Source organism: Halopseudomonas oceani (genome assembly GCF_002903165.1).
In the GTDB taxonomy this organism is placed as follows: Bacteria; Pseudomonadota; Gammaproteobacteria; order Pseudomonadales; family Pseudomonadaceae; genus Halopseudomonas; species Halopseudomonas oceani.
Genome location: NZ_PPSK01000014.1, coordinates 1 through 99,011, shown reverse-complemented (window position 1 = coordinate 99,011; position 99,011 = coordinate 1). Strand labels below are relative to the sequence as shown.

The 99,011-nt window shown below is 61.9% G+C and carries 91 protein-coding genes; 37 read left to right on the top strand and 54 right to left on the bottom strand.

Going from position 1 to position 99,011, the window contains the following annotated elements; all coding sequences use genetic code 11:
- Window positions 1-147: 147 nt before the first annotated feature.
- The gene (locus C1949_RS14305) at window positions 148-648 is read right to left on the bottom strand and encodes an HPP family protein (protein ID WP_104739156.1); all 501 of its coding nucleotides are present in this window, start codon (window positions 646-648) and stop codon (window positions 148-150) included.
- Between the two features lie 87 nt (window positions 649-735).
- On the opposite strand from C1949_RS14305, the gene C1949_RS14300 reads away from it, so the two are divergent.
- Window positions 736-1,290 (top strand): TetR/AcrR family transcriptional regulator, encoded by a 555-nt coding sequence (locus C1949_RS14300; protein WP_104739155.1) that lies wholly within the window; start codon window positions 736-738, stop codon window positions 1,288-1,290.
- A 34-nt stretch (window positions 1,291-1,324) separates the two neighbouring features.
- Here C1949_RS14300 and C1949_RS14295 read toward each other — a convergent pair whose 3' ends face one another.
- The 3 genes from C1949_RS14295 to C1949_RS14285 all read right to left on the bottom strand — a co-directional run bounded on the left by C1949_RS14295 (window position 1,325) and on the right by C1949_RS14285 (window position 3,167).
- Window positions 1,325-2,119 (bottom strand): SDR family NAD(P)-dependent oxidoreductase, encoded by a 795-nt coding sequence (locus C1949_RS14295; protein ID WP_104739154.1) that lies wholly within the window; start codon window positions 2,117-2,119, stop codon window positions 1,325-1,327.
- A gap of 99 nt (window positions 2,120-2,218) precedes the next feature.
- Window positions 2,219-2,818, bottom strand: a complete 600-nt coding sequence (wrbA, locus tag C1949_RS14290; RefSeq protein ID WP_104739153.1) for an NAD(P)H:quinone oxidoreductase — start codon at window positions 2,816-2,818, stop codon at window positions 2,219-2,221.
- Window positions 2,819-2,933: 115 nt separating this feature from the next.
- Window positions 2,934-3,167 (bottom strand): DUF3820 family protein, encoded by a 234-nt coding sequence (locus C1949_RS14285; RefSeq protein ID WP_104739152.1) that lies wholly within the window; start codon window positions 3,165-3,167, stop codon window positions 2,934-2,936.
- 125 nt (window positions 3,168-3,292) lie between these two features.
- On the opposite strand from C1949_RS14285, the gene C1949_RS14280 reads away from it, so the two are divergent.
- Window positions 3,293-3,664, top strand: coding sequence for a glutaredoxin family protein (locus C1949_RS14280; RefSeq protein ID WP_104739151.1), 372 nt, complete (start codon window positions 3,293-3,295; stop codon window positions 3,662-3,664).
- A gap of 11 nt (window positions 3,665-3,675) precedes the next feature.
- On the opposite strand, the gene C1949_RS14275 is transcribed toward C1949_RS14280, so the two are convergent.
- The gene (locus C1949_RS14275) at window positions 3,676-4,053 is read right to left on the bottom strand and encodes a carboxymuconolactone decarboxylase family protein (protein ID WP_104739150.1); all 378 of its coding nucleotides are present in this window, start codon (window positions 4,051-4,053) and stop codon (window positions 3,676-3,678) included.
- A gap of 145 nt (window positions 4,054-4,198) precedes the next feature.
- On the opposite strand from C1949_RS14275, the gene C1949_RS14270 reads away from it, so the two are divergent.
- Entirely contained in the window at window positions 4,199-5,602 is a 1,404-nt protein-coding gene (locus C1949_RS14270) for an MBL fold metallo-hydrolase RNA specificity domain-containing protein (RefSeq protein WP_104739149.1), read from the top strand.
- 13 nt (window positions 5,603-5,615) lie between these two features.
- Entirely contained in the window at window positions 5,616-8,300 is a 2,685-nt protein-coding gene (locus C1949_RS14265; RefSeq protein ID WP_211287162.1) for a cation-translocating P-type ATPase, read from the top strand.
- On the opposite strand, the gene C1949_RS14260 is transcribed toward C1949_RS14265, so the two are convergent.
- Window positions 8,289-10,640 carry a phosphoketolase family protein gene (locus C1949_RS14260; protein WP_104739148.1) on the bottom strand — a complete coding sequence of 784 codons (2,352 nt, stop codon included), beginning with the start codon at window positions 10,638-10,640 and terminating at the stop codon, window positions 8,289-8,291. The two genes, C1949_RS14265 and C1949_RS14260, sit on opposite strands and share 12 nt — an antisense overlap.
- 134 nt (window positions 10,641-10,774) lie before the next feature.
- Between C1949_RS14260 and C1949_RS14255 the strand changes: the two genes are divergently transcribed.
- Both C1949_RS14255 and C1949_RS14250 read left to right on the top strand, forming a co-directional pair.
- Entirely contained in the window at window positions 10,775-11,359 is a 585-nt protein-coding gene (locus tag C1949_RS14255) for a TetR/AcrR family transcriptional regulator (protein ID WP_104739147.1), read from the top strand.
- A 113-nt stretch (window positions 11,360-11,472) separates the two neighbouring features.
- Window positions 11,473-11,889, top strand: a complete 417-nt coding sequence (locus C1949_RS14250; protein WP_104739146.1) for a PaaI family thioesterase — start codon at window positions 11,473-11,475, stop codon at window positions 11,887-11,889.
- Window positions 11,890-12,051: 162 nt separating this feature from the next.
- Here C1949_RS14250 and C1949_RS14245 read toward each other — a convergent pair whose 3' ends face one another.
- From C1949_RS14245 to C1949_RS14235, 3 genes are all read right to left on the bottom strand, one after another.
- A complete protein-coding gene (locus C1949_RS14245; RefSeq protein ID WP_104739145.1) occupies window positions 12,052-12,216 on the bottom strand; it encodes a DUF1328 domain-containing protein in 165 nt (54 codons plus the stop codon).
- A 99-nt stretch (window positions 12,217-12,315) separates the two neighbouring features.
- Complete coding sequence (locus C1949_RS14240) at window positions 12,316-12,747, bottom strand: ferritin-like domain-containing protein (RefSeq protein WP_104739144.1); 432 nt, start codon at window positions 12,745-12,747, stop codon at window positions 12,316-12,318.
- A gap of 71 nt (window positions 12,748-12,818) precedes the next feature.
- Complete coding sequence (locus C1949_RS14235; RefSeq protein ID WP_104739143.1) at window positions 12,819-13,649, bottom strand: BON domain-containing protein; 831 nt, start codon at window positions 13,647-13,649, stop codon at window positions 12,819-12,821.
- Between the two features lie 365 nt (window positions 13,650-14,014).
- On the opposite strand from C1949_RS14235, the gene C1949_RS14230 reads away from it, so the two are divergent.
- Window positions 14,015-14,512, top strand: a complete 498-nt coding sequence (locus tag C1949_RS14230; RefSeq protein WP_229744454.1) for a DUF4136 domain-containing protein — start codon at window positions 14,015-14,017, stop codon at window positions 14,510-14,512.
- A 14-nt stretch (window positions 14,513-14,526) separates the two neighbouring features.
- Here C1949_RS14230 and C1949_RS14225 read toward each other — a convergent pair whose 3' ends face one another.
- On the bottom strand, window positions 14,527-15,483 hold the full coding sequence (locus C1949_RS14225; protein WP_104739141.1) for an AraC family transcriptional regulator: 957 nt from the start codon (window positions 15,481-15,483) through the stop codon (window positions 14,527-14,529).
- A 384-nt stretch (window positions 15,484-15,867) separates the two neighbouring features.
- Between C1949_RS14225 and C1949_RS14220 the strand changes: the two genes are divergently transcribed.
- The 3 genes from C1949_RS14220 to C1949_RS14210 all read left to right on the top strand — a co-directional run bounded on the left by C1949_RS14220 (window position 15,868) and on the right by C1949_RS14210 (window position 21,842).
- The gene (locus tag C1949_RS14220) at window positions 15,868-17,037 is read left to right on the top strand and encodes an efflux RND transporter periplasmic adaptor subunit (protein WP_211287161.1); all 1,170 of its coding nucleotides are present in this window, start codon (window positions 15,868-15,870) and stop codon (window positions 17,035-17,037) included.
- Window positions 17,038-17,278: 241 nt separating this feature from the next.
- Window positions 17,279-20,449, top strand: a complete 3,171-nt coding sequence (locus C1949_RS14215) for an efflux RND transporter permease subunit (RefSeq protein ID WP_104739139.1) — start codon at window positions 17,279-17,281, stop codon at window positions 20,447-20,449.
- Window positions 20,442-21,842, top strand: a complete 1,401-nt coding sequence (locus C1949_RS14210; RefSeq protein ID WP_104739138.1) for an efflux transporter outer membrane subunit — start codon at window positions 20,442-20,444, stop codon at window positions 21,840-21,842. Before C1949_RS14215 ends, C1949_RS14210 begins: the two co-directional genes overlap by 8 nt.
- 28 nt (window positions 21,843-21,870) lie before the next feature.
- On the opposite strand, the gene C1949_RS14205 is transcribed toward C1949_RS14210, so the two are convergent.
- From C1949_RS14205 to C1949_RS14190, 4 genes are all read right to left on the bottom strand, one after another.
- A complete protein-coding gene (locus C1949_RS14205; RefSeq protein WP_104739137.1) occupies window positions 21,871-22,419 on the bottom strand; it encodes a cupin domain-containing protein in 549 nt (182 codons plus the stop codon).
- A gap of 104 nt (window positions 22,420-22,523) precedes the next feature.
- Complete coding sequence (gene alr, locus C1949_RS14200) at window positions 22,524-23,594, bottom strand: alanine racemase (RefSeq protein WP_104739136.1); 1,071 nt, start codon at window positions 23,592-23,594, stop codon at window positions 22,524-22,526.
- Between the two features lie 102 nt (window positions 23,595-23,696).
- Window positions 23,697-24,053 carry a RidA family protein gene (locus C1949_RS14195; RefSeq protein ID WP_104739135.1) on the bottom strand — a complete coding sequence of 119 codons (357 nt, stop codon included), beginning with the start codon at window positions 24,051-24,053 and terminating at the stop codon, window positions 23,697-23,699.
- Complete coding sequence (locus C1949_RS14190; protein WP_104739134.1) at window positions 24,028-25,329, bottom strand: D-amino acid dehydrogenase; 1,302 nt, start codon at window positions 25,327-25,329, stop codon at window positions 24,028-24,030. Before C1949_RS14190 ends, C1949_RS14195 begins: the two co-directional genes overlap by 26 nt.
- Before the next feature lie 143 nt (window positions 25,330-25,472).
- Here C1949_RS14190 and C1949_RS14185 point away from each other — a divergent pair, with 143 nt between their 5' ends.
- The 3 genes from C1949_RS14185 (at window position 25,473) to C1949_RS14175 (ending at window position 28,914) form a co-directional block, all read left to right on the top strand.
- The gene (locus tag C1949_RS14185) at window positions 25,473-25,967 is read left to right on the top strand and encodes an Lrp/AsnC ligand binding domain-containing protein (protein WP_104739133.1); all 495 of its coding nucleotides are present in this window, start codon (window positions 25,473-25,475) and stop codon (window positions 25,965-25,967) included.
- Between the two features lie 102 nt (window positions 25,968-26,069).
- Window positions 26,070-27,374 carry an NAD(P)/FAD-dependent oxidoreductase gene (locus tag C1949_RS14180; protein ID WP_104739132.1) on the top strand — a complete coding sequence of 435 codons (1,305 nt, stop codon included), beginning with the start codon at window positions 26,070-26,072 and terminating at the stop codon, window positions 27,372-27,374.
- A gap of 121 nt (window positions 27,375-27,495) precedes the next feature.
- The gene (locus tag C1949_RS14175; RefSeq protein WP_104739131.1) at window positions 27,496-28,914 is read left to right on the top strand and encodes an MATE family efflux transporter; all 1,419 of its coding nucleotides are present in this window, start codon (window positions 27,496-27,498) and stop codon (window positions 28,912-28,914) included.
- Here the strand turns inward: C1949_RS14175 and C1949_RS14170 are convergent.
- From C1949_RS14170 to C1949_RS14140, 7 genes are all read right to left on the bottom strand, one after another.
- Window positions 28,905-30,245: a ribonuclease J gene (locus tag C1949_RS14170; protein ID WP_104739130.1), complete on the bottom strand. Its 1,341-nt coding sequence runs from the start codon at window positions 30,243-30,245 to the stop codon at window positions 28,905-28,907. The two genes, C1949_RS14175 and C1949_RS14170, sit on opposite strands and share 10 nt — an antisense overlap.
- Window positions 30,246-30,381: 136 nt before the next feature.
- The gene (locus C1949_RS14165; RefSeq protein WP_104739129.1) at window positions 30,382-31,611 is read right to left on the bottom strand and encodes a nucleoside recognition domain-containing protein; all 1,230 of its coding nucleotides are present in this window, start codon (window positions 31,609-31,611) and stop codon (window positions 30,382-30,384) included.
- A gap of 6 nt (window positions 31,612-31,617) precedes the next feature.
- Window positions 31,618-32,502, bottom strand: a complete 885-nt coding sequence (locus C1949_RS14160; protein WP_104739128.1) for an N-acetylmuramoyl-L-alanine amidase — start codon at window positions 32,500-32,502, stop codon at window positions 31,618-31,620.
- Window positions 32,499-34,214 (bottom strand): GGDEF domain-containing protein, encoded by a 1,716-nt coding sequence (locus C1949_RS14155; protein WP_104739127.1) that lies wholly within the window; start codon window positions 34,212-34,214, stop codon window positions 32,499-32,501. The genes C1949_RS14160 and C1949_RS14155 overlap by 4 nt, the downstream gene beginning before the upstream one ends.
- A 53-nt stretch (window positions 34,215-34,267) precedes the next feature.
- Window positions 34,268-35,077 carry an endonuclease/exonuclease/phosphatase family protein gene (locus tag C1949_RS14150; RefSeq protein WP_104739162.1) on the bottom strand — a complete coding sequence of 270 codons (810 nt, stop codon included), beginning with the start codon at window positions 35,075-35,077 and terminating at the stop codon, window positions 34,268-34,270.
- Window positions 35,078-35,128: 51 nt separating this feature from the next.
- Complete coding sequence (locus tag C1949_RS14145) at window positions 35,129-35,767, bottom strand: thiol:disulfide interchange protein DsbA/DsbL (RefSeq protein ID WP_229744452.1); 639 nt, start codon at window positions 35,765-35,767, stop codon at window positions 35,129-35,131.
- Window positions 35,768-35,930: 163 nt separating this feature from the next.
- Window positions 35,931-36,539 (bottom strand): c-type cytochrome, encoded by a 609-nt coding sequence (locus C1949_RS14140; protein ID WP_104739125.1) that lies wholly within the window; start codon window positions 36,537-36,539, stop codon window positions 35,931-35,933.
- 320 nt (window positions 36,540-36,859) lie between these two features.
- Here C1949_RS14140 and yihA point away from each other — a divergent pair, with 320 nt between their 5' ends.
- Window positions 36,860-37,510 carry a ribosome biogenesis GTP-binding protein YihA/YsxC gene (gene yihA, locus C1949_RS14135; RefSeq protein WP_104739124.1) on the top strand — a complete coding sequence of 217 codons (651 nt, stop codon included), beginning with the start codon at window positions 36,860-36,862 and terminating at the stop codon, window positions 37,508-37,510.
- A 459-nt stretch (window positions 37,511-37,969) separates the two neighbouring features.
- On the opposite strand, the gene polA is transcribed toward yihA, so the two are convergent.
- Window positions 37,970-40,711, bottom strand: coding sequence for a DNA polymerase I (polA, locus tag C1949_RS14130; RefSeq protein WP_104739123.1), 2,742 nt, complete (start codon window positions 40,709-40,711; stop codon window positions 37,970-37,972).
- A 72-nt stretch (window positions 40,712-40,783) separates the two neighbouring features.
- Here polA and C1949_RS14125 point away from each other — a divergent pair, with 72 nt between their 5' ends.
- A complete protein-coding gene (locus tag C1949_RS14125; RefSeq protein WP_104739122.1) occupies window positions 40,784-41,068 on the top strand; it encodes a DUF2782 domain-containing protein in 285 nt (94 codons plus the stop codon).
- 8 nt (window positions 41,069-41,076) lie between these two features.
- The gene (locus tag C1949_RS14120) at window positions 41,077-42,030 is read left to right on the top strand and encodes a homoserine kinase (RefSeq protein WP_104739121.1); all 954 of its coding nucleotides are present in this window, start codon (window positions 41,077-41,079) and stop codon (window positions 42,028-42,030) included.
- On the opposite strand, the gene C1949_RS14115 is transcribed toward C1949_RS14120, so the two are convergent.
- The gene (locus C1949_RS14115; RefSeq protein WP_104739161.1) at window positions 42,031-43,467 is read right to left on the bottom strand and encodes an NCS1 family nucleobase:cation symporter-1; all 1,437 of its coding nucleotides are present in this window, start codon (window positions 43,465-43,467) and stop codon (window positions 42,031-42,033) included.
- Between the two features lie 319 nt (window positions 43,468-43,786).
- On the opposite strand from C1949_RS14115, the gene C1949_RS14110 reads away from it, so the two are divergent.
- Complete coding sequence (locus C1949_RS14110) at window positions 43,787-44,314, top strand: metal-dependent hydrolase (protein ID WP_104739120.1); 528 nt, start codon at window positions 43,787-43,789, stop codon at window positions 44,312-44,314.
- Window positions 44,315-44,323: 9 nt separating this feature from the next.
- Here the strand turns inward: C1949_RS14110 and C1949_RS14105 are convergent, their stop codons facing one another.
- On the bottom strand, window positions 44,324-45,223 hold the full coding sequence (locus C1949_RS14105; protein WP_104739119.1) for a zinc ABC transporter substrate-binding protein ZnuA: 900 nt from the start codon (window positions 45,221-45,223) through the stop codon (window positions 44,324-44,326).
- A 106-nt stretch (window positions 45,224-45,329) separates the two neighbouring features.
- Between C1949_RS14105 and C1949_RS14100 the strand changes: the two genes are divergently transcribed.
- From C1949_RS14100 to znuB, 3 genes are read left to right on the top strand one after another with little or no spacing between them, the layout of a single operon-like run.
- The gene (locus C1949_RS14100) at window positions 45,330-45,824 is read left to right on the top strand and encodes a Fur family transcriptional regulator (protein ID WP_104739118.1); all 495 of its coding nucleotides are present in this window, start codon (window positions 45,330-45,332) and stop codon (window positions 45,822-45,824) included.
- On the top strand, window positions 45,821-46,591 hold the full coding sequence (gene znuC / locus C1949_RS14095; protein WP_104739117.1) for a zinc ABC transporter ATP-binding protein ZnuC: 771 nt from the start codon (window positions 45,821-45,823) through the stop codon (window positions 46,589-46,591). The genes C1949_RS14100 and znuC overlap by 4 nt, the downstream gene beginning before the upstream one ends.
- Window positions 46,584-47,369, top strand: a complete 786-nt coding sequence (gene znuB / locus C1949_RS14090; protein WP_104739116.1) for a zinc ABC transporter permease subunit ZnuB — start codon at window positions 46,584-46,586, stop codon at window positions 47,367-47,369. The genes znuC and znuB overlap by 8 nt, the downstream gene beginning before the upstream one ends.
- A 7-nt stretch (window positions 47,370-47,376) precedes the next feature.
- On the opposite strand, the gene C1949_RS14085 is transcribed toward znuB, so the two are convergent.
- Genes C1949_RS14085 through C1949_RS14065 form a run of 5 tightly spaced genes read right to left on the bottom strand, consistent with a single transcriptional unit; the run spans window position 47,377 to window position 51,366 of the window.
- Window positions 47,377-48,006: an SCO family protein gene (locus tag C1949_RS14085; RefSeq protein ID WP_104739160.1), complete on the bottom strand. Its 630-nt coding sequence runs from the start codon at window positions 48,004-48,006 to the stop codon at window positions 47,377-47,379.
- Window positions 48,003-48,908 (bottom strand): heme o synthase, encoded by a 906-nt coding sequence (cyoE, locus tag C1949_RS14080; protein ID WP_104739115.1) that lies wholly within the window; start codon window positions 48,906-48,908, stop codon window positions 48,003-48,005. The genes C1949_RS14085 and cyoE overlap by 4 nt, the downstream gene beginning before the upstream one ends.
- A 24-nt stretch (window positions 48,909-48,932) precedes the next feature.
- On the bottom strand, window positions 48,933-50,018 hold the full coding sequence (locus tag C1949_RS14075) for a COX15/CtaA family protein (RefSeq protein WP_104739114.1): 1,086 nt from the start codon (window positions 50,016-50,018) through the stop codon (window positions 48,933-48,935).
- Window positions 50,019-50,021: 3 nt separating this feature from the next.
- Window positions 50,022-50,624 carry a hypothetical protein gene (locus tag C1949_RS14070; protein ID WP_146040324.1) on the bottom strand — a complete coding sequence of 201 codons (603 nt, stop codon included), beginning with the start codon at window positions 50,622-50,624 and terminating at the stop codon, window positions 50,022-50,024.
- A complete protein-coding gene (locus tag C1949_RS14065) occupies window positions 50,602-51,366 on the bottom strand; it encodes an SURF1 family protein (RefSeq protein WP_104739112.1) in 765 nt (254 codons plus the stop codon). Before C1949_RS14065 ends, C1949_RS14070 begins: the two co-directional genes overlap by 23 nt.
- Before the next feature lie 52 nt (window positions 51,367-51,418).
- Here C1949_RS14065 and C1949_RS14060 point away from each other — a divergent pair, with 52 nt between their 5' ends.
- A complete protein-coding gene (locus tag C1949_RS14060) occupies window positions 51,419-51,631 on the top strand; it encodes a twin transmembrane helix small protein (protein WP_104739111.1) in 213 nt (70 codons plus the stop codon).
- Between the two features lie 21 nt (window positions 51,632-51,652).
- Here the strand turns inward: C1949_RS14060 and C1949_RS14055 are convergent, their stop codons facing one another.
- The 4 genes from C1949_RS14055 to coxB are packed head-to-tail and all read right to left on the bottom strand — an operon-like array spanning window position 51,653 to window position 55,870.
- Window positions 51,653-52,540, bottom strand: coding sequence for a cytochrome c oxidase subunit 3 (locus tag C1949_RS14055; protein ID WP_104739110.1), 888 nt, complete (start codon window positions 52,538-52,540; stop codon window positions 51,653-51,655).
- Window positions 52,541-52,569: 29 nt separating this feature from the next.
- Window positions 52,570-53,136 (bottom strand): cytochrome c oxidase assembly protein, encoded by a 567-nt coding sequence (locus tag C1949_RS14050; protein ID WP_104739109.1) that lies wholly within the window; start codon window positions 53,134-53,136, stop codon window positions 52,570-52,572.
- A gap of 15 nt (window positions 53,137-53,151) precedes the next feature.
- Window positions 53,152-54,735 carry a cytochrome c oxidase subunit I gene (gene ctaD, locus C1949_RS14045; protein WP_104739108.1) on the bottom strand — a complete coding sequence of 528 codons (1,584 nt, stop codon included), beginning with the start codon at window positions 54,733-54,735 and terminating at the stop codon, window positions 53,152-53,154.
- A gap of 10 nt (window positions 54,736-54,745) precedes the next feature.
- Window positions 54,746-55,870 (bottom strand): cytochrome c oxidase subunit II, encoded by a 1,125-nt coding sequence (gene coxB / locus C1949_RS14040; protein ID WP_104739107.1) that lies wholly within the window; start codon window positions 55,868-55,870, stop codon window positions 54,746-54,748.
- 484 nt (window positions 55,871-56,354) lie between these two features.
- Here coxB and C1949_RS14035 point away from each other — a divergent pair, with 484 nt between their 5' ends.
- Window positions 56,355-56,999: a hypothetical protein gene (locus C1949_RS14035; protein WP_104739106.1), complete on the top strand. Its 645-nt coding sequence runs from the start codon at window positions 56,355-56,357 to the stop codon at window positions 56,997-56,999.
- Window positions 57,000-57,035: 36 nt separating this feature from the next.
- Here the strand turns inward: C1949_RS14035 and C1949_RS14030 are convergent, their stop codons facing one another.
- The gene (locus C1949_RS14030; protein WP_104739105.1) at window positions 57,036-57,302 is read right to left on the bottom strand and encodes a YheV family putative zinc ribbon protein; all 267 of its coding nucleotides are present in this window, start codon (window positions 57,300-57,302) and stop codon (window positions 57,036-57,038) included.
- Window positions 57,299-59,341, bottom strand: coding sequence for an oligopeptidase A (gene prlC / locus C1949_RS14025; RefSeq protein ID WP_104739104.1), 2,043 nt, complete (start codon window positions 59,339-59,341; stop codon window positions 57,299-57,301). The genes C1949_RS14030 and prlC overlap by 4 nt, the downstream gene beginning before the upstream one ends.
- A 128-nt stretch (window positions 59,342-59,469) precedes the next feature.
- Between prlC and C1949_RS14020 the strand changes: the two genes are divergently transcribed.
- The 4 genes from C1949_RS14020 to amt all read left to right on the top strand — a co-directional run bounded on the left by C1949_RS14020 (window position 59,470) and on the right by amt (window position 65,958).
- The gene (locus C1949_RS14020) at window positions 59,470-60,015 is read left to right on the top strand and encodes a gamma carbonic anhydrase family protein (RefSeq protein WP_104739103.1); all 546 of its coding nucleotides are present in this window, start codon (window positions 59,470-59,472) and stop codon (window positions 60,013-60,015) included.
- A gap of 53 nt (window positions 60,016-60,068) precedes the next feature.
- Window positions 60,069-61,139: a GGDEF domain-containing protein gene (locus C1949_RS14015; RefSeq protein ID WP_104739102.1), complete on the top strand. Its 1,071-nt coding sequence runs from the start codon at window positions 60,069-60,071 to the stop codon at window positions 61,137-61,139.
- 142 nt (window positions 61,140-61,281) lie between these two features.
- Entirely contained in the window at window positions 61,282-62,304 is a 1,023-nt protein-coding gene (locus C1949_RS14010) for an NADP-dependent oxidoreductase (RefSeq protein ID WP_104739101.1), read from the top strand.
- Window positions 62,305-62,568: 264 nt separating this feature from the next.
- Window positions 62,569-65,958, top strand: a complete 3,390-nt coding sequence (gene amt, locus C1949_RS14005) for an ammonium transporter (RefSeq protein ID WP_104739100.1) — start codon at window positions 62,569-62,571, stop codon at window positions 65,956-65,958.
- Here amt and C1949_RS14000 read toward each other — a convergent pair.
- The 4 genes from C1949_RS14000 to C1949_RS13985 all read right to left on the bottom strand — a co-directional run bounded on the left by C1949_RS14000 (window position 65,955) and on the right by C1949_RS13985 (window position 69,524).
- Window positions 65,955-66,317, bottom strand: a complete 363-nt coding sequence (locus C1949_RS14000) for a YbaN family protein (RefSeq protein ID WP_104739099.1) — start codon at window positions 66,315-66,317, stop codon at window positions 65,955-65,957. The genes amt and C1949_RS14000 overlap by 4 nt on opposite strands.
- A gap of 101 nt (window positions 66,318-66,418) precedes the next feature.
- Window positions 66,419-67,117, bottom strand: a complete 699-nt coding sequence (locus C1949_RS13995; protein WP_104739098.1) for a sensor histidine kinase — start codon at window positions 67,115-67,117, stop codon at window positions 66,419-66,421.
- Window positions 67,114-68,718, bottom strand: a complete 1,605-nt coding sequence (locus C1949_RS13990; RefSeq protein ID WP_104739097.1) for a tetratricopeptide repeat-containing response regulator — start codon at window positions 68,716-68,718, stop codon at window positions 67,114-67,116. The genes C1949_RS13995 and C1949_RS13990 overlap by 4 nt, the downstream gene beginning before the upstream one ends.
- Window positions 68,719-68,855: 137 nt before the next feature.
- Window positions 68,856-69,524 (bottom strand): NAD(P)H-binding protein, encoded by a 669-nt coding sequence (locus C1949_RS13985; protein WP_104739096.1) that lies wholly within the window; start codon window positions 69,522-69,524, stop codon window positions 68,856-68,858.
- Window positions 69,525-69,690: 166 nt separating this feature from the next.
- Here C1949_RS13985 and C1949_RS13980 point away from each other — a divergent pair, with 166 nt between their 5' ends.
- A complete protein-coding gene (locus C1949_RS13980; protein ID WP_104739095.1) occupies window positions 69,691-70,365 on the top strand; it encodes a tellurite resistance TerB family protein in 675 nt (224 codons plus the stop codon).
- A gap of 50 nt (window positions 70,366-70,415) precedes the next feature.
- On the opposite strand, the gene cadR is transcribed toward C1949_RS13980, so the two are convergent.
- Window positions 70,416-70,862 (bottom strand): Cd(II)/Pb(II)-responsive transcriptional regulator, encoded by a 447-nt coding sequence (gene cadR / locus C1949_RS13975; RefSeq protein ID WP_104739094.1) that lies wholly within the window; start codon window positions 70,860-70,862, stop codon window positions 70,416-70,418.
- 74 nt (window positions 70,863-70,936) lie between these two features.
- On the opposite strand from cadR, the gene C1949_RS13970 reads away from it, so the two are divergent.
- From C1949_RS13970 to C1949_RS13950, 6 genes are all read left to right on the top strand, one after another.
- Window positions 70,937-73,120 carry a heavy metal translocating P-type ATPase gene (locus C1949_RS13970; RefSeq protein WP_104739093.1) on the top strand — a complete coding sequence of 728 codons (2,184 nt, stop codon included), beginning with the start codon at window positions 70,937-70,939 and terminating at the stop codon, window positions 73,118-73,120.
- Window positions 73,121-73,257: 137 nt separating this feature from the next.
- Window positions 73,258-73,413 carry a hypothetical protein gene (locus C1949_RS19440; protein WP_170063083.1) on the top strand — a complete coding sequence of 52 codons (156 nt, stop codon included), beginning with the start codon at window positions 73,258-73,260 and terminating at the stop codon, window positions 73,411-73,413.
- Between the two features lie 103 nt (window positions 73,414-73,516).
- Window positions 73,517-73,897 (top strand): DUF2946 family protein, encoded by a 381-nt coding sequence (locus C1949_RS13965; RefSeq protein ID WP_104739092.1) that lies wholly within the window; start codon window positions 73,517-73,519, stop codon window positions 73,895-73,897.
- A gap of 90 nt (window positions 73,898-73,987) precedes the next feature.
- On the top strand, window positions 73,988-76,150 hold the full coding sequence (locus C1949_RS13960) for a TonB-dependent receptor (RefSeq protein ID WP_104739091.1): 2,163 nt from the start codon (window positions 73,988-73,990) through the stop codon (window positions 76,148-76,150).
- Between the two features lie 46 nt (window positions 76,151-76,196).
- Window positions 76,197-77,669, top strand: coding sequence for a PepSY domain-containing protein (locus C1949_RS13955; protein ID WP_104739090.1), 1,473 nt, complete (start codon window positions 76,197-76,199; stop codon window positions 77,667-77,669).
- A 75-nt stretch (window positions 77,670-77,744) separates the two neighbouring features.
- Window positions 77,745-79,502 (top strand): hybrid sensor histidine kinase/response regulator, encoded by a 1,758-nt coding sequence (locus C1949_RS13950; protein ID WP_104739089.1) that lies wholly within the window; start codon window positions 77,745-77,747, stop codon window positions 79,500-79,502.
- Here C1949_RS13950 and C1949_RS13945 read toward each other — a convergent pair.
- On the bottom strand, window positions 79,475-80,122 hold the full coding sequence (locus C1949_RS13945) for a response regulator (RefSeq protein WP_170063082.1): 648 nt from the start codon (window positions 80,120-80,122) through the stop codon (window positions 79,475-79,477). The two genes, C1949_RS13950 and C1949_RS13945, sit on opposite strands and share 28 nt — an antisense overlap.
- Window positions 80,123-80,387: 265 nt before the next feature.
- On the opposite strand from C1949_RS13945, the gene C1949_RS13940 reads away from it, so the two are divergent.
- A complete protein-coding gene (locus tag C1949_RS13940; protein ID WP_104739088.1) occupies window positions 80,388-80,828 on the top strand; it encodes a hypothetical protein in 441 nt (146 codons plus the stop codon).
- 22 nt (window positions 80,829-80,850) lie between these two features.
- On the opposite strand, the gene C1949_RS13935 is transcribed toward C1949_RS13940, so the two are convergent.
- The 10 genes from C1949_RS13935 to C1949_RS13890 all read right to left on the bottom strand — a co-directional run bounded on the left by C1949_RS13935 (window position 80,851) and on the right by C1949_RS13890 (window position 91,228).
- Entirely contained in the window at window positions 80,851-81,060 is a 210-nt protein-coding gene (locus C1949_RS13935; RefSeq protein WP_104739087.1) for a YgdI/YgdR family lipoprotein, read from the bottom strand.
- 99 nt (window positions 81,061-81,159) lie between these two features.
- Window positions 81,160-82,014 carry an SDR family NAD(P)-dependent oxidoreductase gene (locus tag C1949_RS13930; RefSeq protein WP_104739086.1) on the bottom strand — a complete coding sequence of 285 codons (855 nt, stop codon included), beginning with the start codon at window positions 82,012-82,014 and terminating at the stop codon, window positions 81,160-81,162.
- A gap of 168 nt (window positions 82,015-82,182) precedes the next feature.
- Window positions 82,183-82,899: a hypothetical protein gene (locus C1949_RS13925; RefSeq protein ID WP_104739085.1), complete on the bottom strand. Its 717-nt coding sequence runs from the start codon at window positions 82,897-82,899 to the stop codon at window positions 82,183-82,185.
- Between the two features lie 193 nt (window positions 82,900-83,092).
- The gene (locus C1949_RS13920) at window positions 83,093-83,467 is read right to left on the bottom strand and encodes a YbaN family protein (RefSeq protein ID WP_188656544.1); all 375 of its coding nucleotides are present in this window, start codon (window positions 83,465-83,467) and stop codon (window positions 83,093-83,095) included.
- 5 nt (window positions 83,468-83,472) lie between these two features.
- The gene (locus C1949_RS13915; protein WP_104739084.1) at window positions 83,473-84,099 is read right to left on the bottom strand and encodes a biliverdin-producing heme oxygenase; all 627 of its coding nucleotides are present in this window, start codon (window positions 84,097-84,099) and stop codon (window positions 83,473-83,475) included.
- A 116-nt stretch (window positions 84,100-84,215) separates the two neighbouring features.
- On the bottom strand, window positions 84,216-85,685 hold the full coding sequence (locus C1949_RS13910; RefSeq protein ID WP_104739083.1) for a surface lipoprotein assembly modifier: 1,470 nt from the start codon (window positions 85,683-85,685) through the stop codon (window positions 84,216-84,218).
- Window positions 85,686-85,805: 120 nt separating this feature from the next.
- On the bottom strand, window positions 85,806-86,552 hold the full coding sequence (locus C1949_RS13905; RefSeq protein ID WP_104739082.1) for a Slam-dependent surface lipoprotein: 747 nt from the start codon (window positions 86,550-86,552) through the stop codon (window positions 85,806-85,808).
- Between the two features lie 98 nt (window positions 86,553-86,650).
- Window positions 86,651-89,674, bottom strand: a complete 3,024-nt coding sequence (locus tag C1949_RS13900; protein ID WP_104739081.1) for a TonB-dependent receptor — start codon at window positions 89,672-89,674, stop codon at window positions 86,651-86,653.
- 94 nt (window positions 89,675-89,768) lie between these two features.
- On the bottom strand, window positions 89,769-90,713 hold the full coding sequence (locus C1949_RS13895) for a FecR domain-containing protein (protein WP_104739080.1): 945 nt from the start codon (window positions 90,711-90,713) through the stop codon (window positions 89,769-89,771).
- Window positions 90,710-91,228, bottom strand: a complete 519-nt coding sequence (locus C1949_RS13890; protein ID WP_104739079.1) for a sigma-70 family RNA polymerase sigma factor — start codon at window positions 91,226-91,228, stop codon at window positions 90,710-90,712. Before C1949_RS13890 ends, C1949_RS13895 begins: the two co-directional genes overlap by 4 nt.
- A gap of 240 nt (window positions 91,229-91,468) precedes the next feature.
- Here C1949_RS13890 and C1949_RS13885 point away from each other — a divergent pair, with 240 nt between their 5' ends.
- From C1949_RS13885 to C1949_RS13875, 3 genes are all read left to right on the top strand, one after another.
- Window positions 91,469-92,020 carry an RNA polymerase sigma factor gene (locus tag C1949_RS13885; protein WP_229744451.1) on the top strand — a complete coding sequence of 184 codons (552 nt, stop codon included), beginning with the start codon at window positions 91,469-91,471 and terminating at the stop codon, window positions 92,018-92,020.
- Window positions 92,013-92,981 (top strand): FecR family protein, encoded by a 969-nt coding sequence (locus C1949_RS13880; protein WP_170063081.1) that lies wholly within the window; start codon window positions 92,013-92,015, stop codon window positions 92,979-92,981. The genes C1949_RS13885 and C1949_RS13880 overlap by 8 nt, the downstream gene beginning before the upstream one ends.
- A gap of 188 nt (window positions 92,982-93,169) precedes the next feature.
- Window positions 93,170-95,593: a TonB-dependent receptor gene (locus C1949_RS13875; protein WP_229744457.1), complete on the top strand. Its 2,424-nt coding sequence runs from the start codon at window positions 93,170-93,172 to the stop codon at window positions 95,591-95,593.
- 45 nt (window positions 95,594-95,638) lie between these two features.
- Here the strand turns inward: C1949_RS13875 and C1949_RS13870 are convergent, their stop codons facing one another.
- From C1949_RS13870 to C1949_RS13860, 3 genes are all read right to left on the bottom strand, one after another.
- Window positions 95,639-97,270: a methyl-accepting chemotaxis protein gene (locus C1949_RS13870; RefSeq protein WP_104739076.1), complete on the bottom strand. Its 1,632-nt coding sequence runs from the start codon at window positions 97,268-97,270 to the stop codon at window positions 95,639-95,641.
- 399 nt (window positions 97,271-97,669) lie between these two features.
- A complete protein-coding gene (locus tag C1949_RS13865; RefSeq protein WP_104739075.1) occupies window positions 97,670-98,152 on the bottom strand; it encodes a pilin in 483 nt (160 codons plus the stop codon).
- A partial coding sequence (locus C1949_RS13860; protein WP_211287160.1) for a hypothetical protein occupies window positions 98,149-99,011 on the bottom strand: 863 nt, incomplete at its 5' end. The genes C1949_RS13865 and C1949_RS13860, both read right to left, overlap by 4 nt.

Below are 99,011 nucleotides of genomic sequence, written 5' to 3'. Positions count from 1 at the left end.
AAAGGCGAAAGGCAGATTCCGCCACCGCTCAGGCTGGAAACCTGTTCGCGGAAGTTAGTCCCGACCTCTTCCACGCTGGCCGTTTGCGCAACGACGGAGACGCATAGGTCTTTGCTGGGCTGTCATAAAAAGGCTTGCCGCCCCACCTCACAACCAATACTTCGGATAGCTCCGCGGGCTGCGCAGGTTGTTGACCGCCCAGGCGGTCAGCACGATAACCAGCGAGCCGACCAGCACTGGAGACACTAGATAGCTCAGCGGCGCGTGAGCCATGATCACCACCAGCGGATCTGCGCCGGCTGGCGCGTGTACGGTGCGGGTGACCTGCATGACCGCCAGCGCCAGCGCAACACCGACCGCGCAGGCCAGCCAGCTGTCGCCGAGTAAGGTGACGACCGCCAGACCGACCGCGGTCGCCACCAGATGGCCGCCGACAATGGCGCGCGGTTGCGCCAGCGGCGAATCCGGTACGCCAAACGCCAGCACACAGCTGGCCCCGAATGGCGCCATCAGCCACGGAATGCCGGAGAGCACGCTCAGCCCGCCAGTGACGGCAATCGCGATAAGGGCGCCAAACGACGACAGCAGAACGAATTTCAGCGGCGGCGCGGGCGGGGCATCAGAGTGCAGCAAGCGGCGGATTGACATGAGGACATCCTGACAAAGAGTGAAAAGGAAGCGATTTCGGGCTAGTATACCGATCAGTATCTTTCAGTCAACCGATCGGTATACTTAATGGACATAGCCCAACATATCGTTGCCTCTTCGCTGCAGTTGTTTTACCGCAATGGTTTTCATGCGACCGGGGTTGAGCTGCTCAGCCGTGAGGCAGGTGTCACCAAGAAGACCCTGTATCGGCATTATCCGAGCAAGGACGTGCTGATCGATGCGGCCCTGGCACTGCGTCATGAGCAGTTCATGGTCCGGGTGCGGACGTTCGTTGAGCGGGCAGGCGCTGCACAGCGGCCGCTGGCCTATATCGATTTCATTGCCAACTGGGTTCAGGAAGACGACTTTTGCGGCTGTGCGTTTATCAACGCAACGGCGGAGTTCGCGCAGTCCGACAGTGCTCCGCATCAGCAGGCGGCAGGCCACAAGCGGGAGGTGCAGGAATACCTGCTGAGCCTGTGCGCCAGTGCCGGCGCGCGACAGCCAGAGGTGGTGTCTACCCAGTTGTTTCTGATTGGTGAGGGGCTGATCGTCGGCAGTCAGGTGCAGCAGGCGCAGCGAGTTGCCCTGGTTGATGGTGCACAGGCTGCCGCGCAGGTTATCTGGTCGGCGAGCCTGTGACGCGATTAGCGCTGCGGCGAGTCTGCGGATCGACTCAATGGTAGCGGGCCGCAGGCTGGTTGTGCGACAGGTTGGGCGCCAGCTGCAACCGTGCCTGGGTCAGCGCGTGCCATTCGTTGCTGTCCGGCAGGGAGGGAATGGTCACCAGTTCGCCCTGATCAAAACCGCGCAGCGCGGCATCGACCAGATCACCCGCCTCCATCACCATGCTGGGTGGGATCTGTGCCAGCGAGCTGCCGGAGCGCTCGAAGATCTCGGTGCGGGTCACTCCGGGCAACACCACCTGAACCTGCACACCGTGGCTTGCTAACTCGGCGTGCATGCTCTGGCTCAGGCTCAGCACGTAGGCCTTACTGGCGCTGTAGATGGCGTTGAAGCGCTCCGGCAGCAGCGACACCACCGAGCCGATATTGATGATCGCGCCGCCGCCGCCAAGACTGAAGCGTACCGCAGCAGCGCTAGCGAGCATGGTTAGCGCCAGTAGATTGATCTGCAACAGGCTGTGGGTGCTGTCCAGGTCGGCCTCGGCCAGGCTGCCATTCAGGGCGATGCCGGCACTGTTGACCAGCAGGGTAATCTGCTCATCGCTGCGCAGCCTGGCGGCGACGTTTTCGATGTCGGCGTGTTGTTCCAGGTCGGCGCTGAGCAGATCGACGCGCACGTCGTGCGCGGCAGTAAGCTCATCCGCGAGCTGCCGCAGACGTGTTTCGTTGCGGGCGACTAGCAGCAGGTTATAGCCGCGGGCGGCCAGGCGGCGGGCGTAGGTCGCACCGATACCGCTGGAGGCGCCGGTGATCAGCGCGGTCTGGGCATGAGAGGAGGCTTTCATGGTCGTACTCCTGGCTTTGAATTATGATTGTCATGTTATTAGCATGATAACCATAATTCAATTGGCCTTGGTGCACGCCGACCAGCGGTTGTTGGTGTTTCAGCCAAACAGCTTTTGGGTGAGCCCGGCGACGTGCTTGCCCTGGTAACGGGCGATGGCGCGCTCGCGGGCATCTGGCTGACGGGAGCCATCACCGCCGGCGATGGTCGATGCGCCGTACGGGGTGCCGCCCTTGCCGTGTTCGATATCGGCCAGTTCCTTGGTGCCGTAGCCGATGGGCACGATGACCATGCCGTGGTGTGCCAGGGTGGTCCAGGTGGAGGTGATGGTCATTTCCTGGCCGCCGCCGGTGCCGGTGGAGGTAAACACGCTGGCGATCTTGCTGTGCAGCGCGCCCTTGGCCCACAGGCCGCCCGTCTGATCGAAGAAGGTACGCATCTGGCTGGACATGTTGCCGAAGCGGGTCGGCGTGCCCACGACGATGGCATCGTAGTCGGCCAGCTCGCCCGGGCTGGCGACCTCAGCGGTTTGATCAATCTTGCCGCCGGCTGCCTTGAAGGCGTCATCGGGCATGGTTTCCGGCACGCGCTTGATGGTGACCTCAACCCCTGGAACCTGCCGCGCGCCCTCGGCGACAACCTGTGCAAGGGTTTCAACGTGTCCGTACATCGAGTGATACAACACCAGCATCTTGGCCATCGGAATACTCCTACAGTGGTTGAAAAAGCGCCGCCGCAGGCCTGTGTCGGACTCGGCCTGCGCGTCTCAAAGCATAGAGCATGATGTACAAGGCAAGTTCAGACGAAGTTGCCGGTCAATCCTGATAATTTCGGCGCGGCCCCTGACGCAGCGGGTCCAGCAGCGGCTTGAGGCCGTTGTGGTCGATCTCCTGCATCAGTTGCAGCAGGCGGCCAACCTCACCCTTGGGAAAGCCCTCGCGGGCGAACCAGTTGAGGTAGTGGCCGGGCAAGTCGGCGAACAGGCGGCCCTTGTATTTGCCGTAGGGCATTTCGTGGGTAACCAGCAGCAGAAGGTCTTCGGGGTTCATGGCAACTCGTGGGCGGTGGTGACAGGGACGATTATGCCTGTCCGGTTTCGTCGGGTCATGTTGGGTCGTCGGGGTAGACAGGGTATGCTGCGTGGCCCCTTTTTCCGTTACAGAGAGTCATCGCCATGATCGTCAAGGCACTGCGGGTCGTTGTTGGCCAGCTCGTCGTCTTCATCAGCTTTCTTACCCGTCCGAGCCCGATGCAGCGTGAGCCCGCCGCGCAGGCGGCGGTCGATGACGCGGCCTCGGCGCTGGCGCTGTATCAGTTTCACGGTTGCCCGTTCTGCGTGAAGGTCCGTCGTACCCTGCGCCGCCTTAATCTGCCAGTGGAGCTGCGCGATGCCTCCGGTAATGCCGAGCACCGCCAGACCCTGCTGGCCGAGGGTGGCAAGATCAAGGTGCCCTGTCTGCGTATCGAGGAAGACGGTCAGACCCGCTGGTTGTACGAGTCTGACGCGATCAACGAGTACCTCGAAGGTCGCTTCGCTGCTGCCTGACGGCGCTTTACTCAGCTTTGCTGATAGCTGTCGATGACTTCCTGCGCTGAGCGGAAGGCGTCGATGGCCGCCGGCACTCCGGCATAGACCGCGCAGTGCAGCAGCGCTTCGCGGATCTCCTCGACCGTGCAGCCGTTGTTCAGTGCGCCACGCACGTGACCCTTCAGCTCCTGCGGGCACTTCAGTGCGGTCAGGGCGGCCAGGGTGATCAGGCTGCGGGTCTTGCGATCCAGCCCCTCGCGATTCCATACCCCACCCCAGGCGTGTTCGTTGACGAACTCCTGCAGCGGCTGACTGAATTCGGTGGCGTTGTTCAGGGCGCGATCAACGAAGGTATCACCCATGACTTCCCGGCGTACCTGTACGCCTTCCGGCTTGCTGTTGCTCATATTTTGTCTGGCTCCTAATGGCTGATCGCGGCAGTTTATCAGCCCGGGGTGGGGAACGCTGATTCAGGTCAGCGCAGCAGGCAGCAGTCGCGGGCAAACTGTGTCAGAGTGGTATCTGCAAATTCGAACAGTGGGAGTGGTCTGCATGGCGAGTATTCGGTTTCTGGGCGCGGCGCAGGAGGTGACGGGGTCCTGTCATTTGTTGAGTTCTCCGGCGGTAGGCAAGGTTCTGCTGGACTGTGGCATGCATCAGGGTGGCGATGCGGTCGACCGTTTGCAGGAGGAGCGCTTTGCCTTCAAGCCCGCCGAGATCGACGCGGTGATTCTGTCCCACGCGCACATCGATCACTCCGGCCTGCTGCCCAAGCTGGTCAGTGAGGGGTTCCGCGGGCCGATCTACTGCACGCGCGCCACTGCCGATCTGCTGCAGGTGATGCTCAATGATGCGGCCGGCCTCTACGAGCGCGATCTGGAGCGCGAGAATCTGCGTCGTTCCCGCCGTGGTTCGCCTGAGTTGCAACCGGCCTTCACCCGTGCCGATGTCGAACGGGTGTTCAAGCAATGCTCGCCGCAGCGCTATCACCAGTCGTTTGCGATTGGAGAGGCGGGAAGCGTTACCTTCCATGACGCCGGCCATATTCTGGGTTCGGCGATTGTCGAGCTGACTTTGCAGGAGCAGGGCCGGGAAAAACGGCTGGTGTTCTCCGGCGATCTGGGTAAGAAGGACAGCGTGCTGCTGTTTGACCCTGAGGTCCTGACCCGCGCTGACGTGGTGATGATGGAAGGCACCTATGGTGACCGTGACCACCGCACCCTGGGCAATACGCTGGAGCAGTTCGAGCAGGTTCTCAGTGAAGCCTGGGAGCGCGGTGGTAACGTCATGATTCCCGCCTTTGCGGTCGGCCGTACCCAGGAACTGCTGTTCTATCTTGGCCAGTTGCATGAGCAGGGCAAGCTGGATAACTGGCAGGTGTTTCTCGACAGCCCAATGGCGATCGAGGTCACCCGGCTGTACGACCGCTGGCTCGGTCAGTTGGACTGTGAGGGCGCGAAGGGCCTGTGCAGCGGCGATCAGACCCTGCTGCGTGACTTCCTGCCGCGTCTGCAGCTGACGCCCAGCACCGACGAATCGATGATGATCAACAAGATCAAACGCGGCGCGCTGATCATCGCCGGCAGTGGCATGTGTACCGGCGGGCGGATTCGTCACCACTTCAAGCAGCGTATCTGGGATGAGCGCAATACCATTGTATTTGTCGGCTATCAGGCGCGTAACACGCTGGGTCGCATCCTCATCGACGGGGTCAAGCGCATCAAACTGTTCCGCGAGGAGTATCTGGTGCGGGCGCAGATCGAGACCCTCGGTGGTTTCTCCGCGCACGCCGGCCAGACCGGACTGGTGGACTGGGTCAGTCATTTTGAAAATAACCCCAGGGTGGTGCTGGTGCACGGCGAAGCCGATGCCCTGGACGCGCTGGCCAAGCGGTTGTGGGATGAGCATCAGATTGAGGCCATGATCCCGACCCCCGGCCAATCTATGGCGTTCTGAATGGAGACAGGTCGTGCCTGAGCAGGGATCGCCGGTTGATTGGCATACGCTTGAGGGGCATCAGGCGCTGGAGCAACTGGGCGGCAGCGAACAGGGCCTGACTGAAGCCGAGGCTGCCATGCGGCTTCAGCAGTACGGGCCCAACGCCCTGCCCCCGGCGCCGCCGGAGCCGGCTTGGCGGCGTTTTGCCCGCCAGTTTCAGAACACCCTGATCTACGTGCTACTGGTCAGCGGCGTGATCAGCTTGCTGATGGGCCATCGGGTCGATGCCGGGGTGATCTTTGGCGTGGTGTTGATCAACGCGCTGGTCGGCTTCGTTCAGGAAGGCAAGGCATCCGCCGCTCTGCAGGCCATTCTCGGCATGACCCGCACCCGCTCGCTGGTCTGGCGCGACGGTCAGTTGCGCACGGTCGACAGCAGTGAGCTGGTGCCGGGTGATGTGGTCAGCCTGCAGGCTGGCGACAAGGTGCCGGCAGACCTGCGCTTGCTGCAGCTCAAGGATCTGGCCTGCGACGAGTCGATGCTGACCGGTGAATCGGTAGCGGTTCGCAAGCACCTTAAGGCCGACGCGGCAGAGGTTCCGCTGGCTGAGCAATGCGGGATGGCGTTCATGGGGACACTGGTGACCGCCGGGGTCGCGCGCGGGCTGGTTTGCCGCACCGCCGCGCAGACCGAGATCGGCCGCATCAGTGAATTGACTCGACAAGTCAGCCTGACCGATACCCCGCTGCAGGTTCAGCTCACCCGCTTTGCCCGTCAACTGAGCATCCTGACCGTGGTCATCGCGCTGCTGACCCTGTTGATCGGTAACCTGCTGCGCGGGTTGGCGCTGGACGACATGGTACAGGCCGCCATCGGTATCGCCGTGGCGACCATTCCCGAAGGGCTGCCAGCGATTGTCACCATTGCGCTGGCCATCGGCGTGCAGCGCATGGCGCGGCAGCAGGCGCTAGTCCGCCGGTTGCCCAGTGTGGAAGTGCTGGGCTCGGTTGACGTCATCTGTTCCGACAAGACCGGCACTCTGACGGCCAATGCCATGACTGCCCGCCAATGTGTGACGGCGGTTCAGCTGCATCGGATCGACGGTGATGGCTACAACCCGCAGGGCAATATTGCACCGGAGGCTGACAACGCCCTGATTGCGGCCGCGCGGGTGGCGCTGCTGTGCAACGACGCCAGCCTGTCGCATGAGAACGGCCAATGGCTGCTGCACGGCGACCCGACCGAGGGTGCCCTGCTGGTATTGGCGCGCAAGGCGCTGGCGAATGCGAGTGAACTGCTGGAGCACTGGCCGCGGGTGGAGGAGCTACCGTTCGAGAGCGAGCGCCGCTATATGGCCACGCTGCACCGTTCGGACACCGACGGTGTCGCGCTGCTGGCGGTCAAGGGCGCGCCGGATCGACTGATTGGCTGCTGCGATACCCAGTTCGGGATCAATGGCCCGGAGCCGCTGGAGCTGTCGCGCTGGCAGGCTGAATTGCAGCGTCTTGGCGCCGATGGCATGCGCGTCATGGCGCTGGCCGAGCGTCGTTTGCCGGTGGATAGTCATGCGGACCACGCCCTGGTCGAACAGGGTTTGTGTCTGCTGGCGCTGGTCGGCATCAGTGATCCGCCCCGGCCGGAAGCCATCGCCAGTATTGCCCGCTGCCACCAGGCGGGTATTCGGGTGAAGATGATCACCGGCGATAACCCGGTAACCGCCGCGGCGATTGGCGCCGAGCTGGGGTTGAACGTGCAGCGGGTGATGACCGGCGCCGAGCTGGATCAGCTTGATCGGAACGGGCTGGATGAGGCTGCGGTGAGCGTCGATATCTTTGCCCGCACCAGTCCGACCAACAAGCTGCAGCTGGTCGAGGCGCTGCAGCGCCAGGGCCGGGTGGTCGCGATGACCGGTGACGGAGTCAATGATGCACCGGCGCTGCGCCAGGCCAACATCGGCATCGCCATGGGCGGCAAGGGCACCGATGCGGCGCGCGAAGCGGGTGACATGGTGCTGACCGACGACAACTTCAGCACCATCGCCCATGCGGTAGCCGAAGGGCGGACCGTGTACGACAACGTGGTCAAATCGATCCTCTATATCTTGCCGACCAGCCTGGCCGAAGCGACGGTGATCATCCTGGCGATTCTGCTTGGCTGGACGCTGCCGATCACCCCGGCGCAGATCCTCTGGATCAACATGGTAACCACCGTCACGCTGGCGCTGGCGCTGGCCTTTGAGCCGCCTGAACCCGGCGTGATGGCGCGCCCGCCAAGGCCAGCTGGACAAAGTCTGATCGGGGCAGCGCTGGCGGGCCGGGCAGCGCTGGTGTCGGTCTGGGCGGCGTTGCTGGTGTTCTGGCAGTTCAGTGATTACCTGAGCCACGGCGCATCGGTCGAGCTGGCACGCACGGTTGCGCTCAATACGCTGGTGATGATCGAAGCGGTCTATCTGGTTAATTGCCGTTTTCTCGACGCCTCGGTGCTGTCGAAGGCCATTTTCCGCCGAGCTGGTCCGATGGGCCTTGCGATCATTGGTGTCTTGCTGCTGCAGTTGGCATATACCTACACACCCTGGTCGCAGCAGCTGTTCGGGCTGGCACCACTGTCAGCGGCAGACTGGCTGCGACTGACAGCGGTGGCTCTGTCGATCTTCGTCGTGGTCGAGCTGGAGAAGGCGTTGCGCCGCTGGCAGGCGGCGCGTCACTCACTGCAGTAGGCGCGGGTCGCCGTCGCCCTTGAGCACGGCCTGTTCGGCCTTGCCCAGCAGGTCGTCCAGCGGGCGATTCAGTAGCTGTGCCGCCTCGGCAACCAGATGCGCCCAGCTTTGCTGGTTGGCGAACTGCATGCCGAAGGTATCCAGCGTGCCGCCGCGGTTGCGGTAGCCGAGGAAGCGGCTGGTGCGTGGGCCGGTGTCGAGACGGCGCAGCACGCCGGTCATGACCTCGGCGTGGCCGTGGCAAACGAACAGCCGACAGCGGGCGGCCGGGACCTGGCGGGCCAGTTCGGAGTCACTGTGCACCACCGCCTCCTCCATGGCGTCACGTCCTTCGCGCAACAGCCCCGGCTCGATAATTGCCACCTCGCTGCAGGGTATGCCGTGGTAGCGCAGGTGCTGGGCAGCGCGCCGCACCGCCTGCAGCTGGTAGGCACCAACGGCCAGCAGTTGCAGCTCGGCGCCCGGGTCGGCATTCAGTACGGCAAAGCCGGTTTCGGCTGCGGCGTCGGCCTCGGGCACGGTGAGGCAGGCATCGACCGGGTTTTTCGGTGCGACGATCAGTGCCACCTTGCCGTGGCTGGCGTAGACCTTGCGCATCACCGCGATGGCGCTGTGGCTGTCGACCGGGAAGTAGACCGGGGCGCTGTCGCTCATTTCCTGCAGCCAGGCGTCGCACAGGGTCGGGTCCTGGTGGGACTGCTCGTTCTTGCCGTTTTCCCACGTGTGCGAGGTGGCGATGACCGGCACGCTCAGCCAGCCCGGCGCGCGCCCCAGTTCACGAGCGTGGCGGCTGAAGATCAGTTCCTGACGCATGGCGCCGAGCATCTTGACGGCAAAGGCTTCGTAGCTGACCGCCAGGTTGAGACCTTGGCGGTTGGCCAGCGCGGCGGAGACTATCGCTTCCTCGTTCAGCGCGGTAATCACACTGCCCTGAAGGCCTTCGGCGACGCCATCTTCGGCCGCGGTGACCCGGTGCAGCAGCAGGTCAAGGGTCTGGTTCATACGGTTGCTGCGGATTTCATCCGGGTTGCCGATACGCACCCGCAGCTGCGGGTTGGCCCGGGTCAGGGCACAGAACCAGTGGTCGATGGCCGCCATCGGTGAATCGGGTTGTTCGATACCGATCTCCGGCAACGCCGGTGTTGCGACCCGAATCTGCGCCAGTGGATGATCCTTTTCCTGCGGGCGTCGCTGCTGCGTGTGGTTGCGCAGCGTAGCGATCGCTGAGCGCAGTGCGTGCTCGTCGACGTGCAGCGCGGCAATACCCTGGTTGAAGCGCTCGCGGGCGGCCTCGTTTACGGCGGGGTTATCGACCAGCGGCAGGTTGTGGGCAGCGTTGGTGCCCGCGCCGGGGAAGCCGAAGCCCTTGACCGTTTCGGCAATGGCGTAGGGCAGGCGTACCGGGTATTCGGCGTCGCCATTGGTAATCGCTTGGTGCGCGTTGCGCAGGTCGCGGGCCATGCTGATGATTGCCCAGGCAAAGGCAGCCGGATCGCGGCCGTCGATGTCGACCGGATCGAAGCCGTTGAGTGTCAGGTGTTCGCGCAGCCAGTCGACGCCGCCAACCTGCGCCATGGTCGAGCGCTGGTCGATACGCCGGCCGTTGGCGATCATGATCGGCATTACCAGCCCGCTGTCCTCGCCGCGCCACCAGCGCGGTGCCCAGTCGCTGCCGCGTTGCTCCTCAAACGCGCCGTCGCTGAGAAAGGTGACCAGTTCCTGGCCGGGTAGCGGCATGTGCACGTACTGCAGGCCGGCAAAGCCAAGGTAGCCGCCCTCGCTGATACCGCCGCCGGTGTGCGGATTGACGTGGCTGCCGAGCGGCACCGCCGGGCGGCCTTCGGCGTCGATGGCATAGCTGTAGAAGTCCTGGCAGAGCTGACTGAGTCCGGCGTCACTGAGCGGGTAGCGTTCGGCCTGCGCCGCTTCGGTATTGCCCATCAGCACGTTGACCGCGTCGATCGCTGCAACACAGTGCCCCTGCCCCATCAGCCAGCTGCGGGTGGTTCCGGTCAGCGCGTTGGCGAGCAGATAGCCGACGTAGGCCGGCACCATGTTCAACGCCCCGCCGGTGTGGCCTTCCGGCGTTGGCTTGAAATCGCTCTGGTCGAGCGGACGGCCATCCAGATAGACCTGACGGGCATAGGTCATGTGCGCTACTTGGCGCATCGCCGCGTTGCACAGGCGGTCAGCCGCCTTAAGCAGATCCACTGCCTGCGTGGGCGTACAAGTGCCTTCGGCGGCCAGCTCTGTGAGTAGGTCGCTGATGCGGTTGCGGGTCAAAAAATCGTGACTGATGACGCCGTAACCCTGGCTCCAGTCGTGCAACATGTCGGTCATGCCGGGTCCTCTTGCTCTGTATTGATGCCAAGGTAGCAGAGATCGGCGCAGACGCCTTGCGTTGGATCAGGGTTTGGCCGGGCGACGGTCGTAGTACACTGCCGACTACCATTCTCTGCTCCAGGACTCCTGTCATGCCCGCTGCGGCCAAACATCGGGAACATCTCATTCAGGCGGCCGCCAAGCTGTTTCGCCAGCGTGGCTATGCCGCCACCGGTCTTAACGACATTCTGCGTGAGAGTGGTGCGCCGAAGGGCTCGTTGTACCACTACTTCCCGGGCGGCAAGGAGGAGCTGGGTGAGGCAGCGGTGCGCTGGGCGGGTGAGCAGGGCCGCAAAACGCTCGCGCAGATCGCTGAGGCCACGCCGGATACCTGCGCGCTGCTGCGGGCCTATGCCGAGCGGCTGGCTGGCTGGATGGCCGCTTCCGACTTTCGCGACGGCTGCCCGATTGCGACCACGATGCTGGAAACCGTACCCGCCTCCTCAGCGGTGACCGCCGCCGGGCGAGCGGTATTCGGCGAGTGGTGCGCGGTTCTCGCTGCGGCGTTGCAGCGCGATGGCCTGGATGGTGAAGGCGCGCGGCGGCTGGCGCAGGCAGTGATTGCCAGTCTGGAAGGCGCCTTGTTGCTGGCGCGAGTCGCGGGCAATAAGACGCCGATTGCCGAAACAGCTGAAGAGATGATGGCGCTGATCCGGCTGCGCACTGGCGGACATTAAAGTACGCGCGCTTTGCGCTGGTCATTCAGCGTGTCTATGAGCTAGAGAAAAAGTGATACGGACTGCGTAATTATATAGACTGGTCTACATCATTCCGCAGTAGGAGCAGTGTCATGTCCGGTTCAGATATTCCTGAGGGATTCTTACCTCACACCCGGCGCAGCGGTCTGACCGCCCCCTGGGAGCCGTTGTATGCAATGGAACGTCCCGATGGCCTGAGTCTGGGATTGCGCGCCGGTTCTGCTCACAGCAACAGCCGTGGTTTCGTGCACGGTGGCCTGATCTCGGCATTGGCGGATAACGCCATGGGACTGAGCTGTGCGCGCCAGTTAAACGATGTTGGTGGCTTGGTAACGGTCAGTCTGTCGGTGGACTTTCTGGGCAGCGCGCAGTGTGACCAGTGGCTTGAGGTCCGGGCCACGGCGCGTAAAACCGGCCGCAGCCTGTGTTTTGCCGAGGCGCTGGTATTGGCCGATGGTGAGATCTGCGCTCGAGCGAGCGGTGTATTCAAGGTCATGCCTGGGCGGTAGGAGGTTATCGATGGCGAACCCTAATGCACTGCCCGCACGACTCAACGGGATTTCCAATCTGGCGGTATTCAATCGCTGACGGGTGCTGCGTTGGTGAGAACGAGGGACCTGATACACCAACACCCGCACAGGGCGGGTGTTGGTATGAGCTGTGGCGCATGGCTACATTTTGGGTCGGCGTCCGATAAAGAAGGACGCGACGAACAGCACCAGGAATACCAGGAACAGAATCTTGGCGATCCCGGTCGCGGCGCCAGCGATACCACCAAAGCCGAGAACCGCAGCGATGATAGCGATGATCAGGAATGTAATAGCCCAGCTAAGCATGGTCGTTCTCCTTTTCAGCAGACCCCGAGCGCTACGGCTTCATGCGCGACAGGTTCTGGACATTGCCGGGGCGGCATCATTGTCACCCCGGCCTGTTGGTTATTGTGCTTTTTTCAGGTCCCGCATCAGGTCATGGCAGGCGCGGACTTTCGGCATTTCTGCCACCAGGTCGGCGCGCAGGTCTGGGTCCTTGGTTTCCATGGCGTCTTCGAACGCGTGCAGGATACGATCCTCGGCCTCTTCCAGCTGGGCGATGTAGGTCGCTTCTTCGTCGCTCGACAGTGCCGCACGGGTGTCGGCGTACACCTGGCGAACCTTGCCAGTGAGCGTGCCGCCGCTGGCGGGTGTTTCCTGGTTGGCGGCAACGCGCTTCTCCAGCGCAATGATCACATTGCTTTTGGCCTGTGACATGTTGCTGAACAGGGTTTTGAGCTCGCCGCTCTTGACCTCATCGCGGGCATGCTCATAGAAACGCTTGCCGTCGCGGGTAATTTCGATCAGTTCGTTCAGTTGTGTGGCTGTATTGCTCATGATCGTTCTCCGTCTCGTGGGTGTATGTGACAGATCCGGGCGCCAGCCAGGGTAAGGCTGGCGCCTGGTGATCAGTTGGCGGTCTGCAGGTTGTCTGCAGTAACGTCTTTGACGCCGCGAATGTTCTTGGCGGTATTGACGGCGAGATCCTTCTCTTCGTCGGTCATTACGGTACCGCTGAGGGTGACGACGCCATCGTTGGTGTCAACCGAGATATCCATGCCGCTGAGGTTGCTGCTCAGCAGGAAGCTGGATTTGACCTTGCTGGTGATCCAGGCGTCGCTGATGGTCTCGCCGGCTTCATCGGCAGCGTTTTGCGCCTTGGCTGCAGCGCTGGCGTCAGCACTGACCTGAATCTGGTTATCGACGCGGTGCACACCGTCGGTGTCTTTCGCGAGCATGCCGGCGAGGTCTTTGGCGGCGTCCGACTGGGCGGTACCGGTCAGGGTAACCACGCCGTTGTTGCTGGTGACGTCAATATCCAGGCCTTCGGTGTTGCTGTTCCACAGCAGCTTGGACTTGATGCTGGCTGTCGTGGTTGCGTTGCTGAAGCTCTGCGACAGGCTCGAGGTACCGGCGGCCTGTTCCTTGCGCTTGGCATCCGGGTTAACGGTCAGTTGGTTGTCCACTTGCTCGACGCCTTCAATGCTTTTGGCGACTTGTTCAGCGAGGTCGCGATCAACGTCGCTTTCGACCTCACCGCTCAGCGTGGCAACGCCGCTTTCGACGTCGACATCGATGGTGAAGGGGTTCAGGTGACGGTTGAGCGCGATAGCGGTCCAGATCGAGCCCTCCTGACGTGCTTCGGTCAGATCACCATCGGCGGCGTGGGCGGCCAGCGGCATCATGCCCATCAGGCTGGCGGTGGCAGTGGCGAGGGCGATTGTTTTCAGCTTGTTCATGGGTGTCTCTCCTGTGATCGTTTCCATCGGCGGTCCTTTTCGTCGACCGTTGACAGTGACGTTGCAGGGCCTGTGCCAGCTTTTGACTAATTATTTTTTCAATATAAAACAGTGGCTTACGAAAATCTGGCGCAGCGCCATGACATGCGCTTTGCACGACGGGAGATTTTTCGTCGTGCAATTTGCAAGCGATTTCGTTGTCCATCTTGGGTAGGCTGAGTAAAAGGTCTGCCGTTGCACTGGCACGGCCGATTTGCAGCCAGCCATTGCGGTCTTTTCACCTTTCAGCGGAGTCTGTAGCCATGCGTGCTCGAATACTTGTTCTGCCTTTATTGCTGTCGCTGGCGGCCTGTCAGGGGGCCGCAGTGAAACCAGATTACGATGTCAGTCATGACTTTGCCGGCGACCAGACCTGGCAGTGGGCTGAACCGCGGGTTGAGTTTCGCCCGCAGGATGACCCCCGCGTGAGCAGCGAACTGACCGCCGCGCGGATTGAACAGGCGGTAGCTGATCAGCTTGATGCCCGCGGCCTGCGCCCGGTACTGGCAGGTAACAGCCCAGACTTGAAGGTCAGAAGTTATGTGCTGGTGGAGAACCGGCAGGAGAACGTCAGTACCAGTTTCGGTGGCTACTGGGGCACCGGCTGGGGCGGCTTCTGGGGTGGCCCGGCGATCCAGACGTATCCGGTGGACTACCGTGAGTTGACGTTGCAGATTGATCTGCTCGATGGCGACACCGGCCGCTTGCTCTGGCGTGGCAGCGAAAGTGAGCGCCTGAGTGAGCGGGCGCTAACGCCAAGCAAGCGGGATGAACAGGTCTCTCGACTGGTCAACAAGATATTGTCTAGCTACCCGCCCTACTAGCCTGCTGCGGCTGTTTACAGTGTGGCGACCATGGGCTGGTCGCCACGCAGCTTGGTGACATCGGCGCGCGGCGGCGCGCCGAACATCCGGCGGTATTCACGGCTGAAGTGTGAGGGGCTTTCATAGCCTACGCGATAGCTGGCCGTTGCCGCTTCCAGCCCCTCGGTCAGCATCAAACGCCGTGCTTCGTGCAAGCGCAGCTTCTTCTGGAACTGCACCGGTGACATGCGGGTGACCTGTTTGAAGGTATGAAACAGGGTCGACTCACTCATGTTCACGTCCTCGGCCAGTTCACGCACTCGCAGCGGTTCGGCAAAGCGGTCCTTGAGTACGGCAATAACCTTCGATATGCGATGGGCCTGGGTATCGGTGGCGGCAAAGTCGCGCAGGCGCCAGCCCATCTCGCCCAGCAGCGCGCGGTAGATGATCTCGCGGCGCACCAGTGGCGCCAGAATGCGCGAATCAGTCGGTGATGACAGCAGCGCCACTAGTCGAGTCATTGCCTGCAGAATGCCGGTATCCAGCGGTGCCACGCATAGCCCGCAAGACGCTGCCGGGCAGTCCCGTTGCTGGTCCAGTGGTGGCAGTTCATCGCCCAGTTCCAGTACCAGCTCGGCGATCTCCTGCTGGTTAAGTGACAGCTTGACCGCCAGGTAAGGTGCGCTTGGGGTTGCGTCAATGACGCAACCGCCGACCGGCAACTCGACCGCCGAAATCATATAGGTCAGTGGCCCGTACAGGATCTCCTTGTCGCCCAACTGAACGGTCTTGCTGCCTTGAGCAATGACGCAGAGCGCAGGTTCGTAGACGGCCGAATTGAAGCTGGTCGGCTGGTCGGTACGGTAGACCTCAAGCCCGGGAATGCGCGTTTCATTGATCCCTTCGTTGACTGCATGCTCGCCCACCAGGTCGGCCAACTGGCGGCACATGGGTAGATCAAGGCTGGGTGGCTGAGAGCATACGTTAGTCATGGTCAATGGCCTCTTTCGGAGTTTCGCGACAGTATACGCAGATCAATTCATAACCAGATGACAGTCTTTCGGCAATTGCAGGATAAGGCAATAAGCTTGCAGGATTGCGCAAAGCCCTGTGCTGCAAGGCTTGTTTTGTTTCCTTATGGTGCCGTTTCTGGTTGCCGTGCCACTTCTGTAGGCAGGTTTAGGCGATTGCCGGATTCTGCTGATTCACAGAATTAGGCAATCTTTGCGCAGGACCAAGCTACCTGAATGTGGCGTTCGCCACGTATCGTTCACGCCATACCCGATCCCCCTCACCAACCGGCGTGCCTCTCGGCGCGCGGGGATCCCTTTTATGCCTGCCAAATATTGCCCATACCACAGGGAGCGATGGATCTTATGAATACGCATGCTTTTAATGGCTTTGCCCGTGCCGGCGCGACCGCCGCGCTGTTGCTGCTGCTGGCTGGCTGCGACGCCAGCGGCGATCAGGCCAACAACCAGATGATGCCCGCACCGGAGGTCGATATTGCGGTGGCGCAGCCGCGCGATGTCACCCTCTGGGACAGCTTTACCGGCCGCATGGCGGCACCGGAAACCGTGGCGCTGCGCGCGCGGGTCAGTGGTTATATCGACAAGGTTGCCTTCGAGGAAGGCGAACTGGTCAAGCAGGGTGACGTGCTGTTCGTGATCGACCAGCGGCCCTATCAGGCGCGTCTGCAGATGGCGCGCGCAGAAGTTGCCCGGGCCCGCAGTCAGGTGACGCTGGCGGCGCGTGAGGCCCGGCGGGCCGAGCAGCTGTGGGAGCGGCGCGCCATTTCCCGCGAGGAGATGGAGCAGCGCAGCGCCGCACGCAGCATGGCGCAGGCGGCGCTGGCGTCGGCTGAAGCCGCGCAGGATAACGCCGAACTGGATCTGGCCTATACCGAGGTCAAGGCGCCAGTCTCCGGGCGCATGGGCCGTGCGGAAATCACTCGTGGCAATCTGGCGACGGCTGATGCGACGCTGCTGGCGACGCTGGTCTCAGTCGACCCGTTGTATGTCTACTTCGAGAGTGATCAGCAAACCGTTGAGGACAACCCGCACGGTGGTGCGTCCTCGATTCCGGTGCGCCTGGGCCTGGGTAGTGGTCAGGACTATCCCTATCAGGGGCAGCTCGACTTCGTCGACAACCAGTTCAACGCCAGTACCGGTACCCTGCAGTACCGGGCGGTCATAGCCAATCCCGAAGGGCTGTTTCGGCCGGGGCAGTTTGCTCGAGTGCAGATGCCGGTCGCAGCTGCCCGCCAGGCCATTCTGATTGACCAGAAGGCGGTGTTGACCGATCAGGATCGCCGCTATGTCTATGTGCTGGATGAGCAGAACCGGGCGACCCGCCGCTTTGTTGAGACCGGCCGCCGGGTGGATGGCCTGCTGGTAATCAGCGGTGGCCTGCAGTCGGGTGACCGGGTGGTGGTCAACGGTCTGCAAAAGATTCTCTTCCCGGGTATTGAGGTCGCGCCGCAGCTGGTGGCGATGGACCGCAGTCAACCGGTCAGCAAAGAGGTCGCGTTGCAGACGGCGTTCTGATGCTAGTGGCATCTACTTGAGTTGCGGGTTGTACGTCATTTCCGCGAAGGCGGGAATCCAGGCTTCTCGGTGGCTCGGGTTATGGGTCCCCGCCTTCGCGGGGATGACGGTGCAAAAGCGCCAACCGCGCGAAGGCAAGTATGACGGCACGGGTGTGTGCCATTCGGTTTTGAACTGATTTACCTCTATCCATATTTTGCTGGGGCGTGCTCTGTGGAGCACGCCAAGGGAGCGTATTGCCGTGAATATTTCACGTTTCTTTGTCGACCGTCCGATCTTTGCCTCGGTGCTGTCGATCATCATCTTCGTGGTTGGCCTGATCAGCATTCCGATGCTGCCGGTCAGCGAGTATCCGGAGGTCGTGCCGCCCAGCGTGCTGGTCAGTGCGAGCTATCCGGGCGCCAACCCCAAGACCATTTCGGAAACCGTCGCCACCCCGCTGGAGGAAGCCATCAACGGCGTGGAAGACATGATCTACATGAAGTCGGTGGCCGGCAGCGACGGCAGTCTGGCGCTGACCGTGACCTTCGCCCTGGGCACCGACCCGGATCAGGCCCAGGTGCAGGTGCAGAACCGGGTCTCGCAGGCGCTGCCACGGCTGCCGGAAGACGTGCGCCGCCTCGGTGTCACCACCCAGAAGCAGTCGCCCAACCTGATGATGGCGGTGCACCTGATCTCGCCGGATGACAGTCTGGATGCCACCTACATTCGCAACTACGCGGTGCTGCATATCCGTGACGAGCTGGCGCGGATTCCGGGTGTCGGCCAGGCGGGTCTGTTCGGCGCCGGTGACTACGCCATGCGCCTATGGATCGACCCGCAGCGGGCGGCGTCGCTGGGCGTCAGTGCCAGCGACATCGTCGCCGCGGTGCAGGAGCAGAACGTGCAGGTGTCAGCTGGCCAGATCGGCGCACCGCCGATGCCGAACAACTCCGACCTGCTGATCTCCATCAACGCCAAGGGGCGTCTGGACAGCACCGAAGCCTTTGGTGACATCGTGCTGAAAACCGGTGACGACGGCCAGATCACCCGCCTGCGTGATGTGGCGCGTATCGAGCTGGCGGCGCAGGAGGATTCCCTGCGTGCGCTGCTCAATGGCCGTCAGGCCGTGGCGCTGCCGATCTTCCAGGCACCGGGCTCAAACGCACTGGATGTGTCTGCCGCGGTGCGCGCCAAGATGGCCGAGCTGGCCGAAGACTTCCCGGCTGGCCTGAGCTGGGAAGTGGCCTACGACCCGACCGTGTTCGTCAGCACCTCGATCAGTTCGGTGATCCAGACCCTGCTTGAAGCGGTAGCACTGGTGGTGCTGGTGGTGATTCTGTTCCTGCAGACCTGGCGCGCCTCGCTGATTCCGTTACTGGCAGTGCCGGTGTCGATTGTCGGCAGCTTTGCCGTGCTGCTGATGCTCGGCTTTTCGATCAACACGCTCACCCTGTTCGCCATGGTGCTGGCGATCGGCATCGTGGTGGACGACGCCATCGTGGTGGTCGAGAACGTCGAGCGCAATATTGAACAGGGGCTGGCGCCACTGGCGGCGGCGCATCAGGCGATGCGTGAGGTCAGTGGCCCGATTGTGGCGATCAGTCTGGTGCTCTGCGCAGTGTTTGTGCCAATGGCGTTTCTGGACGGCATCACCGGTCAGTTCTACCGCCAGTTCGCGGTGACCATCGCCATTACCACGGTGATCTCGGCGATCAACTCGCTGACCCTGTCGCCAGCACTGGCCGCCACCCTGCTCAAGCCGCATGGCGCCGAGCCGGACCTGCCAACCCGGGTGATCAACCGCAGCTTCGGCTGGCTGTTCCGCCCGTTCAACCGCTTCTTCCAGCGCAACGCCGAGCGTTACGAGCGGTTGGTGGGCCGCAGTCTGGGCCGTCGCGGCATGGTGTTTGTGGTCTATCTGGTGCTGCTGGCAACCACCGCGGTGATGTTCCGTCAGGTGCCGGGCGGCTTTATTCCGACCCAGGACAAAACCTACCTGATTGGCAGCATCCGTCTGCCGGAAGGGGCAACGCTGGACCGTACCGAAGCGCTGGCGCGTCGGGTCAGTGATCTGGCGATGGAAACCGAAGGCGTGTCGCACGCGGCGGCGTTTGTCGGCTTCAACGCGCTGCAGGGCACCAACACGCCGAACGTCGGCACTGTGTTCATTCTGTTTGACGACTTTGACGTGCGTGATCGTACCGCGCTGGAAATCGCCGACGACATCAACGCCAAGCTGGGTGAACTCAAGGAGGGCTTTGCCATCTCCTTTATGCCGCCGCCGGTATTTGGTCTGGGCGCCGGGTCCGGTTACTCGCTGTACATTCAGGACCGCCGCGGCGATGGCTATGGCGCCTTGCAGCAAGCCACCGACAGCCTGGCGATGGCGCTGAGTCAGACGCCGGGGCTGGGCTTCCCGATTACCTCCTATCAGGCCAACGTGCCGCAGCTGGACGCCGAGGTGGATCGCCTGCAGGCCAAGGCACAGGGCGTGCGCCTGGATGAGCTGTTCGGCACCCTGCAGCTGTATTTCGGCGCGCAATACATCAACGACTTCAATCTGTTCGGCCGGACCTATCAGGTGCGTGCCCAGGCTGATGCGCCGTTCCGCGATGAGCCGAGTGATCTGGACAGCCTCTACGTGCGCAACGCCGCCGGCGAGATGGTGCCGCTTAACACCATGGTCAGCCTGAAGCCGAGCTTTGGCCCGGACCCGGTGATCCGCTACAACGGCTATCCGGCGGCGGATCTGATCGGTCAGTCCGATCCGGCCATGCTGTCGTCCACCGAGACGCTGGATACGGTCGCTGCGGTCGCAGCCAAGGCGTTGCCGCCCGGCATGCAGATTCAGTGGACCGATCTGAGCTTCCAGCAGGTCAATCAGGGCAGCGCCGCGCTGGTGGTGTTCCCGGTCGCGTTGCTGCTGGTGTTCCTGGTGCTGGCTGCGCTGTACGAGAGCTGGGTGATGCCGCTGGCGGTGATCCTGATCGTGCCCATGTGTTTGCTGGCGGCGATGCTCGGGGTCTGGTGGACCGGCGGTGACGCCAACATCTTTGTTCAGGTTGGGCTGGTGGTGCTGATGGGGCTGGCCTGCAAGAACGCCATCCTGATTGTCGAGTTTGCCCGTGAGCTGGAAATGGAAGGTGTCGAGACCGTCAAGGCCGCATTGGAGGCCAGCCGCCTGCGTCTGCGTCCGATCATCATGACCTCAGTGGCGTTTATCGCCGGCGTTCTGCCGCTGGTGCTGGCCAGCGGTGCTGGCAGTGAAGTGCGCAACGCCATGGGTATTACCGTCTTTACCGGCATGTTGGGTGTGACCCTGTTCGGGCTGCTGCTGACGCCGGTGTTCTATGTTGCGCTGCGCAAACTGGCCGGCACCTCGCTTGCCGTTGAGCCGACAGCGCTCACGGAGGAAAAAAATCATGCATAAGCTGTTACCTCTGGCCCTCAGTGTGATGTTGACGGCCTGTGCGGTCGGGCCTGACTACACGGCGCCGGAGTCGGTGCCGCTGGCTGGCTTCAGCCAGGCCGATGCCCTCGCCGACCAAAGCCAGGATAGCGAGAAACGCTTCTGGTCCGGCTTCGGTGACCCGCAGTTGTCGGCGCTGATCGATCGGGCGCTGGCCCAGAACCTTGATCTGCAAACCCTGCTGGCACGTTATCAGGGCGCCGAAGCGCTGCTGCGTGGGGCTCGCCGGGACCGCTGGCCCAGCGTGACCCTGCAGGGCAGCGCTGGTGAGCAGCACCTCGCCGAGGTCGAGCGCAGTGATCCGAACCGTGCGCGGGTTGAGCAGTACTCGCTCGGCGCGGTGGCCAGCTGGGAGTTGGATTTTTACGGTCGCCTGCAACGGGCGGTTGAGGCCGGCGAGGCGGATCTGCAGGCCAGTGCGGCGGATCTGCAGGCGCTGCAGGTGGCGATTGCCGGCCAGGTCGCCAGTGGCTATTTCACCTTGCGTGGTCAGCAGCAACTGCTGGCGGTGGCCGAGCAAAACGTTGAGCTGCAGCAGGCATCGCTGGATATCGTCAGTGCCAGGCTGGAGGCTGGCCGCGGCACCGAGTTTGACCGGGTGCGGGCGCAGGCGCAGCTTGATGCCCTGCGCGCTGTGGTGCCGCAGCGTCAGGCCGACGTGCAGCTGAGTCTGCACCGGCTGGCGGTGCTGACCGGGCAACCGCCGTCGGCATTGAACGTGCAGCTGTCTGGAACCCAGGCCTTGCCAGCCATGCGAGCGCGCATCCCGGTTGGTACGCCGGCCGAGGTCTTGCGGCGTCGCCCGGACATTCAGGCGGCCGAACGCCGGCTGGCCGCCGCAACCGCCAGAGTAGGCGTGGCAACCGCGGATCTGTTCCCGCGCTTTACCCTGGGTGCGCTGCTTGGCTCGGTGGCCGGCAGCGGTGGTGATCTGTTCAGTGCCGGGGCGGAATCACGCGCGGTGACCCTGGGCATCGACTGGACATTCCTTGATGTGGAAGGTGTGCGGGCACGCATCGCCGCGGCAGACGCCACTGGTGCCGAGCGGCTGGCACAATACCAGCAGACCGTGTTGCTGGCGCTGGAAGAAACCGAAAACGGCTTGGTGCGTTACCGCCATGCCCGGGAGCGCAGCCGCTGGCTGCAGGCCTCCAGTGAAGCCGCCCAGGCCGCTGTGGATCAGGCGCGGCTGCGTTATGAGCAGGGCTATATCGAGTACTTTGAAGTGCTGGATGCCGAGCAGCAACTGACCGCGGTACGCAGTGACCTGGTGCAGAGCCGGATCGAGACGGCAACCGCGATGGTTAGTGTCTACCGCTCGCTGGCCGGCGCGCCGCCGGTACCCGAGGCGTAGGGTCACGGCATGCCGTGCCCGAGGGGGCTTAGAAGTTGGCGGGTGTGGTGGCGCTGATCAGCACGCAGGGCTCGTCGAACGGGTTACGAAAACGGTGCGGCTGGTTGCTGTCGAAGTAGTAGCTGTCGCCGGTTTCCAGCACATAGATCTCACTGCCAACGGTCACTTCCAGCTGGCCACTGACCACGGTGCCGGCTTCTTCACCTTCGTGGTTGAGCATTTCCGGACCGGTGTCGGAGCCCGGCGGGTAGGTCTCGTTGAGGAAGGAGAACGCACGGTTGGGATGCCCCTTGCCAACCAGCTTCATGGTGACTTCGTTGGAGCCGATGTCGAGCAGTTCATCGGCGCGGTAGATCACCTTGCGCTGGGTGTCTTCTTCCAGTTCCAGCGAGAAGAAGTCGACCAGTGACATGGGGATTCCGGAGAGGACTTTTTTCAGCGAGCTGACCGAGGGGCTGACGCTGTTTTTCTCGATCATGGAAATAGTGCTGTTGGTGACGCCGGCCCGCTTGGCCAGTTCACGCTGCGATAAACCTTTGAGTTTGCGAATGGTTTTGAGACGAGCACCCACGTCCAATGGCTGATTCCTCCGGGGAATGGTGGACAGGACGCCGCGAGGGCGTCATTTGACGGGGGATAATTGCATGGCTGTTCAGAATTTTCAACAGCCGTGCAATCTACTTAGCCACGATAGTGACGGGGTACCCGGTTCAGGTTGCAGAACAGCTGGTAGGGAATGCTGTCGGCCCAGCTTGCCACTTCACTGGCGTTCAGGCCATCACCCCAGAGGGTGACGCTGCTGCCGAGGCCACTGCCGGGCAGGTCGGTCAGCTCGACGGTCAGCATGTCCATCGACACCCGGCCGATCAGGCGGCTGCGCTGGCCATCGACCAGCACCGGGGTGCCGTCTTTGGCGTGGCGCGGATAACCGTCGGCATAGCCCATGGCAACCACGCCGACGCGGGTTGGTCGGGTGGTGATGAAGCGTGAGCCGTAGCCGATTGGCTCGCCCGCCGGAAGGTCGCGCACGGCGATGATGCGCGAGGTCAGTTGCATCACCGGACGTAGCTTGGCGGCGTGTTCCTGTTCGAACTCGAACGGGGTTGCGCCATAGAGCATGATGCCGGGGCGCAGCCAGTCGTTGTGGGCCTGCGGCCAGGCGAGAATGCCGGGCGAGTTGCACAGGCTGGCCGGACCGTCGAGGCCGGCGGTGGCGGCGGCAAAGGTTGCCAGCTGTTGTTCGGTGCGGCCGGTGTCGGGCTCGTCGGCACGGGAGAAGTGGGTGATTTTGGTCAGGCTGGCAACCTGTGGCAGTGCGGCCAGGCGGCGCCAAATGGTGGCGTACTCATCCGGGCTGAAACCAACACGGTGCATGCCGCTGTCGAGCTTTAGCCAGATATGCAGCGGGCGGTTGAGGTTGGCCGCTTCCAGCTGCTGCAGCTGGACATCGTGGTGCAGCACCGCCCACAGGTCATGCTCGGCCAGTAGCGGCAGCTCATCGGCCTCAAACCAGCCTTCGAGCAGCAGGATCGGGCCGCGAATGCCAGCGGCGCGCAGTTCCAGAGCCTCCTCGATGCAGGCGACGGCGAACCCATCGGCATCGGCCTGCAGCGCCTCGGCGCAGTGTACGGCACCATGGCCGTAGGCGTTGGCCTTGACTACCGCGAGCGCCTGGCGCCCGGACAGTGATTTGGCCAGTTGATAGTTGTGACGCAGGGCAGACAGATCGATCAGTGCTTGGGCTGGGCGCATGGGCAAGGAATCTTGAATAAAAAAAGACGGGGCAATGTGCCCCGTCAGAATATCAGAGGTCGCCGATTGCGTGGGGACGACAACTGAGAGGGTAAAACAGCATTACAGAGCCGCAACCACCGACATCTCGACCAGAATTTCCGGCTCGCACAGCTTGGCTTCAACTGTCGCGCGGGCGGGCGCGGTGCCAGCCGGCAACCATTGATCCCAGACGCTGTTCATGGCTTCAAAGTCGGCGTCGATGTCCTTCAGGTAAATGGTCACCGACAGGATGTTGGTCTTGTCGGTACCGGCCTCGGCCAGCAGTTTTTCAATTTCTTGCAGGGTGCTGCGGGTCTGCTCGGCGGCGTCTTTGGCAAGGTCGTCATCGGCGGCCACCTGACCGGCAAGGTAGACCGTGTTCTGGTGAATCACGATCTGGCTCATGCGGTGATTAGTGTGCAGACGCTGGATGGCCATGGTGCGGGTGTTCCTTGTGGTTGGAGTAACGGTCAAAGCTGTAGTCGCCGGCATTGAGCGCGGGCTTTTCGCCGGACAGCAGGTCGGCCAGCAGTTTGCTCGAGCCGCAGGACATGGTCCAGCCCAGGGTACCGTGACCGGTGTTGAAGTACAGGTTACGCAGGCGGCTGGCGCCGATGATCGGCGTGCCGTCCGGGGTCATCGGCCGGAAGCCGGTCCAGAAGGTGGCTTCGGCAACCTTGCCGCCCTGCGGGAACAGGTCGGACACAACCATCTCCAGTGTTGCACGACGCTTTTCTTTCAGGGTGTCGTCAAAGCCGGTCAGCTCGGCCATGCCGCCGACGCGGATACGATCGGCGAAGCGGGTCACGGCAACCTTGTAGGTTTCGTCCATGATGGTTGAAACCGGCGCCATGGCGTCATCAGCCACCGGCAGGGTCAGCGAGTAGCCCTTGACCGGGTAGATCGGCAGGTCAAAGCCGATTGGGCGGGCCAGTTTCGGCGAGTAGCTGCCGAGGGCCAGCACATAGCGGTCGGCGGTCAGTACTTCGCCGCATTCCAGGCGCACGCCGTTAATCTGGGTGCCGTCGCTCAGCAGTTCGTCAATGGCGCAGTTGTAGCGGAATTCAACGCCCAACTCGGCAGCCTTGGCCGCGAGGCGGGTGGTGAACAGGTGACAGTCGCCGGTTTCATCGTTCGGCAGACGCAGGCCGCCGACAATCTTGTCCGCGCTGGCGGCCAGACCAGGTTCGACACGCACGCAGCCCTCACGGTCGAGGACTTCATAGGGCACGCCACAACGTTCGAGTACGGCGATGTCCGGGGCCGCGGCATCCATCTGCTTCTGGGTGCGGAATACCTGCAAGGTGCCCTGCTCACGGTGTTCGTAATCGACACCGCTGTCGCTGCGCAGATCCATCAGGCAGTCACGGCTGTACTCAGCCAGGCGCATCATGCGCTCCTTGTTGACTGCGTAACGGGCTTCGGTGCAGTTGGCCAGCATCTGTACCATCCAGCGGTACTGGTGCGGGTCGCTGGTTGGGCGGATGGACAGCGGGGGGTGCTTGGCCAGCATCCATTTGACGGCCTTGAACGGCACGCCCGGTGCAGCCCACGGGGCGGAGTAGCCGGGGGAGATCATGCCAGCGTTGCCAAAGCTGGTTTCCAGACCGGCGCCCGGCTGGCGATCAACCACGGTGACCTGATGGCCGGCGCGGGCCAGATACCAGGCGCTGGTAACGCCGATGACGCCACTACCGAGGATGAGAACCTGCATGCTGTTGCTCCCGGAAAAGATTCTGTGAATTTGCCCTTGGGCGATATTGCTATTCTATGGCAAGTGATCTGGTCTGATTTTTCGTTTATTTTGCATATTGCAGAGTAAGATTCTCTTGTTTGTTTTCTTTTTAGGTGGATTTTATGAAAACAAGAAAGGCCTCCAGCCGCGAGCTGGATCGGATCGACCGCCACATCCTGCAGCTGCTTCAGGAAGAAGGGCGGATGTCCTATGTGGAGCTGGGCGAGCGTGTGGGGCTCTCTACCACGCCCTGTATGGAGCGGGTGAAACGGCTGGAGCGGGAGAAGTTCATCCTCGGTTATGGTGCCCGGCTTAACCCGCACAAGCTACAGGCGAACCTGCTGGTGTTCGTGGAGATCAGCCTCTACTCCAAGTCGGCCGACATCTTTGACGACTTCCGTCGGGCTGCGACCAAGTTGCCGCATGTGCTGGAATGCCATCTGGTGTCCGGTGACTTCGATTACCTGATCAAGGCGCGAATTTCCGAGATGGCCTCCTACCGCAAGCTGCTTGGCGACATCCTGCTGCGTCTGCCAGGGGTTCGCGAGTCAAAGAGCTATATCGTGATGGAAGAGCTGAAGGAAACCCTGGCGCTGCCGATTCCCGACGCGGATTGACGCGGGATTGTCCGGCTGCTGCGATCTGGTTATGCTGGGCGTCAATTTTTATTTACGAAGTTTCACGATTTCAAACGCAAACGACCGCAAACGGACAATCTCATGCTGCGCAGTTCAACCCATACTCACGAGCACGCACCCTCTTATTACGCCGCAACTGCCAACCAGCAGCTCGGGTTGCCGGTCTTGCAGGGGGAAGAGCAGGCTGATGTCTGCATCGTTGGCGGCGGTTTTACCGGCGTCAACACGGCGTTGGAGCTGGCTGAGCGCGGCTTGTCGGTGGTGTTGCTGGAAGGGCATCAGATTGGTTGGGGTGCCAGCGGTCGTAATGGTGGGCAACTGATTCGCGGCGTTGGTCACGATGTTGACCGCTTTGAGAAGCAGATTGGCGCGGACGGTGTGCGCAACCTCAAACTGATGGGCATTGAGGCCGTCGAGATCGTCACTGAGCGGGTGGCGCGCTTCAATATCGACTGTGATCTGACCATGGGCTATTGCGATCTGGCCAACAAACCGGCGCATATGGAGGGCTTTCTGGCTGATCGCGAAGAGCTCAAATCGCTGGGCTATCGTCACGAGATGAGCGTCATCGAACATGCGCAGCTGCACACCGTGGTCGGCTCCGACCGCTACATCGGCGGCATGACCGACATGGGCTCCGGCCATCTGCACCCGCTCAATCTGGTGCTCGGTGAGGCCGCAGCAGCTCGTCAGCTGGGCGCCCGCCTGTTCGAGCACTCCCCGGTTACCCGCATCGACTACGGAGACACCCTGACCGTGCATACGGCAACCGGCCGGGTGCGGGCGAAACAGCTGGTGCTGGGCTGCAATGCCTACATGGGCCAGCTTAACCCGAAGCTGGGCGGCACGGTGATTCCGGCCGGCAGCTATGTGATTGCCACCGAGCCGTTGGGCGAGGAGCGCGCGCGTAGTCTGATCCCGCAGAACATGGCGTTGTGTGATCAGCGGGTGGCGCTGGATTACTACCGTCTTTCCGCCGATCACCGCCTGCTGTTCGGCGGCGCCTGTCATTATTCGGGCCGCGATCCGGCGGATATTGCAGTCTATATGCGGCCGAAGATGCTCAAGGTGTTTCCGCAGCTGGCGGATGTGAAGATCGAGTATCAGTGGGGTGGCATGATCGGTATCGGCGCCAATCGTCTGCCGCAGATCGGTCGTCTTGATGATCAGCCGAATGTGTTCTACGCCCAGGCCTACTCTGGTCATGGGGTCAACGCGACCCACTTGGCCGCGCGTTTGCTGGCCGAGGCCATTGCGGCGCGGGCCAGTAACGGCTTCGACATTTTCGCCAAGGTGCCGCATATGGCGTTCCCGGGTGGCCAGCGCTTCCGCGCCCCGCTGCTGGCGATGGGCATGCTCTGGGAGCGCACCAAAGAACTGTTCTAGCAACACGGGTTCGCGCGCCGGGTTAGTCCGGACGTGAACGCAGTTTAGTTATATGTTGACTAGCACATTTACTTTATATGGTGTTTGACATTTAATTGGCTGCTCACCCAGGAGCAGCTGCATGACCTCAACCTCCCCGGTATCGGGTGCGCCCGACGCGCGTACCACACGTCTGTTGCAGGCACCCATTCTGCCGTTGTTGCTGACGCTCGCCTGGCCCAACGTATTGATCATGTGCGCGCAGGCATCCACCGGCCTGATTGAGACCTGGTGGGTGGCCAGACTGGGTACTGATGCGCTGGCCGGGATGGCGTTGGTATTTCCCGGTGTGATGCTGATGCAGATGATGTCGGCCGGTGCCTTGGGTGGTGGCATCTCCTCCGCCATTGCACGGGCATTGGGCGGGGGACGTCGTGAAGATGCCAATGCGCTGGCTCGCCACGCGCTGCTGATCAATGGCGGGATCGGCGTGCTGTTTTCTGCGCTGTTTCTGTGCTTCGGAGAGCCGCTGTATCGGCTGCTGGGTGGTGAGGGTGCTGCACTGGAGGCCGCGCTGGCCTACTCGGATGTGGTCTTTGCCGGCATGCTGGCGCTGTGGTTGATGAACGGCCTGGCCAGCGTCATACGTGGCACCGGCAATATGCTGTTTCCGGCGCTGGTGACCTGCTTTGGGGTCGTGCTGCTGATTCCCCTGTCACCGCTGCTGATCTTTGGGCTTGGGCCGTTACCGGGACTGGGCATCGTCGGCGGTGGTGCGGCCATGGTGCTATATGCGCTGACGGGGGCGGCGATCATGTTCTGGTATCTCCTGTCCGGGCGCAGCGTGGTACGGCTGGGTCCGGGCCCTTTGCGCTGGCAGCATGTGCGCAGCATTCTTGGCGTCGGGCTGCTATCGTCGGTTTCAACGCTGCAGACCAACGTGCTGATTGCCGGTGCGACCGCGCTGGTTGCCGCCAGTGCAGGCGTGGAGGCCGTTGCCGGCTTTGGTACCGGGGTGCGACTGGAATATGTGCTGGTACCCCTGGCATTCGGCATCGGGGCGCCGCTGGTCGTCTTGGTGGGCACCAATCTGGGGGCCGGACAGCGCCAGCGGGCCTTGCACATTGCGTTGACTGGCGGCTTGGTGGCTTTTGTCGCTACAGAGTGCATCGGGTTGAGTGCCGCTTTCTGGCCGACGGCATGGTTACGGTTGTTCACCGCCGACCCGCAGGCACTGGAGGTCGGTGCGGTCTATCTGCGCATGGTCGGGCCATGTTACGGCCTGTTTGGTCTGGGCCTGGCGTTGTACTTTGCTTCGCAGGGTAGCGGGAGGCTGTTGTGGCCGTTGATCGCAGGCTTCATTCGCTTGTGTATCGCGCTGGTTGGTGGCTGGTTGTTGCTGCAACTGACAGACCGTCTTGAGGCGGTGTTTGCCATGCTGGCGCTCGGCATGGTGGTTTATGGCGTGGTTATGCTGCTGGCGGTCTGGCATGGCGGTGCCTTTGCCAGGTCGTTGGCAGCGAGGGACCTGCGCTGGTGGTGGCGCAGGGGTCAACGCTGATCGATATCCACCAAACCGTGCGGCAGCTCTGCGACCTTGGCTGGGTGTCCGCTAAGGTCGATCAGGTCGCCGTTGGCGGGGACCAGTCCGCCTAGCCCCAGTTCACGACCCAGCGCCATGTGGGCCTGCTGGTGGTAGCGCTCGCCGTGCACCGGTAGCAGGTGGCGCGCTTTCAGCCAGCCGTAGAGCTGGCGCAGGTCGTCCTGTGGCGGGTGTCCGGAGGCGTGCACATCGGGCTGCATGTCGTCATCGATCAGCTCGACGCCCTGCTCTTTCAACCCCTGCTTGATACGTTCCAGTGCCACCTCGTTGCCGGGGATCAGGCGTGAGGAAAAAATCACCGTGTCACCCGCCTCCAGGCTCAGCTGCGGATGGCTGCCGGCGGCCAGCCGGCCGAGCGCTGCGCCTGGCTCACCCTGGCTGCCGGTGCAGACCCAGAGTTGCTGTTCACGTGGTAGGTGACCCAGCTCCCAGGGGCCGATAAACCCCGGGCGACCGGGCAGATAGCCCTGGGCACGACCGATGCTGTGCATGTGCGTCAGGCTGCGCCCCAGCAGCGCGGCATAACGACCGCAGTCGAAGGCGATGTCGGCCAAGCTGTGCAGGCGTGCCAGGTTGCTGGCAAAGCAGGTGACGATGACGCGCTGACGGCAGGGCCGAATAGCGTCCTGCAGGCCATTCTGCACCGCGGCTTCGGAGCGGCTGGCGCCGGGCACCGAGGCGTTGGTCGAGTCGCCAATGATCACATCAACCCCGGCACGGCCCAGTTGCTGCAATCGGGCCTGGGCGGTCAGCTCGCCGACCACCGGATGGTTGTCCAGCTTCCAGTCGCCGCTGTGGTAGAGGCGCTTGCCGGCAACCTCCAGCACGATCGCGTGCGATTCGGGGATCGAGTGGGTTACCGGAATCCACTCGGCCTGAAAGGCACCGATGCCGATGGGCTCCAGCGGGCGGATTTCCTGCAGGCGCGGCCAGGTCAGGCCTGGATCGAGCTTGGTGCGAATCAGTTGGGCGGCAAAGGGGCTGGCGTAGATCGGGCAGTCCAGCGCGCGCCATAGATGCGGGATGGCACCGATGTGGTCTTCGTGGCCGTGGGTAATCAGCAGCGCCGACAGCTTTATGTCGTGTCGCTCCAGTGCCGCCAGGCTGGGCACTGACACGCTGTTTCGCCCACTGGGCGTGGGGTTCAGCGCGAAGCCACAATCCACCGCAATCCACTCACCGCCCGAGCCGTACAGGTAAAAATTGGCCCCGAACATACCTGCGCCGCCGAGGGCCACAAACCAGGGGCCGGGTTGGCGGTGGAGTTGGTCAAAGCGTGGGGCGGGCATGCAGGTCTCTCAGCTACAAGCGGCAAGCTTCAAGCCACAAGCGGATGGGTGTAGAGCAAGAGGTTAGCATAGGAGGCCGGATTGTTGCTGTGCTGTGAACAGCTAAGCTCGGTCTGCTTGAGGCTTGGAGCTGGCTTTAGCCAAAAAACCAATAACACACCCCAATCGCCGTGAGCATACCGGCGAGGTCGGCCAGCAGGGCGCAGCCGAGGGCGTGGCGCACGCGACTGATACCGATCGCGCCGAAATAGACAGCGAGTACGTAGAAGGTCGTCTCGGTACTGGCTTGGAAGGTGGCGGCCAGCTGGGCCGGGAAGCTATCTACGCCGAAGGTATTCATGGTCTCGATCATCATGGCCCGGGAGCCGCTGCCCGACAGTGGCTTGATGAACGCCGTCGGTAGCGCGTCGATAAAGCGGGTGTCCCAGCCAAGCCCTTCCGCCAGCCAGCGAATGCCGTCGAGTATCGCGTCGAGCACCCCGCTGGCGCGCAGTACGCCGACTGCTACCAGCATGGCGACCAGGAACGGCAGCAGTGAGATGGTGACCTCGAAGCCCTGTTTGGCACCTTCGATAAAGCTGTCGTAGACGTTGACCTTGCGCAGCGCGGCGATTAGCAGAAAGGCGATGACAATACCGAACAGGGTGAGATTGCCAACCAGCGTTGACGTCGCAGCCAGCGCTTCGGCCGACAGGCCCGCCAGTGTGGTCAGCAGCAGGCCGAGTGCAGCGGCACCGCTGGCAAGATACGCCAGCACCACCGGGTCCCAGAGTTTCAGGCGCTGCATCAGCGCAACGCTGAGCAGGCCGACCAGGCTGGACGCGCTGGTAGCCAGCAGAATAGGTAGAAATACCTCGGTGGGGTCACTGGCGCCTTGCTGGGCGCGGTACATGAACACAGTGATCGGTAGCAACGTGAGCGACGAGGTGTTGAGCACCATAAACAGGATTTGCGCGTTGCTGGCGGTGTCCTTGCTTGGGTTCAGGCTCTGCAATGAGTGCATCGCCTTGATGCCGATCGGGGTAGCTGCGTTGTCCAGCCCGAGTACGTTGGCAGCGAAGTTCATGGTGATGTGACCGAGCGCGGGATGGCCGCTCGGCACCTCGGGCATCAGACGCCTAAACAGTGGGGCGAGCAGGCGTGCCAGCTGGTTGATGAGCCCTGCCCGCTCGGCAATGTTGAGAAAGCCGAGCCACAGGGTCATGGTGCCGACCAGCACCAGCACGATTTCCACACTTAGCCGGGCCATGTCGAACAGCGCCGTGACCAGGCGACTGAAGACCTCTGCGTCGCCCAGGCCCAGCCATTGCCAGAGTGCGGCGGCGAAGGCGCTGAGGAAGAAGCCGAGCCAGATCCAGTTGAGCATGTAGGATCAGTCCCGGTCGACGGTGCAGGGTGGCAACCGTGGTGCGAGCGCGTGTTCGGGCGCCTGATACCATTCGGGGTCGCGCTGATTCAACAGGTGGCTGGCCTGGTCAGGCACCAGAGCGGCTAGGATGGCAGCGGTCTCGCTGTCGGGAATGCCATTGAAGCGGGCCGGGCGATAGCGCATCTGAAAGGCGGCGATGACATTGCGGGTCACCTCGTCCAGCTCGCCGTGCAGTGGCACCTCGTAGCCCCAGTCGTGCAGGCTCTGCTGGAACCAACTGACCGCAGGGGTGCGTCCGGCAAGCCACTGGCGCATGACCCGTGTGCGCTGAGGATCTGCTCCGGTAGCAACGCCGGCGGCGACCAACTGGGCCCAGGGAAAACGCGGGCCCGGATCGACCTTGCGCTGGGGGGCAATGTCGCTGTGCCCCAGTACGCGCTCCGGCGCAATACCGTGGCGCTGTTCAATATCGCGTAGCAGGCGGATAAGTGCGTCGATCTGCCGTTGGTCCCAGGGATGCCAGCGGCGACATGCAGCTTCATCGGTGTAGCCGGGGTTCACCAGCTCGATACCGATAGAGCTGCTGTTCAGCCAGGTTCGTCCCTGCCAGCTGCTTTCGCCGGCATGCCAGGCGCGCTGGTTCTCGTCGACCAGTCGATAGATGACCGGGTCGTAATCGCTGATCAGGTAGTGGCTGCTGACATCCCGCTGGGTGAGGGTGTGCAGCGAGCGCTCAAACCCCGACGAGGTGTAGTGCAGGATGATGTATTGAGCGCGGCTGTCCTGGCTGCTGGCCTGATACCGAGTGTCGATGACCAGCTCCGAGCCGCAGGCAGCCAGCAAGACGGTGCAGCAGAGCATCAGGACAGGACGCACGAGTGAACTCATGGGGTATCGGCAGCGACGATCCGGTTTCGGCCATCCTGCTTGGCCCGGTACATGGCCTGGTCGGCGCGGTCGAAGGTGCCATCCAGCGTGTCGCCATCACGGAACTCGGTGTAACCGATGGAAATGGTCACCGGTACCGGCTCGTTCTTGAAGTGGAACGGGGTGTGTTCAATGCCGCTGCGCAGTTCCTCAAGCGCGGTTGCACCCTGCTCAGGGGTGACACCCGGCATCAGGATGACAAACTCCTCACCACCGAAACGGCCGATGAAGTCGGTCTTGCGCAGCCGGCGTGACAGTTGCTGAGCGATCAGACGCAGCACCTTGTCGCCGGCCAGATGGCCAAAACGGTCATTGATGGACTTGAAGTGGTCAACGTCGAGCACGACCAGCAACAGGCGGCCGCCATAGCGCTGCCAGCGCTCGTGCTCTTCTTCCATGCGGCGCTGCAGGCCAGCGCGGTTGGCAAGGCCGGTCAGACTGTCGAGCATGGCCTGGCGACGCTGCTCTTCGAGGTGGCGGCGGAAGGTTTTGGCCTCCAGCTCCATTACCTGGATGCGCTCGACCATGGTGTTCAGTTGGGCCGACACCTGGCTGTCACGCTCTTCGCGCAGCTCGCGGGCCTTGTCGATATTTTCCAGCAGCGAGTTCAGCCGTAACTCGACGTTGGCCTTGAGGGTGGTCAGGTCGTCGGCGTCGCGGACGTTGTTATTGAGCCCTTCTACCTGGCTGCGGATGTCGCCGGCGAGCTCGCGCTCGGCCTCAAGCGAGCCACTGTAGTTAGACTGCGCTTCCTCCAGGCTGCCCTGAAACTGACTAAGTCGCTGATTCAGCTGCTGCAGATAGTGCTCGAACTCTGCCTGGCGGCTTTCCTGAGAGCCCAGTATGACGGTAGACAGGCTGTCCAGCAGGGCGGCCAGCTCATACCAGTTCAGTCCGCGACTGACCTGTTCGCGCAGGCGGTCGCGGATGGACTGCTGGGTCTCCATGACCTCCAGGTCGTTGAGCAGGCGGAGCAGTATGGATTCGATGTGAGCAGCAACTTGAGAGAAGTTCTGCTCTGCGCCGCTGAGGTTGCCAGAGACCTTTGGTGATGGTGCGGGTAGCTCGCTGATGTCCTCTGCGGTGGCTGCCGGGTCGTCATCGGTCGGGCTCGCGTCGCTGGTTTCGGTGGTCTCCGCCTCGGCCTGAATCTCCTCGGCAGCCTCGTCGCTTTCGCTGCGGCGCTCGCCGCGGCCGAACAGGCGTCCCCAGAGGTTGGCCGGTTCTGGGCTGGGTTCGCTGGCCAGGGTGTGACCCTGCAACTGCTGCAGGTCGCCGAGAATGCTGTCGAGCTGGCGTGGCAGCTCGGCAAGATCGTTGAGGCGCCGGTCAAGGTCGCGCAGCGCCTTGGCCGTGTCGCGCGGAGGCTCGTTGTCCTGAAGCTGTTCGATGATGCCGTGCAGACTTTTGCTGATGTTGCTGGCACGCTCCTGGCGGCGCTGATCGGCGCTCAGAACAGCATGCTCCAGTTTCGGCAGCAGTTCGGCGAGCATGCTGGGCGGTGAGTCTGCGTGCAGGGCCCGGCGTAACTCCTTCAGGCGCTTGTCGAGCAGTGAGTCGATACCTGACGCAGCAATGCTGACCCGCACCAATCCTCGCTTGAGCAGTTCCGTCTGCTCGCCAGGCTCAGAATGCTGGTACGAGCCGTTGGCGATAGGGTGGGTGTCCGGCATGGGTGCTCCAGGGATTTATGTCCCAGAGATTATAGGTGATGCAACTCTGCTGACTAGCCTTTACACAGCGGCGAGGGCAATTTGATGTGCATGGCGACTGGCAGGTGGTCGGAAATGGCCTGGGGCAGCACATCAACCTGTTCGACACTGAGGCTGGGGCTGACCAGAATGTGATCCAGCACCCGAGCCGGTTTCCAGCTGGGGTACGTGCCGGGCAGGTCTGGGGCCTGGAGGTTCGCTCCTTTCAGCGGCGAGTGCTGCAGCAGATCTTCGGCGTGGGTGTTCATGTCACCCATCAAAACGACGTGGCGGTGATCGGCTATGCGCTCGCGAACATAGGCAAGCTGGTTGGCGCGCCCTTTGGTGCTCAACGCCAGGTGCATCATGACCACCAGCAAGGAGTTCTCGCCCTGTCCGAACTGGGTCAGGATGGCGCCGCGGCCTGGCAGAATACCCGGCAGCTTGTGGTCTTCCAGCAGGTCGGGAGCATAGCGGCTCAGCAGCCCGTTGGAGTGTTGGGCGAAGCGGCCAAGGTTACGGTTCAATTGCTGATACCAGTAAGGGAAACCACTTTCCCTGGCCAGGTGCTCAACCTGATTGACGAAGCCGGAGCGCAGACTTCCGCCGTCTACCTCCTGCAGGGCAACAAGGTCAAACTCGTTCAGTAACTGGGCAACTCTGCCCAGTTGGTGCTGACGGCTGGCGCTGGGCAGCAGGTGCTGCCAGCTGCGGGTCAGGTAGTGGTGGTACTTCTGGGTGTTGATGCCGACCTGAATATTGAAACTCAACAGGCGCAGTATTTCCGGGAGGGGGCGCTGGTCGGTCTGGCACTGGCTGTTGATCCGCAGCTCACCCGGTGCCATGTGGCCCCGGGTGGTGCGGGTCGAGCTGATATTGCCGACGGACAGCATGATTTAGCCCTGGTTGGCCTGGCGTTCCTGCTCGACCAGGTACTCGGCAATCTTCAGCATGTTTTCGAAGGTGCCGGCCATCTTGCCTTCGATGCGGTATTTGCCGTTGACGATCAGGCAAGGCACGCCGGTGGCGCGGTAGTCGCGGGCCAGCCGTCCGGCCTGTTCGACGCGGCTCTTGACGCCGAACGACGACCAGGCCCGCTCGAATTGATCCCGGGTGATGCCATAGGGTTCGAGGAATTCGATCATGGCGTCTTCGCTGTCGAGATGATTCCTTTCGCGGTGAATCGCGCTGAACACGGCGTCATGGGTTTCTTCCAGCTTGCCGAGGCTTTCCAGGGTGTAGAACAGTTGACCGTGCTTGTTCCACAGTCCGCCGAACATGGCCGGAACCGGGCGGAAGTTGACGTCTTCTGGCAGAGTCTTGGACCAGGCTTCGATGGTCGGCTGGAAGGCGTAGCAATGCGGGCAGCCGTACCAGAACAGCTCGGCGACCTCAATCTTGTCCGGATCCTGGGTGGGAGCCGGGTTTGGCAGGACCACGTAATGCACGCCTTCCTGATAGGTGGCCTCCTGGGCCTGGGCCAGAGCAAAGCTGCCGAGCAGCCAGATCAGGGCAACGCTGAACAACGCACGCATGTAGTTCTCCATAACGGGGTAGTGACAGGTTTCAGACCCGACAGTAGAGGAAAGATTCCGTGATTACCAGACGTAACTGTAGCGTCGGATGACGGCTGCGAAGGGCCCATGAAAAAAAGGGGTAGCCATCGGCTACCCCTTTTTTCTGCAACGATGCGAGCGCTTAACGCAGGCCCTGGATATAGCTGGCAACAGCCTCAATATCCTTATTGCTCAGGCGGCTGGCGACGGTGCGCATGATCATGCTGTCGCCGTCATTGGTGCGGTTGCCTTCGCGGAAGTCGGTCAGCTGCTTGGCAGTGTAGGTTGCGTGCTGGCCAGCCAGGTGTGGATAACCTGCCGGCGGGTTGCCCTGACCAGTCGGCGAGTGGCAACCGGTGCAAGCCGGCAGGCCGGTTTCCAGGTTGCCGCCGCGGAAGATCTCTTCGCCACGAGCAGCCAGCGCCGGGTCGGCTGCGCCCAGGCTAGCGGTCTGGGATGCGAAGTATGCCGCTACGTCAGCCATGTCCTGCTCGCTCATGCCGTCAAGGATGCCGGTCATTTCGATCACAGTGCGACGACCTTCCTTGATGTCAGTGATCTGCTTGAGCAGGTAGCGCTCGCCCTGGCCGGCCAGCTTCGGGAAGTTTGGCGCAGGGCTATTGCCGTCTGCACCGTGGCAGGCGCCGCACACGGCAGCCTTGGCCTGGCCAGCTTCAGCGTTACCCTCAACGGCGTGCGCGGCAGTGGCGACACCCAGGGTCAACGCCAGACTAACGAGTAATTTATTCATCGGCTAATCCAATAACGGCTAAAAGAAAACGGTTGGCAGTGCCTGCAGTCCGGCCTTGTTGACCGCGTTATCATGGCAGGCAGCCGTGATTGTGTGCCCATGCTAGCGGCGCGCTGCCCGGGGTGCAATGGCTGAAATGCCGCACCCTTGGCCGCACCTGCGACGCTCATGAGTCCTCGGGATGCCGGTGGTTGGCGGTGCGTCTTGACGCTGGCCAATTCATCCGTGCTTCCCACAACCGCGGCATTATATACTAAGCGCGCCGCAAACGTGAATGTCATCAGTGCCGGTCCTAGCATGCCGGCCAAAATGGAAATCCCATGTCCTCCAGTACTCCTCTTGTTTCTCTTTGCCAGCAAGCGACTTTCATCAAAAGTGCGAGCCTGGTTACCCAGTGCCCACCTGATATCGGACTGGAAGTGGCCTTCGCGGGGCGTTCCAATGCGGGCAAGTCCAGCGCACTCAATACCTTGACCCATGCTCGGCTGGCGCGCACTTCAAAAACGCCGGGACGCACGCAGTTGATCAACTTCTTTCGCCTTGACGAAGAGCGTCGGCTGGTCGATTTGCCCGGTTATGGCTACGCCAAGGTGCCGCTGGAGCTAAAGGCGCACTGGCAGCAGCACCTGGATGCTTACCTGACCGGGCGACGTAGTCTGGCTGGCCTGGTGCTGGTGATGGATCTGCGCCACCCGCTGTCCGATTTTGACTGCATGATGCTGGAATGGGCGCGTAAAAGCGGTATTCCTGCCCATGTGCTGCTGAGCAAGGCCGACAAGCTGGCCTTTGGCGCAGCCAAGAATGAGTTACTCAAGGTGCAGGCGAGGATGCGCAAGGAGCTGCGTTCCGACGCGACTGTGCAGCTGTTTTCGTCACCCAAGCGACAAGGGGTTGAGCAGGCCCATGAGGTACTGGCGGGCTGGTTGTTCCCGCCGGAAGTCGAAGCTGGTCAGGCAGACGGGGAGTCCTGACGCGCCGGGGTTGGCAAAAAAAGATAAAAAAAACCCCGAGCTTCTATGGGGAGGGAGGCTCGGGGTTCAACGAACCGGGCTGTGCTAGGAAAGGGAGTGCCCGGTTTTCTGCCAACACTAAATCACATCTAAGGAGCATGAATGGCTCTTAAGCCGTTCATAAGTTCTGACCGGGCAGGTTCGGGATAAGTTCAAAAAAAGTTTTAGACGGAAAGATTATGAAAACGGCAGCGCTTAGGCGCTGCCGTTTTCAGCCGCAAGCTGCAAGCCTCAAGCCGCAAGTTGGGCCGGCGCGGGGGCGAGCCACGCGGACTTTCTTGAGATGACGTGTCGCAGTAAAGCGACTAGAAAACCGTTGACCACCTCGCTATCGCGCACATCCTGATTAAGCTTGCAGCTTGCAGCTTGCAGCTTGCAGCTTGCAGCTTGCAGCTTGCAGCTCGGCCCAAAGGGCCGCCCTCAGTGTGCCTCGTCCCAGTTGTCGCCCACGCCGACCTCGACCACCAGTGGTACGTCCAGTTCTGCGGCCTGCCCCATTCGTTCCTTGAGACCTTGGCTGACGGCCTGGATCTGGTCTTCACGCACTTCCAGCACCAGTTCGTCGTGCACCTGCATGATCACGCGGGCGTCCAGCGCGCTGTCGTCCAGCCACTGGGCTACCTTGATCATGGCGCGCTTGATGATGTCGGCAGCGGTGCCCTGCATTGGTGCGTTGATGGCGGTGCGCTCGGCGGCCTTGCGCATGGCCTGGTTTTTGGCATGAATTTCCGGCAGGTACAGACGGCGACCGAACAGGGTCTCAACGTAGCCCTGCTCGCCTGCCTGTTCCCGAGTGCGCTCCATATAGGCCAATACGCCAGGATAGCGGGCGAAATAGCGATCGATATAGGCCTGGGCCTGCTTACGGTCGACCCCGATCTGTTTGGCCAGCCCAAAGGCGCTCATGCCGTAGATCAGCCCGAAGTTGATCGCCTTGGCGCTGCGGCGCTGGTCGCTGGTGACCTCCTCAAGCGGCACGCCGAACACTTCAGCGGCAGTGGCGCGGTGAACGTCGAGGTCGTGGCGGAAGGCATCGAGCAGGCCGGCGTCCTGCGCCAGATGGGCCATGATCCGCAGCTCGATCTGTGAATAGTCCGCCGCCAGCAGCTTATAGCCCTTGGGGGCGATAAAGGCCTGGCGGATGCGGCGCCCTTCGGCGGTGCGGATCGGAATGTTCTGCAGGTTCGGGTCAGAAGATGACAGTCGCCCGGTCGCCGCTACCGCCTGGTGGTAGGAGGTGTGGATGCGCCCTGTGCGCGGGTTGATCTGCTCCGGCAGGCGGTCGGTGTAGGTGCTCTTGAGCTTGCTGACGCTACGATACTGCATGATCACCTGCGGTAGCTCGAAGCCTTGCTCGGCCAGCTCGGCCAGCACTGCTTCAGCGGTCGATGGCTGGCCCTTGGCGGTTTTCGACAGCACCGGTAGGCCCTGCTTTTCATACAGAATGGCGCCCAGCTGCTTGGGTGAGCCGAGGTTGAACTCCTCACCGGCCAGCTCGAATGCCTGGCGCTCCAGTGCCACCATTTTCTCGCCCAGCTCGATGCTCTGTTCGCCGAGCAGCTTGGCGTCAACCAGCGCGCCGTTGCGTTCGATGCCGGCCAGTACCGGCATCAGCGGCATTTCGATGTCCTGCAGTACTTTGGCCAGCGATGGCAGTGGCTGCAGTTTGGCCCACAGGGCCTGATGCAGGCGCAGGGTCACGTCGGCGTCTTCGGCGGCATAGGGGCCGGCCTGTTCCAGCGCGATCTGATCGAAGGTCAGCTGCTTGCTGCCCTTGCCGGCGATCTCTTCGAACTTGATGGTGCTTTGGCCCAGATACTTGAGCGACAGACTGTCCATATCGTGGCGCGTTGCGGTGGCATCGAGCACATAGGATTCGAGCATGGTATCGAACGCCACACCCTGCACGCGGATATCGTAATGGGCCAGCACATTGATGTCGTATTTGGCGTGCTGCGCGACCTTGGCCTTGTTCGGGTCTTCCAGATACGGCTTGAGTGCGGCCAGCACCGCGTCGCGATCCAACTGGTCGGGTACGCCCATGTAGCTGTGTGCGACCGGGATATAGGCGGCTTCGTTGGCTTCGACCGCCAGCGAAACGCCGACCAGCTCGGCGCGCTGGGCGTCGATACTGGTGGTTTCGGTATCAAAGGCAAACAGCTCTGCGCTCTTCAGTTTGTCCAGCCAACGCTCAAAGTCGGCCTGCTCGGTGATGATTTCGTAGCGCTTTTCGGTTTCTGAGCTGGGCTCGCTGCCAGTGTCTGCGCTGGAATCAGCCTTGGCTTCACGCAACAGGTCGTCCAGCCAGGTTTTAAATTCCATTTCGCGGTACAACTCGATCAGCGCATCGCGGTCGACCTCGCCCGGCATCAGGGCGTCGGCCCTGACCTCCAGTTCGACGTCCAGCTTGATGGTCGCCAACTGATAGGAGAGGTAGGCCATCTCCTTGTGCTCTTCCAGCTTCTCCGGCAGCTTCTTGGCGCCGCGAATCGGCAGTTCCGGCACCTTGTCGAGACTGCTGTAGATGACGTCCAGGCCGCCGCCGACGCCGGTCAGCAGGCCGAGCGCGGTCTTCTCGCCGACGCCGGGTACGCCCGGAATGTTGTCGACCTTGTCGCCCATCAGTGCCAGGTAGTCGATGATCAGCTCCGGGCCGATGCCGAACTTGTCGTGTACGCCCTGGATATCCATGACCGTGTTGGTCATGGTGTTGACCAGCGTGATGTGCTGGTCAACCAGTTGGGCCATGTCCTTGTCGCCGGTGGAGATCACGACCTCGCGGCCGGCGTCGGCGCTCTGCCGTGCCAGGGTGCCGATCACATCATCTGCTTCGACGCCCTCAACGCACAGTAGCGGCAGCCCGAGTGCGCGCACCGCCGCGTGCAGCGGCTCGATCTGAGCACGCAGCTCGTCTGGCATTGGCGGGCGGTGCGATTTGTACTGTTCGAACATGTGGTCGCGGAAGGTCGGCCCTTTGGCGTCGAAGACCACGGCGAAGGGGCTGTTCGGGTACTGCTTGCGCAGACTCTTGAGCATGTTCAGAACGCCTTTGACCGCACCGGTAGGCAAGCCCTTGCTGGTGGTCAGCGGTGGCAAGGCGTGGAAGGCGCGATAAAGGTAGGACGAGCCGTCCACGAGGACGAGCGGAGTAGTATCTGTCATGCGTCAGGTCAACAATTTGAGAGTCATTGGGGCTAGAATGGGCACATCACTCAAGCAAAGGACAAGACTAACATGATTCGCAAACTTGGCTTTGGATTGGCCGCTTTCCTGCTGTTGGGCAGTGTTTCGGTCATGGCGCAGGACGCGGTTCCTACCGAGCCTGAGGTAACCATCCGTCAGGAAGGTGATCGCACGGTCGAGGAATACCGGGTTAACGGTTTTCTCTATGCCATCAAGGTAACGCCGAAAACCGGCGCGCCCTATTACCTGGTGGCGGTGGATGAGGATGGTAACTACGTCCGTTCCGACCAGCCCAACGGCTTGCGTATTCCGTCGTGGAAAATCTTCGAATGGTGAGCTGAGGTATGTCCGTTTTTACCCCGGTCAGCCGCGAGCAGCTGGACGCCTTTCTGGCCGGGTTTGAGGTCGGTCGGCTAATCGACTTTCAGGGCATCGATGGGGGCAGCGAAAACAGCAACTTTTTCGTCAGCTGTACCGGCGGGGAGTTTGTTCTCACCCTGATCGAGCGGGGTGATCCCCAGGCCTTGCCGTTCTTTGTCGAACTGCTCGACTGCCTGCACCAGGCTGGTCTTGCGGTGCCGTATGCCGTCGCTGACCGGCAGGGTAACGCGCTGCATCAACTCAACGGCAAGCAGGCGCTGCTGCAGCCGCGGCTGGCCGGGCGGCATGTCGAACGGCCGGATGCCGCGCACTGTGAAGCAGTTGGTCGCTGGCTGGCGCAGCTGCATGCCGCAACCAGGGCTACCTCTCTGACCCGTCAGAGTGAGCGTGGCCTGGCCTGGATGCGGGCTCAGGCGAGCGAGCAATTGGCGCGCCAGCCCGCATCAACCGTTGCGTTGCTGCAGCCGCTGATTGAATTGATTGGCGGTTGGCAGCAACAGGTGCCGGAGCTGCCCCGGGCTGTCCTGCATGCGGATCTGTTTCGCGACAATGTGATGTTTGACGGCCACCATTTGAGCGGCGTTATCGATTTCTATAACGCCGCCAGCGGCTGGGCACTCTACGATGTCGCCATCGCGGTAAATGACTGGTGTCTGGATCAGGCTGGTGCACTGGAGCCGCGACGCACGCGTGCGTTGCTGGCGGGGTATGCTGCACTGCGCGGCTTTACCCCGACCGAACAGGCGTGCTGGCCTGACATGCTGCGGCTGGCTGCGTTGCGCTTTTGGTTGTCGCGGCAGATCGCGGCAGAGCGTCATGCGGGCCAGGCTGGGGTGCTGGTCAAGGATCCAGGGCACTTTCTGCAACTGCTGCAGCGTCATCAGACGGTCGAGATCAGACTGCCGCTGGCCCTCTAGTCAGCGATGGTTGAGCATCAACAGATAGTGCAGCGCAGCTCCAAGCACGGCGCCAAGCAGCCACGCGTACCCGTGTAGCTGGCTAACCGCAGGGACCCATACCGAGGCGACAGAGAAAATCGATGCGACCGCGAACGCGATCATGGCTTTGCGGTTCCAGCCCTTGCTGAAGTAATAGTCGGTGCCTGGTTGCGCGCTGAACAGGTGCTGCAGGTTCAGGTGCTGCTTGCGAACGAGGTAGTAGTCGGCAACGATGATCCCGTAGAGCGGTGCCAGAATCGCCCCGAGGGTATCGACAAAGGCCGCTACGCCTACCTGGCTGATGAACGCTACCCACAGGGCGCCAATGAAAAAGGCAATGGCTGCTGTGATAAAGCCACCGGTACGTGCGCTGATGTGGGCCGGTGCGAGGTTGGCAATATCGTAGGCGGGCGGGATGAAGTTTGCGACCAGGTTGATGCCAACGGTTGCGGCGAAGAAGGTCAGCGCGGCGATGATCGTCAGGGTGAGGTTGTCGACGCGGGCGATGATGTCGGTTGGGTTGGTCAGCGTCTCGCCGAAGACGACGACGGTACCGGCGGTGATCACCAGCGCTATGATTGAGAAGATCGCCAGACTTACCGGCAGCCCGAGAAGATTGCCGACGGTCATCTGCCTTTCGCTTTTGACGAAGCGGGCAAAGTCGCCATAGTTGATAACCACTGCAGCGAAGTAGGCCACCATGGTGCCGACCACGGCGAAGAAAGCGGCTACCGGGCCTGCCTCATACTCCCCACTACCACTGAAAATGGTACCCAGTTCGGTCAGCAGGCTAGGGCCCGCCTGATACCAGATGATGATCATCAGGGCGATCATCACCAGGTAGACCAGCGGGCCAGCCCAGTTCAGGAAGCGGGTAATCCAGGCCATGCCGCGGACGAACAGCAGCACCTGAAACGCGCAGACCAGGCAGTACGAAATCCAACCGATAGCGGTGATGCCGAGCAGCGTTGGGGCGTCCGCGGCAGGCTCCAGCAGCGCATTGAGCAGCAGCGCGAGCGCGGTCGATGCAAAGTAGGTTTGCACGCCATACCAGAAAATCGCGACGATACCTCGGACCAGAGCCGGGAAGTTGGCACCGCGCACACCCATGCTGGACCGGGCCATAACAGGGAAGGGAATACCGTACCTCACACTTGGTTTGCCGGTCAGCTGGACCAGGCCCATGACGATAAAGCCGGCCAGTACGATGCCGGCGAGCACTGCCCAGCCGCTCAGTCCGTAGGATATGAAGAGTGTGGCGGCGAGGGTATAGCCGAACAGGCTCTGAATATCGTTGGACCACACGTTGAATATCTCGAACCAGCCCCAGTGGCGTTTGCCTGGCGGCAAGGGGGCGAGATCCTCGTTGTGTAGTGTTGGGTCAATGTGCGTGATCTGATAGTCATCGTTGTTCATGGCTGCTGCCTGCATCTTGTTGTGTGCGCCGGTCACGCTGCAGATTCTGTTCCGAAAATCGGCTAGAGCCGACCTTGCGTCGATATCGCAGGTTCAATGGCTGATTGCTGTTTTCAGGTCGATCAGCCACGTATTGTGCACAATTATCTGTGTAATTGTATGCAATTGTTTTGGCGAAGGTGCGGCAGGCGGGTGCCAAGGATGTGCTTGGCCGCCAAGAGAAGGTGGCTTTATACGAAAAGCGAACCAGTCGCGTCAGCGGGAGTCTTAGCGCAGGTAACGATACAATCCCGTGTCGTCGTCCCGGAGTTGCTGTTGCATGCTGATTGCCCACCTGCCATCCGGCTACGTTCTTTCCAGTTACTTGGTGGAGCGTGCGCGCTGTTTGCCCATGCGGCCCTTTTGGCTTCTGATTGCTGGCATGCTGGGCGCCGTCGCGCCGGACTTCGATATGTTCTATTTCCACTTCGTCGATATGGGCATGAAGCACCACCATCGCTACCCAAGTCACTGGCCGTTGCTCTGGCTGGGGCTGATTGCCGGGTCACTGGTGCTGATGCGTTTTCGCAGTAGGTCGGTGGTTAGCTGGCTGGCCCTGACTTTCAGTCTGGGCGGCATGCTGCACGTGTTGCTGGATACGTTGGCCGGGGACATCTGGTGGCTGGCTCCCTTCGTTGACCAACGCTTTGCGCTGGTCACGGTCACCGCCCGTTACAAGCCATGGTGGCTGAACTTCGTCGTGCACTGGGTCTTTCTGGTCGAACTAGCGATCTGCGGCTGGGCGTTTTGGCGCTGGCGCATCAGGCGCAGCTGGATGCCTGATGCGACGGCCGTCGAGGGCCGCTGATCGCGGTTTTTACAGTGACTCCAGGCAGCCTGCCCAACTGCTGGTCAGCGTCTCGAGCAGCTTAATGTAGCCGTCTGCACTGATGGCGACGTTTGCGCCCAACGGATCGAGCTGGGCGGTTTCGACCGGCAGACCTTCGGTCAGGCTGGCAACCAGCCGCGGGGTAAACTGTGGCTCGCTGAACACACAGGCGCGGCCAGCACTGCGTAGCTGTTCGCGCAGGCTGTTGACGTGGCGTGCACCAGGCTGGATCTCGTGGGCCAGGGTAAAGACGCCGCGGTGTTCGATGCCGAGGTACTCTTCCAGGTAGCCATAACCATCATGGAACACGAAGTAAGGCTTGGCCTTGAGCGGCGCAAAACGGGCCTGGAGCTGTTGTTCCACGGTACTGATGCGGGTTTCGAACTGCTGCAGGTTGGCGTCGAGTTGAGCTTGCTGCTCCGGATACAGCGGCGCCAGATCGGTTTTCATCCAGCGGGCGATGGCCAGCGCATTGGTCGGTGACAGCCAGATGTGGGGGTCCAGGTTGTCGGCGTCGTGGTGGTGGTCGTCGTGACCGTGTTCGGCGTGCTCTTCATCGAATTCGCGCAGGCTCAAGCCCGGGACCCTCATCAGCTCGCGTGCCTGCGGATTGTCGTGCAGCAGGCTGTCGAGGAAACGCTCCAGATCGGGGCCGATCCAGTAGATGCGCTCGGCGGTAGCCAGGGCGCGGCGGTCTGAGGGGCGCAGAGCAAAGGCGTGGGGAGAGGCGCCGGGCGGCAGCAACACGGCGGGCTCGTCGATACCGTCGAGCAGGGCGGCGCTGATCTGCTGAATTGGCTTGATGCTGGTCAGCACGCGACTGTCTGCCAGGGCGGAGAACGAGAGCAGCAGACCGGCGGTCAGTGCCAGCAGGGAACGGATCGACATGGGGGAATACCTCGGGAATCAGAACTGTTATATGATAACAGCCCATTGACCTCTGAAACGACCCCCGCCGCCAAACGGCACTGCGGCGCAGCCAGCGAGGCAGACCATGAGCGACTCTCAGCACCTTCCCGATCCCCAGCAACCGCATAATCATGCGCATTGTGTCAGCCATGCACTTTCTGCTGCCGAGCAGGTGTGCGCCCGTGACGGTGCGCGCTTCACCGCACTGCGCAAGCGGGTACTTGAGCTGGTATGGCAGAGCCACAAACCGCTCGGTGCGTACGATATTCTGGAGACCCTGTCGCGCGATGACGGTCGTCGTGCCGCGCCGCCAACGGTATACCGGGCGCTGGACTTTCTGCAGGAGCAGGGACTGGTTCACCGTATTGCTTCGCTGAACGCCTTCATTGGTTGCCCGAGCCCGGAGCATCGCCATCAGGGCCACTTTCTGATCTGCCTGAATTGCCATATCGCGATTGAGCTGGCGCAATCCACTATCAGCGACGCTATTGCCGAGGCTGCTGCGGCGCATGGCTTTAGTGTGAGTAGCGAAACCGTTGAGGTCAGCGGGCTGTGTGCCCAGTGTCAGGCGGCGGCATGAAGGACGAGCTGCTGTCACTCAGCAATGTCAGTCTGCGGCTGAACGCGACCGACGTGCTAGAGGGCGTGAACCTGAGCGTCAGGCGTGGCGAGATCGTCACTCTGATTGGTCCCAATGGCGCCGGCAAGACCAGTCTTGTGCGGATCGTGCTCGGACTGCTCAAGGCGAGCGGGGGCAAGGTCTGGCGACGTTCGCGCCTGCGCATCGGCTATATGCCGCAGAAGCTGCAGATTGATCCGTCGCTGCCACTGACAGTACTGCGTTTTCTGCTGCTGGTGCCTGGAACCAAGCGTCCCGCGGTTGAGGCGGCGCTGGCAGAGGTGGGAGCTGAGCATCTTATTGCGCGGCCACTGCAGCAGGTGTCCGGTGGTGAGCTGCAGCGCATCCTGCTGGCGCGGGCACTGCTGCGCCAGCCCGATCTGCTGGTGCTCGATGAGCCGGTACAGGGCGTCGACGTCAATGGCCAGATCGAGCTGTATCAGCTGATTACCCGACTGCGCGACCGCTATGGTTGCGGCGTGTTGATGGTTTCCCACGATCTGCACCTGGTCATGGCGACCACCAATACGGTGGTTTGCCTTAACCGTCACGTCTGCTGCTCGGGTCATCCCGAGCAGGTCAGCCTCGACCCGGCCTTTGTCGCCATGTTCGGCGAGCAGGCCAGTGCCCTTGCCGTCTACAACCACCATCACGACCACGCCCATGATCTGCACGGCGAAGTAGTGCCCCACGAACACAGCCACGGACCTGACTGCAAGCATGCCTGATTTTCTTGTTTACGCGCTGTTGGCCGGGCTGGCGCTGGCGCTGGTGGCCGGTCCGCTGGGTTCCTTTGTGGTCTGGCGGCGGATGGCCTATTTCGGTGACACGCTTTCACACTCGGCGCTGCTCGGCGTCGCGCTGGGCATGTTGCTGGACATCAATCTGACGCTGGCGGTGACGGTAGGCTGTGTGTTGATCGCGGTGCTGCTGGTCGCCCTGCAGCACAAGGAATGGCTGGCCAGCGATACCCTGCTGGGGATTCTGGCGCACAGTACCCTGTCGCTTGGACTGGTGGTACTGGCGCTGACCGAAAACGTCCGGGTTGACCTGATGGCGTATCTGTTCGGGGATCTGCTCGCCATTAGTCTGAATGAACTCGGCTGGATGCTGGGTGGCCTGATGGTCGTGCTGGTCCTGATGAGTCTGCTTTGGCGCAGTCTGCTGTCGATTACCGTACATGAGGAGCTGGCGCGGGTTGAGGGGTTGCCGGTAACGGCGATCCGGCTTGCCTTGATGCTGCTGATCGCCATCGTCATTGCGGTGGCGATGAAGGTAGTGGGCGTGCTGCTGATTACCTCGCTGCTGATCATTCCGCCAGCGGCGGCGCAGCGTCATGCGCGTACGCCGGAGCAGATGGCATTGGGTGCCAGCGTGCTCGGCATGCTGGCGGTGCTCGGTGGTCTGGCGCTGTCCTGGCAGTTGGATACCCCGGCAGGACCTTCGATTGTGGTCTGCGCAGCGGCGATGTTCATGCTGGCGCTGGCGATCCCTCGCCGCGCCTGACCAGAGCCTATTCCGCGCTCATTATCCGTGGCAGCCACTGGGCCAGTTTGTCGGTGTCCAGAGGCGGCCGGATAAAGCCGACGTAGCGGCCGCTGGGATCAACAATCACCACCTGACCGCTGTGATCGACCAAGTAGTTTTCGCTGCTGGTGTCCGGCTCGATATAGGCGATCGACAGGGCCTTGGCCAGTGTTGCCAACTGCTCTGACTCGCCGGTTGCGCCAGCGAAGCCGGCGTTGAAAAAGTTCAGATAGGTTGCCATCTGCTCCGGCGTGTCGCGGTTCGGATCAACGCTGATAAACGTAACCTGCAGTTGGCTGCGAGCAGTCTCGGGCAGCTTTTGCATCAACTGCCGTAGCTCTGCCAGAGTGGTCGGGCAGATGTCAGGGCAGAAGGTGTAGCCGAAAAACAGCAGGTCCCACTGGCCATTCAGGTTGTCGCGCCCCCAAGGCTGGGCTGCTGCCGATTGCAGGCGGATGTCGGGAATCGGCCTTGGATTGTCGAACAGGTAGATACCTGCCTGTTGCAGTGAGGTGCGATCCAGCGGCGCTGGTTGCATCACCTTGTTGACGACTGCTCCCACTACCAGCGCAATGCTGGCCACGCACACCAGTACGGTTTTCTGTACCCCGGTCAAAGCCATCCAGCCACCTCGATATAGTGGTCCAGCAACAGGGCTACAAATAGCCACAGTAGGTACCACAGTGAATACTTGAAGGTCTTGATGGCCGCGTGCGGACGGCTGTCGCGCAGCAGGGCGATGGCCCAGTCGATAAAGCGCAGGCCCAGCGCCACTGCGGCCACCAGATAGAGCGGGCCGCTCATGTGGATCACGAACGGCAACAGGCTCACAGCGAGCAGGATAAAGGTATACAGCAGAATGTGCAGCTTGGTGTAGTGCTCGCCGTGCGTAACCGGCAGCATTGGAATGTCTACCTTGGCATATTCTGCCTTGCGATGAATCGCCAGGGCCCAGAAGTGCGGCGGTGTCCAGGCGAAGATGATCAGCACAAGCAGTAACCCTTCGGCTTGTATCTGCCCGGTGACGGCGGTCCAGCCAAGCAGCGGCGGAGCCGCGCCGGCGACACCGCCAATGACGATGTTTTGCGGCGTTGCGCGCTTGAGAAAGGCTGTGTAAATCAGTGCATAGCCGAGCAGCGACGCCAAGGTCAGTAACGCCGTGAGCGCGTTGGTCCATGACAGCAGGACCGCCAGCCCGGCGCTGCCGAGCAGGATGGCGAACAGCACTGCGTCCAGCGGCTCGACGCGGCCCTGCGCCAGTGGGCGCCGCTGAGTACGCGCCATATGAATGTCGATCCGGCGGTCGACCACGTGATTCACCGCAGCGGCAGAACCAGCGCACAGGGCGATGCCGAGATTGCCGAGCAGCAGGGTGCTCCAGGGTACTGCCTGCTCGCTGGCCAGTAGCATGCCGATGGCCGAGGTGATGATCATCAGGGCGACGACCTTGGGTTTGGTCAGCTCCAGATAGTCGCGCCAGCCAGCCCTGACCTGCGCCGCGTGAGAGATGCTCGCCATGGTCTGTTCCCCCTGTCGGTACGTTTAGCGCACCTGTGTTGTTGTTCTCGCAGTATGGCTGCCCAGCAGCCGACCCGCCAGCGCGTGCTGTGGTTTGGCTATCAGTTTTACCCGCGCCGGTGCCGGTGCGCGCACCCGGTAGTTGACGGTCAGGGTGCAAAGCAGCAACAAGGCGGCCATGCCATTGTGCGCAACGGCCACTGCTAGCGGCAGCGCTGCCAGTACGTTGGTGATGCCGAGACTGACCTGCGCCATCAGGGCCAGGCACAGCAGGACGGAAAGCCCACGCAGTCGCGCCCGCCAGAGCTGCCAGCCGAGCAGCAGCACAAAGAAAGAGGTCAGCAGCGCACCCAGGCGGTGGGTGAAATGGATGGCGGTGCGCCCCGGTCCTTCCAGCATGCCGCCAAGGTAGTTCGGGCCGATTTCCTGGTGCAGCAGGTTAAACCCGGTGTGAAAATCCATCTCCGGCCACCACTCGCCGTGGCAGGTCGGCAGGTCGATGCAGGCCACTGCCGCGTAGTTGGTACTGGTCCAGCCGCCGAGCATGATTTGCAGGATCACCACCGCCAGCGTCAACTTTGCCAGCGTGCGCAGCCGTACCAGTGCTCGGCTTGGCATGAGCGCTGGCAGGCGACCGGACAGTCGCAACACCAGCAGCAGTAGCAGGCTCAGGGTGGCGAAGCCGCCGAGCAGGTGTGCGGTCACCACCTGTGGCCAGAGCTTGAGGGTAACGGTCCACATGCCGAACAGCGCCTGACACACCACCAGCGCCAGCAGGCCAAGGCACAAACCAGTAGGGTAGTCGGGGTTGCGGCGTTGCCTGATAGCGATCAGCGCCAGGCTGAGAATGACCAGACCGAGTGTCCCGGCGGCGTAGCGGTGGATCATTTCGGCCCAGGCCTTGAAGGCCTCTACCGGGTCGTCCGGGAAGCGCAGCTGCGCTGCCTCCAGCGCATGATCGCTCTGCGGTACGGTCAGAAAACCGTAACAGCCGGGCCAGTCAGGGCAACCGAGTCCGGCGTGAACCAGCCGGGTGTAGGCACCGAGAATCACGACGATAAAGCAGAGTGCGGTCCCTGCCAGAGCGAGTTTGTAGCCCGGTTTGCGCATGGCTCAGCCCACCTTCGAGAGTTTCAGCAATCGCTTGAGGTCATCTAGCAGGTCTTTGCCGGGCTGGCTGTTGCTGTGGTGCAACACTACCCGCCCCAGCGGGTCAACCAGCCATAGCTGTGGACCGATCAACCAGCTGTCGGGCTGAGTCTGCAGGCTGTGCAGGTAGGCGTTGCTGTCGAAGCGGGTGCGCTGGAGCCGAGGGAATGCGGTCTCCAGCCGGGCAAGCTCATCGTCACGCAGGGCAACTGGAGAGGCCAGTACATGCTCAACGCGATCTGCCTCGCGGCCGACGGCCACGTTGATCTGCCGTGCTTCGTGGATCAGCGCCATGCACTCGCGCTCGCAGGCGCCTGTATGCGTCACCACCAGCCGCCAGGGTGCGCCGTAGCCGAGCGGATCCAGCGCCAGCTGCCAGTCGCTAACCTGAACGGCCGGTTCAACCATGGCGGATTTGTTCGAGTGCGCCTGAGGTACGCCGATGCGAAAGTGCGCCATCAGCGCGGCGATCAGAATGGGTACTACGACTACGGCAATCACGGCCAGCAGCTTGAGCTGGCCGCGCGGGCGTTGTCGGGTCTGGTCAGGCTCGGTCAGGCTCATCATTATTATTCCCCCGATGGTCAGGCCGAAAACCGGCCCAGATAAACAGTGTGATCAGCGCTGCGGCAAGGCTGAACCACTGGATTGCATACCCGGTATGGCGGCTGGCGCTCATCGGCAGCGCCGGCCACTCGAGCTGCAGCGCAGCGGTTGAGCCTTCGCCAGTCAGACGGACGCTCCAGTCTTGCAGGGCAATACCGGACTCCTCGCGCAACGCTGCCAGGTCGAGCTGAGCCAGCACACAGGGGCCGCGCTGCGCGTTGCATTGATGATTGCCGGGGCGCCAGCCAGCGCCCTTGGCGGGCAGCTTTTCGGCCAGCAGTTGCAGCTCGCCAGCGGGTGTCGTCACCTGTGGTAGCTGGCGCCGGTCGGGCCAGGCCAGCCAGCCCCGGTTGACCAGCAGCCAACGGCCACTGGTGTCTTGGAAGGCCTGCAGGACCTCGACACCGGCGCGCCCGTCACGGGTCCGGTTGTCGAGCAGCCAGATATGCCGAGGGTCCAGTTGGCCGCGTAGAATCAACGGCTGCCAGTCGGACGGCTGCGTCTGCGCGAAGGCTGCGACTGGCCGTGCCGGGGTCTGATGCAGGGCATCAATCGACGCCTGCATGGCGCGCTTTTCCGTCGCCCGCTGCAGTTGCCAGCTGCCAAGGCCGAGCAACACCGGCAGCAGAAGCAAGGTGAACAGCCAGAGCGGCCAGCCTGGCGCGAAACGCCGGCCGCGCAGGGAGGACTCAGCAAGCAGCATGGTCTGCCCTCGCTATACTGGAGCCGACCATAACAACAAGAAGGGGACGGCCATGTGGCTCAAATTGGCCATTTTGATCCTGCTGGTGCTGATTGTGATCAGTCTGTTTAGCGGGCTGTTTTTCCTGATGAAGGACAGTGACGGGAGCGGACGACTGGTTACCGCCCTGAGCGTGCGCATCACCCTGACGATCCTGCTGGTAGGCCTGATCGCCTGGGGCTTCTGGTCGGGCAACCTGGTCTGGAATACGCCCTGGCTGCATTGAAAACATGCGCGCCCGCATTGCTTAGAAGATGTATACGAAGATGAACAGGCCGACCCAGACTACATCTACGAAGTGCCAGTACCAGCTGGCCGCCTCGAAGCCGAAATGATGTTGGGGCGTGAAGTGGCCTTTGGTGATGCGGATCAGCATGATCGCCAGAATCAGCGTGCCCATGGTGACGTGGGCGCCGTGGAAACCGGTCAGCATGAAGAAGGTCGCGCCGTAAATGCCGGAGTTCAGGGTCAGCCCCAGGTCGTGATAGGCGTGCTGGTATTCCAGCGCCTGAAGTATCAGAAACGCGGTGCCCAGCGCCACCGTCAGACCAAGCCAGACTTTGGTGGCGGCCCGTTTGTCAGCCCGTAAGGCATGGTGGGCGAAGGTCACCGTCACGCTGGAGGAGATCAGCAGGATGGTGTTGAGCAGCGGCAGTTGCCAGGCACTGATCACCTCTTTCGGGCCGGGGAAGGCAGCCGGATCGGGGTTGACCATCAGCGGCCACTGGAAGCTGAACTCCGGCCACAGCATGTTGGCAACGCCCTTGTCACCTTCGCCGCCGAGCCACGGGCCGGCGAAGGTGCGCACGTAGAACAGGGCACCGAAGAACGCGGCAAAGAACATCACTTCGGAAAAGATGAACCAGCCCATGCCCATTCGGAACGAACGATCCATCTGCGCGCTGTAGAGCCCCTCGCGGCTTTCCTTCACAACGTTGCTGAACCAGCCGAACATCATGTAGGCAATGGTCAGGGCGCCGGCAAAGAAGATCCATTTACCTAGGCTGCCACCAGCACCTGCGGTATCGCCATTCATCATGCTGCCGCCGCCAAAGACGGTCAGTAGCAGGCCGACCGAGGCTATGATCGGCCACTTGCTCTGTGCCGGGACATAATAGGTTTCGTGATTGGCCATCTGTTGTTCTCCTTATCCGGCAATCGTGCTCAGTGAGCCTGGGCTGACGCGCTCGCCAGCTTGTCAGGCATCCGCTCCGAAACATCAAACAGGGTGTAGGCCAGAGTCAGGTGTTTCACGTCGACTGGCAGGGCCGGGTCGACAATGAAGCGCACCGGCATCTCCACGCTTTCCCCCGGTTGCAACACCTGCTGGGTAAAACAGAAGCATTCGGTCTTGTGAAAAAAAGCAGCGGCCTTGGATGGCGAAACGCTGGGAATGGCTTGCGCTACCATCGGCCGGTCAGTCGGGTTGTGGGCATAGAACAGCATCTCGCGGGTTTCCCCCGGATGCAGGCTCAGTTGCTCAGCATTCGGACTGAAGTCCCAGGACATGCCCTGCGCCCGGGTCGTGACGAACTGCACCCGCAGCGTTCGGCTGTCGTCGATGTGCTCCACTTCCTGCTGATAGGCGGTGCCGCTGGTCTTACCGTTGATGCCCAGGGCATCGCACATCACGTCATACAACGGCACCATCAGAAAGCCGAAGGCAAACATGCCGACCACGGTCAGAACCAGACGCATGACTACCGGTTTGTTGGACTGCTGCTCGCTCATGGCCAGCGCCTCCGCTCATTTCACCTCGGGTGGGGTGGTGAAGGTGTGATAGGGCGCAGGTGACGGCACCGTCCACTCCAGCCCTTCGGCGCCCTCCCACGGGTTGGCTGCTGCCTTCTTGCCACCCTTGATGCACTTGATGACGATGAACAAAAACAGCAACTGAGTAACCCCGAACATGAAGGCACCAATCGACGACAGCATGTTGAAGTTGGCGAACATCACGTTGTAATCGGGAATCCGCCGGGGCATCCCGGCCAGACCGACAAAGTGCATCGGGAAGAACGCCAGGTTCATGCCGATGAAGCTCATCCAGAAATGGGTCTTGGCCAGCGTCTCGTCGTACATGTGGCCGGTCCACTTGGGCAGCCAGTAGTAAGCCGAGGCGAAGATGCCGAAGATCGCACCCGGCACCAGCACGTAGTGGAAGTGTGCGACAACAAAATAGGTGTCGTGATACTGGAAGTCGGCCGGCGCAATCGCCAGCATCAGGCCGGAGAAACCGCCGATGGTGAACAGGATGACGAAGGCCACGGCGAACAGCATGGGCGCTTCAAAGGTCAGCGCGCCGCGGAACATGGTGGTCACCCAGTTGAATACCTTCACCCCGGTCGGGACGGCGATCAGCATGGTGGCGTACATGAAGAACAGCTCGCCGGTAATCGGAATACCGACGGTGAACATGTGGTGCGCCCAGACGATAAACGACAGGAAGGCGATCGACGCGGTGGCGTAGACCATCGAGGTATACCCGAACAGCGGCTTGCGGCTGAATGTCGGGATGATCTGGCTGACCGCACCGAACGCCGGCAGGATCATGATGTAGACCTCGGGATGGCCGAAGAACCAGAAAATGTGCTGGAACATGACCGGGTCGCCGCCGCCGGCCGCATTGAAGAAACTGGTACCGAAGTGGATGTCCATCAGCATCATGGTCACCACGCCGGCCAGTACCGGCATGACGGCGATCAGCAGGAAGGCGGTAATCAGCCAGGTCCAGACGAACAGCGGCATCTTCATCAACGTCATGCCGGGGGCGCGCAGGTTGAGGATGGTCGCGATGATGTTGATTGCGCCCATGATCGAGCTGATGCCCGCCAGGTGAATGGCGAAGATGAAAAAGGTGACGCTGGGCGGCGCGTAGGTGGTCGACAGCGGTGCATAGAAGGTCCAGCCGAAGTTCGGGCCGCCCCCTTCCATGAACAATGTCGATACCAGCAGCCCGAAGGCCATCGGCAGCAGCCAGAAGCTGAAATTGTTCATCCGCGGCAGGGCCATGTCTGGCGCGCCGATCATCAGGGGAATCATCCAGTTAGCTAGGCCGACGAAGGCGGGCATGACCGCGCCGAACACCATGATCAGGCCGTGGGTGGTGGTCATCTGGTTGAAGAACTCGGGCTGCACCAGCTGCAGGCCCGGCTGGAACAGTTCGGCACGAATGACCATGGCCATCGAGCCGCCGAGCAGGAACATGGCAAAGCTGAACCACAGGTACATGGTGCCGATGTCCTTGTGGTTGGTCGTCAGCACCCAGCGCATCAGGCCCTTGGCCGGACCGTGGGCATGGTCGTGGTGATGGGTATCGATCACAGCACTCATGGCAGGTCTCCTATTGGCCTTCTTTGGCTTTCAGCACATCGACGGGGGAGAGCATTTCGCCGGTGTCGTTGCCCCAGGCGTTGCGCTCGAAGGTGATCACGGCAGCGACGTCGACTTCAGACAGCTGCTTGCCGAAGGCTGCCATGGCGGTGCCGGGCCGCCCGTGCAGTACTACATTCAGGTGCTCTGCCATGTCCTGGGTAACGACGGGGCTGCCCTTGAGGGCCGGGAACATCGGAGGTAGGCCTTCGCCGTTGGGTTGGTGGCAGGAGGCGCAGGCGGTGGCGTAGACTTTTTCGCCGCGCTCGACCAGCTCTGCCAGCGTCCAGTCTTTCTCGCGCAGTTCGGCCTCTCTGGCGGCCGCTGCTTTCTGCTCTGCCAGCCAGGCATCGTATTCATCCTGTGGCAGCACCTGTACCACCACCGGCATGAAACCGTGGTCCTTGCCGCACAGTTCGGTGCACTGACCGCGATAGATGCCGGGCTCTTCAACCCGGGTCCAGGCCTCGTTGATAAAGCCGGGGATGGCGTCTTTCTTGACTGCGAAATCAGGTACCCACCAGGAGTGGATAACGTCGGAGGCGGTCACCAGGAAGCGCACCTTCTTGCCGACCGGGATAACCAGTGGATTGTCGACTTCCAGCAGGTAATCGGGGCTCTTGGCGCTGACGTTGGTGATTTCATCCCGGGGCGTGGTCAGGGTGCTGAAGAAGCTGACCCCTTCGTTCACGTACTGGTATTGCCAGCGCCATTGATAACCGGTGACCAGAATATCGACGTCGGCTTCGTCAGCATCGTAGATATCGATCAGGGTTTTGGTGGCCGGAATCGCCATGACGATGAGGATGACCAGCGGAATGACCGTCCAGAGAATTTCCACGCCGACGTGCTCGTGGAAGGTAGCCGGTTTGCTGTCCTCGGATTTGCGATGCATCAGCATCGACCAGAACATCACACCGAACACCACGATGCCGATGACCACGCAGATCCAGAAGATGGTCATGTGCAGATCGAACACGGACTGACTGACTTCAGTGACGCCCCGCCGCATGTTGACACCCCATTCGGCCTGAGCCGACAGGCCAAGCGCGGACAGGGACAGGCCAACTGGCCAGGTGATTGCAGCTCGCAACATTCCCGGTTCCCCTTTATTGTTTTTATCGCTTCCGGTGCACGAACAGGGGGTATCAAGCAAAACACTGCGCAGATACCGAGGCAGGCTGCTGAAAAAAGGTCTGAACTGCCCGGGTCTTGCGCTGGCTGTCTCGATCACGTTTTTCAACGGCCTGCTCTAACCGCAGGATGGGCAGCGCGAAGATCGCGTTGAGTCACCCCCGGCCGGAACTCCCCCACAGGCTACCGACATGTCGAGTATAGACAGGGGTTTTACCTTCGCAATGTTGTGCCTCTATTCGGCGATCTGGCTGGGGGCCAGGCGCAGTGAGGGCTGCCGGCAGGGGCGTTTGCAGGCCGGCTGTTTTATTACAATTTGGTCTAATGACTTGGGGTGAGCCACTTTGACGGAATGGCAGGCCTCTGCTAGCTTTCCGTAAATGCGAATGATATCAATCTGCTGTTGCCCCGCTTGCAGCATTTAGCCGTCGTTGTGGAGCGTAAAAATGAATATAACTGGCCTGAAAAGCCGTATTGCCGATGCTATGGCGCAACCGGACTCGGTCGCGGGCATGCGGCGCTGGCTGGCGTCCCGGGTTCCGGCGTTACACCCCGCCATTCGTCTTGAGAATGACCAGATCGATACCCTGCAGAGTTTTGCCCAGGCTTATATCGAGCAGGTTCCGGATGTGCTTGAGGCCGCTGCTGCGGTGGCCCAGTCAGCCCGGCTGCGTGAACGCATCCTGCCGGTTTTGAAGGTGGCTGAGGCCTTTTTGCTGCAGCCGCCGGACCTGCCGAGCGAGCATAAGGGGTTGATTACGCTGTTGGATGAGGCCTATCTGGCGCACCGTCTGGTCGAAGAGGTCAACGATCGCTACGTTGCCAATGGCATCGCCCCGCTGATTCCGATGGATATCACGCGGGCCAATCTGATCGTGCACCAACTGCTGGGGGATGCTTTTGCCAACAAGTTGGATCTGGCGGTGGAAGCGGCGGTCGCCGGCCTGTTGCCGGACGATCTGTTCCAGTCGCCCGCCTTTAAGGCCTATCAGGCCGAGCAGGACCCTGACAGAGTACGTGAGCTATGGTCGCAATGGTCCTGCATGTCACGGCAGTTGGGCGTTGATATCGAACTGCGTGGTGCGGCCTGAGGGCGACCGGCTCGGCAGGCCGAGCCGGTCGTCTGGTTAGTCTTTTTTCTTCAGCCGCGGGTTTGGAAAGAACTGCACGGTCTGCGAAGTTGGCTTGGCGGGTGCCTTGCGGGTTTCGTTGACGCGGGTGGTGAGCTCTTTCGGAACCGAGTTGCCGCGGGCATCCAGAGTGTCGGCGTAGCCGCATTTGACACATTCGCGGTGGGGTACGCCGTCCTCTTCGTACATTCTGATGCTATCCATTGCGCTGCACGCCGGGCAGACGGCCCCGGCGATGAAGCGTTTGATCGGGCCTTGGTTCATGCTGCTTCTCCGGTCAGGCCCGAGTGGCGCAGCAGCGGGTCGATTGACGGCTCGCGGCCACGGAAGGCCACGAACAGCGCCATCGGTGCCTCGCTGCCGCCTCGGGCAAGGATGTTGTCGCGGAAGGCGCGGCCGGTTTCGGCGTTCAGCACGCCTTCCTCCTCGAAGCGCGAGAAGGCATCAGCCGACAGCACTTCTGCCCACTTGTAGCTGTAGTAGCCCGCCGCATAGCCGCCAGCGAAGATGTGGCTGAAGCCATTCTGGAAGCGGTTGAAGGACGGCACCTTGATGACCGCAATCTCCTCACGCACTTGATCCAGCACCTGCTGCACGCTCAGTTCGGGCTGCTTGCGCACATGCAATTCAAAGTCAAACAGCGAGAACTCGATCTGGCGTAGCATGCCCAGGCCGGACTGGAAGTTCTTGGCCGCCAGCATCTTGTCCAGCAGGTCCTGCGGCAGCGGCTCGCCGGTTTCATAGTGGCTGGAGATCAGCGCCAGACCTTCCGGCTCCCAGCACCAGTTTTCCATGAACTGGCTCGGCAGCTCGACCGCGTCCCAGGCCACGCCGTTGATGCCGCTGGCGGAGGCGTAGTTGACCCGGGTCAGCAGGTGATGCAGGCCGTGGCCGAACTCGTGGAACAGGGTGGTTACTTCGTCGTGGGTCAGCAGTGCCGGCTTGCCGCCAACCGCTGGCGTGAAGTTGCAGACCAGATAAGCGATGGGGCGCTGCAGAGCGCCGTCGGGCAGCAGGCGGCGGTCACGGCAGCCGTCCATCCAGGCGCCGCCGCGCTTGTTGCCGCGGGCATAGAGGTCGAGGAAGAAGCGGCCGATGACTTCGCCCTGCTCGATGACCTTGAACAGGCGCGCGTCCTTGTGCCAGCGTTCGAACTCGGCGACCTCACGCAGCTCGATGCCGTACAGCTTCTGGACGATAGCGAACATGCCGTTGATCACGGTGTCGATCGGGAAGTAGGGACGCAGCATTTCCTGCGAGATGGCGTAACGCTGCTGGCGTAGTTGCTCGCTGTAGTAGCCGACGTCCCAGGGCTGCAGGTCATCGCACCCCTGTTCGGCAGCAAAGGCGCGCAGTGCGGCCAGATCCTGTTCGGCAAAGGGTTTGCTGCGCTCGCCCAAGTCACGCAGGAAGCCAAGAACCTGATCGGTGCTTTCGGCCATCTTGGTTGCCAGCGACAGCTCGGCGTAGTTGGCAAACCCCAGCAGCTCAGCCAGCTCCTGACGCAGCAGCAGAATCTCGTCGATGATCGGGCCGTTGTCGAACTGACCAGCGTTCGGACCCTGGTCGGAGGCGCGGGTGCAGAAAGCGGTGTAAACCTCCTGGCGTAGCGCCCGGTCCGAGGCGTAGGTCATCACCGGGAAGTAGCTCGGAAACTCCAGAGTGATCAGCCAGCCGTCCAGCTCGCGGGCTTCAGCGGCCTGTTTGGCCTGCGCCAGGGCGGACTCCGGCAGGCCATCGAGCTGGCTCGCATCGGTGATGTGTTTGGTCCACGCCTGGGTGGCGTCGAGCACCTGGTTGGAGAAGGTGCTCTGCAGCTCGGACAGGCGCATCTGCAGCTCGCCGTAGCGTTTTTGCTGCTCTGGCGGCAGGGCAATACCGGACAGCTTGAAGTCGCGCAGCGCGTGCTCAAGGATGGTCTGCTGGGCGGTGTCCAGTGTGGCGAACTCGTCGCTGGAGGCGAGCTGCTGGTAGGCCTCAAACAGCGCCTGATTCTGCCCCATCTCGGTGTAGTACTGGCTCAGCAGCGGCAGGCAACTTTCATAGGCTTCACGCAGCTCGGGGCTGTTCATGACCGCGTTGAGATGGCTGACCGGCGACCAGGCACGGCCCAGACGCTCACCCATGTCATCCTGTGGCTCAATCAGGTTGGCCCAGGTCCACTGCGCTGGCGGGTTGGCCAGCAGGGCATCAAGCTGTGCACGGTTGTCGGCCAGAATCTGCTCGATGGCCGGTTTGACGTGTTCGGCACGGATCTCGGCAAAGGGCGGCAGATCGTAGGGTTGCAGCAGCGGATTGGGCATGGCGGGTATCCTGATTCGGGCGATGACTTACAATGCGTCCATGGTAATCGACGCGGACGCGCTTGGCATCGTAACGGTGTTAGTTGTTTTCAATGACGGCGATAGCCGCAAATTTCAAGGGTAAGACAATGAACGTACGTGGATTCAGGGACTGGCAGCCGGTGCTTGGCGACCGGGTATTTGTTGACCCGTCGGCGGTGGTGCTGGGCAATGTGCAGCTTGGCGATGATTGCTCGGTCTGGCCCGGCGCGATCATCCGCGGCGATATGCACAGCATTCGCATCGGCGACCGCACCAGTGTGCAGGACGGCAGCGTACTGCATATCACCCACGCTGGTCCGTTCAATCCGGACGGTTATCCGCTGAATATCGGCGATGACGTGACCATTGGCCACAAGGTGCTGCTGCACGGCTGCAGCATCGGTAGCCGGGTGCTGGTCGGCATGGGCAGCATTGTCATGGATGGTGCGGTGGTCGAAGACGAGGTGATCATCGGTGCCGGCTCTCTGGTGCCGGCCAACCGTACGCTGGAAAGCGGATACCTCTACATGGGCAGTCCTGCCAAGCAGGTGCGGGCGCTGACCGACAAGGAACGGGCGTTCTTCACCTACTCGGCGGCCAACTATGTTCGCCTGAAGGATCAGCATCTGCTGGAAAACTGGGCCTCCAGTTGAGACGCCCTTCGCTATACTGCACCGCTACGGACGTTTAGCGGGCAGGCAAGCCAGTGGATTCAGAGCACGATACACAGCGACAAGCGGGAACCGGGCTCGAGGATTCGGCGAGGCGGTCACTACTGCGGCTTATTTTTGCCTGCACCGGCTGGGTGCTGTGCGGTTTTGCCCTGCTGCAGTTTCGCAATGACAACCCGATACTGGCCGTACTGGAAATTCTCGTCGGCCTGTTCCTGCTCTGGTCGGCCTGGAATATTACCCGGGTTCGCTGGCTGACCCCCTGGATCTACGGCTACCTGCTGCCGACCTTCTGCTTTCAGCTCTACATCATGTTGATGCCTAATGCCTCGGTCACCGCGTTTGTCTGGGTATACATGGTGCCGGTGCTCGCCTATCTGCTGCTTGGACGTCGGGCTGGCTTGCTACTCTCGATTCCCTTCATGGTTGCGGCGTTGTTGCTTTACCTCTGGCGTTATGCGAATCCCGAGTCGGCTGCCGGACTGATCGATATTGGCAATGCCGTCGTCTGCGGTCTGATGATTCTGCTGTTTGTGCATTTCTATGAGGGCAGGCGTGCGCTGGCGCAACGCTCACTGCAGCTCATGGCAGAAACGGATGGGCTGACTGGTGTGCTCAACCGCGCTCGCTTCCATCAGCTGTTTGCCCAGTGCATCGAGCAAAGCCAGCGCAGCAGCGATGCTTTTGCCCTGGTGCTGCTGGATGTCGATCACTTCAAGCAGGTCAATGATAGCTGGGGTCATGAGGCCGGTGACCGTGCTCTTCAGCACCTGTGTCGGGTGCTGGGGCAGCGCTTGCGCAGCGATGATGTTATTGGACGGCTGGGTGGCGAGGAGTTCGGACTGGTGTTGCGTAACACCGACGCGGTTGCCGCCGAGCAATTGGTGCAGACGCTGTGCCAGCAGCTTGAACGTACGCCGTTGCTCTGGCAGGGCCAGCCGCTGCCGATTACTGCTACTTTTGGGGTTGCCTGCTGGCCCCGTGACGCCAGCGATGCCGCCGGGCTCTACCGCTGCGCCGATCAACGGCTCTATCGCGGCAAGGCCTACGGCCGCAACCGGGTGGTCAGTTCCGGCGGAGCGTTAGTGGTCAGTGATATTGCCTGAGTGCGTTTCGGCCTACGGATTGGCAGGCAATCAGGTCTGTGAATAGTAGGTCTGCCGGGTCTGGTAGTCGTCCCGGTTCGTTTATGATCCGGGAGTTCGCGGAGTTTTCCGCCCATTCATCCATTTATGCAAGAGGCATCTCATGTCTGCTCATATCAACCGCAAGATCGTGCTCAACAAGCGTCCGCAGGGCGAAATTCAGGATGGTGACCTGGTTCTGAAGGAGGAGCCGGTTCGCGAGCTCAAGGATGGCGAGGTTCTGATCAAGACCCTGTGGCTGTCGCTTGACCCCTACATGCGTCCGCGCATGAATGACAGCAAGGGTTACATGGATCCGATTGAAATCGGTGCGCCGATTGTCGGCGAGAGCGTTGGCCGGGTGGTTGAGTCGAAGTCCGATAACTACGCCGTAGGTGACGTGGTTACCGTCTATTCCGGCTGGCAGGAATACTGCATCATTCCAGGCAACGCCGAGATGGTTTACAAGATCAAGGATCAGGGCGTACCGCTGCAGACCTACCTGGGCGTGGCCGGCATGCCGGGCCGTACCGGTTACTGCGGCCTGATGTACGTGGGTAAACCCAAGGCGGGCGAAACCGTCGTGGTTGCCGCAGCGTCCGGCCCGGTCGGCACTGTGGTTGGCCAGACTGCTAAGCAGGAAGGTTGCCGTGTTGTCGGTATCGCCGGTGGCCCGGAGAAGTGCCGCTATGTGGTTGAAGAGCTGGGCTTTGACGCCTGCATCGACTACAAGGCCGGCAACCTGGATGCGGACCTGGCAGCCGCTTGCCCGAACGGCATTGACGTGTACTTCGAAAACGTCGGTGGCGAGGTGGCCAAGGCGGTGGCCAAGCTGATCAATCCGGGTGCTCGCGTGCCGATCTGTGGTTATGTATCGGCCTATAACGCCGAAGACCAGAGCAAGGTCGAAACGCCGTTCCATATCTTTGGTGCGCTTGATCCCAAGCCGGAACACCGCTTCTTCCTGGTCACCGAGTGGCAGGACAAGCACCAGGAGATCACCGCGCTGCTGGCTGAGCAGGTGGCTTCCGGCAAGCTGAAGTACAGCGAGACCGTGGCTGAAGGCCTGGAGAATGCCGTTGAGGCGTTCAAGGGCATGCTCAAAGGCAAGAACTTTGGCAAACAACTGGTGCACATCGCCGACTGATTTGCTGTTACCGCCATTTCGGGTGCTCAAGCGCCCGAAATGGCGCACTAGCTTCCCATCCTCTGCCCGTTTCGGGCCCTGCACTGACGCCTTGCTGGTTGCACGTTTACCACCAGTTCGGCGAATTTTGGTACAAAACCTGCATCTGTCTGCACTATCCTGAGCCGCATAGCGCGAAGTCGCCCAATCGCTGCACTGATCGGGTGCACGGCCTGAACCGCTGCGCTATCAAAGTGCCAGTTAGCAAATGGAACAGGTGTCCCCATGCCCATCCCGATGATTGATGTTCTGTGGTTGGTGTTGTGTGCCGGCCTGGTGTTCAACATGCAGATTGGCTTTCTGTGTCTGGAGTCGGGGCTGACCCGCAGCAAGAACGCGATTAACGTCGCGGTCAAGAACATGGCCGACCTGAGCGTGGCGGTGTTCTGCTACTGGCTGTTTGGTTTTGGGCTGATGTTTGGCGGCAGCGCTGGTGGCTGGTACGGCGAAGGTTTCTCCATGCTGCCGTTTTCCGATACCTGGCATTCGGCGTTCTTTCTGTTTCAGGCGATGTTCTGCACCACGGCGGCAACCATTGTTTCCGGCGCGGCGGCCGAGCGCATGCGCTTTTCCTCCTACCTGTTGGTGACCTTGGTCATCGCTGGTTTTATCTACCCGCTGTTCGGCCACTGGGCCTGGGGCGGCGTGTTTGCTGACGGGCTGGGCTGGCTGGCCGAGCGCGGCTTTGTCGATTTTGCTGGCTCCACCGTGGTGCACGGTGTAGGTGGCTGGGTGGCGCTAGCGGTAATTCTGATTCTGGGGCCGCGTCAGGGCCGCTTTGATCAGGACCGGGATGGTCGCAGCATGCCGGGCTCCAACCTGCCGCTGGCGATGCTGGGCGCGTTGATGTTGATGTTCGGCTGGTTCGGCTTCAACGGCGGCAGCACCCTGAGCTTTGACGGTCGGGTACCGGGCATCATTGCCAATACGGTGCTGGCTGCGATTGCCGGGACGCTCGGTGGCATGGTGATGTCCTGGCTGCGCTGGCGGCTGGTGGATCCGGTCTATCCGCTCAACGGCATGATTGCCGGCATGGTCGCGGTGACCGCCGGTGCGCATGTGGTCGATGCGCCGTCTGCGTTCTTTATCGGCCTGATTGGTGCGGTCGTAATGTATCTGGCGGATCGGCTGCTGCTCCGGCTGCAGATCGATGATGCGGTCGGTGCCGTGCCTGTGCACCTGGCCAGTGGTATCTGGGGTACGCTGGCGGTCGCGCTGTTTGCTGACCTGACGGCGCTGGGTACCGGGCTGACGCGTACCCAGCAGTTCATCGCCCAGCTTGAGGGTATCGTGGTGGCCGGGCTGTGGGCCTTTGGTCTGACCTGGCTGCTGCTGCGGGCGGTCAATCGCTTCTGGCCAATGCGGGTCACGCCGGAGGAAGAGCTGGCCGGTCTGAATGTGTCTGAGCATGGCGCACGAACCGAGCTGATTGAGCTGCTGGAGGCGATGGCCGCGCATCAGCGCGACGGCCATTTCGAGCGCGATGTGCCGGTTGAGCCCTTTACCGAAGTGGGCCAGATCGCAGCGCAGTACAACAAGGTCATCCATGCCCTGCGGCGTGCGGTTGGGGTGACCCAGAGCATCATTCGCGACATCCGCGATGGCGTGGTTACCTGCAACCGGGATGGGATCTTGGCGACCTGCAACCCTGGTGCCGAACGGCTGTTCGGGCTGCCAGCCGGTGCGCTGATCGGGCAGCCGATGGCGCGCCTGGTGGCGGAGCGCGACTGGTCCGGCCTGCCGTTGCCGGAAGCCGGCAGTGAGATCAAGCAGGAAGTGCTGTTCAGCCGTAGTGAGCATGACCAGTTCGTTGCCGAGCTGACCGTCAGCAGCGGCTCGTTGGAGGATGAGCTTTACACCTGCATGATTCGCGACATCACCGAGCGCCGACGTATCGAGCAGCAGCTGTTCCAGGAAAAGATGCTGGCACAGGTGACGCTGGCTTCCATCGGTGACGGGGTCATCACCACCGGGCCGGACGCCCGGGTTCGCTATCTCAATCCCGTCGCCGAGCAGCTTACCGGCTGGCGCGAGTCGGAGGTGGTTGGCAAACCGTTGGATGAGGTCTATTGCCTGTTTGACGAAAGCACCGGGGAAAGGCTACTCAATCCGGTCAGTGCCCTGCTGCGCCGTTATCGACAGGCGCTTAGCCGCAAGGCTGGCGGGATGAATCAACTGCGTCGCCGCGACGGTAGCGAGGTCACGGTGCAGGATGCGGTGGCGCCGATTCGCGACGCTGAAGGGCACATCATTGGGGCCGTACTGACCTTCCGCGACGTCACTGTGAATCGACGGCTGGCGCTGGAATTGTCGCATCAGGCCGCCCATGACACCCTGACCGGGCTGGTCAACCGCAAGGAATTTGAACGCCGGGTTGGCCAAGCGCTGCAACGCGGGCCGGGTCAGCGAGGCGATCAGGTGTTGTGCTACATGGACCTTGATCAGTTCAAGATCGTCAACGATACCTGTGGCCACGCCGCCGGCGATGAGCTGTTGCGTCAGTTGGCCAAGCTGTTTCAGTCGCATATTCGCAGTTCCGACGTGCTGGCACGGCTGGGTGGTGACGAATTCGGGCTGCTGCTCAGCGGCTGTACGCTGGAAGAAGCCATTCCGGTCGTTGATGGCATCCGCGCACTGGTGGAGGAGTACCGTTTCAGCTGGGAAGGCAAGACGTTTGCCGTCGGGGTGAGTATTGGACTGGTGCAAATCGAGGAGCAGGTGGCCAGCCTGGATGTATTGCTCAGTGCCGCAGACAGCGCCTGCTATGCGGCCAAGGACGCCGGCCGCAACCGTATTCACCTGTACCAGGCTGACGACGCTCAGATGCAGGAGCGGCGGGGTGAAATGCAGTGGGTCAACCGCCTGCGCCAGGCCTTGGACTCTGACTTGTTGAGGCTGTATGTGCAGCCGATTCACGCCATCAGTGAGCAGAACATGTTGCCCGGCTACGAAGTGCTGGTTCGTATGCTGGGTGAGGATGGGCAGGCCATCCCCCCCGGTGCCTTCATGCCTGCGGCCGAGCGCTATGATCTGGCATCGGCGATTGATCGCTGGGTGGTGGGTAATTTTCTGGCTTGGCTGGGGGACTACAACCGCCGTCAGGGTGGGCCGGTGAGCAGCTACTCGATCAACCTGTCGGCGGCCTCGATTGGCGAAGAGAGCTTTCTGGAATATGTGCTCGAAACTATCGAGCGCCATCAGGTTCCGCCCCAACTGGTGTGCTTTGAAATCACCGAAACCAGCGCTATTGCCAACCTGAACAAGGCCATTGCGTTCATGCGGCGGCTCAAGGACATCGGTTGTCAGTTTGCGCTGGATGACTTCGGCTCGGGGCTATCGTCGTTCGCCTATCTCAAGTCGTTGCCGGTGGATTATCTGAAAATCGACGGCGTTTTTGTCAAAGATATCGTGGCCGATCCCATCGCCCGCGCGATGGTTGCCTCAATCAACACCATCGGCCATGAAATGGGGCTGCAGACGGTGGCAGAGTTTGTCGAAAACGAAGAGATTCTGGATCAGCTACGCGAGCTTGGCGTGGATTACGCTCAAGGCTATCACCTTGGTCGCCCGCAGCCTTTGAGCGAGCTGGATGGGGTGCGGATGATGCCGCGCTAGCGCGGTGCCGGCTCCGGTCGACGCCAGAGCCAGCCAGCAACGCAACAGAGGAACAGCGGTAGCGCCCAGCGCAGCCAGTCCGGCGAAGGCAGTAGCCAGATCATCAGCACACTGCTCAGCATCAGCAGGCTCGCAGCCCATTTGGCACGGCGTGGCACCGCGCGGTGCTCGCGCCAATCGCGTATCAGTGGGCCGTAGTGCGGGTGCAGCAGCAGGCGCGCTTCCAGCTCAGGCCAGCCGCGCCCTGCTGCCCAGGCAGCGACCAACAGGAAGGGGGTTGTCGGCAGTCCCGGGACGACTACACCGATTGCGCCGAGGGTAACGCACAGCGAGGCCAGTGAGCGCCAGAACCAGATCATCGGATGACCTGCAGGCTGGAGGGGTGTTGATGGAGCATGGCTCGGCTTCCGTGGGAGATGATGCCAGCTTATCCCGAAGCAGGTGTAGGCGTCACCGCCACTCAAGGCAGCCAGATGCGAAACTCGCCACCACCGAGCTCGCCACCGTTGCTCAGGGCTATACGTCCGGTAATGCCGCTGCGCTGGTGCAGTTGAGCGATGCGCCCGCCGAAGTAGAGGCCCAGGCCAGTGCTGCCGGTGCTCATGTTGATCCCCAGAATATAATCGGACTGGTTCTCCAGCATCGCAGCGGGGTAACCGCTGCCATCGTCGCTGATGGTGATCACCAGTTGTTCGCCATCCAGGCCCGCGCGCAAGTGGATCGCCGAGCGGGTGTAACGGATTGCGTTGTTGATTACATTGCCGACCACCGAGCCGACCAGCTCGGCGTCAAAGAAACCCATCAAGCCGAACTCGTCAACCTCGTAGCTGCCCTGGATGTGGCGTGAGCGCAGAATGTCGTCGTGGCGGGCCAGTTGATCTTCCAGAAACTCCTCGACATCGAGGTAGCTGGGCCGCAGGGGCAGCTGGTTGACCCCGAGTTTGTACAGCCCAAGCATTTGCACCAGCATGCCGTTGAGTCGCAGGAACTCGTACTCGATGACGCCACGCTCGGGGCTGTCCTGTTCATTGGCGGGCAGGCGCTCGACCAGTTGCCCGTAGGACTGCATGAGCAGCCCCAGCGAGTTCTTCATGTCATGCACCGTGGAGGCGATGACGGTGGAGAAGTCGAGCGACTGCTCTTCAGGTTGCTCGCTCATAGCGACTCGGCCTTTTCCCGCAGCTTGGTATAGCGTTCAAAGCGAGCGTCGCTGGCGGGCATGTTGCGTACCCGGCTGAGGCAGTCCAGGCACTCCTCGCGCAGGGCTTCGTCCGGGTTGCTCAACAGCAGGCGCAGCAGCGACTGGGCGGTGTTCAGCGCGTAGCTGATATTGCGCGGTTGCAGCGCCAGCGCGCTGCGGAACGCTTCCAGTGCTTCGGGGAAGTGCTTCTTCTGGTACAGCGCCATGCCCTGGCGGTTCAGTTCCATTGCCTGATCGCCGCTGCGCAGAATGTCCGGGTCGCTGGTCTGTTCGGCAATGCCAGCCATGACCTTGGGATCGTCGCCGTAAATTTCGACGCAGCTGCTGAGCATCTGATCGGCCTGTGCGTTCTGACCCAGTGCGCGTAGCTGGGCTGCGACCTGCAGTGCCGTGTCGGCGGAGAAGAAATCGTCCAGCGTGCTCAACCGCTCGGCGGCGCTGCTGGCCAGTTGTTCGGCTTCGGCTGTCTTGCCTGCGCGTTTGAGGGCAGAGGCTTGCAGCAGCTCGCCACGCGCGGCCAGGCCGTCGTTGTCGCGCCAGCCGTTGTGCATGTCGTCCATGGTCTGACGGATTTCCAGCAGCACCTTCGGGCCCGGCGCGGCGTCACCGGCCTGGGCGCAGAGGCTGTCGGCCAGATTCAGGTGGTGCTCGGGGTCGCGAAACGCCGAGTGACGCCCAAGGTTGACTGCCTGACGGAAGGCGCGCACCGCGCGATCCGGGTCCTGATTTGCCCGGGCCACGCGGCCCAGCTCGGCCTGACGCTGCGGGTTGTTGGGTGAGATCTTTACCGCCTGCTCAAGAAACACCTGGGCCTTGAGCTGCTCACCGCGCAACTGCTTGGCTCGCGCAAGTCCGTCGTACAGGGTCGGCAGCATCGGGAACAGGCTGACGCCCTGCTCGTACAGCGCCTCTGCGCGGTCGATGTCATTGTTGTCGAGCAGGTGATCGGCCAGCATGACCAGCGCCCAGGGTAGCGGCCGCTCGTCGATGATTGCCTGCAGCATGGCCTCAAGGTCGGCGCTTCGTCCCAGGGCGGCAAGCGCCTTGGCGCGGTAGCGCTGGCATAACGGTGCCAGGCGAGGTTGGCGTTGCAGCAGGCTATCGCAGGCCTGCAAGACACCGGCCTGGTTGTTTGCTGCGAGGGCGTCGAGTATCGGTGCCAGGAGCTGCTTGCGTTCGACCAGGCGGTCCAGCCGCTGCTGTAGGCTGGCGCGGTTGAAGGGTTTGGTCAGATAGGCATCGGGTTCATATTCCAGCGCTGCCATCACCATGGCCTGGCTGCTCTCGGCGGTCACCATGACGAAGATGCAGTGCGGCCCGATCAGCTTGGCCTGGTGCAATTCTTCCAGTACCTGCTGGCCGTTTTTGCCGTCGCCCAGATTGTAGTCGTGCAAAATGATGTCGTAGCGGGACTTGTTGCACAGCGCGACCGTCTCTGCGCCACTGGCTGCAAGGTCGATATGCTGCGCCCCCATCTGGGTCAGCATGGCCTTCACCGACGAGCGAAAGTCGCTGAAGTCATCGACTACCAGAAAGCGTGTGTTGCTGTAGACGATCATGATTACGCTGTATTCCTGCTGTTGAGTTGCATTAACCAGTCTAGACGTTGCGCGCAAGTATACAGTGAAATCAAAGCGCCATTACTGATCGACCCGGCAGAACCGCAGAACGGGCGGTCCACAATGTGCTTCAGTCATCAATGCCGACGGGCGATGGCATCCGATTCGATGACATGTCTGCCGCTTGGCGCCATCAGCGCGGCCTGCAACATGGCCGCAGCGACGTCACTGGCTCGGACTGCGCGCAGGCGCTTGGGAATCACTGGCTTGAAGGTCCGCGACAACAGTAGCCCAACCAGCTCGGCCGGGCGGTCCTGCGAACGGGCACCGTCGAGTAGCGAGGGCCGTACCAGCGTCAGTGAGCGGAAGTCCATCGACGTCAGGTCCTGCTCCACCTCACCCTTGACTCGCAGGTAGAACGACCCCGAGCGCGGGCTGGCGCCCAGGGATGAATTGAGCACGAAGGTGCGCGTGCCCGCGCGGCGAGCGTGGCGTGCACAGGCAGTGACGTAGCCGCGGTCAACCGCGCGAAAGGCATCCCTGGAACCTGCCTGCTGGCGGGTGGTGCCCAGCGCGCAGACTGCCGCATCAGCTTGCCACCAGTCGGCGTCCTCGGGCAGTGCGCTGAAGTCAACCTGCGGGTTTTCCAGGTGCGCGAAGTGTCTGACCGCCATCGACAGCGGCGATCGGGTTGGCGCGATAACGCGGCTGATCGCCGGGTTGGCGAGCGCCTGACGCAGTATTTCCATGCCGACCAGGCCGCTGCCGCCCAGCACCAGCAACGTCTTGCCTTTGTTGTCGTCCATCCATGTTCCCCCGGTGGTAGCGGTATTAAGGTCCAGTTAAGCCCAAGTTATCCACACTGGCTGCCAGCGTGCGGAAAAATACCGCAACAAAGTGTGGCTTGGCCGTCAGGACCCCCGCGTTGCTCCTGTGGTCGAAGCAAACGAGATGCCAATAGCGGAGACGTAAATGAACACCCAGAGTCTGCTTGATCAGTTGTTGAAGTCAGCCGGTGGCGCGCTTTCCGGCACCGCAGATAACCAGGGCAAGTCTGGCACCGGCCAGCTTGGCAGCCTGCTGTCCGGTGCGGGTGGCGGTGCGCTGGCAGCCGGCGCCGTGGGCCTGCTGTTGGGGAGCAAGAAGGCACGCAAGATTGGCGGCAAGGCGGTCAAATATGGTGGTTTGGCGGCACTCGGCGTGGTGGCCTACAAGGCTTGGCAGCACTGGCAACAAAACAGTAGCAGTGCGCCGCAAGGCGAGCCGCAGACCGTTGATCGGCTGCCTGCGCCGCAGGCTGAGCAGCACAGCCATGGGATTTTGCGGGCGCTGATTGGGGCGGCCAAGGCCGATGGCCATATCGATGATCGTGAGCGCGAGCTGATCGATGGCGAGATTGCCAAGCTGACCGGCGATGCGCAACTGCACGCCTGGTTCGACGCCGAGCTGCGCAAACCGCTGGACCCGGTCGAAATCGCTCAGGCAGCGCAGACACCAGAGATGGCGGCCGAGATGTATCTGGCCAGTCTGTTGGTCGTCGATGAGCAGAACTTCATGGAGCGTGCCTATCTACAGGAGCTGGCCAGTCAGCTGCGGCTGGACCCGCAGCTGCGCACCGAGCTGGAGCGTCAGGCAACCACAGTCTAAGCCTGGACACCCCGCTGGGCGAGTGGAATTGATCAGGGCTTGCCTAAGTGTCAGTGCCGGTGGCTGCGGCCAACATGCGAGTCCGCCTCGGGCGGGCTCACGCTGCCGCTGGTTTCCAACTGGGCGATGATGCCGCAGTGGTCGACGTCATTACCCTCCCGGCACTGCTGACGCAGCTCGACCAGTTGCTGTTGCAGCAGGCTCAGGGCGGCGATGCGCTCGCTGACATGACCGATATGCGCATCAATCAGGCCGTTGACATTGCCACAGCTGGCATTGGGCTGGCGGCGAAGCTGCAGTAGTTCCCGAATCTCGACGTGGGTCATGTCGAGCAGGCGACAGTTGCGGATGAACACCAGCTGCTCGACATGGCGTTCGCCATATTGCCGATAGTTCCCTTCGCTGCGTTGCGGTTCGGGCAACAGGCCTTCGCGTTCGTAGTAGCGGATGGTCTCGACGGTGCAGTCTGTTCGCCTTGCCAGTTCGCCGATTTTCACAGACGTCTCCTGAGTTCTTGACTCTGTAGTGGCTATAGGGTTTCTACTGTGCCTCAAAGTTGCCCGGAGGTCACATGTCCGCCCACCACTCACATGATCACGCTACCCCTGCCAGCCGTTGCTGTGCCGCTCAACCCGCATCACCGGAGCAGGCGCTCACGCCCGCGGCGGGGGAGCAGGTCAGCCGCATCCATATCGAGCAGATGGATTGCCCGACCGAAGAACGCTTGATCCGGCAGCAACTGACGGGCATGACCGGGGTTGGTGCGCTGCAGTTCAATCTGTTGCAGCGGGTGCTGTCAGTGAGTCACATGCCGGAGCGGCGCGAGGCCGTTATCGCGGCGATTCGCGAGCTGGGGTTCAGCCCGCGGCTGCTGGTTGACGATGCGCGTCCGGAGCCGACACAGCACAAGCCCTGGTGGCCGTTGGCGCTGGCCGGTGTTGTAGCGCTGGCTGCCGAAGTGGTGCATTTTGCTGGCGGTGCGGCCTGGCTGGGTGCGGCCCTGGCGCTGTTGGCGATCCTGATTAGCGGGGTTGAAACCTACCGCAAGGGCTGGGTCGCCCTGCGCCACCGGACGCTCAATATCAATGCGCTGATGAGCATCGCCGTCACCGGCGCTGTGTTGATCGGCCAGTGGCCGGAAGCGGCGATGGTGATGGTGCTGTTTGCGATTGCCGAGCACATTGAAGCTCGCTCGCTGGGACGAGCTCGCGACGCTATCAGTGGGCTGTTGGCGCTCGCCCCCGAGCAGGCCAGTGTGCAGCAGGAGGATGGCAGCTGGCGCGGTATTGCCGCAACGGAGATTGCGGTTGGCGCGCGCGTTCGGGTGCGGCCGGGTGAGCGGGTTGCGCTCGACGGTACCGTGGTTGGCGGGCGTTCGACGGTCAATCAGGCGCCGATCACCGGCGAGAGCATGCCGGTTGAGAAGCAGACCGGTGACAGCGTCTTTGCCGGCACCATCAACCAGAATGGCACGCTCGAATACCGAGTTACTGCGGCTGCCGGACAGACCACGCTGGCGCGCATCATTCACGCGGTGGAGCAGGCGCAAAGTGAACAGGCCCCGACCCAGCGTTTTGTCGATCGCTTTGCTGCCCTTTACACCCCGGCCGTCTGCCTGCTAGCGCTACTAATGGCCGTGCTGCCACCGCTATTTCTGGGGGGCGGCTGGTATGACTGGATCTATCGGGCCTTGGTTCTGCTGGTTGTGGCGTGCCCCTGTGCGCTGGTCATATCGACCCCGGTAACTATTGTCAGTGCGCTTGCGGCGGGGGCTCGTCGCGGCCTGCTGATCAAGGGTGGGGTGCATCTGGAGCAGGGCGGACAGCTCAATCTGATTGCGCTCGACAAGACGGGCACCTTGACCGAGGGGCGCCCGGTCCAGACCGATTTTGAGCTGCTTGCAGGGGGCAATGCCGAGCGTGCTCAGCAGTTGGCGGCGAGCCTGGCAGCGCGGTCGGACCACCCGGTCTCCCGTGCGCTGGCCAGTGCCAATCAGCAGCCACTGCTGGAGGTGGACGCTTTTACAGCGATACCGGGTCAGGGTGTCAGCGGCCTGCTCAACGGTGAGCGCTATTACCTTGGTAATGCGCGGCTCGCGGTTGGTCGCGGGTTGATGACCAGCGACATTCAGGATCGTCTGAGCCAGCTGGAGCGCGAGGGCAAGTCGCTGGTGTTGCTATGCAGCGAGCAACAGGCGCTCGGTTTGTTTGCCGTGGCGGATACGCTCAAGCTGGGCAGCCGTGACGCCATACGCGAGCTCCATGCGCTGGGTGTTGAGAGCATGATCCTAAGTGGTGACAACGCCCCGACGGTACAGGCCATTGCAACCCAGGTCGGGATCGACACCGCTCACGGCAACCTGCTGCCCGACGACAAGCTTGCCTTGATTCGCCAGGCGAGCAATGCGGGCCGGCGGGTCGCCATGGTCGGCGACGGTATCAACGATACGCCCGCGCTGGCAGCGGCCGATATCGGTTTTGCCATGGCCGCTGCCGGCAGTGATACGGCCATCGAGACCGCTGATGTCGCCTTGATGGATGACGATCTGCGTAAACTGCCGGCCTTCATTCGTCTTTCCCGCCGGACCCTGCGGGTGCTGCGCCAGAACATCTGGCTGGCGCTGGGTATAAAGGCGGTGTTTGTCGGCCTGACGCTGGCCGGGTCGGCGACCATGTGGATGGCCGTGTTTGCCGACATGGGGGTGAGCCTGCTGGTGGTCTTCAATGGCCTGCGGTTGCTGCGTGACACCCTCTAGAACAGGGCCGGTGCTGAGCCGATCCGACAATTGGTATCATTTTTTGCTGGACGAGTGGCGTTTTCTGCAACAGACTGTTTTTCGCGAATAACAACAATATACGTGTGCCCCTACGGGAGGCATGCAAGGAGAACGACATGACTCGTCGCTATTCCGCATGGCTGATGCCCGCTGTGCTTGCGGTGGCCTTCAGTGCCGCCACCCTGATCGTTTCTGAGCAGTCTGATCTGCCGACGCCTTCCTTTGCCGGTATCCCGGCTGTATTTGTCAGCGATATTTTCAGCCGCTTCTGATTTTCATCGTTCCGCGCCCGCCTGCGGTCGGGCGCTGCCTTGGTGACCGGCTGCGACATCGCCGCCATTCCGCTCTGTGCATCGCGCTGCTAGACTTCGCCGCATGTTCTCGACCCACCCCCATCGATCTCTGTTTACCTGGTTGCTGTACGTCAGCATCCTGCTCAATGTGCCGACCTGTGGTCTGCTGCACGGGCAGATGCTGGGCATGCAGCTCAGTGGCGCGGGCGTGGTGTTTTGTTCGCTTGGCAGTGCCTCGATTGATCTGGCCGCGGAGGATGGGGCGGCCGATGCTGCGGCCATGATGAGCTTCAGCTGTCCGGTCTGCGGTGGTGTCAACCTGGCAATCGGCCTGCTGTTTGCCATGTTCTGGTTGCGGCTGCTGCGCCGCCCCCGTTTGCCCATGGTGCGCTCGGTGTTCCGCCGCGTGTCACCGCGTCACGCCTGGCCTCCGGCCAACCCTCGCGCCTCTCCGTTGTTCTGACCTATCCGGCGTTTATTCGACGCCACCCTGTGTCTCGCCTGCGCCGTTGTGTTGCGTCGGCGAGCTTGTGTTTCTGTCAGGACAATACCAATGAAATATTCGCGATATTCCCTTTGCGGCGTACTGCTGTGCGCCCCTGCTTTGCTTGTGCACGCTGAAAACGCCACCGACCTGCCGACCCTGATCGTAACCGGCAAGGTTCATCGGACCACCGACCTGCAACTTGATACCCCTGCCGAGTCTGGTTCGCGGCTTGGGCTGACGCCGCGGGAAACCCCCGCCTCGGTCAGCGTGGTTGGCCGTGAGCAAATCGAACAGCGTGATGCGCTGGATACTCAGGATATTCTCTCCGGCGTGCCGGGTGTCACCGCTGCGTCGCCGCCCGGCCAGGCCGGTTTTGTGTCCTGGCGCGGCTTTACCGGCGCGCAGGTGACGCAGATGTTCAACGGCATCACCGTGCAGTACGACAGCATCGCCGCCCGCCCGGTCGACAGCTGGATCTTTGACCGCGTTGAGGCCATCGGCGGCGCTTCCAGCTTTCTCAATGGCGCCGGCGGGGTTGGCGGCTCAATCAACTACATCACCAAACTGGCCGACCCGAGCGAGTCGTTTCGCGAGGCGCGCATCCGCTATGGCAGCTTTGACAGCCGTGAGTTGGCGCTGGGCGTCAATCAACTGCTGACCGAGGGGCCCGTGCGCAATACGCTGCGGCTGGATATCAGCCAGACCGACAGCAACGGTTGGGCTGACCGCGAAGAGCGCAGCGCCTTTACCGGCGCGCTGTCGTTACGCACCGATTTCAACGAACGGCTGTCGCATACCCTGGCGCTGGAGTATCAGAACGAGCAGGTCGACAGTCCCTACTGGGGCACCCCGGCGCTGCAGCCGCTGGGTGGCGAGATGAAGGTCGATGACAGTCGTCGTTTTGAGAACTACAACGTCGAGGACGGACGTTACGAGCAGCGGGTGCGCTGGCTGCGCTCGATCACCGAGTATCAGCTGAGTGACCAGACCCGCCTGCGCAATACCTATTACCACTACAACACCGAGCGTGATTACCGCAATCTGGAGCGTTACACCTACACCGCCGACAACAGCCAGATCAGCCGGTCCTCTGCATTGCTGCAGCGTCACGATCAGGAGCTGAACGGCAACCGCGTCGACCTGTTGCATGAGGGCATGCTCTGGTCACGGCGCAGCGACTGGTCGCTGGGGCTGGACTACAGCCACAACGTGCAGACCCGCTACCCGCGCTCGATCTCGGCGGTATTTGATGTGGTGGACCCGGATCACTTCAATCCGGGCCAGTTCTACGATATTCCCGGTATGACCCCCGGCCACGATCCGCAGCGCACCAACGAGGTGGATACCTGGGCACTGTACCTGGAAAATCGCACCGAGCTGACCGACCGGCTGGCGCTGATCAGCGCCCTGCGTCACGACTGGATCGACCTGGAGGTCACCAACCATCAGACGCCGTCGGCGACCAATCCGGCGTTTTTCAGCCAGAACTACGAGCCGACCACCGGCCGTCTGGGCCTGGTCTACCAACTCACGCCGGCAGCTAACGTCTACGTCCAGTACAGTACGGCGGCGGACCCGCCGTCCGGCATTCTCACCACTGCCAGTTTCAAGCAGGTGCAGGACTTTGACCTGACCACCGGCGAGCAGTGGGAAATCGGCAGCAAGCTGGATTTCCTCGACGGACGCGGCTCGGCCACTGTGTCGCTGTATCAGCTGGAGCGTGAAGACCTTTCTACCGCGGACCCGAACAACCCGGGTCAGACCCTGCCGGTCGGCAAGCAGTCAGCCCGTGGCATCGAACTGGCAGCGGCGCTGCAGGTTACCGACAGCGTGCGCGCCGAGGGCAACATGGCCTGGGTCGATGCCGAGTACGACGAGTTTAATGCCAACGTCGGCGGCAGCGCTGTGTCCTACGCGGGCAACCGGCCGAGCAACGTACCCAAGCGGGTCGCCAACCTCTGGCTGACCTGGGAACCGGTCACCGACTGGCTGCTGGGGCTGGATACCCGCTATGTGTCCTCGGTCTATGCCGATTCGGCCAATACCCTGTGGGTGCCGTCCTATACCCTGTTTGGGGCGCATGTGCGTTACCAGCTCAGCGCTGAGACCGAGCTGACCCTGCGTGGGCGCAACCTGACCGATGAGGTATACGCCCGGCAGGCCGGGAGCAGCATGCTGTATCTGGGTGCACCGCGCAGCGTCGAGCTGAGCCTGCAGACGCGTTTCTGATGCAATCGTGCCGCCGGCCGTGCAGGCCGGCGGTCAGGAGATCCCGATGAAACGTTATCTGTACTTATGGCATCGCTGGCTGGGCATTGCCCTGTGCCTGTTTATGGCCATGTGGTTCTTCTCGGGTGTGGTGATGCTCTATGTTGGCTACCCCAAGCTGACCCCTCGTGAGCATCTGGCGCACCTGCCGGCGCTGCCAGTTGAGGGCTGCTGTGCTGCACCGGTGAGGGCTGGTGCCGACTGGCCCGCAGGGTTGGTCCTGAGCAGCATCGGCGGGGAGCCGGTGTATCTGCTGCCACGTCCAGGCCAGGTTGCGCAGGTGCTTGACGCGCGAACAGGAATTCCTGCCGGGCCTGTGGATGCGGAGCGGGCGCTGGCAGCCGCAGCCCAGTTCGCGCCGGGGGCACCGGCCGAGCTGCAAGCGCTGATCAACGAGGATGCCTGGACCCACTCGCGGGCGCTGGACGCTGACCGGCCGCTCTACCGTATTGCGCTGCACGACGCACAGCGTCGGCTGATCTATGTATCCAGCCAGACCGGTGCGGTCGTGCGTGATGCTACTGGCACTGAACGGGCCTGGAACTGGGTCGGTACCTGGATTCACTGGCTGTATCCGCTACGCGGTAATGCGCTGCAGCCGATCTGGACGGACACCGTGATCTGGCTGTCGCTGGCCGCCACCGTGATGGGGCTGCTGGGCATGATCATTGGTGTGCTGCGCTGGCGTCGACGGCGCTACCGCAGCGGCAGTCATTCGCCCTACCGTGGCTGGGCACGCTGGCACCACATTACCGGTCTGGTGGCCGGATTGCTGCTGATTTGCTGGATCTTCAGCGGATTGATGTCAATGAACCCCTGGGGCATTTTCAGCCGCGCACCAACCCTGGCCGTAGCTGCGTACAGCGGCTCGCCAGGGCCGCCTGCGCAGACGGATGTTGGCGACATACTGCGGCGCCTGCAGGTGGGTGGCTGGCAGCCGGTCGAGCTGCAATGGCGGAGGATCGCTGGCCGCTACTGGGTGAGCGCAAGCAACGCGGTCGGTGAGCAGCGGGTGCTGGACCTGCAGACTGGTGCGCTGGTCGGGCAGCTGCCGCGTGAACTGCTGCAAGCGTCGATTGCGGCCATGGCACCAACGCAGCAGGTGCAGTTCGAATGGCTAACGGCCCACGATTTCTATTACTACCCGCGCGCCGAGCACAGCATGCTTGGGCACCTGCCAAAACCCTTGCCGATGTTACGTGCCCGTTTCGCTGATGGCCGTTGGGTGGAGGTTGACCCGGCGACCGGCGCGCTGCTCGGTCAAAGCAGTCCGGCGCGGCGGGTTTCGCGGGTACTGTTTGCGCTGCTGCACAGTTGGGACTGGTTGCCGCTGCTGGAGCATCGTCCATTGTGGGATGTTTGGATGGTCGGCTTCAGTCTGGGTGGCATGCTGATCAGCGTTAGCGGTGTTGTGATTGGGTATCGGCGACTGCGGCCGGGACGGCGCCGCAGGGCGGCGACTGCCAGGGTGGGCGGCTGAGCGAGTTTGCACCGACGCGCCGCGCTGTTGCCCGCCTGCTATGCTTGGCGGTCAACTCATGGACAAGGCGGTGTGATGGCACGGACGATCAGGGACCCGATTGAGCGACAGATTACCTTTGATGCACTGGCCCCGCACTTCGTAACGATGCGTGAGTGGTCGGCGTTTACGGTGCTGGTTCCCCTGACTGTGGTGCTGGTCATGTGGCAGTGGCAGCCACCACTGCTGTTGTTGGGCTGGTTCCTGCTGCTGTTGCTGGGCATTTATGCCCGCTTTGTGCTTACCCGTGCCTATCGCAAGGCGGAGGTTACCCCAGATACGGCCGAGCCCTGGCATCGCGGACTGCTGGCGACCTCCGTTTATTGTGGCCTGCTCTGGGTCGCGGCTGCGTTTCTGTTCTTCGTCGAAGCGTCAGCACCGCACCAGCTGTTTCTGGTGACCCTGCTGGTAACACTGGGCGTCGGTTCGCTGTCGTCGGGTACCCATTGGCTGCCGCTGTATTACGGCTATGGTGCGCCTATTCTGTTGGCGCTGGCGATCAAGCTGATGTTACTGGGTGAACTGCCTTACATGGCGCTGGCGCTGATGGTATTGGCGACCCTGATCGCAACGGTTGCCTTCACCCGCAAGCTCAATGGCATCGTGCGTTCGGAAATGCGACTGCACTATCAGGGAGCGGCGTTGGCGGAGGAGCTGCAACAGCAATCTGAGGCGCTGCAGGAAGCGATTCATGCCAAATCACGGGTGTTGGCGACAGCCAGTCATGACCTGCGTCAGCCGCTGCATGCACTGTCGTTGTTCATTGATGCGCTCAAGGGTGTGGAGGACGAGCGCGAGAAGGTTCGGGTGTTTGGTCGGATTGATCAATCGCTGAATGCCATGCGTAAGCTGTTTGATGCGCTGTTCGATATGTCTCGCCTAGATGCCAACGTGGTTCAGCCCGAATACAGCCATTTTGATGTGGCGACCATGCTGGCTGGCCTGTGCGAAGAATACCGGGACACCGCCGAGCGGCACGAACTGCAGCTGCGCATGCATGTGCCCGATGTGGTCGTTCTGGCAGACCGCGCTCTGCTGGAGCGGATCATGCGCAACCTGATCAGCAACGCTCTTCGCTACACCCACCGTGGTGGTGTCCTGATCAGTGCCAGACGTCGGGGCAGCCAGGTGCTGGTGCAGGTCTGGGATACCGGTGTCGGTATACCGGCGGATCGGCAGGAACAGGCATTCACCGAATTTCAGCAATTGCAGCACTGCAATGATGAACGTGACAAGGGGCTGGGCTTCGGCCTGGCCATCGTGCGTCGGCTGTGTGCTCTGCTCGACTACCCGCTACAGCTTCGCTCCGAGGTGGGGCGCGGTTCGGTTTTTTCATTCAGCGTACCGCAGGGCAACCCGCAGCTGGCCCGGCGGGTTGAACAAGGTCAGGAGCAGAGCAGCTGGCGTGCGGCAGGCAAGCTGATTCTGGTAATCGACGATGATCGCAATGTGCTCAACGCGATGGAAACACTGCTGAAAGGATGGCGCTTTAGCGTGCTTAGCTGTGAGCACCTGGACGATGCGCTGCAGGTTTTGCGCTCTGGCGGCAGGGCACCAGACCTGGTCCTGTCGGACCTGCATCTGGGTGACGGTGTCAACGGTGTGGCGGCGATCGCGCAGATACGAGCGTTGATCGACAGGCCCGTTGCGGGCCTGCTGGTGACCGGCGAAACCAGCCGAGAGCAGCTGAAGCGAGCGGAAGAGAGTGGCCTGAAACTGTTGCATAAGCCGGTTCGCCCGCTGGAGCTACGTGGCGCCATCCAGCATCAATTGTCGCTGGTGGCAGTGTCCTGAAGCAGCCCCCGGCGTCGGGCCAGTTGGACACAATCGGTGCGGTTGGCAGCCTGCAGGGTCTGGAACAGGGTGCGAATGTGGGCCTTGACGGTGTGCTCGGTCAGGAACAGGCTGGTTGCAATCTGGCGATTGGAGTAGCCCAGCGCCATTAACTCCAGCACCACCTGCTGGCGTGGGGTAATGTCACCCACCACCGCTGAACGGCGAGGGGGCATGGCGGCTATTTGTTGCTCCATGCCCTCTGGCAGAAATAGCTCACCGGTAAGAATCTGGCGCAGGGCGTCGAGCATGGCGCTACTGCCGAAGGTCTTGGGAATAAAACCTAGTGCGCCGGCGTCCATTGCCGCTTTGATGGTTCGTGGGTTGTCTTCGCCGCTCATCACCACCAGGGGGCGGCAGACGCCGCGTGAGTGCAGGCGCTGGATAATCGAGATGCCGTTGAGATCCGGCATGACCAGATCAATCAGCACCAGATCAAATGTCGCTGGCGACTCCAGCAACTCGATAGCGGACGCGCTGTTGTTGCATTCAACGACTTCGACCTCATCCTCCAGCTGTTGCAGCAGGTAGCGTACTCCGTCGATGAACAACTGGTGGTCGTCTACCACGAGTATCTTCATTGGTTTCTGCGTGCTCCTTTCGTCTTCGCGTGCGCTTGGTTGTTCGGATAGTTACCCTGCCTGGCATTGTAGGTGAGTGATACGCGCGCATGACGGGTATGTCGACGGATCGCCCTCAATTTACCTCTAATGGCTAGTGCTCGGCTGGCCACTATTCGTATCCAGGCGTACTGTGCTGGCATCGCCGCCTTCCGCTGGCTGGCATTGAACGGCGCGGCCGATATACTGCTTGCCGTTAGAGTCTTCGCTGAACCGGGAGAGTTGTGTGAACACGTTGCAACTGCGCTGGCACGCGCTTGCTGACCAGGCAAGGAATGCTGAGGACAAGCATCTGCAAGTGCTGATTGACGGCCAGCCGTTGACTGCTCTGGTGCGGCAGTTTGAGTTGGCGCAGGGATACCTGCCGTTCGACGATACCTTTTTGCTGGCCGATGACGTGGCATGGTATGCGCGTTCTGCCTGGCAGCGCAGTGCTGAAGGCCGCCCGGCCCGCCTGGTGCTGCTGGGGTGCGGCTGCGGTGATGTCGACTGTTCGCAGCTTTACGCTGACGTACGCGAACAGAGAGGCTGGGTGCAGTGGACGATGGGCGGCTGGCCGGAGCGTGATTATCGGTCGCTGGGGCCGTTCTGGTTCGAGCTGACGGACTATCGGCAGGCGGTGCTTGGTATCCTGTCGGCAGAATGCCCTACCGGGCATCCCGCCTGACAGAGTGGCATAACTGCCCGGCTCAGCGCTCCATGATCTGTTTGACGCTGGACGCAGGAATCGCCTGCTCGCGGCCTTCATCATCTTCGAACAGGTACATGCTGGTGTCCTCGTCGAGTTTGGGTTTGTTGTCGGTGGCGATCAGCTCGCCACTGGTGGTGCTGATGATGTACTCGCTTGAACACCCAGCCAGAGCAACGGTGCACAGTAACGCCAGGATCAGTGGTTTCATCGGGCAGGTCCTTCGCTAGGGGCAGTGCGCATCACACCTGTGATGCGCTTCCCCATAAACGTTAGCCGCTGCTCCAGCGAGTCGCCACAGACTGTGGGCTCAGGTGTTGACGGCGTTGGGATCAATAGAGGCGCCTGCGCCAAGCTCTGCCCGTTGCTGCGCCAGTTTGGCCCCTTCTGCGGCGGTGAACGCGAAGGTGCGCTCGGGATCGCTGGCGCGCATCTGCAGTGCCATCAGCTCCATGCCCTCAGCGATGATGATGTCGTGCTTGCCAGCGCTGAGTTCGTCGAGGATGGTACGCGCTGCGTCATCCGGGTCGATGCCGTTCTCGATGTTGGCATCCGAGCGACCACGCGCGTTGCCGGCACCTTCGAGTGCGTTGGCGGCGATCGCGGTACGTACCGAGCCGGGCAGGATGATACTGACGCCAATACCATAAGCCTGCTCGACCTCCGCGCGCAGCGCCTCGAAGTAACCCACGACCGCGTGCTTGGCTCCGCAGTAGCCGGTGCGCAGCGGGACGCCGATCTTGCCCGCGACCGAGCTGACGACGGCCAGTTGGCCGCTGCCCTGTTCGACCAGGCGTGGCAATAGCAGCTGGGTCAGCGCCACCGGGGCGAGGTAGTCAACCTCCATCAGTTGGCGGTAGACCTGCAGGCCGGTGTCCAACGCGAGGCTGCGCTGGCTGATGCCGGCGTTGTTGATCAGCAGGTCGATGCGTCCCTGCCAGGCCCAGGCTTGCTCAACCAGCTCAGGCAGGCGAGCGTAATCGGTAGTCTCAAAGGGCAAGACCAGTGTGTTGTCCGGTGCTGTGTCAGCCAGTGCCTGCAGTGCGTCGGCCCGGCGACCCGACAGGATAACGCTGGCACCTTGCGCCAGCATGGCCTTGGCCAGCGCTTCACCAATGCCCGAAGAGGCGCCGGTGATCCATACCACCTTGGAAGCAAAACCCATTTTCTTGTTCTCCGTTGTTGAGCAGGCTGATTTGCCTGGGCGGGCTAACACCTTATTGACAGGTGTCATGCCTGATCTGTCGCCGGGGCGACAGTCTGTAACAACGGGTGAGGGTGTTGAGGAAAAGACCGGGCGCACGAACGGCGCCCGGGTAGCGCGAGGCCGAACTCAGTTGAGCGCAGCGAGGATCGACTGGATCTGGCCGGCGTCCAACTGGTTGGCGTTGGCCAGGCTCAGGAACGACTGCGAGGTACCGCTCCAGGCATTGATCAAGCTGGGCAGATTGCGGGCGACGGTGCTGGCTTCGCTGATGCTGCTGGTCAGTTCACCAGCTGCCATCGGGTTGGACAGCAGGGAACCGGCGCTACCCTTGGCGCTATCGAGCCAGCTCTGGAAAGCGCCGCTCAGCATGGAGCCTTCCTTCAGACCGTTCTGATAGTAGGGGATGGCTTCGGCCAGGGTATTGCGGTTTTCGCCGTTCAGGGTGCCGGTCTGCGACAGCAGGCTCTGGATCAGCGCCTGGTTGCTGCTGGTCAGTTCGGTGTCAGCTGCAATCGTTGCACCATCGGCGGTAGCACCTTGGGCGTAGTTGGCAGCAGCGGCCAGGGTACGGCTGGCGAGGTCGGACTGGCCGGTGGCTTCCAGCGTCTTGGCCTGGGCGGTCAGCATGTTGTTCATGCTGGCGTTGAAGCGTTGCATCAGCGCGTCCTGCTGTTGTGCCAGGGTGTCGGCACCGGCGTTATCGCTGCCCTGGCCGTTGGCGCTGAGGGCGGCACCGGCGGCGGACTTGAGCGAATCCAGGCCGAAGGCGTGGGTCTGGGTGGCTGTCAGCAAGCCGGCGGCGATCAGGCTCAGCAGAGCTGCTTGGATGCGGGGGGATTTCATATCTCGGTATTCTCCTGAAATAGGTTTCACGTTCACTGTGAAGTGCCCTGCCCGCCGCAGGCAGGCGCTGCTGCGGGGTCAACCAGCGGGGTTTTTCACTCGGGCGCGGCGACTCTACCGCAAATGCGCCAGCCTGTGGTCGCCGGTCGATAGAAATGTCGACTCGTTGAGCAAGATAACGGCTTGCCGTGGCTCAGACCCCAACGCCGGTTGACTCCGGCCGGGTACACAGCCAGAGCAGCACCAGACACATACTGGAGGGCACCAGCCACTGCACCCAGGGACTGGGAGCGCTCAGGCAGATCAGAGGCATGCTGACGAACATGCTGATTGCGGCCAGCCACTTGGCGCGGCGCGGTATTGCCCGGTGCTGCTGCCATTGCTGGATCGGTGGCCCGAAGCGCGGGTGGTTGATCAGCCAAGCAGCCAGGGGCGGCCAGCCCTTGCCCGCGGCCCAGACCGCCAGCAGCATGAAAACGGTGGTGGGCATGCCCGGCAGCACAGCACCGATCAAGCCGAGCCCGACGAATGTCAGCGCCAGCAGGCGCCAGCCAAGGCGTATCAGCATAGCGCTCAGACCGCCGCGCCCGGTTGCTGGCCTGCCATCAGCTCCTCTACCGCCGTGCGAACAAAGGCGAAGGCGTCACGCGCACCGGTCACCGCTTCGGCCCGCTCTTCGGCGGACAGAGGCAGGCTGTCCAGCGCCTGCTTGAATTCGCGCCAGTGCAGGCCGCGACCGCCGCTGTGGCCGGCCAGATGGCGGGCACCAAAGGTTTCGCTGAGCCCCAGCTCTGCGCGGGCCTGCTTGAGCAGGAAGGCAGCACCCAGCGTCGAGCCCTCATGGGTGTAGAGCCACCCCAGCGCCTGCGCGACATTCTTCGGTCCTGCTGCCTGCCCTGCCAGGCGGTCTTGTTCCTGCTGCTCCTGACTGATGGCGAAATCAGCGCAGTCGAGCAGGATTGCCGGCAGCCGATTGCGGTCGGCTAGACCCGGCAGCAACGCCTGCAGTTCCGGCTGCTGGTAGAGCGGTGCGGTGGCATGGTGCAGGCGCAGCTGCATACGCAGGAAGCAGGCAAAGCGGGCGTGACTTGAGAACGGCGCCAGCGCCATGATGCGCTGGTCCAGGCTCTCGTGGGTCGAGGTGGTCTGTTCTTTCAGGTAGCGGCTCAGGGGCACGGTGATGATGTCTGCCGAGGTCATGGTCGATCCTTGCATGCGGGGGATGAGGTTGGGTGACGGTGCTGTTCAACGTCTCTATCTACTTAACGAACGAGGCACCCCGTTTCCGTAATGGCCGAGCAGGTTTTTTTGCCCAATCAGAAAATCTTTTCCATACGCAGGCTCAGCTGTGTGCGCTGATAGGAGTAGAGCCAGTCGATGTTGCTGCTTACCCGGGTGTGTTTCAGCAAGAGGTTGGGGGTGAAACCGAGCAGCGCCAGGCGAGGCGCACTGATGATCAGCGTGTGACTGGACTCATCATCGCGGCGGCGGCTGCCGAGCAGCGCGTTGAAGTCGTTGTATTCGCGGTGGCGGAAACTGCTGAACAGGCTCGTACGCAGGCCGCTCTGCAGGGTCATTGACGCCCCCAGCCTGACACCGCTCTGGAGATAGCCGTAGGCGCTTTCTGCGGTACGCCGCTCACTCAGGTCCAGCCCGCCAAACAGCGTCCAGCGCGGCGACAGTTGGTGCCAGGTGGTGAAGTACAACGCGCTGTTGTCACCGTTGTTGTAGCGATACACCTGCTCGCGGTAGCGCAGGTCGCGGTAGTTGGCCTCCAGCTTGAACGCGCTGCGCTGGCTTAGGGTGTGCAGCCACTCGGCCCGTGTGCCCCAGGCTGAGTACATGGCCTCGTTGCCGACCCGGTTGGTCTCGAAACTCGGCGCCAGGCTGTAGTGGTTGCGCGCGTCGCGGTAGCTGTAGCCCAGGTTGGTGATCAGCGTGCTTTCGTTGTACTCGCTGTGGTCTTGATAGCTGTAGCCGTACAGCAAGGCGCGGGCGTAAACGCCGTGATGGCCGCTGAGGGCGACGCGTCGGTTTAGGGTGGCCTCGTAATCCAGGCCGCTGGCGCTGATCGCCTCGGGCAGGGTGCGGCGCACGATGCAGGTGCCGCTGCCGGCACTGAGCAGGCAGGTGTCGCTCTCGGAGCTTTGGTTGAGGTTGTCGCTCCAGGTCGCGCCGAGGTTGATAGAGCCCTGCCAGCGTTGGCGCTGATCCAGTGCGGCTAGAAAACGGCCGACGCTGGTGCGCACGCCCTCTGCGCGCGGGTCATCAGCTGGAAGCCGTGCCCGTATCCGCTGAAACAGGGCCTGGGCTGCGCGGTCCTGCTGATCTTCGAACAGCACCCGCGCCAGTTCCAGCTGGCCCGGCAGAAACTCAGGGCGCAGCGTCAGCAACTGGTGAAAGTGCGCTTGTGCTTCGACATAGTTGCCGCGCACGCGGGCCAACATGCCGTCGGCGTAGGCCAGCAGCATGGGGTCGGCGTCGGGCAGGGCACGGTAGCGTTGCAAAAAAGCGCTGGCGGCCTGCCATTGTTGATGGCCGAGCGACAGGTACAGCGCGCGGCCGAGATCGTTGGCGTTGTTGCCGATGGCGAGGGTTTCGCCATTGAGGGTAATGCTGGGCTGCTCATCCAACTCGCCTTCCAGCAGCTCTTGCTCCTGAACGTTGGCGTTGCCCTCAATGCGCTGGTTGAGCCGCAGGTTGGTGTCTTCGTCGGCGGCCTGTAGCGCAGCGCTGGCGAGTAGCAGGAGCAGGGCGGGAAGCACAAGAAAATGGTGGCGAAGCATAGAAACTCTTGCGTGGCTGGCCGTGTTGCGCGGCCGAAACGGGCAGGGCCGAAGCCACCTCTGCAGCGGTGACTTCGGCCCGGTATCAGCACCTGCCATGGCCGTGGCAGGCAAGCGCGATTAGTCTTTGGTGCCGCCGAAGGCGGTGTCGTAGTCGCGGTTGCTGAAGGTGGCGATACCCGCAAGGGCGGCTGCGTCGTTACCGAAGAAGTTGCCGCTGACCTGGCCGCCGGTTGCCACGCCTGCCGAGCCGTTGGCAGTGGCGGTTGTGCTGCTGATGTTGCCTGCACTGTCGAAGCTGGCGCTGCCGATATTCACCGCCAGGCTGCTGTTAGACAGCGAACCGGTCAGGCTGTTGGTGCCAAAGTTGGCAGTGAAGGTCCCGCTCATCAGGTTGCTGCCGGAGTAGTCATTGATGCCGGCCACGCTGTAGGTTGCCGTGCCGCTGGTGGGCACGCTGGTGCCGGTGTCGTCGCCGACGTAGTACACGGTGCGGCTGCTGTCGCCGCTGGCGCCGGTTTGTGACCACTCGCCAAAGTAGACATTGGCGTTGCTGACCTTGGCAAAGTTGAAGACGCCCATGCCACTGTGGTCAGGTTCGTCCACATCAATCGGCGCGCTTAGGGTATACACCCCGTTGCTTTGGGTGCTGTAGCTGCTCAGGCCGGCAAAGTCGACCTTGGCACCTTTGCCGGTAGTGTAAACCCCTACTCCGGGCAGGCCAGCTGTGTGTGGGCCGAAGGGAACGTTCGAGGTGCCGACCTCGATATTGGTATCGTCGCTTTCTGCACCAATAACGGCGGCCTGCGACAGGGCGCTGACACTCAACAGGCTGGTGGCCAGAACAGACAGATAAATCGCTTTCATGTGAATCACCTTATGTTTGATGTGTGAGTTGTACTGCGCTTGCTTGGGTGTTGCGGTTACGGGTTTATGCGGTGGTGCCCTCCTGGTTGTGGGGTGAATCAGAACTGCGCCGTGAGGCTCAGTTTCAGCGCGCGGCCGGGGGCCGCGACGGCGGAACGGGTGGTTGGGTCGATGTAGTACTCGTCGGTCAGGTTGCTGCCGACCAGCTCCAGGGTGATGTCGTCTCGGGGCCGAAAGCTGACGTAGGCGTCGTAGGTGGTCACGCTGCCCCAGGACAGTGGCAGGTTGTAAATGGCGAGTTTGTTGGTCTCTGCGTTGGCCTTGTAGTCGTCCAGGTCGCTGTTTTCGTGTTTGCTGTAGTAGGTGACGCGGCTGCCGAGTTCGAGCTTGTCGTTGAACAGCCGGCCGCCAAAATTGAGGTTGGCCGAGTAACGCGGGATAGCGTGGGAAATCAGATAGCCACCCATAAAACCGTTCTCGACACAGTCGGGCACCGAGCCAAAGCGCGGGTCGGCCAGCGCGGCGGAACTCTCGTCGCAGACTTCGTTTTCCAAATTCCAGGCCAGGCTGAAGTCACCAAACAGGCCGCCGTTGTCGTAGCGGGTTTGCAGCTCGATGCCGCGCAGGGTTTGCTGGTCAATGTTGTAGAACAGGAAGTTGGTGCTGCGCTCGATCACGTCCTTGGTGCGGTGCTGGTAGTAGGCCAGCTTGAAATCGGCGTAGCGTTCGGCGTTGAGCAGACCGGTGAGGTTGTGCACGTAGCCGATCTCGTAGTTGAACGCGTGCTCAGGTTTGAGGGTGTAGAACGGGTTGAGCGAGGCAGAAAAGCCGATGGTGCTCTCGAACATGCTGGGGTAACGCACGGCCTCGCTGTAGCGCAGGTAGACACGGCTGTCATCGCTCAGGCGCAGGGCGGCCGAGGCGACCGGGGTCCAGTCGTGACCGCGGCGGGTTTTGACGGGGGTGGCCACGACCGCCGTTGTGCCTGGGCCACTGCCAATGGTGCAGTCGCCGCTAAGATTGTCGATGTTGTCTAGGGTGCCGTTCAGGCAGGCATTGTTTGCTCGGCTGTAGCGACCATCGCTGTCGGGTCGCCAGTCGACCACATGGGTGGCGGTGTAGGTGGTGCTCAGGTTGGCAAGAATCTCGGCAATTTCAGCCTCGGAGAAGCCGAAACCTTCCAACTGTGGCCGTGTGCTTTCCCTCCTTGCCTCCATTTCTTCATCGGTATAGGTCTCGATAGTGCGATAAGTCGCTTCGTAGTGCGTTTGGACCACGGTGTTAATCAAATTGCCCGCCGCCTGCTGCTCGGCCAGAAAGTCATCCTTGGCCCAGTAGGATGAGTAGCGGGCACCCAGATCCAGGGTAAGAAAGTCGGTGGGGCGCCAGTCGAAGTTGAAGTTGAACTCGCTCTCGGCGCGGCGCCCGGCACGTGGAAACATGCGCCAACCGTCGTCGACGCCGTTGTAAACGTCGCCGGAGCGCAGCTTCTCGTGCTGGTAACTGCCGCCCAGGGTCAGGTCCAGGCTGCTGGCCAGCGCCAGCTGGTTGCTCAGGGTGATGCCCACGCGGTTCTGATCGGCGTTGGCCACGGCGGTGTTACGCAGCACCGGGTCTTCCCAGGTGGCGTAGTTGGGAAAGCCGCCAGCGCTGTAGGTGTCGCTCTCGGTACGGGTGGTCCAGAGGTTGGCGTACAGGTCGATCCAGCGGTTGTCCGGATTGAACTCGTATTCCAGGTTATAGGCTTTGGCATCCACATGGCTGAGCGGCCATTGCACGGCGCCCTTGTCGTCGGCGTTGGCCAGCCGGGTAGGCAGGATTTCGCCATAGAGCATGTCGGTGTCGCGGTAACCGAAGGTCAGGCTATGGTCGTCGTCGAACTTCCAGCGCGCCTTGAACAGCCAGGATTCCATCTTGCTGGAGGTGTTGGGCACCTCGTCACCAGGGTGAAAATCCAGCGCCAGGCTTTGCGAGTACTCCTGTGTACGCTCACCGGTATCCGGCTGTGAATAGAAGCCTGCGCCGTTCTTGCCGGAGAAGTAGTTGCCGTGCTCGCGAAAGGCGTACGCGCCTAGTAACTCGAACTGCTCCTGCCGGGTGCCGAGCGCCAGCCGGTAGGCGTGATCGTTGCCCGACAGCAGTTTGTCGTCGCTGCTGGTCTTGAGGTTGACGCGCAGGGTAGGGTCGCTGCTGGGCACGCTCGGGTTCATCGGGAAGCCCGGCACGTTGTAGAAGATTTCACCGGTGTGCAGCTGCGGGATGCGCGGGTTGACGGTGTTGTTGCCGGCCTCCAGTTTTAGCTCACCGCCAAAACGCTCGCCCTCGGCCAAAATGTCGTCCACGTTGATGGTGCTGGCCACGACGGCACCACCCACCGAGCTGTTGACGTTGCGCTCGATATTCGGGCCCTTGATGACCTTGATACCGCCGATCAGGTTGGGGTCGATGTAGCTGCGGTTGGAGGCGCCGTTGTAGCCGCGCCAGACCGACATGGCCTGCTCGGTGCCGTCGATGGTCAGCGGCACCCGGCCTGGGCCCTGAATGCCGCGAATGTTCGGGTCCAGGCCGCCGCTGTTGCGGGCGTCGCCGGTGTAGACGTTGAGCATGCCCTTGAACAGGTCAGCCGGATTGGCACCCTTGTAGCGTTCGATCTGCTCTTTGCCGGAATAAACGCTGGAGATGTTGTCGTCGTAGACGCTGTCGTGGCCTGCTTCGTCGCGGCTGATCAGATATTCGTCGGCTTCGATGAACAGGGGAGTCAGGGTATCGGTGTCTTCTTGTGCGGCCAGGGCGCTCAGACGCCATGCGCCGTCAGCCTGGCGTTGTGCTCTCAGCCCGGTGGTGGCCAGCAGCTGGTGGAGCGCCTGGTCCACGCTGTAGTGGCCCTGCAGCCCCGGGCTCTGTACGCCTTGAGTAAGCGCGGCGTCCAGATACAGCTCGATGCCGGCCTCCAGTGCAAAGCGGTTGAGTACCTGGTCCAGGCTGCCTGCCGGAATGTTGAACGTCTGAGCGGTTGCCGTCTGGGCGTAGCCCGGCAGGCTGCTGCCAAGGCAGCTGATGCCTAATCCCAGGTGCAGTGCAATGGTGAGGGGTGTATGGCGTAGAGTCTGGCCGCGTAGCATGAGTGGTTCTGTCTCGTGTGTCGGTGTTTCCCGATACACCGAGTGAGCTGGTGAAACCCTCAATGCGAATACGAAATATTATTATCTTTCGTGTTCAGGCTGGCTCGACTTTGACCCAATAGCGGCTGAAATAGCGCAGTCGCACCGGCAGCACCTCGGGCAACCTGGCGAGGGTGACGTCGGTGTTCCGCAGCGAGAAAACGCCGGTCAGTTGTAACCGGGCGAGGTCGGGATCGGCACGCAGCATGCCTTGGCGGTAGCGGCCCAGCTCGGCAAGAAAGTGCGTCAGCGGCATCCGTTCTGCCACCAGCCGGCCGTCGATCCAGGCCAGTTGATTGGTGTCTGCCGGTCTGACTGGCTGGACCCGTTGCGCGGAAAAGGTGACCGCTTCGCCAGCATTGAGCGTGACGCTTTCACCCTCGATGCGTTGCAGCTCCACGCTGGCCTGGCCGGAATACACCGCCAGTTGGCTGTCGTGTGCCTGCTGGCGCAGGCAAAGGCGGCCATGGTGTGCCTGAACGACGCCGTCACGGCAGCTCAGTTGCAGAGAGCGGGCGTTTTCGGGCAGCTCGACCAGCAGCTCGCCCCGTAGTAGCCGCAGTCGATGGCCCGCTGCATCGCTGCGCAGGTTAAGGCTGGTCGCGGTATTGAGTTTGAGTTGTGTCCCGTCGGCTAGCCGCAGGCTGCGCATTTCGCCAGTAGCGGTGCGCTGGTCGGCCAGCAATGGCTGCCACTGCTGGCGAGTACCTATGCCCGTTATGGCGGCACCGCTCGCTATAACCCCTGTCATCACCAGTAACTGGCGACGCGACAGCCTGTTGCCCGAGGCAAGAACACGGTGACCTGTGCGGGCGGGCACGCTGTCAAAGTGCCCTTGCAATTGCTGCAGCTGCTGCCAGGCGTACTCGTTGGCCGGGTCACTCTGGCGCCAGTGCACGCAGGCCTGTTCGTCCTCCGCGGTTGCCTGTTCCGACCAGAGTCTTGCCAGCCAGTGTGCGGCCTGGCGGATGTGCTCGGGCGACAGCTGCGGCTGGCTCACCGTTCGAGTTCCTGTGCGGCCTGCAGGCAGCTTTGCAGCGCCCGGGCGATGTACTTCTCGACCGAGGAGATCGATACGCCGAGTTCCTCCGCGATGGCGCGATAGCTCATGCCGTCCAGGCGGCGCATCAGCAAGGCCCGGCGAACGTTCACCGGCAGGCCATGCAGCAGGCGGTCAATGGTTACCAGGGCTTCAAGTATCTCCGAGCAATGCTCAGGGGAGGGGTGGGTGTGCTCGGGCTGAGCGGCCAGCTCGTCGAGATAGGCCTGCTCAATGCGCCGCCGTCGGTAGAGGTCTATCAGCAAGCCTTTGGCGATGCGGGTCAGGTAGCCGCGCGAGTGCGCTGGCTCGGGCAACTTGCCTTTACTCAACAGCCGGAGATAAGTGTCCTGCACCAGATCAGCGGCGCTATGTGAGCAGCCGAGCCGGCGCTGCAGGAAGGCAGACAGCCAGGATTGGTGATCATGGTAGAGCTGGGCCATCTGCTGCTGTAGGGCGGAATCTCTGGCGTTCATGGCAGGCGTTCTTGCAGGCTCTAATTAAATGAGAATGCTTATTATTAATGCTGGGCCAGTTGATCGAGTCTGTCAATCCCGCTTGCAGCAGATCTCCGGCTTGACAGGCGCAGGTCGAATATCGGGATAATGATAAATATTATCATTTGATATTTATTATTGATTGCCGTGCGTGGTGCCCCCGCGCGATGTCGGAGATCTTTCCCTTGTCGATTTTCTGTTCAGTACGGGTGCTGTGTTGTGAGTGACGCCTCAGGTCCGGTTGGTAGCGCTGATTTGACGAGCCTGCGTGCGGAGTTGCGGCGGTTTCTCGACCGCCGCATGAGCAGTAGCCAGGACGCGGACGACCTGACTCAGGATGCGCTGGTTCGCTGGCTTGATAGCCGCGTGTATGAGCAGGCAGTGCCGCCACGTCCGCTGCTGTTTCGCATCGCCCGCAACCTGCTTTACGACCACTGGCGCCGCCAGCAGGTGCGCACCGGTAGCGGTGTGGTGGAGTTGAGCGACTCCGCAGAAGAGAGTGATGACGCCTTGCAGACGGAGGGTCCATTGCGACAGCTTGAGCAACAACAGCGCTTGCATCTGTTGGCCATTGCGTTGGAGGATTTGCCCCCTAAACGCAAGGAGGCATTTGTGCTGCACAAGTTTGAAGGACTATCGCAAGCCGCCGTGGCAGAGCGCATGGGGATATCGCTGAGCATGGTGGAAAAACACATTGCCAGTGCTCTGCTGCACTGCCGCAAACAGGCGCGCACCGCTCAGACCGGGGGTTCGGGAGGTTCGCGTGACTGATTTGTGCACAGCCCAAATCGATGAGCAAGCCGCTGTCTGGTTCTCCCGGCGTCAGGCGCGGGCATTGTCGGCTGCTGAGCAGGCGGAGTTTTCCCGCTGGCTGGCCGCCAGTCCCGAGCACGCCCAGGCCTATGCCGACATACAGCTGCTGTGGGATGACTGTGATCTGCTGGAGCGGCCGGCGCTGGCCAGTCCGGCAACGGTCAGGTCGATCACGACAAGCAGGCGCAGGCGTCTGCGAAGCGTTACCGCGTTGGCTGCGGCGGTGCTGCTGGGCGTCGGACTGCTGCTGTTGCAGCAGTGGCAAGCACCGGTGATGCAACTCACCGCCAGCGCCGGGTTGGATGATATCCGCCATATCCTGCTGGAGGATGGCAGTGAGCTGACGTTGAACCTCGGCTCAACGGCTGAAGTGCGCTACTACGATGATCGGCGAGAGGTAACGCTGGTTGCCGGCGAGGCGTTTTTTGCGGTGGCCAAGGATGCCGAGCGGCCGTTCCGGATCTCGGCGGGTGATGGGCAGGTTGAGGTCGTTGGTACGCGCTTCAATGTTCGGCGCAGTGACACGGGGCTGGCGGTCGCAGTGGAGCAAGGCCGGGTCAAGGTCGAGCCGGGCCGTCCCGAGCTTGCCGCTCAGGAGCTGACGCCGGGTCAACGGATCGAGATCGACTATGCCACGGCAACGGCGCGCAGCACTCGGCTGCCGCTGGCCGAGGTCGGCAGCTGGCGCAGCGGGCTGCTGGTGTTTCATGACCGCCCGTTGGCCGAGCTGGCGCAGGAGCTTGCTCGCTACCGTGGTCAGGCGGTTCGGGTCACGGATCCTGAGCTGCTGACGCGACGGCTGTCCGGCACGCTGGACATCCATCACCCGGATCGTTTCCTGCGGGCGTTGCCGCAGTTGCTGCCGGTCGAGTTGACCGAACTGGCGGACGGCTCGATTCAACTGACTGGACGCAAATGAAAATATTTTTCATTTGAGGGGTGGGGGTTTGCTCCGCTGCTGCGTTTTCTGGGGTGTTATCCACTTGCTGCACACCCAAGGAGAGCGTGATGAATCCCCGCCTGCCCCGTTCTGCACTGTCCCGGCTGACCCTGTCGTTACTGGCTGCCGTCAGCCTGCAATTGCAGGCTGCCCCGATTGAACTGTCCATGCCGATGCAGCCACTGGCCTCGTCGCTGACCCGACTGGCGCAGGCTGGCCAACTGCAGATTTTGTTTGATGAGGCGCAGACGCACGGGTTTACTGCACCGGCCCTGCAGGGCCGTTACGAGCCGGAAGACGCGCTGAGGTTGCTGCTTCAAGGCTCGAATCTGGAGCTGATACCGGTCAACCAGGGCTTTGTTATCCGACCGCAGCCTGTACCTGCCAGCACTGATAACAGCCTGACGCTGCAGACCATTACCGTGGTCGGCGATGGGTTGGAGGTCAATTCCGCCAATGTCGGGCGCTCGACGATGGGACGCCGTGATATCGAACGGCAGCAAGCAAACAACATACCCAGTCTGCTGCAGACCCTGCCGGGTGTGACCATGGGCGGCTCCGCCAAGCCTGGCGGCCAGACCATGAACATCTGGGGTCTGGGTGATGCCGAGGACGTGCCGTTCACGCTCGATGGTGCCAGCAAAAGCGGTTTTGAGCGCTACCAGCAGGGCACGATTTTTATTGAGCCGGAGTTGATCAAGCGGATTGAAGTGGAGAAGGGTCCGTACTCGGCAGACACTGGCAACGGTGGCTTTGGCGGTACCGTCCACATGGAGGCCCGCGATGCCACTGACATGCTCAAGCCGGGTCGCAACAGTGGCGCGCTGATCAAGTATGGCTACCAGAGCAACGACCAGCAACGCAGCTATACCGGCGCGCTGTTCGGGCGTAGTGACGATGGGATGTTCGACGGCCTGCTGTATCTCAACCACCGCGACAGCAATGACATCAAGCTGGCCGGGCACATCGATCAGGGCGAAGGCTATCTGTACCCAGAGCGTTATCCCTACACCGCGCAGAATCAGGACTCGGTGTTGTTCAAGGGCAACTTCAACCCGACTGACGAACACAGCTTCGGGCTGACCTACAGTCGCAGCAAGCTGGATCTGCGTACCCCGTTCAGCGCCGTAACCTTTCTGGTACCCAGCAAATGGTCGATCGACCGCTATGGCAGCCTTGAGGCAGCCATGCACCGTTTGTTGTCCAATCGTGAGCTGATTGACACCACCTGGGTTGGCAAATATCACTACCAGCCGCAGGACAACCCGTTGGTTGATCTTGAGCTGAGTTACTCGCTGTCTGATACCGACCAGACGGACACGCGTGACGACGATGCCAGCTACAGCTCTTCGACCGGTGGCAAGTACATCAACACCCGCTACCGCGACAAGGTTCTGGACCTGCGCAACACCAGTCTGTTTGACACCGGTGAGCTGGCCCATGAGCTGACCGCCGGGCTGCAGTGGCGTCTGCATACCCGCGGTGTGCTGATGTATCTGCCTACCTACGACAGCAACCCGGACTACAACTATGGCTGGTATCAGCCGCAGTTCATGCCGGCTGGCGAGCAGGAAGTGCGCAGCCTGTTCCTAGAGGATGCCATCACCTTGGGAGACGTCACCGTTACCCCGTCGCTGCGTTACGATCACGTGACCAACAGGGGCAAGCGCAACCTGGCCTTACGCTACAACAATGCGGCGATGAACCACGATTATCGACCGGTCACCTATACCGGCTGGTCGCCCCGGTTGTCAGTGTTCTGGCGAGTAAACCCGAACCTCGGACTGTTCGTCGACTATGCCAGCACCTGGCGTGCACCGGTGCTGGATGAACAGTACGAAGTACAGAGCAGCTCCACCCTGAGCGGCAGCAGCCGCGACCTGGATGCTGAGCGGCTGCGCGGTGTGCGCGGCGGTGCGGTGGTTACCCTGCCTGACCTGATCAGCGCCGGCGACAATCTGCAGGTGCGGGCGACGCTCTACCGTCACCGGATCAGTGACGAGATATTCAAGTTCCGCTCCATTGCCTGTCAGGCGCAGGCAGAAAACGGCGGCAGCATCAGCGACAATTGCGGTGACCTGCTGCCGCTGTCCAATTATCGGAACCTGGACGGCCTGACCATTCGTGGCGCAGAGGTAGAGAGTTACTACGACAGCCAACGCCTGTTCGCCAGCCTGTCCTACTCCTGGACCGAAGGCCGTCATTACGGCGCCTACAGCAACCCCTGGGCACAGAACGTTTGGGCTCGGGATATCCCGCCGGCCAAATGGGTGGCGATGCTGGGGCTGAAGCTTCCCGAACTGGATATGCAGGTGGGCTGGCAGGGCGAGTTTGTGCGCAAGAACGACCGGCAACCCTCGGACCAGTATGACGGCAGTGGTGAACGCTACTGGGATAGCTACGCCAATGGCAGTTATGACGTGCATCGGGTGTTCGCCGACTGGTCGCCGCGCAGTGGTCAATTGGCCGACCTCAGCGTCAAGCTGACGGTCGATAACATCTTCAACCGCTTCTATCGTCCGGCGATGTCCGGTGACAACGCCTACTCGCAGGGGCGTAACGCCAAGTTCAGCGTCAGTTACGCATTCTGACTCGACCGCTGCTGCAGCCGACATGACTGCTGCAGCGGCCCGCCCTCAAGAGGTAAGCCGGAAGCGGCTTACCAGTGAGTTCAGATCGACTGCCAGGCGAGACAGCTCCTGACTGGCCGCGTTGGTCTGCTGGGCGCCAGCTGCAGTCTGCATGGACAGGTCGCGGATGTTGACCAGGTTGCGGTCCACCTCGCGGGCGACCTGGGCCTGTTGCTCGGATGCGCTGGCAATCACCAGATTGCGCTCGTTGATCGAACCAATAGCGCGGGTAATATCCTCCAGTGCCTCGCCAGCCTGTTGTGCCATGCTCAGGGTCGAGGTCGCCAGCCCCATGCTGCTTTGCATCGCAGTAACGGCACTGCTGGCCCCTTTCTGCACGGTGTCGATCATCCGCTCGATTTCTTCGGTTGACTGCTGTGTGCGGTGCGCCAAGCCGCGCACTTCGTCGGCCACAACGGCAAAGCCGCGGCCCTGCTCGCCGGCTCGAGCTGCTTCAATCGCGGCGTTCAGTGCTAGCAGGTTGGTCTGCTCGGCCACGCTGCGAATGACCTCGAGCACCTGGGCGATGTTGCGGACGTCCTGTGCCAGGGTTTCCACGCTGGTAGCGGTTTCGGTGATATTGCTGGTCAGTGAATTGATCGAGCTGACGGTTTGCTGAACCTGATGCTGACCGTTTTGTGCGCGCTCGTTGGTTTCTTTCGATGCCTCCGAGGTGCTGACGGCGTTGGTCGCGACTTCTTCAACGGCCGTGGTCATTTCGTTCACTGCGGTAGCGGCCTGCTCCATTTCCTGATTCTGTTGGCGGATGCCGCGATTGGCATCTTCGGTAACCGCATTCAGCTCTTCTGCGGCCGACGCCAGCTGGGTAGAGGAGGTGTTGATCCCGTGGATGGTCTGCGCAAGGTTCTGCTGCATGGTATTTAGCGCCGCCAGCAGTTCCGCCGGCTCATCTTTGCCCTGATCCTGCATCTGTTGAGTAAGGTCGCCAGAGGCGATGACATTGGCCAGCTGCACCGCTTTACCAAGCGGCGTAACGATACTGCGGGTCAGCATGATCGCCATGATAATCGTCAGCACCAGACTGGCTGCGGCGACACACAGCACCACGGTGAGGCTGTCGCGGAAGACGACCGAGCTGCTGGCGGTGGCTGCTGTTGCCCCCTTCTCGTTGATATCGGTAAGGGAGGCGAGCTTCTGGACCATATTATCGGCGTCGTCGTTCAGGTAGCGATTGACCACTTCCTCCGCTTGCGCGTTCTGGCCCTGGCTGACCAGTTCCACGACTTGTCTTTGGTGAGTCATGTAGGTGTCCCGTGCCTTGGTGAACGCCTCATAGGCGTCACGCTCGCGCTCAGAGGAAATCAGTGCTTCGTAACGCCGCTCGGCGGTATCCATCGCCTGGTCTGCGTCGTTCAGGCGTGCGCGCGTGTCGCTTATGTCGCTGGCATCACTCAGCGTCAGCATGCGCAGCGTCAAGGCGCGCACCCGCGAGGTCGCAATGCCCATATCATTGATGGAAAGGATGGCGGGCAACCAGTTTTGATCGATTTCGTCGGACAGATCGTTCATGCGCTGCATTTGCAGGGCCGTGATCACGCCAAGCGCAATGATCAGCACGGTCATGGCAGCAAAGCAGAGGCCGGCCCGGAGGCCTATTTTGAGGTTTCTAATGGACATGGAGGCTCCAGAAGCCGCAATCCTTATGCGGCGAACGAGAAATAGAGAGGTCTGGCTTCAGGTTTGCATCATCCAGATGATGCGCTTGGCTGAGCCCACCGGATTATCGGCTAGTACACCTATCTCTTGACCAAAAAAGTCAAAGCATTTGCTTTTGTTTCATCGGTGATACATGTTGCGCCCGTTTCCATGCTGGGCTTCGTCTCGGCAACAGCGGTTTCACCACGGTTAACGTCTCTCTGGCGCAGGCAGTCAGGGTGTTGTCGATCCCACTGCGGCAAGCAGCAGATGCGCCTTACCTTGTTTAGAGCCTAGCAAATATCCGGGAAAGCACAGCAAGGGTGGGCGGGTAATCCTCACGATTGCAGCGAGATTTGCAGGCACCCCCGGCTCGGCGTTCTAGCTGCCTCGGCAGGCGGCCGGCAGAAACTCACGGGGCAGGTCGGTCTTGTTGATGCCGCGTGTTTCCATGCCCGTGACCGGTTCATCATAGCCGCATAGCCAGGCAATCGGGCTCTCCGGGCTGCCGGTTACCACGGCCGGACGAAAGCTCAGCGTCTTACCTTGCAGCGGCTGCGAGGCCTTGTTGCCAAGGGTCACATGGATAGCGCCTGACTCGACGACCACGCCGGTTATCCGGTTGCCGATCAACTGCTGAGGCGCGGGCATGCCGGCGGCAGCATTGTCGACAGGGAAGGCCAGCCGCTCTTCGTAGTAGTTGTTTACCCTGCTCTTCAGCGAGCCGGCCATACTCAGCGCTTCGGTAATTTCGCTGCGCTGGATGTAGGTCTGGTAGGACGGCAGGGCGATGGATGCCAGAATGCCGATGATTGCGCACACCACCATCAGCTCGATCAGGGTGAAACCGCGGTTGCTGTTCATATTGCTTCTCCCAGGCTGAAGATCGGTGAATAGGCACTGGACAGGAACATCATTACCGCGACGATGACGACCACGGCGATCAGTGTCGTGAGGCCCTTGAGCTGTTTTTCGCAGGCCTGCAAAAAAGCCTGCATCTGTACTTCTGCGAGTGTTTGAATCTCGACAGCCAGGTCCATGCTGCTGTCTTCAACCTGCCGCAGATGTTGCTGTATCAAGCTCGCTTGTTCGCCCGGTTGTGCTGGCTCGTCGAGGGTTGGATATTGCAGGGCGTCAACGGTGCGAGCATAGGCGCGCCGGCAAGCGGGTATTACCAACAGGCAGCAGAGCAGCCGGTTCTGGGCATTCACCTCGAACTGAAAGAGCCGGCGCATTTGCAATGCGCTCAGCAGCGCCAGCAGGATCAGCACCGAGATGGCGAGCACGAATACGCCCCAATAGGCTTGGTACAACGCGAGATAGGTGGGTGGTGTTACCCCGAGGTTGTCGAAGACACTGCTGAAGGCGGGAGTGACCTTCAACTGATAAATGGCGGCGACCGCGTAGAACACCAGAGTGACGTAGCTCAGGTACGCCAGCGCGCGCTTGAATTTGATCGGGGTGTCCAGCGGCCTGCCCAGATTGAGTCGCTGGTAGATAGCGAGGGCACGCTCGGCGCGTTCAGGGTCGCGCATGTTGGCTAGCTGGGTCAGCAGCTGCGCGGGCCAGGTGTTTGCCACCAGCCTGTGGCCGTAGAGCGAGCAGGCGTCTTCGTCGCTGACCTTGCCTAGCCGCGCTGCCACGGTGTCAGCGCCCGTATGCTCGCTACTTGCCTTGCGGCAAATGTAGCCAAATCTGTCCCACGTCATGCTCTGCGTACGGG

Excerpts from the sequence above, each read along its gene's own strand:
- C1949_RS14160 (WP_104739128.1), bottom strand. The coding sequence starts at position 32,502 with ATGAGTTCACTCGTGCGTCCTGTCCTGATGCTCTGCTGCACCGTCTTG.
- C1949_RS13950 (WP_104739089.1), top strand. The coding sequence starts at position 77,745 with ATGGCACGGACGATCAGGGACCCGATTGAGCGACAGATTACCTTTGAT.
- C1949_RS13960 (WP_104739091.1), top strand. The coding sequence starts at position 73,988 with ATGAAATATTCGCGATATTCCCTTTGCGGCGTACTGCTGTGCGCCCCT.
- cyoE (WP_104739115.1), bottom strand. The coding sequence starts at position 48,908 with ATGGCGAGCATCTCTCACGCGGCGCAGGTCAGGGCTGGCTGGCGCGAC.
- C1949_RS14180 (WP_104739132.1), top strand. The coding sequence starts at position 26,070 with ATGCTGCGCAGTTCAACCCATACTCACGAGCACGCACCCTCTTATTAC.
- C1949_RS14245 (WP_104739145.1), bottom strand. The coding sequence starts at position 12,216 with ATGCTTAGCTGGGCTATTACATTCCTGATCATCGCTATCATCGCTGCG.
- C1949_RS14110 (WP_104739120.1), top strand. The coding sequence starts at position 43,787 with ATGCTGATTGCCCACCTGCCATCCGGCTACGTTCTTTCCAGTTACTTG.
- C1949_RS13870 (WP_104739076.1), bottom strand. The coding sequence starts at position 97,270 with ATGTCCATTAGAAACCTCAAAATAGGCCTCCGGGCCGGCCTCTGCTTT.
- C1949_RS14190 (WP_104739134.1), bottom strand. The coding sequence starts at position 25,329 with ATGCAGGTTCTCATCCTCGGTAGTGGCGTCATCGGCGTTACCAGCGCC.
- C1949_RS13955 (WP_104739090.1), top strand. The coding sequence starts at position 76,197 with ATGAAACGTTATCTGTACTTATGGCATCGCTGGCTGGGCATTGCCCTG.
- C1949_RS14035 (WP_104739106.1), top strand. The coding sequence starts at position 56,355 with ATGAATATAACTGGCCTGAAAAGCCGTATTGCCGATGCTATGGCGCAA.
- prlC (WP_104739104.1), bottom strand. The coding sequence starts at position 59,341 with ATGCCCAATCCGCTGCTGCAACCCTACGATCTGCCGCCCTTTGCCGAG.
- C1949_RS13910 (WP_104739083.1), bottom strand. The coding sequence starts at position 85,685 with ATGCTTCGCCACCATTTTCTTGTGCTTCCCGCCCTGCTCCTGCTACTC.
- polA (WP_104739123.1), bottom strand. The coding sequence starts at position 40,711 with ATGACAGATACTACTCCGCTCGTCCTCGTGGACGGCTCGTCCTACCTT.
- C1949_RS14105 (WP_104739119.1), bottom strand. The coding sequence starts at position 45,223 with ATGTCGATCCGTTCCCTGCTGGCACTGACCGCCGGTCTGCTGCTCTCG.
- C1949_RS13865 (WP_104739075.1), bottom strand. The coding sequence starts at position 98,152 with ATGAACAGCAACCGCGGTTTCACCCTGATCGAGCTGATGGTGGTGTGC.
- C1949_RS14065 (WP_104739112.1), bottom strand. The coding sequence starts at position 51,366 with ATGCTGCTTGCTGAGTCCTCCCTGCGCGGCCGGCGTTTCGCGCCAGGC.
- ctaD (WP_104739108.1), bottom strand. The coding sequence starts at position 54,735 with ATGAGTGCTGTGATCGATACCCATCACCACGACCATGCCCACGGTCCG.
- C1949_RS14305 (WP_104739156.1), bottom strand. The coding sequence starts at position 648 with ATGTCAATCCGCCGCTTGCTGCACTCTGATGCCCCGCCCGCGCCGCCG.
- alr (WP_104739136.1), bottom strand. The coding sequence starts at position 23,594 with ATGCGCCCAGCCCAAGCACTGATCGATCTGTCTGCCCTGCGTCACAAC.
- C1949_RS14300 (WP_104739155.1), top strand. The coding sequence starts at position 736 with ATGGACATAGCCCAACATATCGTTGCCTCTTCGCTGCAGTTGTTTTAC.
- C1949_RS13980 (WP_104739095.1), top strand. The coding sequence starts at position 69,691 with ATGAACACCCAGAGTCTGCTTGATCAGTTGTTGAAGTCAGCCGGTGGC.
- C1949_RS13915 (WP_104739084.1), bottom strand. The coding sequence starts at position 84,099 with ATGACCTCGGCAGACATCATCACCGTGCCCCTGAGCCGCTACCTGAAA.
- coxB (WP_104739107.1), bottom strand. The coding sequence starts at position 55,870 with ATGTTGCGAGCTGCAATCACCTGGCCAGTTGGCCTGTCCCTGTCCGCG.
- C1949_RS14165 (WP_104739129.1), bottom strand. The coding sequence starts at position 31,611 with ATGCTCAACTGGATCTGGCTCGGCTTCTTCCTCAGCGCCTTCGCCGCC.
- C1949_RS14295 (WP_104739154.1), bottom strand. The coding sequence starts at position 2,119 with ATGAAAGCCTCCTCTCATGCCCAGACCGCGCTGATCACCGGCGCCTCC.
- C1949_RS13990 (WP_104739097.1), bottom strand. The coding sequence starts at position 68,718 with ATGATCGTCTACAGCAACACACGCTTTCTGGTAGTCGATGACTTCAGC.
- C1949_RS14275 (WP_104739150.1), bottom strand. The coding sequence starts at position 4,053 with ATGAGCAACAGCAAGCCGGAAGGCGTACAGGTACGCCGGGAAGTCATG.
- C1949_RS14280 (WP_104739151.1), top strand. The coding sequence starts at position 3,293 with ATGATCGTCAAGGCACTGCGGGTCGTTGTTGGCCAGCTCGTCGTCTTC.
- C1949_RS14210 (WP_104739138.1), top strand. The coding sequence starts at position 20,442 with ATGCATAAGCTGTTACCTCTGGCCCTCAGTGTGATGTTGACGGCCTGT.
- C1949_RS13985 (WP_104739096.1), bottom strand. The coding sequence starts at position 69,524 with ATGGACGACAACAAAGGCAAGACGTTGCTGGTGCTGGGCGGCAGCGGC.
- C1949_RS13905 (WP_104739082.1), bottom strand. The coding sequence starts at position 86,552 with ATGAAAGCGATTTATCTGTCTGTTCTGGCCACCAGCCTGTTGAGTGTC.
- C1949_RS14020 (WP_104739103.1), top strand. The coding sequence starts at position 59,470 with ATGAACGTACGTGGATTCAGGGACTGGCAGCCGGTGCTTGGCGACCGG.
- C1949_RS14125 (WP_104739122.1), top strand. The coding sequence starts at position 40,784 with ATGATTCGCAAACTTGGCTTTGGATTGGCCGCTTTCCTGCTGTTGGGC.
- C1949_RS13890 (WP_104739079.1), bottom strand. The coding sequence starts at position 91,228 with ATGAACGCCAGAGATTCCGCCCTACAGCAGCAGATGGCCCAGCTCTAC.
- yihA (WP_104739124.1), top strand. The coding sequence starts at position 36,860 with ATGTCCTCCAGTACTCCTCTTGTTTCTCTTTGCCAGCAAGCGACTTTC.
- C1949_RS14010 (WP_104739101.1), top strand. The coding sequence starts at position 61,282 with ATGTCTGCTCATATCAACCGCAAGATCGTGCTCAACAAGCGTCCGCAG.
- C1949_RS14285 (WP_104739152.1), bottom strand. The coding sequence starts at position 3,167 with ATGAACCCCGAAGACCTTCTGCTGCTGGTTACCCACGAAATGCCCTAC.
- wrbA (WP_104739153.1), bottom strand. The coding sequence starts at position 2,818 with ATGGCCAAGATGCTGGTGTTGTATCACTCGATGTACGGACACGTTGAA.
- C1949_RS14000 (WP_104739099.1), bottom strand. The coding sequence starts at position 66,317 with ATGATCTGGTTCTGGCGCTCACTGGCCTCGCTGTGCGTTACCCTCGGC.
- C1949_RS14120 (WP_104739121.1), top strand. The coding sequence starts at position 41,077 with ATGTCCGTTTTTACCCCGGTCAGCCGCGAGCAGCTGGACGCCTTTCTG.
- C1949_RS14220 (WP_211287161.1), top strand. The coding sequence starts at position 15,868 with ATGAATACGCATGCTTTTAATGGCTTTGCCCGTGCCGGCGCGACCGCC.
- C1949_RS14055 (WP_104739110.1), bottom strand. The coding sequence starts at position 52,540 with ATGGCCAATCACGAAACCTATTATGTCCCGGCACAGAGCAAGTGGCCG.
- C1949_RS13965 (WP_104739092.1), top strand. The coding sequence starts at position 73,517 with ATGTTCTCGACCCACCCCCATCGATCTCTGTTTACCTGGTTGCTGTAC.
- C1949_RS14145 (WP_229744452.1), bottom strand. The coding sequence starts at position 35,767 with ATGCGTGCGTTGTTCAGCGTTGCCCTGATCTGGCTGCTCGGCAGCTTT.
- C1949_RS14140 (WP_104739125.1), bottom strand. The coding sequence starts at position 36,539 with ATGAATAAATTACTCGTTAGTCTGGCGTTGACCCTGGGTGTCGCCACT.
- C1949_RS13970 (WP_104739093.1), top strand. The coding sequence starts at position 70,937 with ATGTCCGCCCACCACTCACATGATCACGCTACCCCTGCCAGCCGTTGC.
- C1949_RS13945 (WP_170063082.1), bottom strand. The coding sequence starts at position 80,122 with ATGAAGATACTCGTGGTAGACGACCACCAGTTGTTCATCGACGGAGTA.
- C1949_RS13900 (WP_104739081.1), bottom strand. The coding sequence starts at position 89,674 with ATGCTACGCGGCCAGACTCTACGCCATACACCCCTCACCATTGCACTG.
- C1949_RS14170 (WP_104739130.1), bottom strand. The coding sequence starts at position 30,245 with ATGCCCGCCCCACGCTTTGACCAACTCCACCGCCAACCCGGCCCCTGG.
- C1949_RS14075 (WP_104739114.1), bottom strand. The coding sequence starts at position 50,018 with ATGCGCAAACCGGGCTACAAACTCGCTCTGGCAGGGACCGCACTCTGC.
- C1949_RS14050 (WP_104739109.1), bottom strand. The coding sequence starts at position 53,136 with ATGAGCGAGCAGCAGTCCAACAAACCGGTAGTCATGCGTCTGGTTCTG.
- C1949_RS13875 (WP_229744457.1), top strand. The coding sequence starts at position 93,170 with ATGCCGATGCAGCCACTGGCCTCGTCGCTGACCCGACTGGCGCAGGCT.
- C1949_RS19440 (WP_170063083.1), top strand. The coding sequence starts at position 73,258 with ATGACTCGTCGCTATTCCGCATGGCTGATGCCCGCTGTGCTTGCGGTG.
- C1949_RS14270 (WP_104739149.1), top strand. The coding sequence starts at position 4,199 with ATGGCGAGTATTCGGTTTCTGGGCGCGGCGCAGGAGGTGACGGGGTCC.
- C1949_RS14150 (WP_104739162.1), bottom strand. The coding sequence starts at position 35,077 with ATGGCACCGGGTGAGCTGCGGATCAACAGCCAGTGCCAGACCGACCAG.
- C1949_RS14155 (WP_104739127.1), bottom strand. The coding sequence starts at position 34,214 with ATGCCGGACACCCACCCTATCGCCAACGGCTCGTACCAGCATTCTGAG.
- C1949_RS13920 (WP_188656544.1), bottom strand. The coding sequence starts at position 83,467 with ATGCTGATACGCCTTGGCTGGCGCCTGCTGGCGCTGACATTCGTCGGG.
- C1949_RS14240 (WP_104739144.1), bottom strand. The coding sequence starts at position 12,747 with ATGAGCAATACAGCCACACAACTGAACGAACTGATCGAAATTACCCGC.
- C1949_RS14030 (WP_104739105.1), bottom strand. The coding sequence starts at position 57,302 with ATGAACCAAGGCCCGATCAAACGCTTCATCGCCGGGGCCGTCTGCCCG.
- C1949_RS14260 (WP_104739148.1), bottom strand. The coding sequence starts at position 10,640 with ATGACCGACATGTTGCACGACTGGAGCCAGGGTTACGGCGTCATCAGT.
- amt (WP_104739100.1), top strand. The coding sequence starts at position 62,569 with ATGCCCATCCCGATGATTGATGTTCTGTGGTTGGTGTTGTGTGCCGGC.
- C1949_RS13930 (WP_104739086.1), bottom strand. The coding sequence starts at position 82,014 with ATGGGTTTTGCTTCCAAGGTGGTATGGATCACCGGCGCCTCTTCGGGC.
- C1949_RS14250 (WP_104739146.1), top strand. The coding sequence starts at position 11,473 with ATGTCCGGTTCAGATATTCCTGAGGGATTCTTACCTCACACCCGGCGC.
- C1949_RS13925 (WP_104739085.1), bottom strand. The coding sequence starts at position 82,899 with ATGAAATCCCCCCGCATCCAAGCAGCTCTGCTGAGCCTGATCGCCGCC.
- C1949_RS14175 (WP_104739131.1), top strand. The coding sequence starts at position 27,496 with ATGACCTCAACCTCCCCGGTATCGGGTGCGCCCGACGCGCGTACCACA.
- C1949_RS14100 (WP_104739118.1), top strand. The coding sequence starts at position 45,330 with ATGAGCGACTCTCAGCACCTTCCCGATCCCCAGCAACCGCATAATCAT.
- znuC (WP_104739117.1), top strand. The coding sequence starts at position 45,821 with ATGAAGGACGAGCTGCTGTCACTCAGCAATGTCAGTCTGCGGCTGAAC.
- C1949_RS13995 (WP_104739098.1), bottom strand. The coding sequence starts at position 67,117 with ATGAGCGAGCAACCTGAAGAGCAGTCGCTCGACTTCTCCACCGTCATC.
- C1949_RS13935 (WP_104739087.1), bottom strand. The coding sequence starts at position 81,060 with ATGAAACCACTGATCCTGGCGTTACTGTGCACCGTTGCTCTGGCTGGG.
- C1949_RS14225 (WP_104739141.1), bottom strand. The coding sequence starts at position 15,483 with ATGACTAACGTATGCTCTCAGCCACCCAGCCTTGATCTACCCATGTGC.
- C1949_RS14070 (WP_146040324.1), bottom strand. The coding sequence starts at position 50,624 with ATGATGAGCCTGACCGAGCCTGACCAGACCCGACAACGCCCGCGCGGC.
- C1949_RS14185 (WP_104739133.1), top strand. The coding sequence starts at position 25,473 with ATGAAAACAAGAAAGGCCTCCAGCCGCGAGCTGGATCGGATCGACCGC.
- C1949_RS14195 (WP_104739135.1), bottom strand. The coding sequence starts at position 24,053 with ATGGCCATCCAGCGTCTGCACACTAATCACCGCATGAGCCAGATCGTG.
- C1949_RS14255 (WP_104739147.1), top strand. The coding sequence starts at position 10,775 with ATGCCCGCTGCGGCCAAACATCGGGAACATCTCATTCAGGCGGCCGCC.
- znuB (WP_104739116.1), top strand. The coding sequence starts at position 46,584 with ATGCCTGATTTTCTTGTTTACGCGCTGTTGGCCGGGCTGGCGCTGGCG.
- C1949_RS14060 (WP_104739111.1), top strand. The coding sequence starts at position 51,419 with ATGTGGCTCAAATTGGCCATTTTGATCCTGCTGGTGCTGATTGTGATC.
- C1949_RS14235 (WP_104739143.1), bottom strand. The coding sequence starts at position 13,649 with ATGAACAAGCTGAAAACAATCGCCCTCGCCACTGCCACCGCCAGCCTG.
- C1949_RS14115 (WP_104739161.1), bottom strand. The coding sequence starts at position 43,467 with ATGAACAACGATGACTATCAGATCACGCACATTGACCCAACACTACAC.